Consider the following 88,234-nt stretch of genomic DNA (forward strand, 5'->3'; position numbering starts at 1 on the left):
CGAGGGTTGCAACAACAATCCTGCTCAACGTCGAACCGATACCAGCGTGAATACGTATCTCGCCACCAATGATATTTCGGACGCTGGCGTCGAAGCCAGCAAACAGTAAGCGCGCCAATTCAAGTCGCGATTCGTAAATGACATGGCCACCAATCGTGCTCGACCAATAGGTGCCCGAGTAGTGCTTCTGCCCGCGATATCACCGGAACGTCCGCCAGGGAGCCGCTGCCGCGAGTTCGTCAGTGCCGGCCGCAATCCACTCCCGCGAAACTTCGCTCAGGTCGTCAGCACGTCGGAAAGAGACAGCGGCTGGCTCGTCTGCTCTGTGGCCCATTGGCGATCACCTCGGCCCTGCGATCGGATCTGATCTCTCAGTGATCCGATCGTTACATGACCGTCGGCGAGGCCTTGGCATTGTACGGCCCGCGTGTCTCACCAATCTGGCGGATCCGCCAACCTTCCGCCATCAGCCATGAGATTCCGCCACGTTCTGTGAGAACCTACACATCCGATCAGCCGCGCGCCATGTCCACGAAGCGGGACAGATGCAGCTGGTGGGCCACGGTGATCGTCGCGGTAGGGCCGTTGCGGTGCTTGCCGAGAATCAGGTCGGCTTCGCCACCACGCGGGTCGTCGCGCTCGAACGCGTCGGGGCGGTGCAACAGGATGACCATATCGGCATCCTGCTCCAGCGAATTGTGGACTGAGATGCCTTGGGCCACGAAATTATGTGTACCGGGCACTGTACCGTCGAATACGTCTTGCTCTCCGAGCGGAGTGATGTCGAGGATCTTGTCCCAGAACACATCATTGGTCGCGGACATCTCGATTTCCGCGTCGTCCAGCACTGCCGCTACACGAGCAAGCCGAGACCGGCTCGGCGAGTGCTTCCGTATTGTCGATCCACAGAAGCGGGAGCCCATCGCCGCCGAGAATTCGCGGTGTGTCATGTTCTTCGCGGCGAGGAGGGTGCGAACCTTCGACCAGACTTCACGCGGAACCGTATTGACGTTCGTATTGCGTGTCATCGGCTCCAATTCGACGAGGGCTTCCCGCGCCGACTGTCCGTGCGCGCCATGAACGCTGATGTCGCGCAGGAAGACGAGTTGGTTCTCCGAGCCATCGATAGTGAGATGCCAACAGGCACGGTAGCCGGTCTTGCGAACTTTCTTGATTCGGCTGTGCACACCCACGCGAAGTAGGAGTTGGACTACATCATCGATCAGACGGCGGCTGGTCGACGCATAGTAGATCCGCGCCTGGCGTCCTTTCGCATCCCAGCGCACCGAGCCAGCTGTGGCCCAGAGATGACGCAGAAACAAGGCGATTTGATCGTTGGGGAGTGTGAAAATGCACTGGGGGATGAATTTCTCATAGCTGCGCGGGCCGAGCAGGCCCAGTTCGTCGAGCCATGAGGCAATGGGGTCGTGCTTACCGTGGGGCAGGTGCTCTGGTGCGCGCAAACGCAATGTAGTCGCACGCGCGGCGGCGTAGTCATCCCGAATCGCCTTCACACCGAAGTGGATGGCGGCCTGTGTGACCACCGTGAGATTTTCTTCGTCGCCGGCATAGCGGATCGGCTGGTGCTTGATACAAGAGCCACCGCCGATCATGCGAGCCAAGAGGCTCACTTCGGCATCCGGCATTCGGGTAGTGTGCACTGGTTCGGGGACGCGGCGCGGGATGGCGAGCCGGTCGCCGACGTTTAGATTCTCCAAGGGAATCCAGCCGTCGACGGTCAGGAATGGGTGGTTGCCCGTTGCTTCGACCTCACGTCCGGAGGCGAGCCGGAGCCGGAAGACCTCCTTGCGACCGCTGGGGAAGACCTTCACCATTGGCCGGGCGACCATCCGCATCCGCTCATCCAGCGACCACACGAGCGGCTGCTCCCCACTGGCGAGCAGTTCACCGAGAGTCGTCTCGGCACCGGTGTCGGCGCGCAGGATTCGAGTCGACGCCGGGAGGCAACCTGATTCGCGCAGGTCGGAGACCATGGGGCGTTTATCGGTGCGTTGTTCGGGACCACGGTTGAGCTGACTGATCGCAATGACCGGGACTTCGAGTTCCTTGGCGAGCAGTTTCAGGTTCCGGGAGAAGTCCGAGACTTCCTGCTGGCGAGATTCGACCTTCTTGCCCGAGGTCATCAGCTGAAGGTAGTCGACAACAACAAGCCGCAGATCGTGCCGCTGCTTGAGTCGGCGTGCCTTGGCCCGGATCTCCATCATGGTCAGGTTCGGCGAGTCGTCCACGAATAGCGGTGCTTCGCTGATCTCGCTCATCCGCCGCGCCAGTTTGGTCCAGTCGTCGTCGCTCATTCGGCCGGACCGCATATCGCCGAGCTTGATCTTCGCCTCCGCCGACAACAGGCGCATGACGATCTCGGTGCGACTCATTTCCAAGGAGAAGATGACGCTGGCGAGGCCGTGTTTGATCGAGCAGCTGCGCATGAAGTCCATGCCGAGCGTGGAGTTGTGTGTCGGCACTTTGGATGGACCGGCGAGATAGAGGTGGTCGCAGCCCGCGACCTCGACACAGCGGACCGGGCGGGTATCTACCCTGCGAACGTCGACGATACGCCGTGGCTCGGCGTACACGGTCTGTGGGACCGTGTGATTCGGTGCGCCATCCGCCGACCGGATGCTGTGTACGATGTCGCCGGTCGTTCGTACCGAAGCGTGTGATCCCTCGGAACCGGCGATGGTGAGCCACTGATGCCGCTCGTCGGCGACAATGACTGTGCCATCGGAGAACTCCACCTCGTAGCAGGGTCGATCGGTCATCACCTCGGTGGCGGCGACCACCAGGGTGGGGTGCCCGTCGAGCCCGAGCAACTCGTCACCGACGCGGACCTCGCCCATGGTCGTCCAGCCGGTCGGTGTGGGTAGCGGAGTATCCAGTGCCAACGCTTTGCCGACGCCGGGTCGTGCGGCGATGATGACCATCTGACCCGGATGGAGGCCATTGGTGACTTCGTCGAGTTCGCCGAACCCGGTGGGGACGCCGAGCGAGATACCGCCGCGGCTGGCGATGGAGTCGATCTCGTCCATCGTCGGCTGGAGCAGTTCCTCTAAGGGGAGGAAATCCTCGCTGTTACGGCGCTCGGTGACATCGTAGACCTCGGCTTGGGCACGGTCGACGACCTCGGCTATGTCCTGACCGTCGGCACCTGCGTAGCCGTACTGGACGATGCGGGTACCCGCCTCGACCAAGCGGCGAAGGATAGCTTTCTCCGCGACGATCTCGGCGTAATAGCCGGCATTAGCCGCTGTTGGAACAGTCTGAGTGAGCGTGACCAGATACGGGGCGCCGCCGATACGCTTGAGTTCGCCACGGCGGTCCAGTCCGGCGGCGACGGTCACCGGGTCGGCGGGCTCCCCGCGGCCGTAGAGATCGAGGATGGTGTCGTAGATGGATTGGTGGGCGGGCCGGTAGAAATCGCCGGGGCGAATCACCTCGACCACATCGGCGATAGCGTCCTTGCTCAACAGCATGCCGCCGAGCACCGACTGCTCGGCCGCCATATCGTGTGGCGGTTGGCGACCGAAATCTTCGCCGGGGGGGTCGGGCGGGAAGTCCGCATGGCCGCGGTCATCGGTGGTTGTCACCAGACTTGACCGTCCTCTCTACCCGCGGGGTTGCACCCTGTCGATTCGTTCTACTTCCGGACACCGACACGTTCGTTACGTGGGCTGACCAGGCTTCAGCTACCGTTCCGACACTGCTTCCGGTCGCTGTCGACAGCAGTGTGCGCACGGCGATGCGATGAACCTAGGCGACCCGAAAGCCACCCACCAAACCACATTGTGTACACAGCTGTGGATAACTTGGGGGAGAGTCGAGTCAGCTGTGTGCATCCCCTGTGGATAACTTGGGGAAAAATCAGTTCGATGCGTTCAAACACACAGATAGATATGGGCTTATGCGTTTTTCCACGTGTGGATTAATTAAGCTTCAGCGTGTTGCCTCGATTGCGCGTCCGGGCGTGTTGGGTTAATAGGACTTGTCGCGAACATGACTTCGAGAACATTTCGGACAGCCGGCCCCGGCAGTAATCCACAAGAGGCAAGTCGGAGCTCCTATGGAATAGGCTGCGATGTCTGGATTGCCCAGAATGGCGCTTTCGGTCTTACAGCAAAGAATTCGCTACTCAGCGATCGGGTGGAATCGCGCAACGGAGGACACCTCCTGGGCGGTACTCGAGAGGTGTCCTCGCCGCGATGCCCGAATCAGGCGGTTCCCGAATCAGGCGGTTCCCGAATCAGGCGGTTCCCGAATCAGGCAGCGGTGACGATCAGACCGAATTTGGCTACTACATCCGGGTGCAGGTGCACCACGACAGTGTGTTTCCCGGTTGTCTTGATGTGCGTTTTCGGCAGTTCAATGCTGCGCTTGTCGACGACGGGACCACCCGCCGCTTTGATAGCGGCCGCTACGTCCGACTGGGTCACCGAACCGAACAGTTTGCCGGTGCCCGCGGTCTTCACAGTCAGTGAGACCGACTCCAAGCCTTCGATGGCCTGCTTGAGCTCGTTGGCATGGTCCAAATCGCGAACCCGACGGGCTTCCTGCGCCCTGCGGATGCCCTCGACCTGTTTCTGGGCGCCACGGCTGGCCACGATCGCCAGGCCACGCGGCAGCAGATAGTTACGGCCGTAGCCGTCTTTGACCTCCACGGTGTCACCGGGGGCGCCGAGGTTGTCCACATCAGCGGTCAGGATCAACTTCATGTGCGTGCCTCCCTTTCTCAGCGAGCCGTGGACACGTAAGGCAGCAGCGCGACCTCACGCGAGTTCTTGACCGCGATCGCGATATCGCGCTGGTGCTGCACACAGTTTCCGGTGACGCGGCGGGCGCGGATCTTGCCGCGATCGCTGACGTACTTGCGCAGCAGTGCCGTGTCCTTGTAGTCGATCGTGACAGTTCCGGACTTGCTCTCTTTGCAGAACGAGCAAGCCTTCTTCTTGAGCACCTTTTCGCGCGCGGGCGCTTTAGGCATGGTCTTTACTCCGTAATCATCCGATGGCCCGGATCGAGTGGGCCGTTGTGGCCGTTCTCAGAACGGCGGTTCGTCATCCATGCGGCCGCCGCTCCCGAAGGAGCCTGCCGCGGGCGCGCTGCCCCATGGGTCGTCCTCGGCGCCGCCGGGACGCCCGCCACCACTACCGGAGGAGGCACTACCGGAGGAGGCGTAGCCACCCCCGCCACCGGACCCGAAACCGCCGCCCCCGCCGCCGCGGCTGGTCTTGTTGACCTTCGCGGTGGCGTAGCGTAGCGAGGGCCCGATCTCATCGACCTCGAGCTCGAAGACTGTGCGCTTCTCCCCCTCGCGGGTTTCATAGGAGCGCTGCTTGAGTCGTCCGCTCACGATGACTCGGGAACCCCTGGTCAGGCTTTCGGCGACATTTTCCGCAGCGTCGCGCCAGATATTGCAACGCAGGAACAGTGCTTCGCCGTCTTTCCATTCGTTCGAATTACGGTCGAACACCCGAGGAGTCGACGCGACGGTGAAATTCGCCACCGCCTGTCCTGCGGGTGTGAATCGAAGCTCGGGGTCGGCCGTCAGATTTCCGATGACGGTGATGACCGTGTCGCCTGCCATATGGTTCCTCCTGCTCGGTATGCAGTCCGCGTCTGGCTGTCGCGCTAGAGCCTAGGCACAGGCTCCGACGCAAACGCGGGTGCCGGACTACTTGTCGTGGCGCAGAACCTTGGTGCGCAGCACCGATTCGTTGAGACCGAGCTGGCGATCGAGTTCGCTCACCGTCGCGGGTTCGGCGGTCAGGTCGACCACAGCGTAGATGCCTTCGGCATGCTTGGCGATCTCGTAGGCGAGCCTGCGACGGCCCCAGATGTCGACTTTGTCGATCTTGCCACCGTCAGTGCGAACGACGCTGAGCAGATTGTCCAGCGACGGACCGACGATGCGCTCGTCCAGGCTTGGGTCGAGGATGACCATTACTTCGTAATGACGCACGGACCAATCACCTCCTGTGGACTGGGAAACGGCCACGGACGGTCCGTGGCAGGAGGGTCGTTGCGTCAGCAACCCGGCAAGGGTACCTGAACACCAAATGGACGGTGAAATTCCCCCGAGGAACGGTGCCGCTGTCCAACGGGGCCGCTTAGGGTGGTTCCATGCCGACCGGACTCGCCGCATCCGTCCTCCACGCAGGTCGTATGCGACGCCGTGTGGCGTCGACCGCGATAGTGACGTTGCTGTGCGGCCTTGCCTTGGCGTTGGCGTACATGAACAAGGCGCGTTGCGCGGGGGCGCCGTTCGATGCGGACGGGCGCAGCCTGGTTTTCGACGTAATCAAGGATTCGGATGTCTGCTATTCGGATATCCAATTCCTCTGGCTCGGCCGGGGGATCAACGAGCACATCTTCCCTTATGTGCACGGCGGCATCACCGCCAATGGTGTGCTGGTCGGTGGCGCGGTGGAGTACCCGGTGCTCAGCGGTGTGCTGATGTGGCTCGGTGCGGTAGGTGCGGGCAACGATGCCGAGTTCCTGCGCCATTCTGCCCTGTTGCTCGCGCCGTTCGCGCTGCTGACCGCGTGGATGCTGGTCCGGCTCGTCGGCCGAGCCGCTCTGCTGTGGGCGGCTGGGCCGCCGTTGGTGCTCTATGCCTTCCACAATTGGGAGCTTCCGGTGGTGTGCATGGCGACAGCGGCTGTCTATGTGATGGGCGTGTTGACCCGGTATTCGCTTCGCACAAGAGGAGTCGTGGCCGCGGTGCTGCTGGGTCTCGGGTTCTGCCTCAAGCTGTATCCGGGGATTTTCGTGCTGCCATTGCTGGTCTACGTGCTCACCGGGGGGGACGAACGCGACCAGGATGATTCCGATCGCAGTATGGATGTCCGCGGTGCGCTGCTCACTGCGGCCGCGGCGATCGGCACCGTACTCGCGGTGAACGTGCCGTTCGCGCTGTTCGGCTACGAGGGTTGGCGCGCGTCGATCACTTTCCAGCAGTTGCGTCAAGCTGATATCACTACGAATTCCATTTGGTACTGGGGACTTAGACCGATGTTCGGGTCGGATGGCCACAGCGAGGATGCGTTTCAGCAGGTGGTCTCGGTCGCTTCGCCTGTGCTGGTGCTCATCGCGTTCGCATTGGCGATGTGGCTCGGTTGGAGGCGATATCTGGCGACTGGCGTGTTCCCCTGGGTAGGAGTGAGCGGCGCGATGCTGTGTGGTTTTTTGTTGTTCCACAAGGTGCACTCGCCGCAGTACACCTTGTGGTTGGTGCCGTTCCTCGTGCTGCTAGAGGTGCCGTGGTGGCTGATCGGCAGCTATCTTGTCGCGGACGCGGCGGTGGGAATCGGGGTGTTCCGCTACTTCTATTCGATGGGATCTGGGGGGTCGGGTACCTCGGTGGACATGATGGAGAGCATTGTCCAATTCGGCGTGTGGGGTCGTGCGAGCCTGCTGGTCATGTTGTTTTTCGTCTTCCTGGGGGCATCGCTGCGCGGACATCGGCCGGTACAGTCGCTGGCGCTGCGGACAGGCCCCCGTGCTCTGATCCCGGTGCACTGAGGTCTGTCCCGCCGGGTGTGCGGTGTGCTCGGCGCGGCTGCCCCGCAGCGCCCTGCCGCACCAGCGGCGCGTAACCATCCCACGGCGAGCCGGATACGCGCGCGATGGAAGAGCTGCGCTATTTGCGCGCGCTGTGCCAGCGCATGCCCCACTGATAGGCCTGGTCGATCTCACGCTGGGCGCCGTTGATGTAGCGAACTTCCCGATGCACGGTGATTCCGGCGCCCTGGTTCTGCAGCAGGGCGATGACGCAGGATCGGGCGCCGTTCACCGGGGAGTCGAGCCGGACCTCGATCTGTGGACCCGCCGTGGGGTGTAGCGTCACGACCCCATCGGCGGCAGCCCAGTTGGGCACGCCCTCGTAGATGAGGGCGAAGATCAGGATGCGGCGGAACAGTTCGGGCCGGGCGAGATTGATGTGCATGGTCTCGCCACTCGCTGTCGAACCTGTGCGATCGTCTCCGTCCAGCTTGATGTGGGGCTCGGCCTCCAGCGCACCGAAATTGTGTCCGATCGCCTGCACTACACCTTTGCTGCCATCGGACAGTTCGTACAGGCAGCCGAGGTCCAGATCGACGGGCTTGGCTCGACGGAAGAAACCTTTGGACCCGCTGGACCAATTCAGGTTCACCCGCATGATGCCCTGCTGCTCGCCCGGTTTGGTCAAAGTGATGCTCGGTGTCGCTTTCGACAAAGTCACCTTGGATAGGTTTACTTCGCCGAGGTTGTCGTTGATCGCCATGACGAGTCCCCTGAGGAGCGAGTAGCGGCAGTGATATCCGTCGAAATAGCGATATCCGTCGAAATAGCACAGGCAACGGGGTTGCTGCCGCAGTGGGCCTTCGGTTGTCTGTCCAGAAGCTGGATGTGGTGATCAGCCTACCGGTGTGGCTTCCCGTTTGCTGTCCGGTGTCGTTTCGCCGGCGCGGCGGTTGCGGATGACGCTGGTGATGAACGCGGCCCCGATGAACGCGACGCCGATCAGGCCGGTGATGATCTCGTTGACATGCACGCCGATCGAGACGAGCAGGATCACCGCCAGTGCGCCGATCGCCCAGTGTGCGCCGTGCTCCAGGTAGACGTACTCCGACAAGGTGCCTCTGCGTACAAGGAACACCGTGATCGAGCGGACGAACATGGCGCCGATCAGGCCGAGGCCGATGGCGATGATGATCGGGTCGGAGGTGATGGCGAATGCGCCGATCACACCGTCGAAGGAGAACGATGCGTCGAGCACCTCCAGGTAGAGGAACAAGAAGAAGCCGGCTTTGCCGGTGGCCTTCACCAGTTCGGAAGGGCCTTCGGTCCGTTCTTCGGTATGGAACATCGAGCCGAGTCCGTCGACCGCGATATAGGTGATCATCCCGAGCAGGCCTGCCACCAGGACGGTCGAGCGGTGTGCGTCGTCGGCGACGTATTCCGCGGTGAGGATCAAGCCGGTGCCCGCGACCACCACCGAGAGCATGTCCAGCTTGCCCGCCCTGGCCAGCGGTCGTTCCAGCCAGCCGAGCCAGGTGGTCTCGCGTTCATCGAAGATGAAGTTGAGGAACAGCAGCGCCAGGAACATACCGCCGAATGCCGCGATCTGCGGATGTGCGTCGGTCAGTAGTTTTTCGTAGCTCGGGCTGCCGTCGGGGAAGGTCAGCTTGCCGTCCGGCGGCGGGTTGAGCGCCAGGTCGAAGGCGCGGATCGGGTCCAGCCCCGCGGTGATCCACACGATGGCGAGCGGGAAGACCAGGCGCATACCGAAGACGGCGATCAAGATACCGACGGTGAGGAAGATCCGCTGCCAGACCTCGCTCATTCGTTCGAGGACAGTGGCGTTGATCACGGCGTTGTCGAACGACAGCGATACCTCGAGGATGCCGAGGATCATGGCTAGCGCGAGAGCGGTCGGCCCGCCGTACAGGAATGCCACCACGAGCGAAGCGACCGTGACGAACAGGGACATGCCGAATATGCGCAGGACCACGCTGGGACCTTTCATGAGGTGAGGCGAGTCGGCGGCGGTTGCTACCAGCGTGGCCGCCGAACCGCCAGTTGTCCAACGCTGTGCCCGGACTGTTGGCGCGTCCGGGTCGCACAGTTAAGGGGGCCCGTCGCCGGGCCCCCGGTGAACAGCGAAGTGTCGCTCAGACGTTCACACCGTAATCACGAGCGATACCCGCCAGGCCGGAGGCGTAGCCCTGGCCGATCGCGCGGAACTTCCACTCCGCACCGTTGCGGTACAACTCGCCGAAGACCATGGCGGTCTCGGTGGAGGCGTCCTCGGTGAGGTCGTAGCGGGCGAGTTCCTCGCCATTGCTGCGGTCCACGACTCGGATATAGGCATTGCGGACCTGGCCGAACGACTGCGAGCGGGAGTCGGCGTCGTAGATCGAGACCGGGAAGAAGACGCTCTCGATGGTAGCCGGAGTGTTCGCCAGGTCGATGTTGATGACCTCGTCATCGCCCTCGCCCTCGCCGGTCAGGTTGTCGCCCGCGTGCTCGATCGTTCCCTCGGGCGAACGCAGGTTGTTGAAGAAGATGAAGTGCTTGTCGGACACGACCTTCTTATCCGCGCCGGTCGCGATGGCACTCGCATCGAGGTCGAAGTCGGTGCCGGTGGTGGTCCGCACATCCCAACCGAGACCGACCGCGACAGCAGTCAAGTTAGGCGCAGCCTTGCTCAGCGAGACATTGCCGCCCTTGGACAAACTGACACCCATGTGGGGTTCCCTTTCGATAGTCCGTCACTGGTTCCCAGCATGTCCGAATCGCCGGGTACGACATACGACAGTAGTAGGTTTCCTCGGACTTGCGTAAGAACCGGCGCAACCCAGGGAAAATGGGGGCATCTCCTACCATCGGGGCGTGGCAGGCCGAAGAGGTGGATGGTTCCGGTCGTCTGGAGACAAAGAGTGGATCGAGCACGCCCGCGCGGCGTTGGCCACAGCGTTCCTCGACATGGACCGGCGCCAGAGTGCGGCAGGCGCGGCGGTGGATGCCGCGGATCGGGTTTTCCCGCAGCAGCGCATGAGTGCGCGCTGGGAACCGGTGCGCGACAGGTGCTACAGCGCGACGGATGCCTACTCGAGGTTGAACGAGGAACTGGTGGCCGCGCAGCGCGATGGTACGTCGGTGCCGCATGGGCAGCAGCGTTTCGACGCCGCTATGCGGCAGTTGTCCGACGCGGCCCATGCTGTCGACGAGTTCTATCGTGGTGATCAGAACCTGCTCGAAGAGGCGGTCGCCGTATGCCAGGCGATTCCGCGTCTCGCGCGGGAGGTGAAGGTCTCTGCCGCTGGTGTGCGCGACCGGGCCGCCGAATCCGCATTCGCGGACTATCCTTCAGTGCGCGAACACTCCATTGCGGTTGATGAGGCACTGGTCACATTGGAAGCGATCGCCTCCGACGCGCCGGTGAGTTCAGTGCACGCGGCCACGAATCAATTGGAAACGGCTACCAAGGAGTTGGCGGATGCCTTGGCACAGGCCCCTTCTCGGGCCAATGCGGCGAACACCGCGATCTCTTCGGTGACCACCCGCCTCGCCGCCGCCCGGTCCAAGGCCGAAACGGTTGCGCCGGCGTTCTCGGAGTTGTTACGTGAGTTCAATGCTGCGAGTTCGGCGGATCTGGCTGACAATGAGCGGGAAAGCCAGCGAGCCATCGAGGCCGCGGCCACCGCCTTGGACCGGGCGCGTATGGCAGCGGCGGAGCACAACCCGGAGTTTGCCCTTGATCTGACCACATCCGCGCGCGGGTTCCTCGCCGAGGCAGAACAGCAGGTCGATGCCGTCGTCAAACGGCTTACGCTGCTTCGTGCGGTGCGGGCTGATCCGCAAGAACAGATCAAGGCCGTACGATTTCGGCTACGAGATGCGCAGATGCTCGCGGTGAACCGTGGGCTCGTCGACGAATGGGGTTCGGTGCTCGACGCGCAGGCGCTACGGATCGACCGGATCAACGAGACGCTGTCGGGACAACACCCCGACTACTGGGCTTATGTGACAGAACTGAACGCGGTCACCGAGTTCATAGCCGGAGTAGTGGATCGAATGAGAAAGCAAGCAGGATCACGACGAGAATGAGGATGAGGCAACGATGACCGCGGGCATCGCCCTCCAGCAGGAGATATCTCTGCGGAAGCCAATGCCGCTGCGCCACTTCCGACAGCTGCACGGTCCGGAGGCGAGACGCCTTTTCTACCAGCAGCCCGAGCCCTTCGGTGATGACCGCGCGGATCGAGAACTCCTCGCGGTCGGACTGGGTGCGACGCTGTACGCGCCCGCGACCAGGCCCGACCTCGCGCTGACAATCAGCAAACGCGCCAAATACGGTGTGTGCTCGATGGTGATCGACCTAGAGGACGCGGTCGCCGACCATGAGGTGGCGTACGCCAAACAACAGACCGTCGCCGCGCTGGATCTACTTGCGGCGAGTCATGATGCTAATCCGTTGCTGTTCGTTCGGGTGCGCGATGCGGACACGATCGCCGAGCTTGTCGAGCAACTCGGCCCTGGCGCACGGACGCTGACCGGGTTCGTATTCCCTAAGTTCGACAGTGTTTCCGGGCCGAAGTATCTCCACGCGCTGCATGCGGCCGCTCAGCGAGTAGATCGTCCGCTGTACGGAATGCCGGTCCTTGAGTCTGCGGGTTTGGTGCATCGGCAGACCAGGGATTACGAGCTCGCCCAGATCGCGGCCCTGCTGACCGCGCATCGGGATCGGGTGCTCGCGGTGCGAGTCGGCGCGACCGATATGTGCTCGACTTTCGGGATCAGGCGCGATCGAGACCTGACCATATACGACGTTCGCGTGGTCGCCGATGTCATCGCGGATATCGTGAACTATCTGGGGCGAGCGGACGGAACAGGTTTCGTCATCACCGGGCCGGTGTGGGAGTATTTTGCCGATCACGAGCGGATGTTCCGCCCCTTGCTGCGTACCGCGCCGTTCGCGGAATCCGACGCCGTGCCGTTCCGGCAATATCTGGTCAGCCGGGATCTAGACGGGCTGCTACGGGAGATTACGCTGGATCGGGCCAACGGCATCCAGGGTAAGACGGTGATCCATCCTTCACATGTGGCCGCCGTGCACGCGTTGTCGGTGGTGACTCATGAGGAGTACTCGGACGCGCTGGACATCCTGCGCGATGATGTCGGAGGTGTGGCGGCTTCGGGCTACCGGAACAAAATGAACGAGATGCGGCCGCATCGCAGTTGGGCGCGACAGACCCTGTTGCGCGCCAGGGTATTCGGTGTTGCGAACAAGGGAGTGTCTTTCGTGGATCTGCTGACTGCGTTGGTTACCGTATGAGAAAGCACGCAACCGGGTCTCTTTGCGAGGAAATCCCTTGGGCAACAAGGGCTCTCGGTATATATCTGCAGCACGACCCGGTATGCGACAGCGATTCGCGTCGCCTGCGCTCGGCCGATCTTCCGGTCACGGCGCTGGTGCAGCCGGGGATTCGGCACAACAATCCGCGCCGGGCTCATCTGCTGGTGTCCACCGTGCTCGGCAAGCATCTCCCGACTGATCCTAGGGTCGTGCTCGGTGCTGGGAACCGTCTGGGCGATCTGGTGCGCGAGGTGCTCGGCGCGCGGGAAGCGGTCGTACTCGGGTTCGCCGAGACCGCGACGGGACTTGGGCACTGTGTGGCAGCGCGAATCGGGGCGAGCTGCTATCTCCACTCGACTCGACGTGCGGTGCCGCACGCGCAGACGCTCGCGGGGTTCGAAGAAGGGCATTCGCATGCCACAGCACATCTACTGCAGCCGACGCCGGCCGATATCTTCGTCAACGACTTGCCGCTGGTACTGGTCGACGACGAGATCTCTACCGGAGCGACCGCGATCGACGCGGTGCGGGCGTTGCACGCCTTCTCGCCTCGGTCGCACTATGTGCTCGCCTCGTTGGTCGATCTGCGCAGCACGGCAGATCGGATCGCATTCGATTCCGTCGCGACGGAATTGGGGGCGCGCATCGACACCGTTTGTCTCGCCACCGGCCGGGCTTCGTTGCCTGATGGGTTGATCGAGGCGGTCGGCGCGCTTCCCTCGCCCCGGCTCAATCCCATCGCCAGACATCCCGGCTCGTTCCGACGGGTAGAATTGCCCTGGCCAGGCACGGTGCCGGAGGGGGGCAGACACGGGATACTCGCTTCCGATACCAGTGCGTTCGAAGCGGCATTGCGCGAAACGGCCGATGCGCTGATCGCACGGTTCGATACCGATTTCGCGGGTCGTCCCGCTATTGTGCTCGGACACGAGGAGCTGATGTACCTGCCCTTGCGGCTGGCCGCGCTACTTGCCGAAGCAGGGACGCCGACACGCTTCCAGACCACCACGCGATCGCCCGCGTATGTGCTGGACGAGCCAGGGTATCCGCTGCGCCGCGGCTTTCGTTTCGTCGCACCGGAGCCGGGTGACGTCGCACCGCGTTACTTGTACAACGCGCATTGGTCCGATGATTCGCTCGACCTGTTGGAGGCAGGTACAGCGGAGTGGGGTGCGTTCGACGTCGATCCGATCCTGGCGCGCGGTGGTGTCGATACCACCGGCTCGGCGCTCGGTGGCGGCGTGGATGGCTGTTTTCCGTCCGAACCGGTGCTCGTCGTCGTGGTCGACTCACCCGCCGACACCGAGGAACTGATCGCTGAAGGCGGGTTGATCGATGTGCTGACCACCTCCGGTGCGGATGTGCTGCTCGCAGTGTTGCGGGAAGCCGATCCGCGGCAGTTGCACGCGGAACGAGCCGAGCCGCCGCAGACCGCGGTGGAGTGCGGACTGTGACGAGCACGAAACTGAGTGCGTTGCCAGCGCCACTGCATGGACCCGAGTTCGGGTCGTATGCAGCCGAAGAGGTTTCTTGGCTGCTCAAGGACTTGTCCGGTGCCGATTTGGAAGCCGGTCTCGCCAAGCGGGAACAGGAGATCCAGGCCGGAAAGGCGCATTACGCGGAGTCGCTACCGATCGAATACCAGCCGGACGCGCCGTACCGGGCGCTGTTCGATGAGGTGCTCGCGGCCAGTGCCGAGCGGCTCGCGCTCGCGGTAGCGACCGTATCGGAACTCGTCGTCGCTGAACGCGGTGCGGATCTCGTGCTGGTGTCGTTAGCGCGAGCAGGTACGCCGATCGGTATCCTGATGCGTCGTTGGCTGCGCGCGCGGCGACCGGACCACGCGGTGCCGCACTACGCGGTGTCGATTGTGCGTGATCGCGGCATCGATACGGTCGCCTTGGACTATCTGGCCGAACACCACGATCCGGCTTCGGTCGTGTTCGTAGACGGTTGGACCGGTAAGGGCGCGATCGCTCGCGAACTGACCGCGGCGTTGGACGCCTATCACGCGGTTGGTGGTCGGCGGTTCGATGACGATCTGGCGGTGCTGGCCGACCCAGGGCACTGCGTGCGCACCTACGGCACCCGCGACGACTTCTTGATTGCTTCGGCCTGCCTGAATTCAACCGTTTCCGGGCTGATTTCGCGCACCGTGCTGAATAAGGAGTTGATCGGTCCCGGCGATTTCCACGGCGCCAAGTTCTACCGAGAGCTAGCCGGCGACGATATGTCCGGTCGCCTGCTCGGTACCGTGAGCGGCGCCTTCGACGCGGTGCGTGATCGGGTCGCCGCTGAGGTCGTGGCGATACGAGCGAGTGATCGCACGCCGAGGTGGACCGGCTGGAAGTCGGTGGAGAAGGTGCGCGCGCAGTATGGCATCGCCAGCGTGAACTTCGTGAAACCCGGCGTCGGCGAGACCACCCGTGTGCTGTTGCGACGGGTGCCGTGGCGGGTGCTGGTGCGCGAGGCGGAGGCGCCGGAGCACGCGCATATCCGGATGCTCGCCGCCGCTAGGGGGGTGCCGGTAGAAGTTGTCGACGATCTGGCATATTCGTGTATGGGACTGATCAAGGATGTGCGGCGATGAACCTATCTCGAAGAACGCGCCGAAGACGGGCGATGATCGCAACCGACCTGGATCGGACGATGATTTATTCGCGCAACGCCTTCAACGCCGTCACCGACGTGCAGACGGTCTGCGTCGAGCATCTCGAAGGGGCGCCGCTGTCATATATGACCACTACTGCGGCGCTACGGATGCGGTCTCTGGCCGAACCTGCCGTCGTCGTTCCCACCACCACCCGCACGATCAAGCAGTTCGGCCGGATTCGGTTGCCTGGAGCGCCCTGGCGTTATGCCATCACCAGCAATGGGGGAAACATCCTCGTCGACGGCGTTCCCGATCTGAGCTGGCGTATCGATATCGACGCCGAAGTGCGCGCCAGTGGCGCTACCCTGCCGGAGGTAAGCAGGGAACTGCACACGCGTATTGATGATTCGTGGGTAACGAAGTTCCGGATGGCCGACCATCTGTTCTGTTATCTGGTTGTTAAGCCCAAAGCCGTTCCCGACGGTTTTCTCCCCGAATGGGACGCTTGGTGTCGTGCGCGTGGCTGGTCGGTTTCCCAGCAGGGTCGAAAGATCTACACCATGCCACTGGCTGTCTGTAAGAGTCGCGCGGTCGCCGAGGTACGCAAGCGTCTCCGAGGAGGAGGCGAACTCACTGACGAGGCGCAGACGCTTGCCGCCGGAGACGGCGCTCTCGACGCCGAGATGTTGCGCACCGCCGACGCTGCCATCCGCCCCCGCCATGGCGAGCTGGAACAGCTCAACTGGACGCACCCCAACCTCACGGTTACTCGTGCGACCGGCATCCTCGCTGGTGAAGAGATCATCGACTGGTTCAGCGAAGTTGCCCCGGAGTAGATCGAGGCGCTGACCTGTCAAGCCGTTCGCTCAGCTGCCGTCGCGCAGCGATATCAGTCCGCCCGCAGTGCCGAGATAGGCCGTTGCGTCGGGGCCGAGCGCGATGCCCGCGTAGTTGTTGTTGAAACCGAAGCCATTGCCGGACAGCTGCTTCCACACAGTTTCTCCGGTTCGGTAGTCGAGGGCGGTCCAATACCAGGGATCGTTCAGTTGGGTGCCCTTGGTGTAGGTGTAGATCAACCCGGTAGCCAAAGATAATTTCGGTACTACAGTCGGTGCGGCTTCGACCGAGTTGGACCACACCATATGGCAGCCATTGCCGTCGTCGTCGATATCGATGCGTGCGAAGCCTGGGACGGTGGTCCTGCCGAGTATGGTGGCGCTCGGATCAGAGTAGCCGTAGTTGTTTTCGACGATGAGGGAGCGTCCGGCACCGATCAGGGAGTTTTCGGTGTTGCTGCGTCCGGGTTCGAATACCGGTATTGAGCAGACTTGTCGATGGGCGGCGTCGGGTGCGGTGCGATAGACGACGACGTTCATCGGGTCGGCGTTGTCGGTGATGGCGACGTAGCCGTTAGGCAGGATGGTTGGGGTGGTGCCGGTGCCGTCATCGACTTGGCCTGGTTTGTGTTGTCGGCTGTTGGCGTAGGTTACTTGCCAAGTGATCTGTGGTGCGCCGCCAACTCCTGCGTCGAAACGCAGGAGTTGGCGGTTGGTGGCGATGTAGACATCGCCGTTCGTGCCGACAGCGAAGGAATTCTCGATCTGGTTCTCAGTGCCCGCGCCGAGCCGGATGGCCTGTGCCGCACCGGTGTCCGGGTCGAGGGTGCCGACGACGCCGTTGGTTTTGCCGACGAACCAGATCAGGCCGTTGGAGTCCGGTAGCGCGGAATTCAATGTTTCTCCCGGTTGCAATACACCGGTCAGGTCGTAGTCACGCTCTAGGGTGAAGCCGTCGGCAGCGGGTGTTTCGGCGAATACCTGAATATGCCCGGTGCTGGTGCCGATGACCGCGCGGTCGTTGTTGTCCAGGTAGAAGTACGCGCCGCCACCGAAGTTGGTCAACGCGCCCGGCTGTAGTAGATCGATTGGGCTCTTGCCCTCCAGCGCGTGTTTGCCCAGGACGGTCATTGTCGCCGGGTCGATCAGGTACAGACCAGGGTCGAGGCCGATACAGGTGGCGACGATGCGCCCGGCCCGGTCGAAGGCTATCGAAGCGCATTCGCTGAACAGCTGTAGCGAGTTGGTCTGCGGTGCTCGGCCGAGCGGGCCGGGGCGGGTGTAGGTATCGCTCATCCACCCGTCGCCGTGGATGCCCGAGTCACCGTTCGGGGCCAGGTATGGGTTCTGCGGGATCGGGGGGATGCCGGTAATCGGGTCGGCGGTTGCGGGTGTGCCGAGGAACTGTGGTGTTTCGGACCCGGCTGAACCAGGGGAAATCGGTGCTGCGTGGACGGGCGCCGCTATCGCGGCGAGGGTTGCGGTCAGCACTGGCAGGCGAAGAAGGCGGGCATGGGGAGTGAATGATATACGGGCAGGGTATCCAGCTGTGGCGTGGCGTGAATTCCCCGTACGAGTGATTGCCGCCACTCGGGCATGCGTAACTCCTAGCCGAGACAGGGAACGAATGAGGCGCGTGACGATCTGTGTACCCGGCATTTTCGTTACCTCCTCGCTATCGGTGCTGCCGCTAGTGTTGTTGTGCACTCAACCGTTGTGTGATCGCCTCGTGCAGCTGTTGTAGCCCCTCGGCGGTGAGTCCGTTCTGAATCTGTGCTTCGATATCGCGCACCAGCAACACGTCGCTGAGCACTTTCTCGCTGGATTGGATCAGCACGGTCCCCTTGCCGGTGAAATCGAACTGACGTTCCTCGCCGGAGCCGACTCCGAAGCGCGCCGCGCCCGCGGCCAAGAAATCGGAAACCCATCGCTGGTCGTAGTGATGGCTTGGAGAAGGGCAATCCGCCCATCCGACCAGTGATTCCGGGTCCACCCGCAGCGGTGGCTCGGCGAATATGACCGGCCCGTTGGACGAGGCGAGGAATGTGCCGGTGCCGATGAGGGTGAGGAAGCCGGGCACAATGGACTGATTGAGTGACAGCCCTGGCTCGAAGGCCAGCAAGTTCGCCGCTCTAATAGTCAGATTGCCGTTGTCTTCGAGGTCATAGGAATTGATGTCGTAGCCGCGGTCGCCGATGATCAGCTTGCCGTGCCCTTCCGCGACGACGTAGTCGCCGGTGAACAGTGGCGCGGAGAACTGCTGTGCCACCATCTGCAGCAGACTGTCGTGTAACCCATGGGTGAGAGTCTGGAAACGCATATCCCCGTAGTAGGCGACCATCGCGCCTTTGCGCATGAACCACGGCTGGTCCAAGTCGATGCAATAGGCATAGCTGTTTCCCGGGATATTGTCGCTCGCGCCGAGATTCATGGGATCGAGGATCTGGGACATGGTCACAACTTCTCTTCGGAGGCCTGCACGTAGACGACGCCTTGTCCGGTGCACTGCAACTGCATTGCCTCACCGGAGCCACGGCCGACAGCGTCTCGCCAGCTCAGCGCCGTCTTCAGCTCGGTCCGCACCGCACCATAGGCAGCGACGAAAGCTTGCGGGTCGACCACGATCGGATTCGGGCCGCCGACGGGCAGCTCCAGGAATCCGCCGTGCGCGAGCAGCGCCGCGGCGCCCTGTCCGGACAACTGGGTGGTGAACATACCCTGACCGGTCAATGTGCCCGAGGCGGCACCACGTAGCGCGCCCATCAGGCCGCCGCCACCGCCGCCCGAACTCAGCACCGAGACCACCGAACTCTGCAAGCTCGCAGTGTTGGCCAGCAGTCGCGACGCCTCGACCCGTAGCGTCGCGCCAGGCTCCATGCGCACTACGTGGACTTCCAGCCCGGCGAACCCGTAGTGCACCTCCCCGCTGCCCTGCGCCAGCATGGTGTGCTCGTGCTCACCCGCCACCGCGCGCCCGGCCAACCGCACCAGGCCACCGGTATCACCCATTGCCCGCATACCCGGAATCTGGTGTGGCGCAAAGGAAACATCGCCGGTGTAGTACAGCATCGCCCCTTTTCGGGCGACTACGCCACCGGCTGCGACAAGGTCGGCCTTGACGACCTTGTCATTGACCTTCTCGAACATCGCGTTCTACCGTTCTGCCGGCTGGATCGATACCACGCCCTGACCTTCCCAGCGCAGCGAGAACGCCTCGCCCCCGCCCTGGCCGGCGAAACTGCGCCAGGACACGTCTGTGACGAACGAGTGGCGGAGGTCTCCGCGTGCGGCGACGAAGGCATCCGGATCCACTATCAGCGGGTGCTGCGGCATCACCGCGAGATGGATGAGTGGACCGCCCGATGAGAGCAGCGCGACCTGACCATGCCCGGACACGGTCGTGGTGAACAGCCCCTGGCCGGTGGATGCGCCACGGACACCGGCGAAACGCACATCGGTGCGCAGATTCCCGGCGAAGGCGAGCAGCTGTTGTGATTCCACCCGCAACGTCTCGTTGTTCAGATCGACTACAGTGACGTGCTGGCCATCGACGGCGAAGAAGATCCGGCCGTGACCGGCGCATTCCATCAGCGACAACTTCTCGCCGGTCGCCCGGCGCTTGAGCCCGGCGAGCACGCCATCGCCCCCACCGAATCCGGCTGCTTTGAACTGGATATTTCCTTCGTAGGCGATCATCGAGCCCGAGACCGCTCGTAGTCCGGTTCCGGCGAGATGGGCCTCGATCACCTTCTTCGATTGCTCGAACAATTGCGCCATGGCGTGTTTGCCTGCTGTCTCGACGGGTTGAGGTGTGATCGCGTACTCCCTGCGCGTGCTGACACCTTAACCGATCTTTTCGCGGCTGTCGGGGTATCGCGGACGTTTAGTAACCGCGGCGCTGAACATATTTCTCGTAGAGTGTCAGGCGAACACACCGACAAGCGAAGGGTCCGAACTTGTCCGCAACACTCGTCAAGGGTCAGAACGGTCCGCTGGCCACCAACGATGTGGTGATTTCCATCCAGCTCACGGCACCGGCGGATCTGTCGGCGCTACTGGTTACCGAGCGCGGTAAGGTCCGCTCCGACGCCGATTTCGTCTTCTTCAACCAGCCGAGCGGTCCCGGCGTGAATCTGCGGCCCGCCCCTGCCGGACAGCCTGCCTCGCTGGCGGTGTCGTTGTCCACGGTGCCAACTGATATCGATCAGATCCGTGCTGTGATCACGCTGGACGATGCGACCGGTAACTTCGGCAGGTTTCCCGCCCCGATCGCAATCGTGTCCGACGCGGCAGGCAATCGCTTGTACGAGTATCGGATCGATGGACTGGACACCGAGTCCATCGTGATCGCGCTCGAACTCTACCGGCGCCAAGGCTCTTGGAAGGTGCGCGCGGTCGGACAAGGATATGCGGGCGGTTTCGCCGCGCTGGTCACCGACCACGGTGTTACCGTCGACGATGCGCCTGCTCAGGCTCCGCAACAGGCCTCACCGCCTCCGCAACAGCAGGCCGGTTACCCGCAGGCCACCCAGGCCCAGCGACAAACGCCGCCGGGTACGTATCCGCCCCCCGGTCCGGGTTACCCGCCGCCGCCAGGTTCGGGATATCAGACGCCGCAAGGGGGGCCGGGATATCCGCCGCCGCCCGGTTCGGGATACCCACCGCCAGGTCAGGGCGTTGGTGGCTACTCGCAGCAGGTTCGGCCCGAGCCTGCCGGCGAAGTAAGCCTGAGCAAGGATCGGCCGGTCAGTTTGGTCAAGGGCCAGCGGGTTACGCTCCGCAAGGAGGGTTCCGCACTGACCTTCGTCAAGATGGGTCTGGGCTGGGATCCGGTGCGTAGTCGTGGCATTTTCGGCAGCCGTACCGTGGACATCGACCTCGATGCGGCAGTCGTCATGTTTGCCGAGATGAATCCGGTGGATGTCGTCTACTACGGCCAGCTGACCTCCAAGGATGGTTCGATCCGACATCAAGGCGACAATCTCACCGGTGAAGGTGAGGGGGACGATGAGGTGATCCTGGTCGACCTGACCCGCGTTCCCGTGCATGTGTCCACGTTGTTGTTCATCGTGACCTCCTATAAGGGTCATACCTTCGAACAAGTGCAGAATGCCTTCTGTCGCTTGGTCGACGGCACGAACAGTGGCGAATTGGCCCGCTACACCCTGGCAGGCGGTATGCCTTTCACCGGGATGGCGATGGCCAAGGTGTACCGGGTGGGCAACGATTGGAAGTTGCAGGCGCTCGGTGAAGGTTTCCAAGCCAAGCATCCTGGCGAAGCGATCCCGCAGCTCGGTCGGTTTCTCGTCAATGGTTGAGTGGTGGCGCGAATAGCGAGGCAGACCACGTGTTTCAGCTGAAGGCCGGTCAGAACATTCCTCTGACCGGCGCGACTGTGCATTTCAGTGCGAAAGCCGAAATCGCTATCGATGTATGCGCGCTGGTCGTCGCCGCGAATCTGAAGGCGTTGTCCGATGCCGATGTCGTCTTCTATAACCAACCTTCCACCACGGGGGTGGTCTTGGCCGCCGATGGGGTCACGATTACCCCTGCTGTGGTACATCCTGATGCTGCGGCAGTGCTGCTGGTAGTCAGTGCCGACTCCGCCATGTCTCCTCGACCGGATGGGCTCGGTCCGGTACTGGCGACGCTGTCCGAGAATGACAGGACGATAGCTGAATTCGCGATCACCCCTTCGGCCGGTGAGACGGCGATGATTTGTCTAGAGGTATACCGGCGCGGTCCGAGCTGGAAGCTGCGCGCGGTCGGTCAGGGTTACGCGGGTGGGCTCGCCGTGTTGTTCACAACGCACGGCGTGGACGTCGATGAGGCCGACGCCGGTGCCGATGCGACTGAGGCCGGCGTTTTCCCGGAGCAGAACCACGCAGCCCGGTCCGGTGCTTATGCTATGTCCGGCCGTTCGGAGGGCGCGCCGCTGACTGCTCCCGCAGGTGCTCCGCTGGAAGTCGGACACGGCTTGGAACGGCTGTGGATGATCTTCGAGGATGCCGCGCGATCGGCTGCCGCGTTGATCTCGGCGCGCGAGTACGCGGCCAAGCGATTGGACAACGAGCTTTCGCTCGCTGTTTCCGACCCCGCGACCAGGAACAGCCCGGCGGCAGCAGAGGCATACCAGGTCGCGCAGCGACGCAATGACGAGCTGATCGAGATCGCTGAGCGCAACCATCAGCGTGACACTGAACAGCTGGCCGGAGAACTCGCCGAGGCTGATCTGGTACTGCCACCCGCTTTGGCCTCGTGGAGCTCGCCTGTTTGGGACAAGCCGCCCACGACCAGCGAAGGAATTCGGCTCGGTGAGCTCTATGCGCTCGATCGCGGACCGCTGCGTATCCCGTATTGCGTTCCGGTGCCGCTCAGTCGGCCGCTGTGGATCGATACCGAATCGACCCATGCGGCCGCCCCAGTGGTAGGAGCTTTGCTCGCGCGATTGCTTGCCGCAGTGCCGCAGCGGCGAACGCTGGTCGACATCATCGATATGACCGGTGCGTTCAGCGGCTTCACCGATCCGCTCGCTCCAGTGTTGAACGGACCGCCGATTACCGACCACGCCGAGATCTCAGCGCGATTGCAGGCCCTGGTCGATGCCGCCGAGCTTGCGGATTTGGCCCATCTGAGTGGTGCCGGTACGCCGCCGAGTACACATCGAATCTTGCTTGCGGCGGATTTTCCACACGGATACCAGAGTTCGGACGCGCGACGTCTCGGCGCGTTGATCGCTAAAGGCGAGACGCTCGGGCTGTCCACAGTGATCATCGGTGCGGGCGAATCCGATGTAGCCGATACCACTGTGGCGATGTTGTCGGGGTTGTGTCGGCATCTGCCCGTTATGGGCGCTACTGCGCTGTTCGATCGGTGGACTGGCAGCGCATGGCAGCTGGATCTCGATCTGCTGCCGCAGGAGCCGGGCCAACAGGCACGGTTCTTGCGGACCCAGTGATCAGCCGAGCCTGCTTCAGCCGCGCGCCATCGTGGTCCGCGGCCGTAATGGCGCGGGCAGCCGACTGGGCAGCGGATCGGGCATCCGGTCGACGATCCCGCCCACCGGATCATCGATGTAATTGCGGCGTACCGGATCGTCTTTCGGACGATAGATCTGGCGCACTATCAGTGCGCACAACCCCACCACCGCTAGGTCGCGCAACACTACGGTGCTGGTGAACCACTGTTCGGGCAGGCCTCGGCTCGGGTGTTGCGCGCCCATGTAGTAGAACATGCGGGGCACCCAGACCAGCGCGTCGATGGTCATCCAGGCCAGCAGGATGCGCCGATGCGGCAGCGCGAGCACAGCGAGCGGTACCAGCCACAGCGAGTACTGCGGACTCCACACCTTGTTGGTCAGCAGAAACGCCGCGACTACCAGGAAGCACAGCTGCGCCAAGCGCGGTCGTCGCGGCGCGGTGAGGCCGATGTAACCGATCAGCACGCACGCCACAACGAACGCTAGTAGGGAGACCACGTTCAGGATGGCCGGTTGCTGTGTGTGGTCGAGCGGACCGTCGAAGCCGGGCCAGCCGGTGAACGAGGTGACCACATTGTAAATCGAATCGGGATCGGCGTGCCGGGTGGTGTTGAGCCGGAAGAATTCTCGCCATCCGTCCGGATACAGCACGGCAATGGGCAGGTTCACCGCCGCCCAGGTAGCCAGTGCGGCGGATACGGTGGCGAGCGCGGCGCCGAGCGGGCGGGTGCTGCGGGACCGGAGCCGATAGGTTGTCTCGGTCCGCAGGCACAGCACAACAATGGGGCCGAGCAGCAGCAGCGGATACAATTTGGCAGCGCCACCGAGGCCGAGCAGGATTCCGGCGAGCACTGGTTTACGCCGAGCCCAGGCGAGCAGGCCGGTCGCGGCGAAAGCTGTCGCGAGGGCATCGAAATTGGTGAAAACGTGCACGAGCACCAGGGGTGAGCAGGCGATCAGCGCCGCATCCCATATCCTTCGACCGGCTGACAACGCAGCTGCCCAGATGGTGACCAGCCAGGCTATCGCCAGGCCGAACGCGACGACGTTGAAGTAGATCACCACCTGCAGTGCGCCGGGTAACGGAGAGGCGTCCCAGCTCTTGGCAATCCGCATCGCGAGGTATTGGTACAGACCTGAGAGCACCGGGTACTCCATATATCGCGTCTGCTGCCCACCGTCGGGGGTCTGCTCGATCCACTGTTTCTTGTAGGGGAAGGCGCCTTCGTTCAATCGCTCCGCGCCATAGAGCGGCACAGTGTCGGAGTAGCACATGGCCACGTACTGGCGGCTATTGCCCCAATCGAGAGTCAGACGGCCGTCCGCCCCGGTGGTCTGCTGGATGCAGCCTGCCTTGCCGAACCAGCCGAGTGCGAGAAACACGACAGCGAAGGCGAGCAGCACTCGCATCGGTGTCCAGAACCGCGACCGCCCGATCAGGGCATGCGCGCCTACCGGCCCGCCGATGACCGTGGACAGCTGCGCGGAGAGGGAGTCATTGCGGCTCGCCCGGTCTCGCATATCCGCCGAGCGGAGATCCGGTGCGAGCGCGGCAGGTGCGGTATAGCGCGTCCCGTCCGCGCCCGCTCGGGCGGATAGCGGCGCTCTCTTGATCGTTCGCTGCTCCACCAGCTGCTGATCGGTCACAGGATTCGAGGCTACCCGGACACGACTGATGAACCGGGTCCGCTATTGCGTCAGGCCCGCCGCACCTGCGCTGGTCGGGGGTGAACCTGCGGCAGGTGCCACAGGCTGTCCGGGTAGTGGGCCAGGGTCCTGCTCGCTCTGCTGTTGCTGTTGTTGTTGCTGTTGCTGTTGCTGTTGCTGTTGCTGTTGCTGTTGCTGTTGCTGTTGTTGTTGTTGCTGTTGCTGTTGCGGAGCGGGCCGCACTCCGGGAATCGGGATGGTGAAGCCGGGCAGGAGATCGGGGAGGGGCTGTACGTGGGTCGGTGTGATCACGATCGGGGGCAGCAATGGCGCCTCGGTGGTGGGCGGCGGGGTGTAGGGCGCCGTCCACGCCGGAACGCCGGCTTGACCCGCGATCGGTGCAGGCTTCGGGAATGTCTCGTGGGGAGTGCCCTTCAGTGCACCGTCCATGGTCGCCTTCCAGATATCGGCGGACAGGCCCGAACCGTAGATCATGCTGCCGTTGTAGTTGCGCAGCCGGGAGTTGTCGGTGGTACCCACCCATACCGCAGTTGACAGGGACGGGGTGTAGCCGACCATCCAGGCGTCCTTGTTCTCGCCGGTGTTGCCCAGCTGTGCGGTGCCGGTCTTGCTTGCCGATTCGCGGCCCCCCGCGAGGTTGTGGTGGCGCGAATAGGCGGCGATGGGCTCCATCGCGGCAGTGACGTTATCGGCCACCGCGGCCGATACGCGTCGTTCCCCGGCAACATGACCGCGGTCGAGCAGGACCTGTCCGTCGGCGGTTACCACTTTCGATACGAAGTGTGGTGCATGGTATATCCCGGAGGCAGCCAAAGTCGCATAGGCCGAAGCCATGTCGATCGGCCGGGATTGGTACTGGCCGAGCACGATACCGTTGTTCGGGCCGGATCCGTTGGGCTCGGTCAGGGATTTGCCGACCCCGGGAATAGTTTCCGGGATGCCGAGTCTGTGCGCCATATCGGCGATCTTCTGTGGACCGTTATGCATATCCAGCTGCATCCGGTAGAAGCTGGTGTTCAACGAACGTTTCAGCGCTTCGGCGATGGTGCACATGCCGCATTGCTCACCCTCGACATTAGTGATCTTGATGCCGTGCACGGTCAGTGGTGAGCTATCGTACATCTGGGAGAGCGGGATGCCCTGAGCCAGATTCGCCGCCAAGCCGAAGACCTTGAACGAGGAACCGGTCTGCAGACCCGCGTTGGCGAAGTCGTAACCCTGGCCGTCGCTGCCGCCGTAGTACCCACGCACCGCGCCGGTGTGTGGGTCGATGGAAACCACGGCGGTACGCAGCTTCCCCGGTTCGCCCTTCATGTTCTTGTTCACCGCGTCGACGGCAGCCTGCTGAACCTTCGGGTCGATCGTGGTGGTGATCTGCAGACCAGCGGTATTCAGCTGTTGTTCGCTGATGCCCGCCGCGGCGATCTCTTTGAGCACCTGTGTCTTGATCAGGCCATCGGGACCGGAATCCAGCTCCTTGTCCACGGTCGACGCGAGAGGGATGACGGGGGGGAACTGTAGCTTCTGCCGCTCGGCGGCGGAGAGGGTGCCGGTGTCGACCATGCCGTCGAGCACGTAATTCCAGCGCTTCCGCGCGCCCTGCGGATTCTTCTCCGGGTCAAGGGCGGATGGCTGCTGGATGGTGCCTGCGAGTACCGCGCCTTCAGCGACGTCCAGCTTCTCTACTGGCTTGTCGAAGTAGGCTTTTGACGCTGCGGCGATCCCGTAGGCACCGCGACCGAAGTAGATGGTGTTGAGGTAGGCGGCGAGGATGTCGTCTTTGCTCCACTGCCGTGACATTTTGATCGAGATGACCAGTTCGCGCGCCTTACGTGACAGTGAGCGTTCGTCACCGACCAGCGCGTTCTTCACATATTGCTGGGTGATTGTCGAGCCGCCGCCCGCGCTTTCCTTACCAAGGAGGTGGCCTATGACCGCGCGCGCGAAGCCGGTGAACGAGAAACCCGGGTTGGTGTAGAAATCTCGATCTTCTGCCGCCATTACCGCATCGCGCACGTGCTGTGGGACCTGCTGGATGGTGACATCGGTCCGGTTGCCTTCCGGCGGAACGACTTTACTGAGCACAGTAGTGCCGTCCGAGGCCAGGATGGTGGCGACCTGATTGGTTTTCAGATCGCCCGGCCTCGGCACCGACACTGTTGAGTAGGCGGCCAGAAATACACCGCTCGGTACGAGGACGAGCAGCGCGATGAAGACGTAGAGGGTGCGGCGCACAATGCGCCAGCGCGACTTCTTCTTCGACGGTTTGGGCTTACCTCTGCCCGATCCGCCGGAACCGCTACCGCCGCTGTTACGGCGCGGTGGTGGGCCGGATGGCGGCGCGCCGGTGACCTGTCTGCGTTCGCCGGTGACTTGTCTGCGTTCGCCGGTGACCTGCCTGCGTTCGCCGGTAGTGGGGCCGTTGCGGGAGGCGTCACGGCCATCGCGGCGCATAGCCGGACGCGGGCCGGTGGCCGGGCGCGCACCTGTCGGGTCGTGCTGGTTACGCTTGGCCGCCGTCTCGTCCAGCGACCCAGGACGCTGGAACTTCTGGGTCATCCGAGAGCTGGGGCGGCCGTCATCGGGTACGCCGCGATTCGGCTGCGGTGCTCGTCCCGGCCGGATGGGACGACCCTCCTGGGTTGGGCGACCCTGTGGCGGAGGTCCGGGACGGCGCGGGGGTTGTGTGCCGCGCGGCTCGCCAGGGAACGGGACACTGGGGCGTGGGCCTGTCGGTGAGCCGGGACGAGCGCCCGGCGGGACACTGGGGCGTGGGCCTGTCGGCAGGCCGGGACGAGCGCCCGGCGGGACACTGGGGCGTGGGCCTGTCGGCGGGCCGGGACGAGCGCCCGGCGGGGGCCCTGGACGGGGATTGCGGTACGGGTTGGGGCTTGGTTGTGCACTCCGCCGAGGACGGCTGTCATGCGGGTCATCGCCATATGGGGAAGGCTCGTAAGGCGAATTCACGGACACGATCTCCATAACTCGTAGCGGTCCAGGTGACTATCAGCGGTAGTGGTGGCCACCGCGGCGGAAGAGTACACGCTCCGCCAGTCACCCGATGGGCGGGTGATCAGGCACTCTATTCGGCGGCGGTGCGCCGGTTCGAGCGTGTCCCGGTGCGGCGTCGCGGCGGTGCGGGCGTGGAACCGAGGACATAGGACTGCACTAGGTGGTTCCAGTTGCAGGTCCGGCACACCTCGACCACATGGACCGAGAACTCTTCGCGAGTCTCGGCCAGACGCACCAGCTCCTCCGGTGTGCGAGCTGAACCGGCGACCGGTCCGAGTCCGTCGCCGAAGACCCAGGATACGAGGGTCAGTTGTTCTTTCCGGCAGATGGGGCAGGTGACCTCGCTCCCCCGACCGTGAAACTTCGCCGCACGCAGAAGATAGGGATTGGCATCACATACCTCGGCGACATCGACGCGGCCCGCATAGACGTCAGCCAGCAGAGACCGGCGCCGGAGGGCGTAGTCGACTACTTGCCGCTGGATTCGCACGAGAACCAGAGTAGCGGTGTTGGAATCAGACTGCCCTGGGCTGTGGGGGATTGCTCGGTCCCGATTCGTGCGTGGGCCAGTGTGCCATCCGTGCGGCCTGCCACAGATGTATCGCACCGATATAATGTGAATTTATAATATCCATTGCATCCATCGGTTAGGTCTGTGACACAGTCAGGGGGTGAAGCCCGGTGCTCGAACTGGCAATCCTCGGGCTGCTCCTCGAAGCACCCATGCACGGCTACGAGCTGCGTAAGCGGCTGACGGGCCTGCTCGGGGCGTTTCGGGCCTTTTCCTACGGGTCGCTCTATCCGACGCTGCGTCGCATGCGGGCGGATGGGTTGATCGCCGAGGAGATCCCGGCGGGCACGACGACACGCCGTGCGCGACGGGTTTACCAACTGACTCCGGCAGGGCGGGAGCGGTTCAACGAGTTGCTCGCCGATACCGGCCCGCAGAACTACACCGACGACGGCTTCGGCGTTCACCTGGCCTTCTTCAACCGCACCCCTGCGGAAGCACGGATGCGGATTCTGGAGGGCAGGCGGCGTCAGGTCGAGGAGCGCCGAGAAGGACTGCGGGAAGCGATCAAGCGGGCCAGTGGCTCCTTGGATCGCTACACCAGGCAGCTTCATCAGCTCGGACTCGAATCAAGCGAGCGCGAAGTGCGCTGGCTCAACGAGTTGATTGCGGCGGAGCAATCGACGAAGACGGCACCACAGAAAGAGGGAAATACCGGCCATGAGTGACGTCAATAAGGTTGACAGCGCCACAGAAGTTCGCGTCGCCATCGTAGGTGTGGGTAACTGCGCTTCGTCGCTGGTTCAGGGCGTGCAATACTACAAGGACGCGGATGATTTCTCTACTGTTCCCGGTCTGATGCACGTGAAGTTCGGTCCGTACCACGTCCGCGATGTCAAGTTTGTCGCCGCGTTCGACGTGGACGCGAAGAAGGTCGGTTTCGACCTGGCCGAGGCGATCTTCGCCAGCGAGAACAACACGATCAAGATCTCCGATGTTCCGCCGACCGACGTGGTGGTGCAGCGTGGCCCGACTCTGGACGGTATCGGTAGGTACTACGCGCAGACCATCGAGCTGTCCGAGGCGGAACCGGCCGATGTGGTGCGGGTGCTGCAGGACAACAAAGTCGATGTGCTGGTGTCCTACCTGCCCGTGGGTTCGGAGGAGGCCGACAAGTTCTACGCGCAGTGCGCCATCGATGCCGGTGTCGCGTTCGTGAATGCGTTGCCGGTGTTCATCGCCTCCGATCCGATATGGGCGGAGAAGTTCACCAAGGCCGGTGTGCCGATCGTCGGCGACGACATCAAAAGCCAGGTCGGCGCGACCATCACCCACCGTGTGCTTGCCAAGCTGTTCGAGGATCGCGGCGTGCAGCTCGACCGCACCATGCAGCTCAACGTCGGCGGCAACATGGACTTCAAGAATATGCTCGAGCGTGAGCGCTTGGAGTCGAAGAAGATCTCCAAGACTCAGGCTGTCACCAGCAACCTCAAGAAGGAACTCGGTGCCAACGATGTGCACATCGGCCCGTCCGACCACGTCGGCTGGCTCGACGACCGCAAGTGGGCCTATGTCCGGCTGGAGGGCCGCGCCTTCGGTGATGTGCCGCTGAACCTGGAGTACAAGCTCGAGGTGTGGGATTCGCCGAACTCGGCGGGCATCATCATCGACGCGGTACGCGCGGCGAAGATAGCCAAAGACCGTGGCATCGGTGGACCGGTGATTCCGGCATCGGCCTACTTGATGAAGTCCCCGCCGCGGCAGCTCGCAGACGATGTCGCCAGGGCCCAGCTCGAAGCGTTCATCATCGACGCCGAATGATCCGGCGGACACCGGCGGCATCCGGCCGAAGGAGTAGCCCTCCGGCCGGATGCCGCCGATGTCCGGCATGGTGATTTCGATCCGGTCCGGCCGGGCTCAGTCCAGCGAGACGTAAACCTCGACAGAGGCTGGGCCGAGGTAGCGCTCGACCTCGGCAGTGTGTGACCGGGTGATGGTTCCCGCGTTCTCCGCTTTCGCGACTTGCGCCCACGCGGTACGCAGCAAATCGTAAGGCTTGTCGGCCACGACGAACTTGGCGTAGCGCCCCCGTGGGATGATGGTGAGCACATCACCCGGATCTAGTTCTTCCAGCGTGGCGACCTCATAGCCGAGCACCGCGACGGCATGGTCGTGCTGGCTGATGTAGGCAGCCACCCGCGGCACGGTCTTCTCCCGCGCTAGGTAACGGTCCCAGGTGAAATTCACCAGATCGAGGTCGCGTGCGGCCACTTCGCGGCCGGCTAGCGGTACGGTGAGGCCCGCGACCATGCTCTGTTCCAATGTGACGATCTCGAAGTCCACTGTCTGTTCCTACCCGGTGACCTGATCATCCGCCAATGCCACGAAGATTTCCGCGGTGCGCTCATCCGGGTAGTGTTCCCAATCGCCGGTATACGCGCGGATGAGCCGACCCGAGGCCTCCGCATCCCATACCGCTCGCCAGATACTCACGATGGTGTCACCGAGACGGTCGCCGCTGGCGATGAATCTGGCGAACCGCCCGGCGGGCACCCGGGCGAGCACGTCGCCGGGGAGCAGGTCGGCCAGGCTGTCGCAGCGGTAGCCGATAATGTGGGTCAGGTACGAATTGATCTCCGGCGCGTGGTCGACATACGCACTGGTCGGTGGCCCAGGCAGTCGGCGAGCCAGATTGCGTTTCCACGCCGCTTCGGCTTTCGCGCGCCGCGGCCCTTCGACCGCGAGCGCTGGGCTGCGAAGCACCGTTCCCGCCACCAGCGTCTCGGGTTGGTCAACGACATTGAAATCCACCAGCGTAGCCCCTATGTCTCGTCTTTCGTCGTCGCTCGAGCGCATATCCTCCCGCATCCATTCCTGCGGTTTCGGCGTCTGCTCGTTGACGAGCTCTCGCTGTTCGCTCTTACTCTGGCAAACGATGCTGCCATGTCATCCGTTCCTCCGGGCCAGGGAAGGTCACAGCATCATCGCTATCCGGGCAGCGGTATGCGCAAACCTGGGAAAATCTCCACTTCCCTGGGCAGTTGAATGGTAGGGGGCAGGATAATGATGGGCTCTTGCTGGGGTGGTCGGGGCGACTGAGGTGGCTGTGGTCGCGGGTTCAGGATGGTGGTAGGCGGGACAGTAGTGGTGGACGGGATGGTGGTGGGTGGGATGGTGGATGGCGTGCTGATGGGCGCGCGGTACGTCGGTTGCGGCGGGTTCAGGATGTCGTAGGCTCCGCCGGAAGACCGGCGCGGGCTGGACTGTATTCGGATGGGTGCGCCGGGTAACTGCTCGACCGCGGTGCCGCCGAGCGCATTGTCCATGGCCTGCTTCCAGATATCGGCGGGCAGGCCGGAACCGTAGATATCGACGCCGCCCGCGGTGCGGATCGGCTGAGGGTGCTCGGTACCGATCCATACCGCCGTGGACAGCGAGGGAGTGAAGCCGATCATCCATGCGTCCTTGTTCCGGGCGCTCTTCCCGAGCTGGGTGGTGCCGGTCTTGGCAGCCGAGGGGCGACCACTGTTCAGCGCGTGCCCGTTGGAGTAGGCCGCGATGGGCTTCATCGCCTGGATGGTGCGCTCCGCGATCGACTTCGTGATGCGCTGTTTGCCCGGCGGCATCTGCCTGCCGATCCGCTGGGTCGGGGTATCGCCGCGATCCAGCAGTACTCTTCCGTCACCTGTCACTACTCGCTGTACGAAGTACGGCGCATGGTAGACACCTGACGCGGCGATGGTGGCGTAAGCGGAAGCCATATCGATCGGTCGGGCCAGATATTGGCCGAGGACGATTCCGTTCAACGGTTTTTCGCCGTTCTCGGTCAGAGTTTTGCCTGCGACACCGGGTATTTCTTCCGGGATACCCGCCGCGTGCGCCGCATCGGCGATAGCTCGGGGCCCGTCGAACATTGACATGGTCAGCCGGTAGAAGCTGGTGTTCAGTGACCGCTTCAACGCTTCGGCCATGCTGCACCGGCCGCAGGATTCCCCGGCGACATTGGTGATCCTGGTAGCGCCATCGGTTACCGGAGAGCTGTCCAGCATGCGAGACAGCGGAATGCCTTGCTGTTGTGCGGCGATCACCGCGAAGACTTTGAATGCCGATCCGGTCTGTAGTGGAGCCTGGGCGAAATCGTAGCCGAGGCCGTCGTAGCCGCCGAAGTAGGCACGCACCGCCCCGGAGCGTGGATCGATCGACACCACTGCGGTACGAAGCTCGGATGGCTGAGAGCTCAGCCGATCGTGCACCGCGTTCAGCACTGCCTGCTGAGTTCTATTGTCGATGGTGGTGGTGATCTGTAGGGCGCCGGTATTCAGTTCGTACTCGCTGATACCGGAGGCGAGCAGCTCGCGCAGCACCTGGCTGCGGATCAACCCCTCTGGGCCGTGAGCCACAACGTTATCGGGAACCTCGGTGAGTGGGATGATCGAGGGGAAAACCGTCGCGTCGCGGTCACCTGGAGTCAGTACGCCCATGGTGACCATGCCATCGAGCACGTAGCGCCAGCGTGTTTTCAGCTCCGCGAGATGGGTTTCCGGGTCCAGGATCGACGGCGTCCTGATCAACGCGGCGAGCATCGCGCCATCGGCGCGGGTCAGCTGGTTCACCTGTTTACCGAAATATGCCTCGGCGGCTGCGGCGATCCCGTAGGCACCACGACCGTAATAGATGGTGTTGAGGTAGGCGGCGAGGATGTCGTCCTTGCTCCACTGCCGTGCCATCTTCGCCGCTATCACCAGCTCACGCATTTTGCGGGTGATCGTTCGATCGGAGCCGAGGAGCGCGTTCTTCACATATTGCTGGGTGATCGTGGAGCCGCCGCCCGCGTCATCTCGCCCGAGCAGGTTGTCCCTGGTCGCCCGTAGAAAGCCGGAAATCGAATATCCAGGATTGGTGTAGAAGTCGCGGTCCTCCGCGGAAAGGACTGCCTCGCGCACCGCTTGTGGCACCTCGGACAATGGAGTACGGGTTCTATTACCCTCCGGTGGAACAACTTGCGCGATCACAGTGTTGCCGTCCGCGGCCAGGACGGTGGTGATCCGGTCGGCCTGCATCGCGGTGGGGCCAGGTACCTCGGCGCTCCAATATGCGAGAACAGCCAGCAGTGCCGGCGTTACACCGAACAAGAGGAACAGGGCTAGTAGTAAGCGGCGAATGCGCGCGCCTCGGATAACGGACCGCCGGTCCGGATCCGGCGTCGCGCGCTTCGTGCGTTGTTTCGAAGTGTGACGACCCGCCGTTCGCTCGCGTCTGTTTCGCGCATTACGTTCCGCTGCTCGCGGTGGCTCGCTCCAGCCGGCGATCGAAGCGTACGGTGCGGTCCGGGGAGCCTTTCTGGCACCGCGGCGACGCTTTCGCGGTATGCGGACCGAGCTCACGACGATCTCCTCCCGTAGCGCCGGACAAACTCATCTGCACGAACACGATCGGAAAGAAGCCTTAAAGAAGTTACTTTAATGCGGTGGCGCCGGTACCGCCGCATGTTCGCGGTCGGCGGAGGTGGTTCGTGAGTTGTCGGGGTGCTGGGCGGGCTCGGTAGCGGGCGTCAGCTCTTCACGCCGCCCGCGGTGAGGCCGGAGATGATGCGCCGCTGGAAGAGCAGGACCATGATGACCAGTGGAATGGTAACGATGGTGCCTGCGGCCATAATCGCGGTGTAGGGCTGTACCAGGGGGTTGTTGCCGGAGAAGCGGGCGATGGCGACCGTCACGGGTTCGGTCTTTCCGCTGGAAAGCAATCGAGCCAGCAGATATTCGTTGACCGCCGCGATGAATGCGAGAATTGCGGTGGTGAACACGGCTGGTGCGGCCAGCGGCAGCATGACCAGCCGGAATGCTTGTAGCTTGGTGGCGCCGTCGATTCGCGCGGCTTCCTCGAGTTCCCACGGTAGTTCGGCGAAGAAAGACGCGAGGATGTAGACCGTCATCGGCAGGACGAACGAGATGTTCGGAATGATCATCGCCTGGTACTCGCCGATCCAGCCGAGGTTGGTGAACAGTTGGAACAACGGAGTCACCAGCACCACAACCGGAAACATCGAGGCGCTCAAGATCAGGCCGGACACCAGGTATTTGCCGCGGAAGGTGAGCCGGGCCAGCGCGTACGCGGCGAACACCCCGATCACCAGCGCGATCACCGTGCTGGCCGCACCGATGACGAGGCTGTTCACCAGAGCTTTGCCGAAATCATTACCGCGACTGGTGTCGAACGCGTTGCGGAAATTCTCCAGTGTGAGGTGAGTCGGCCACGGCGTGTTGTCGAAGGTATAGCCGGGATCGCGGAAAGCAGTGACCGCCATCCAGTAGAACGGTGCCAGTCCCCAGATGAGCACGATCGCCGCGCCGAGGTATACCCGGACCGAGCCGAGCCGCTTGGTCCACGGCACCGAGGTCGGGGCTGGGGGTTTTGTCATCTGTACCGACATCAGGGCACCTCTGGTGTTCTGCGGGGCGCCCGCACCTGGTCGGGCCGTATGGTCGTTGTGCGATGGTGATTCATCCGGCCCGCTGGTGTTCTACGGGGTACCCGCACCTGGTCGGGCCGTATGGTCGTTGTGCGATGGTGACTCATCCGGCCCTCCGCTGTTCTTCCTGGGTGCGGACGGCGTTGGCGCCCAGCACCTTTACCAAGAAGAACGCCGCCGCGAAGATCAAGAGGAAAGTGATTGTGGACAATGCGGCCGCACTGTTGGGGCCTTGCCGCACCTGCTCGACCACTAGGATCGACACTGTCTGAGTAGATGGATTGCCCAGCGTCATGATCGCGGGCAGGTCGTACATACGCAGTGCGTCCATGGTCCGGAACAGCACTGCGACCAGCAGCGCCGGCTTGAGTAGCGGCAGCGTGATCTGGGTGAACCGCTGCCAGGCCGACGCACCGTCGACCCGTGCGGCCTCGTAAACATCAGCCGGGATCACCTGTAGACCAGCGAGCAGCAGCAGCGCCATGAACGGGGTGGTTTTCCAGACGTCCGCCACGATTACCGCGAACCGTGAGGCCCATACGTCGGAGGTCCACAGGATGTGTGTGCCGAGGACTCGATTCACCACGCCGTCATACTGGAACATGAACTCCCACAACCGCGCGGTGACAGCGGTTGGGATGGCCCAGGGAATCAGGACTGCCGCGCGCAACAGCGCCCTGCCCCGGAAGGTCTTGCCCATCACCATGGCCATGCCGAGGCCGAGGGTCAGCTCGAGTGTGACGGTGACGACCGTGAACAGCAGTGTGATCCCGACGGCAGCCCAGAATTGCGAGCCGAGGTTGCCAGTCGGGCAGGACACCGTATCGCCAGCCGTGGTCTGGCACTGCTGCAACAGCCAGTGCGTGTAGTTCGAGAAGCCGGCGCTGCCGCCTTCGACGAACATGCCGGTCGCCGGATCGAGCCTGGAGTCCTGTTGGAAGGACATCCACACCGCCCGGATTACCGGGTACCCGATGACGACCGCGAGTGCGAGCAGTACGGGTGTGACGAACAACCAGGCTTTTCCAGAGCGACGCAACTCCAGAGCGAACGTTGCGCCGAAACCGCGTTTGTCCGGAGTGAGCTTGTCACTCGGCGCGCTAGTCGTCGCTCCCGAGGGATTCGACACCGTTTTTCTCTCCTGCGGGCTCATCGGGTCCGTTGCGTTTTCCGCTTACGATCCTGCGGTCTCGATGCCCTTCTGCATGCCTATGATCGCCTCGTCGACGGACTTGTTTCCTTTCAAGGCAGCATAGGCGTTGTCCTGAATAGCCTTGGATACTGCGGAATAGTACGGAGTGACCGGGCGGGGCACCGCGTTGGCGATGGAATCCTTCAGTGCGGGCAGATACGGCATCTGCGCTATCAGCGCCGGATCGTCATATACCGAGGCGCGTACCGAGGGCAGTGCGCCAGAGGCTACGATGTGCTGCGCCTCATCGCTGATCAGGAAACGCAGGAAGTCCAGCGCAGTGGCCTTGTTCTTGGAGAACGCGCTGATCGCCGCGTTATAGCCGCCGAGGGTGGAGGCGCCGACACCGTTCTTGCCGGGCAGCGGTGCGACCCCGAACTTGTCCTTTACCGGGGAGGCCTCACTGCTGAGGTCACCGAAGGTGGACGGCCACGACCGCAGGAACAGTAGGTTGCCCTGCTGGAAGGCATTGTTGGACTCCGGCTCCTTGAAGGTGATCGCTTCTTTGGGGATGTCGCCGTTTTCGAACGCGTCGACCAAGACCTGCAGCCCGGCGCGCGATTGCGGGCTGTTCACCGTTGGGGTCTTGCCGTCGGCGCCGACGAAGCTACCGCCGTAGGCATTGATGACCTCGGCCGTGTTCACGGTCAGGCCCTCATAGGCCGCGAACTGGCCCGCGTAGCAGCCGATGTTCTGTTCCCGCGCGATGTGGCACTGGTCGAGCATCTCGTTCCAGGTCTTGGGTGGTTCCGGCACCAGATCCTTGCGGTAGAACAGCAGACCGCCATTGGTATTGCGGGGCGCGGCGTAGAGGGTGTTGTTGTAGGTGGCGCTGGTGACCGGTGGTGTGAGCAGCCCGGTGGTGTCGATGGTGAAGGAATCCCGCAGCGGCTGGATCCAGCCTTTAGCGGCGAACTCGGCGGTCCACGGTACATCCAAGGCCATCACGTCGTAGTCGGACTGCTTGGAGCGCATGTGCTCGACCAGGTCGTCGTACTGCTGCGAGGCGTCGTTCGATTGCTCTTTGAAGGTCACCTGTTCGTCCGGGTGTGCGGCGTTCCAGCGTGTGATCAGCTGTTTCACCGCGCCGTTCTGGGTGACGTCCTTACCCTCGACATAGGTGATGGGTCCGCGTCCGGTGAGGTTCTGGCTGAGTGGGCTCTCGCCACTGTCGCTGGAACACGCGCTGGCGAACGTCGCGGTCAACAGCGCGACCGATGCGGCTGCCAGTGCAGCCCGTGGCAGTAATGCCAGACGTAGGGACGACACCTTTTTCACGGCCATCGCAAACACTCCAAGATCATTCGTGAGCGGCAGCACACCCTGCCGGTGCACATGGCAAGATACATGGTGCTGATCCGGTATGTGCGATAGTGGCGGGAACTCCGCAGTAGGCTGCCGGTGATGACTTCCCCGAAGGCGGCTCCGGATCGGATGCTCACCCGGATCGGCGGACTGCTGCGCAAGGCCGAATCCACCGACAACGAACATGAGGCCGAAGCGTTCCTCGCCGCAGCTCAGCGGCTGGCCACCAAGTCCGCCATCGACCTCGCGGTGGCGCGAGCGCATATCGCGGGACGCGAGCGCGGGCAGACACCGGTGCAGCGGATCGTTCCGATCGGTGCGCAGGGAAAGCGTGGGTTGCGCACCTATGTCCAGCTGTTCGTTGCGATCGCCGCAGCCAATGATGTGCGCTGTGATGTCACCAGAACTTCGACACAAGTCTATGCCTATGGTTTCGGCTCCGATATCGATGCCTGCGAGGCGCTGTATGCCAGCTTGCTGGTGCAGATGGTGCGGGCATCCGACCGGTATATCAAGTCGGGCGCTTACCGGTCGGCGACTGTGGAGAAGGTCGTTGTGGAGCAGCGGTGGGGGCACAGGATCGAGCGCCGGGTGCAGGCGCCGGTCGCGGGGGTGACAGCACGGTTGAACTTCCAGATGGCATTCGCGGCGCGAATCGGGCGGCGGTTGGCCGAGGTGAAGGCTGAGGTCGAAGCCGAGATGTTGCCGGATAGCGCGGACGCGACCGGCACTGTATTGGCATTGCGCGGCAAAGAGATCGAGCTCACGGACTTCTACTCGCGGACATCGGCGGCGCGCGGCACCTGGCGCGGACCACAGGGGTCGATGGGACATTCGGCGGCGGCGCAGCTGGCGGGGGACCGTGCGGGACGCGCCGCGCGGATCGGTACCTCGCCAGAATTTCCTTCTGCACGTGGGCAATTGACTGCATCAGCGGAGGTGGTGAGTCGACCATGCGGCAGACGCGATGACCGCGCGTGACACGCAGCGCGCCAAGGTGTACGACGCTGAACAGTTGGTGCGTGGGTTGTTCGATCGAGCTGACGAGCACGGCGTGCGTACAGTCGAACTTTACGGTTCACATCTGACCCTGCCCATCGAGCGTCGTTTCGCTTCGGTGGAGTCGGTGCGCAGCTATGTCGACAAAGTACTTGCCCTCCAGTGGATTCGGGCGCAATGGCATCGAGCGGTCGTGCCGATCCGTGTCCGTGCTCGCGCCGGCATGACCGCCGCGCACTATGAACCCGGGGAGTCCGTTCTCGCGGTCCCGCTGTATACCGGCGGCACTGCCTGGGCACTACGTGAGCTGGTTGTGTTGCACGAACTGGCGCATCATCTGGACTACGGCATCGCGCCTCTCGCGCCGCACGGTCCGGAGTTCTGCACCCGCTATATAGACTTGGTAGATGGTGTCATCGGACCTGAAGCCGCGCTGCTGCTGCGCGTCACCATGCTCGGCTGTGGTGTGCGGCTCGGCGAGTGATGACACCGAGCCGACCCGCCTCTCCGCCTGTTATCTCACGCGGCAAGCAGAAGTGCGAGCAGTGACAGTGCGCCGTTGACGCGGTGGGTCCGGCAATGACCGGGCCCACCGCGTTCACAGCGCCGAAAGCGCCCCCCGCCCGAAGCGAGGATCCGCTAGCGGGCGTAGCGCGACGCGCATCAGTGCTACGGCGTTGTCGTCGCCCGCGATGCGATTGGATTTCAGTGCTCCGCATCCGAGACATTGGTGCACGAGCGCCCATTCACCATCGCCGCGAGCCGACATACTGACCGCGACCATTCGGCCCCGGCAGGATTCAGCGCGATCGCCCGGTACCCGGCGATCCACGTGACGGCTGGTCAGGCAGTGCGGACAGTGGTTGCGGTGAGCGGTGCCCGGCGCTGCTGTCGGCACGGGGAGCCTGCAGCCGACACACCGGAACATCTCGCCGGAACTCTGGCCTCGCCTGTGTAGTACATCCTTGCCGCGTTGCTCGCGGCGGTTGCGGTCCTTCCTGCGTGGCATTTCGACCACCTCTATAGGTCGCTGAATACTTCGAGCGGGAAGGGAGGGTCCGCAAGTGGGCGAACCGCCAGTCGCATCAGGATGAGCTGATTGTCATCACCACAGACCGGATGCAACGCGAGTTCGTGACAGCGGGTGCAGCGATGGACCAGAGCCCACTCGCCGCTGCGCAGCACCGCGATCGACAGTGGCGCCATTCGAGCCTGACATGCGGAGACGCCGCCCTCGATCTGGTCGTGGATATGTCGTGAGTTCAGGCAACTCGGGCAGTGGTTGCGCCTGCTGTGATCGGGCGAGAGCCTGCTGACTGCCGAGCCGCAGCGCAGACAGGTGAAGATATCGGTGCGCAGTGCTGGACTGGCGCCGTGTGTGGTGTTACCGGACACCCGGATGTCTCCTTACTCCAAAGCTGTGTATGAGCAGCGGAGCAGGCCGAGCGCGCCTCGATAAGGTTCAGCGGCGGATGGCGTGACAGTGTTGAGGCGCCCTCGGCGCGGGCCGGGCCATAAACATCCTTTCCACGGGTTCGGCCATCATGGCCGACCTCTCGACTGCGCGTCATCCCGCGCGAGAACCACGCTAGCAGCGGCGTCACGGGTTCTCTATCGAATTTCGCTATGTCGTCGGACGCTGCGCGAGCAGGGTCGAGACGCGAGTCAATCGCTCCTGCCACCAAACGGTGCGGTCGGCGTCAGGGTGGCGATAGCGCGCCAGCAGATCCGGATCAGGTTCTGGCGGGGTACGGAGAACAGGAAGGTAGCCGTCTACCGGTCGTAGGGAGTCGGATGTCACATCGCCGGAGAGCAGGCTCGAAGTGCCCAGACCGCAGGCGAAGTCGAGTTCAGGAAGCGCACCGGCTAAAGCCAGCTGGGCGGCGAGGCCGACGCTGGTCTCCAATGCGGACGAGACCACGCAGGGCAGTCCGGCAGCTTCGGCCACCTGTAGAGCGCGGCGAACACCGCCCAGTGGCGCGCATTTGAGCACGGCGACATCGGCGGCGTCTGCGACCGCAACCCGCATCGGGTCCTCGGCTCGGCGGATGGATTCGTCGGCGGCGATGCGGACGGCGACGCGGCGACGTACCGCGGCAAGTTCCTCGATGGTCCGGCACGGCTGTTCGACATACTCCAGACCGCCTGCGATCCGGTCGATCCGGTCGATATGGCGCACTGCGGTATCGACATCCCATACGGCGTTGGCGTCGATCCGGATCGCGCCGTGCGGTCCGAGAGCATCCCGCACCGCTTCGACTCTAGCCAGGTCTTCCGCTAGCGAATGCGGGTGGTCGGCGACCTTCACCTTGGCGGTGCGGCATCCGGATCTGGCGACGATCGCGTGTGCCTGCTCTGGCTCGACCGCGGGTACAGTGCAGTTGATCGGGATCCGATCCCGTACCGGCTCTGGCCAGCCCGCTTCGATCTGCTCCACGACGGTCGCCAGCCATGAGGCGGCCTCCTGATCGTTGTACTCGGGAAATGGGCAGAACTCACCCCACCCGAGTGATCCGCGCAGCATCATTCCTTCACGCACCGTGATGCCGCGGAACCGGGTACGCATCGGGATGGCGTAGACGACGCTGTGCGCTGCGCGATTGCTCATCGCTGACCAGTTTATGCGGCCGCGGGGCGCGGGCACGGGATTACGTGTGTGGAGCGCTGGGTGCTGTGGTCCTGAACTATCCCAGTGCCTGTTCGCGCTGAGGCGGTGAGGTAATGGCGAGATTGCCCGTGATACCCACCCCGCGACCGGTATCACGGGCTTGGTTCAGAGTCGTTCGAGGATAGTGGCGTTCGCTAATCCGCCTGCTTCGCACATGGTCTGCAGGCCGTAACGGACGCCGCGCTCGCACATGGCGTGCACCAGCGTGGTCATCAGGCGGGCACCGGACGCGCCGAGCGGGTGCCCGAGTGCGATGGCGCCTCCGTTGACGTTGACCTTGGCTAGATCCGCCCCAGTGTCGTGTGCCCAGGCCAGCACTACCGGCGAGAACGCCTCGTTGATCTCGATCAGGTCGATATCTGACAACTGTAATCCGGCGCGCTGCAATACCTTTCCAGTCGCCGGGATTACCGCGGTGAGCATCAGCAGTGGGTCGTCCCCGACCACAGCGAAGCTGTGTAGCCGGGCCAGTGGTTTCAGCCCGAGTCGCGCAGCGCGTTCACTGGTCGTGATCAATAACGCCGCGCTTCCGTCGCTGACTTGGCTCGCGTTCGCCGCAGTGATTTCCCAGCCGATCTGTGGGAAACGAGTGGCCATGGCCGGGTCATAGTAAGCAGGACGCAGTGCCGACAGCGTTTCCAGTGTGCTGCCGACTCGGATGCCTTCATCGGTGGCCAGGCCGTTGATCGGCGCGAGTTCGCTGGTGAACCGCCCGTCTTTTGTTGCTAACGCGGCTTTTTCGTGGCTGCCCAGCGCGAATTCGTCTAGTTGGGTGCGGGCGAGCCCCCATGTGGCCGCGATCAATTCGGCGCTGATGCCCTGGGGCACTAGGCCGTCCGGGTAACGTTCGGCGAAACCGATACCGGAAATATCGTTCGAGCCGACCAGATTGGTGCCCATGGGAATCCGTCCCATTGATTCCACACCTGCGGCGACCACGATGTCGTAGGCGCCCGCGAGCACGCCCTGCGCGGCGAAATGGATTGCCTGTTGGCTGCTGCCACACTGTCGGTCGACGGTGACGGTGGGGACGGATTCGGGGTATCCGGCGGCCAGTGCGGCCCGCCGGGTCATATTGGCGGCCTGTTCACCGACTTGGGTGACGATACCGCCGATCACGTCGTCGATGCTCGCGGGGTCGATACCGCTGCGGTCGACTACCGCACGCAGGCTGTGGGCCAGCAGGTCTACTGCGTTGACATTGTGTAGTGCGCCGTTCGGCTTGCCTTTGCCGATCGGAGTGCGTACCGCCTCGACAATCACCGCGTCTCTCATGGCGTGTTCCCTTCCGAACCGAGAACCGGGCTCTCTCGCCTAGCTTTACTAAGTCATAGTCAGAATACATCTGACAATAGTTAAGGAAAGTCAGATTGGGTATGATGTTCGTCATGGCAGCAGTGATGGAAGGGCCATTGGCCGATCTGAGCTCATGGCAGACCGATGAGTGTTCGATCGCGAAAGCGCTCGATATCGTCGGCACCCGCTCAGCGGTGCTCATCCTGCGTGAGGCGTACTACGGAACCCGGAGGTTCGACGGATTCGCCAGCCGGGTCGGTATCACCGACGCGGCCACGGCCGCCCAGTTACGCAAGCTCACCGCGGCGGGCCTGCTGGCGAAACAGCCGTATCGGGAGGAAGGCAAGCGCACGCGGCACGAATACGTACTCACGGCGATGGGACGGGATCTGCTGCCCGCCGTGCTCGCCCTCATGCAGTGGGGCGATGCCTACTTGCAGGCGGGTCCGGCCCCGCTACTGCTGGTCGAGGAGGCGACCGGCGCCCCGGTGCGGGTGCGGGTGCGCAGCGAGTCCGGGCGCGAAATCGAGCTGGAGGAGCTGGGCGTGCGGCTCAACGAGGAGTACGTCCAGGCGCGACGGGTGGGTCACGAGGAAGCCCGAGTGGGCAAGGCGGGCGGGCGGCAGTGATGGCGTGAGCGCGTTTTGCCCGCGTGCCGCGCTGGAGCGGGCACGCGGGCTGTTCGGCGAGAAGGAGTTCAGCCGAGTCGTTCTCCGGCGGAGCCGAAGAAGTAGATGTGGTCCGGGTCGGCGCCCAGCCGCACGCGGGCCCCCTTCGCCGGTGGGTTACGCCAATCCGCTCGCGCCACCACGGTTTCCCCTGCACCGTTCTCGGTGCTGGTGCGGCCGTAGACGTAGGCGTCGGAGCCCAGCTCCTCCACCACGTCGACCTCCATCTCGATTCCGGAGCCATTGCCCAGATCGAAATGCTCGGGCCGGATGCCTACCGTTACGGTGGCTCCGGCCGCATCCGCGACCGAACGCGGCAGCTGGATCGGGTGGCCACCCAGTTCGACTGTGCCGCCGATGACCGGAAGTGGGAAAAGGTTCATGGCGGGTGAGCCCATGAAGCCGGCGACAAACACGTTGGCGGGATTACGGTACAGGTCACGGGGTGCGGCGCACTGTTGCAGCAGACCGTCCTTCAGCACGGCGACCCGGTCACCCATGGTCATCGCCTCGACCTGATCGTGCGTGACGTACACCGTGGTGGTGGCGAGCCTGCGCTGCAACTGCGCGATCTGTGTCCTCGTCTGTACGCGTAGCTTCGCATCCAAGTTGGACAGGGGCTCGTCCATCAGGAACACCTGCGGCTGACGCACGATCGCGCGGCCCATCGCGACCCGCTGGCGTTGGCCGCCGGACAGTGCTTTGGGCTTGCGGTCCAAGTAGGGTTCCAGATCGAGCAGTTTGGCTGCTTCCAGCACGCGCTGCTGTTTCTCCGCCTTGGCGACCTTGGCCAGTTTCAGCGCGAAGCCCATGTTTTCCGCGACGGTCATATGCGGGTAGAGCGCGTAGTTCTGGAACACCATGGCGATATCGCGTTCTTTGGGCTCGGCGTGGGTCACGTCGTCGGCGCCGATGAGGATGCGGCCGCCGTTGACGTCTTCGAGCCCGGCGAGCATACGCAGCGACGTCGATTTTCCGCAGCCGGAAGGACCGACCAGCACAAGGAACTCACCGTCGGCGATCTCCAGGTTCAACTGATCTACCGCGGGCTTGGTGGCGCCAGGGTAGCGCCGCGTAGTGTGGTCGAAGGTCACAGTAGCCATGTGGCGTCACATCCCATCCCGGCAGGAACGTGCCGGACGATCCGAGTAAGGGCGGGGTGATCGTACTAGGCCATTCGACCAGCAATGAGCATTTTATGCGTTTCTGCTAATGTGTTTATCGTCATAACTCCATTGCCGAGTGCAGGGATTGCCGGGTGCAGGGAAGGGAGTATTTCTATGACTACAGCACACGTGCAGCACACCGACCACGACCACACTCATGGTCCGGACTGCGGTCACAAGGCCGTTGCGCATGGAGACCATGTCGATTACGCCCACGACGGTCATCTGCATCGCGAACATGAGGGGCACTACGACGAATGTGAGCCGTCCGGGCACATCGAGTGCGCGGACCACTCGCACCAGCACGGTCCTGATTGTGGTCACGACGCTGTTCAGCACGGTGACCACCTCGACTATCTGCACGATGGTCACCGCCACGCCGTGCACGGCGGGCACTACGACGAGCATTGATCCGCCGCGCACTTCTCGATGCGGCATACGGCTGAGGAAGCTGGGCCCGGTTTGTCGTTGCTCGGTCCGATGCAGCCGAGGAAGGTGCACCCTGGACGTCGAGGACATCAATCGTCGAACCATCGCGCAGTTCCGGGCAGGCGGTGCGCTCACGGATTTGTGTCGTGACTGCTTGATTTTGCTGACGACGACAGGACGTTGTTCCGGAGTCCCGCATACCACCCCGATGATGTTCCACCGCGACGGCGACCGCCTGTTGATCGTCGGCTCCAACGTTGGCGCATCGACGCACCCCGACTGGTATCTGAACCTACGCGAGAACCCGCGTGTCACCGTCGAGATAGGTGGGAAAATCCATGCGGCGCTGGCTGTTCCGCTTACCGGTGAGGATCTGGCCTGTACCTGGGCCATGCTAGAGACTGTCTATCCGTTCTTCGCCGAGCACAAGATGAACACGGCCCGCGTCATCCCGGTGGTCGCGCTGACCCTGTCGTGAGGTAGCACCACTTCCATAAGAGTTACCTAATTAGTTGTCTGTTCACTTTGTCGTATTGTCCGGATTGTCCGGGTGGTTTAGCGTGCGGCCGTCAAGCCAAACCCAGGAGTCGTCGTGAGTCTGCAACCACTCGCCCTTTTCGTGAAGCATGACGGTCAGTCGTCGCGCGCCGCCGTCACGTGCGCATACCGGTGCGCGAACGCATGCTTTCACGAGGTACCGAACACTTCCAGCAATGCCTACTTCGGCGACATCATCAGCTCACTGAACCGGCGCGGGCTGATCAAAGGCACAGCGGCCGCGGTGCTCGCGGTCGGCGCGGGCAGCATGCTCGCCGCATGCGGCGATGACAGCGAGCCGGTCGCCGCGCAGGAGCCGACCGGCTCGGCGGGCACCGGCACCGGTTTCACCGCCGTCGCGCCGAATACCGAAGATGCCGTGGTGATCCCGGAGGGTTACGAGCAGTCCGTCGTGATCCGCTGGGGCGATCCGCTGTTTACGGACGCACCTGCCTTCGATTTCGACAAGCAGACTGCCGCCGCGCAGGTCCGGCAGTTCGGTTACAACAACGATTTCGCAGCCCTGCTGCCGATCGAGGGTCAGGCCAACAGCTATCTGCTCGTGGTCAACCATGAGTACACCACCGGCCCGCAGATGTTCCGCGGCTACAACGATGACGAGCCCACTGATGAGCAGATCGCGATCACCATGGCCGCGCACGGTTTGAGCGTGGTCGAGGTCAAGGGCGAATCCGGTTCTGGCAGAATTGTTCCAGCCTTCGGCAAGTACAACCGCAGGATCACCCCGGCCACCGAGTTCATGCTGACCGGACCCGCCGCGGGCAGCGAGTTCGTGAAGACCTCCGCCGACCCGACCGGTACCAAGGTCCTCGGCACGATGAACAACTGCTCAGGTGGTGTAACACCTTGGGGAACAGTGCTTTCCGGTGAGGAGAACTTCAACGGCTACTTCGCCAACGGCGACAAGGTGACTGATGAGGCTGTCATGGCGCGGTTGAAGCGCTACGGCTTGGCCGAGGGTAAGACCACCAACAAGTGGGAGCGCGCGGACAAGCGTTTCGATCTGCTCCAGGAACCGAACGAGGCCAACCGATTCGGTTACGTGGTCGAGGTCGACCCGTGGGATCCGACATCGACGCCGATCAAGCACAGCGCGATGGGGCGGCTCAAGCATGAGGGCGCCACCATCTATGTCACGAAGAACGATGAGGTGGTCTCCTATACCGGCGACGACGAACGGTTCGACTACATGTACAAGTTCGTGTCCGCGCGCAAGAGGCAGCCTGGCACCGGCGCGGCGAGCATGCGGCACAACTTAACCATTTTGGACGCAGGCACGCTGTATGTCGCCACACTCACCGGCGATCATCCGGACAAGATCGACGGTTCGGGCAAGAAGCCGTCGGACAAGGGATTCACTGGCACTGGCCAGTGGATTCCACTGCTCGAAACCGGTGTAGACGGCAAGGGTAGGTCCCTGGTCGACGGTATGAGCGCTGAAGAGGTCGCGGTTTTCACTCGGCTGGCCGCCGACAAGGTCGGCGCCACCAAGATGGACCGGCCGGAGGACTTCGAAGCCAATCCGCACACCGGCAAGGTGTATGTCGCGCTGACCAACAACAGCAAGCGTGGCAAGGAGGGCAAGCCAGGTCCCGATGCGGCGAACCCGCGTAACCTCAACAAGAACGGTCAGGTCCTGGAGATCGACGACGACCACACCGGCACCACGTTCACCTGGTCGCTGCTGCTGGTCTGCGGTGATCCCGCGGCTGCGGATACTTATTACGGCGGGTTCGACAAGGCCGAGGTCAGCCCGATCTCTTGTCCGGACAACCTGGCCTTCGATCCGTACGGCAACCTGTGGGTATCCACCGATGGCAATGCCTTGAAGTCGAATGACGGGCTGTTCTCCGTGGTGCTCGACGGGCCGAATCGGGGTGAGACCAAGCAGTTCCTCACCGTCCCTCGTGGTGCGGAGACCTGTGGCCCTATAGTCACTGAATCTCGCGTGATGGTATGTGTGCAGCATCCGGGAGAAACCGACGACTCGACCCCCGACAACCCGTTCTCGCACTGGCCGGACGGTGGCACAGCCCAACCGCGCCCTTCTGTTGTGGTGGTGTGGAAGAAGGACGGCGGCCGGATCGGCGTCTGATATCGCGGCCGTTTATTCGCTGGAACGAGTAGAGGTTCTGTACCGATCCGGGATTGTGACACCGAGTCCTCTCATGACAGGGGAGGGCTCGGTGTCACTTGGGGCATTGAGCCGACTCCAGGATTTGGGCGGGCAAGACATTATTCGCGCCGAGGATCTCGATGCCTATGAGGGGATGTAGGAACCTGATGGCTTCACTTCAGGGTAGCCAGTGAGTTGGCGCATGTTCGCGTAACTGGCGAGATCACCTTGCGCGCCGCTGTATACGTTGAGGTCGACGGGGCCTGTGATGCCGGGAATGGCGCCGCTGTCGGTAGTCTGCCAGAAAGTCCAGGTGCGCCAGCCGCCGGGGACTTCGGGTTGGGGGTTGCCACGATAGTCGGCGATCCACAACGGGTAGTCGGCGAATTCGGTGGTGTCGGCCATCGCGGTCCGCCAGAAGCTGGGATAGGTGTAGATGATCGGGACCCGGCCGGTGAGAGTTTTTACTGTGGCAAGGTAGCGGCGGGTCCAGTCGATCAGGGCCGCTGGACCGAGTCCGCCGGTGTGTTCGAGGTCGAGTACCGGCGGTAGGTCGAGCGGACCGTTCTGTCCGAGCGCTACCGCCGCGTACAGCGCGGCTTGTGGCTCGGGTGGCAGATTGGGCCTGGCATAGTGGTAGGTCCCTCGGACCAGGCCTGTGGCGCGAATCAGCAGGCTGTCGGGTATGTAGTAGGGGTTGATGTAGCTGAGCCCCTCGGTGGCCTTGACCATGGCGAAGTCATAGCCGGCGTTCTTGACCGCGAACCAGTTGATCAGGCGCCCGTCGCCGTGCTGCCAGGACGAGACATCCAGGCCGGTCGGCGCGGCGTGCGCGGGTAGCGTAGCGCTCAGGATGCCGGACAGCGTGATCAGTGACAGCACCGTGCTGCGGTGGAGGAGCGATCTCCGGGAGGACATGCCGATCTACGATAGTTATTCGCTATTGCTATGGTCGGTATTGCGATCGGTGCGGCGTCCACTCGGCTGTGTGAGCAGGTCTGGCTCACCCCAGCCAATCCAGTACGGAAGCAGCCGTCCAAGACTGCTGCATACTGCCCAGTGCCTCGCCGGTGAACGGTTCGTAGTATTCGGCGAAGCTGCCATCGCTGGCCTGGCGCAGGCCCTCGGCGCGTAGCATGAACGCGCGTTCGGCCCAGCCACGCCGGGCGAAGGCCCAAGAGAACAGCCAGCTCATCACGGGCCACACCGGGCCGCGCCAGTACTCGCGGGGGCGAAAATCTCTGGATACCGGCGAGGTCGATGGTGGCAGTGCGTAGCGTAGATCCGGGTGCCCGCAGAAACGTGGTCCTTCGAACAGCCGAAGCAGGGCGCGTTCGGTATCGCGGGGCAGCCCGCCGCACAGCAGCGGAGCGAACATTGCGAGTGTCTCGGTATTGATCCACCGCTGTAATCGCACGTCGAAGTCGCGGGCCGTGCCGGTGCGCGAGTCGGTTGTCGCGATGACTCCTGTGCGGAACCGGCTGGCCCAGGTGTAGAGGTCGCGGATGTCGGCGTTCGGCTGTTTGTGTTCCTCGCCGATATTGGCCAGGACCTCGCAAGCCAGTGCGAAGATCCCGGTGACGAATACGTCCTCCACGGCGAAACTCATGGTCGAGGCGAGCAGATAGTCGTCGTAACCGGCGCGGCGCATCTGCTCGACCAGCCACAGGTAGCGGTCATACTCGCGGTCGCTCGGGCGCTGGGTCGGGTCGGAGACCACCAGTACATCCTCGCGGTGGTATGGCGGCAGGTCGCCGGGGATCACGTGTTCGTAGGCGCGGTCCCAGCGCGGTGAATTATCCATCCCGGATTCCCAGCCGTGATACAGAGTGATGCGGCCGGTCTCTTTGGGATCGCGGGCATGTGCCAGCCAACGATGCCAGCGCACCAGATCCGGCCAGTGTCGGTTGAGGAATTCTTCGCCGATCATCCTGGTAGTGCGTCCGTGCCTGCGCGAGTGATCCAGGATTCGCTGTACCGCGATGGCGTGCACCGGCGGCTGAGTGATCCCAGAGGTGTCCGGCCCGTCCGGCGCATTGACGGCCAGCTTGCGGCATTCCCAGCGGGCCGGCCCGGGAAAGTAACCGTCTACGCCGTTGGCGAAGACGATATGCGGGATCATGCCGTTCTTCCACTGCGCCGATAGCAGTGTGTCCAACTCCATCACTGCCCGTTCCACACTGAGCGGGGCCAGCCCCACCGCGACGAACGCCGCGTCCCAACTCCACATGTGTGGATACAGTCGCGGTGCGGCGCTGGTCATGGTGCCCAGATCGTTGCCGCGTAGCAGGTAGGCAGCGCGGGCCGCGAGCTGGGTTGGGGTGAAGCCCAGATATACCATTCCCCTATTCTGCGGTGCTGTTCATGAACGTGCCCGGACAGCGCCGTCCTGCCCGCCTTCTGTCGCGCCATCAGTACCTGGCCATCAGTACCTCTGCCGCGCGGGAGGCAGATCCCCTGCCATCTCTCCTATTACAGTGAGTCCCAGTCTCTTCAGCTCCGCGATCGCTACATCGGGGCGATCGCGCACCGCCGCCGCTGTCTGCTTCCGCCGCCAGGTTTCCCGGCCTATTGTGACCTCGGACTCCCACCCGTCGCGGGCAGCTACCCGGCAATCATCGGCTTCTTTCCGCGCCTGTCGGCCAACTGGAACTGCGACTTGTGTACTGCGAGATGGCATTGCGCACGATCGAGAGTCAACTCGAAGCCGAGGATTATGTTTCCGATGGCGCGACCGCCCGGCTCGGCATGGATACTCTGCCGATAGCTGAATGCGTACCTGCCTCCTCTGGGGGAGGCGTTCACGGTGAGCTGGTCGCCATCGGGGGCGCCCTCCAAGCACATCAGTGCTCGGGTCGACACATCCAGAGCGAACTCGTGGGCTTGTCTCTCGAGTTCCGACCGCCCCTCACTCATCCTCGAGGAGGAATTCGAGCGACCGCAATTCGTCCCATGCCGCCAGCTCTTCGGGGGTCAGTGCGCACTGCGCGGCGATTTCGCCGATCTCGGTTCGCGTCATACCTACACGCCGCAAAATGTCTTGATGGCGGCACCGAAGTTCCTCGGATGTGGCGTGCTCGACCGTGACAGTCATCGCTGAATCACCCTCCCTGCTTCGCCGGTGGCTGTCTGCGCTCATTATGCACATATCGCTCTCTGTTCGGGTGGATCGAGGCGAATAGTGTCGGACGTGGCGTGCCAATGTCTGGATATACTATCTTGAATCGAACAAATTTTCGATAACAGGTGCTGTGCTACCCGCCTGTACATCGGCGTAGCTCCGGTCGGCATCGTGATCGCCCCGCCGATTACGGTGAAGATCATGACTTCGCCCGTGCCAAGGAAACCGACCGCATTGATCACCGGCGCGGGCCGTGGGCTCGGCGCTGCCATCGCCCGTGAACTCGCCCCGACGCACAATCTGCTGCTCGGCGCCCGGTCGGCGGAGTCGTTGCGTGCCATTCTGGCGGAGCTGCCCGGTGTGGAGAGGCTGCCGGTCGAGCTGACCGACTACCCCGCCGTCGCCGCGGCGGTCGCGCCGATCCGGCGGCTGAATGTGTTGGTGCACAATGCGGGCATCGCCGATATCGACACGATCGCGGACTCCACCGTCGAGCAGTGGCGAGAAACTCTGGAAGTCAACCTGATCGCGGTCGCCGAGCTGACCAGGCTGCTACTACCGGCGCTACGTGCGGGCAACGGCCATGTGGTGTTGATCAATTCGGGCGCCGGGCTGCGCGCGAACGCGGGTTGGGCCTCTTACGCCGCGAGCAAGTTCGGGCTGCGTGCCTTCGGTGACGCGCTACGGCTGGAAGAGCCCGCACTGCGTGTCACCTCGATTCATCCGGGACGCATCGATACCGATATGCAGCGCGAGATCATCGCGGGCGAGGGGCGCGAGTACCGGCCTGAGGAGTTCCTCACCCCGCAGACCGTGGCGGGTGCGGTGCGCGCGGCCATCGAAACTCCCCGCGACGCGCACCCCACCGAGATCGTGCTGCGGCCGTACTGAACACACGCGGTCGGCTGTGACGGCTCAGTGCGTGCCGTGCTGCGTCAAGCGACGATGCTAAGTCAAGCGACGATATTGACCAAGCGTCCCGGCACCACGATCAGCTTGCGCGGCGCCTTCCCGTCGAGCAGCGCGGCGATCTTCTCGTCGGCCAGCGCGGCCGTTTCGATCGTCGAGTTGTCGGCATCGGCGGCCACTTGGATGCGGCTGCGCAGTTTGCCGTTCACCTGGATCGGGTATTCCACCGCCTCGTCCACCAGCAGCGTGGAATCGGCGGTCGGGAACGGTCCGTGCGCCAGAGATTGGTTGTAGCCGAGACGTTCCCACATTTCCTCGGCGATATGCGGCGCCAACGGCGCCAGCATCAGCACCAGTGGCTCCACCACCGAACGTGGCGCGCCGCCCGGATAGTTCTTGGTCAGGTGGTTGGTGAGCTCGATCAGCTTGGCGCCCGCCGTATTGTCGCGAAGGGCTGCGAAATCCTCGTCCACGCCCGCGATCGTCTTGTGCAGCAGGCGCAGCGTCTCTTCGGAAGGCGCGGTTTCGGAGACCCGCAGCGCCCCGGTCTCCTCGTCCACCACCAAGCGCCACGCGCGCTGCAGGAAGCGGTGCGCGCCGACGACATCCTTGGTCGCCCACGGCCGCGAGGTGTCCAGCGGACCCATGGCCATCTCGTAGAAACGGAAGGTGTCCGCGCCGTAGAGATCACACATCTCGTCCGGGGAGATGGCGTTCTTCAGCGACTTGCCGATCTTGCCGTATTCCTGGAACACCTCGATCTCGCCGGTGTCGGTGGGCCAGAAGAACTTGCCGTCGCGTTCCACTACTTCGGCGGCGGGCACATATGCGCCGCGTGCGTCGGTATAGGCGTGCGCCTGGATGTAGCCCTGGTTGAACAGGCGCCGGTACGGCTCGGACCCACTGACATCGCCCAGGTCGAACAGTACTTTCTGCCAGAACCGGGCATACAGCAGGTGCAGCACAGCGTGCTCGACACCGCCTACATACAGATCGACGCCACCGGGATCGTCCGGTCCGCCGACCTCGGTGCGCGGGCCCAGCCAGTACGCTTCGTTCTCCCCGGCGCAGAATGCTTCGGTGTTGGTCGGGTCGGCGTAGCGCAGTTGGTACCAGGAGCTACCCGCCCAGTTCGGCATGACGTTCGTATCGCGCCGATAGGTCTTGGGTCCATCGCCCAGGTCCAGTTCGACGCGCACCCAGTCGGCGGCCTTGGCCAGCGGTGGTGAGGGCTCGGAGTCCGCGTCGTTCGGATCGAAGGTCACCGGGGCGAAATCGTCCAGTTCCGGAAGCCGTACCGGCAGCATGGATTCCGGTAATGCGTGCGGTGCGCCCTGTTCGTCGTAGACGATCGGGAACGGCTCGCCCCAGTAGCGCTGGCGGGCGAACAGCCAGTCCCGCAGCTTGTACTGGATGGTGCCGGTGCCGTGGCCACTGGACTCCAGTCGGGCGATCACCGTCGCCTTGGCCTCTTCGACCGAAAGCCCGTTCAAGTAGTCGGAATTCACCAGCTCGCCATCACCGGAATAGGCCGAGACGGTGAGGTCGCCGCCGGAGATGACCTCCTTGATCGGCAGACCGAGCGCGGTGGCGAAATCCCAGTCCCGTTGGTCGTGGCCGGGTACCGCCATGATCGCACCGGTGCCGTATCCGCTGAGCACGTAGTCGGCGATGAAGATCGGCACCGGTGTGTTGTCGACCGGGTTGATGGCGTAGGCGCCGAGGAAGACCCCGGTCTTCTCTTTGCTCTCCTGGCGCTCCAGATCCGACTTGGCCGCGATGGACTCGCGGTAGGCCGTGACAGCGTCGGCGGGGGACGCGGCGCCTTCGTTGGTCCAGCGGGGATCCACGTCGGCGGGCCATGCCGCGGCGGTCAGTTTGCCGACCAGCTCGTGTTCGGGCGCCAACACGACATAGGTCGCGCCGAACAGGGTGTCGGGCCTGGTGGTGAAGACCTCGATCTGCGCGCCGTCGGCGTCGAACTTCACCTGCGCGCCGCGCGAGCGCCCGATCCAGTTGCGCTGCATGGCCTTGACGTTCTCCGGCCAGTCCAGGCGGTCCAGATCGTCGACCAGCCGATCGGAGTAGGCGGTGATGCGCATCATCCATTGCCACAGTCGCTTGCGGAACACCGGGAAGTTACCCCGCTCACTGCGGCCTTCCGCGGTGACCTCCTCGTTGGACAGCACAGTGCCGAGACCGGGGCACCAATTGACCATGGAATCGGTCTGGTAGACGAGGCGATACGAGTCGAGCAGGGCGCTACGCTCGGCGGCACCCATGGTGGTCCAGTTCTTCCCGTCCGGCGTCGGCCGCGCACCGGAGGCGAACTGGGCCTCCAGATCGGCGATCGGGCGGGCGCGACCGGCCTCTCGGTCATACCAGGCGTTATAGATGCGCAGGAAGATCCACTGGGTCCAACGGTAGTACTCGGGGTCGGTGGTCGCGAACGAGCGGCGTCGATCGTGTCCGAGGCCGAGCCGGTCCAGCTGACGCCGCATGGTGGCGATATTCGCCTCGGTGGTGTCGCGCGGGTGCGCGCCGGTCTGCACCGCGTACTGCTCGGCGGGCAGGCCGAAGGCGTCATAGCCGAGGGCGTGCAGCACGTTGCGGCCGTGCATGCGGTGATAGCGGGCGAAGACGTCGGTGGCGATATAGCCGAGCGGATGTCCTACGTGCAGTCCCGCACCCGACGGATAGGGGAACATGTCCTGCACGAAAAGCTTGTCCGACGGAGTGGAACCTGCTAGCGGACCAACCGGGTTCGGTGCATGGAACGTTCCGCGTTCGTCCCACACCCGCTGCCACCGGCGTTCGATACGGCCGGCAAGCTCCGCGTTGTACCGGTGCTCTGGTACATCGCTTTCGGTTGCACGTGTCTCTTGCACGGTCCTGCCTTCTATGGTCGCCGATCCTCCGACAAACTTCGCCTCTCAGGGTAGAACGTCCAGCCGACCAGATCGGAAATCGGGCTGGCCTGGACTTCCGGTTGCGTTCATCGTCACACGGCCCATTACCCTGCGATCGGTGCCGGTGCGCTAGCCTGCAGAGGTGTTCGTCGTCGCTCTCGCCCTGTTCGTGCTGGCCTTGGTAGCCATAACAACCGGCACACTCGGGCTGACCGGCCGGTTGCCCCGTAACCGTGTCTTCGGGGTGCACACCGAGGCCGCGCTGTCGGATGACGAGGCGTTCCGGGTCGCCAACCGGGTCGCCGCCCCTACTTCGATCGCGGCCGGCGCTCTGTTGTTCGCCGGCGGTCTGGTCACTTTGGTCGTCGGCGGGATAGCCGCGCTCGTTGTCGTGGCGGGCGTCGCCGTTATCGCCCTGTTCACCCTCGGCGCGGGCGCTAATGCCGCGGCGCGGGTCGCCGATGGCATCGCCCCGCCTGCCGAGTTGGGCGGCTGCGGCAGCTCGTGTGGCGCGTGCTCGCTGCGCGACACTTGCCAGCCTGCGAGCTGAGCTGTCGCGTGGCTACCGCGCGCACTCCGGTGGCGGCGCGAAGCCGCGAGACAGCGGACTGTCTGTCGGAGTGATGTAGAGCACGCCCGGAATGCGCGCCACGTCATCCGTCGAGTGAACTACGCGGAACCGAGGTCGGTTCCGCGTAGCATGTACACGTCGCAGGGGCAGGCGTTGTGCCCGGATTCAGTTGTGATGCGGAGCAGGTCGCCTGAGTTGGGCGAGGGCTTGCCGGACGGCGCGGTCGGCAGCGGGGTCTCCGACCGCGATGCGTGCGCTGCCGTCCGGGTAGGGCTTGGCGACGATGGCCGCGCGGCGCAATGCGGTGACAATGCCGGGACCGGGAAGGTACAGGAAGTTGGCGTGGCTTTTCGGTACCGCGATGCCGTGGGCCAGTATGGCGTCGCGGAGCGCGTCTCGTGCTTCGGTGATGCGGAGGGTTCGCGCGGCCAGTTCGGGTTCGGCGGCGTAGCAGGCAGACACGGCGGCTACCGCTGTCGAGCTCATCCCGAACGGTAGTTGCAGTCCGAGAACCCGTGCGATCAGCTCTGGTCCGCCGAAGGCATACCCGATGCGTAACCCGGCCAGACCGTACGCCTTGGAAAAGGTGCGTAGTACAAGGAGGTTGGGATGCTTCTCGATCAGCGTCAGCGGATCGATGTATTCGGCGGCGCCGAGGAATTCGACATACGCCTCATCCAGGAGCACTGGCACTCGGGTAGGTATATCGGACAGGAAAGCCGCCAACTCGTCCGCCGGGATCACCGTGCCGGTCGGGTTGTGCGGACGGCACAGCACAACCAAGGTGGTTCGCTTGCCGATGGTCCGCAGCATTGCCCGCAGGTCCTGTCTGCCCGCCGCATCCAATGGCACCATGACGGACTCGACTCCGGCCATCCCGGCCATAATCGGGTATCCATCGAAGGTTGGTGTGCTGTAGACGATTTCGCTTCCCGCTGTGGTCAGCGATCGCAAGATCTGCATCGCCACTCCGGTCGCGCCGGACCCGACCACGACCTGATCCGGCTGCACGCCGACATGTTGTGCGATCAGCGTCGGTAGCTGCCGCGGCAGGAATTCGGGATACCGATTCGCCTGGACCATTGTGCTCTGCACTGCCCGCAGGACGGAGGGGAGCGGAGGGAATGGATTCTCGCTCAGGCTCACATCGAACTTCGGCGCTACTCGCGGGGAACCGAGCCTGCGTGTGGACCGGGTGCCGTCGGCGAAGTGGACGCTCATCGAGCCGCCCCCCAGCGAACAGCGGCCGCGCCGGCGAAGTCGCCCGCGTGCGCGAACGCCGCCAGCAATACCAGCGACCCGTTGGGTAGTCCGCCCGTCTGATTCGCTGTATCCAAGGTCACCGGAATGCCTGCGGCGAAAAGGTTCCCGCAGGAGTCGAAGGTATCCGGATGCCGTTCCGGCGGAAGCTCCAGCGCGTCGCGCCAGTTGCGCAGAAACAAGCGATTCGGCTGGTTGGTGACGAAGACATCGACATCGCTCCCTCGCACCCCGATCCGATCGCAGACCGCGAACGACACTTCCGGAACCAGCCGGTTGCCACGGGCCAATACCTTGGTGACCTTGGATTCGGTGAAGCTGACGCAGCTCTGCCCCTCGCCTGGCTCCCAGTACCGGCGCGTGCCGTTGGTGGAGAACTCCATATCCCCCGCGAATTCGGGATAGGTACGGCATTCGATGTCCAGAATCGGTGCGCTGTCGTCCTTGCGGAGCAGCCCGACACCGCAGCCGTCGCCGGGTACCGGCGCCTGCGCCAGCTTGCGGATCTCGGACTGGGTGAACACCGGTCCCGCGCAATTCTGGGTCGCCGCGATCAGTGCGGTGCGGGCCGGAGTGGACTGCAACACCATGCGAGCCAGCGACATCATGTGCACGAATGCCGCGCAGCCGCTGTTGTGCACGTCGTAGACGAATGCGGGACGGATACCGAGTCGCCGCGCCACCTCGGAGCCACAACCGAGCACCGGGTTGTCCGGCAGCTGGGTGTGGGTGATCAGCACGTCGATATCAGCGATCACATCGTCGCCGTGGCGTTCACGCAGTGGAGCGACGGCCTGCTCGACCATATCCACTGCGGTCTCATCGCGTGCCACGTGGTGTCGGCGCTTCGGCGAACGGAACATGACGTTCTTCGCCATTCGGTCCGAGCGCGAGAATTGAGTGAAGTATTCGGTGCCGATCGGCTCGCCGGGGAGGTAGGAGGCCACATCGATGAGGCTCACCGGGGAAAGCCCTGAGGTATGGGGAAGGGATGTCATCGGGCTGCTCATTTCATCCAGTCGGGCTTGATGGGCAGGCCGTGGGTGGCTCGGTACTCGCAGATAGCCTTGAGGTTGTCCATCTCCAGTTGGTGCCCTGCCGAGAACATCTCCCAGAAGTCGCCGACCCACACCGGTCGCTTCGGCGGCGCGGTTTCGGGATAGGGGTTCCCGTCGTAGAACGGATGCTTGCAGTTCATCCACAGCACCACCGAACCCGGCTTGTCGAACACCACTTGCGCGTCGATCACGCGCAGCAGATAGATCATCCACAGGTGCTGTCCCTGGTCCCACGCGCAGTGGTAGTCGACCGTCATCGCATCGGGGTTGGCGACGGTGCGGGTGAAGATGGTGGTCTCGGAGCCGAGCCGGTCATAGGCGAGCCACAATCCGGGCTCGTCGGTCTCCACGAACCCGCGCAGGCTGTAGGTCCACTCTTCCAGCGATCTGGTGTCGGCAAGATATTCGTACACTTCGCGGGGCGGTGCGGCGATGTATCCCTGCACCGGGCAATACTCGCCGTATATCTGGTCATGCGGGTATACGGAGCGCAGCATGTCCATGATGATCGGGGTGGTCGCGTCTTTGTCGGAGTTCTCGATGCGCAGCACACTCGGTACGGCTTCGTCCGGGATGTCGCTGAGCGCGGGGAGGGAACTGGTGGTCATGGAGGTACTCTCTTCTCGGCAGGTACTGCCGTGGGCCGGGCGAGTGCGGGTTGTCATGGATTGCTGGATTGCTCGATGGCGGACAGGAACGGCAGGAACGGGGGGATCTCGTCGGAGTCGCATTCGACCGAAAGGAATGACGGTCCTGGTGTTCGCACGCAGTGTTCCAATGCGGCGGCGAGGTCACCGACGGAGTGCGCGGAGAACGCGGGCAGGCCGGGAAACATGGCGGCGACCCCCGCCCCCAGGTGCGCGGGCCGGAAACGGTTGAAGCTGTAGCGGTCTCGATAATACAGCTGTTCTCTGGTCACGCACATGGCATGGGCGTTGTTGTTCAGGACAACGAAGGTGATCGGTAGGGCATACTCGATCGCGGTGTGTATTTCCATGCCGTGCATGAAGAATGCGCCATCGCCTGCGATGACGACGGTGTGCTGCAGGGCTTCGGTAGCCTGCTTGGCGAACGCGGCGCCGATTGCGGCGCCGAACGCGTATCCCATGCCGCCCATGCCGAGCGCGACGACGAACCGCCCGCCGCGCGGAACCCGCAGATGGTGCACAGCCGCCGCGCCGGTATTGCCCGCGTCCGCGAACACGTCGGTGCCCTCCGGCAGCGCGGCGTCGATTGTCTCGATCAGATCCCGGTAGCGCAGTCCAGGGCCGGACGCGTCGGGCACCCGCAGCGTCGTCGGTGATTGTGCTGTGCGGATATATTCGGAAACTACTGTGCTACTGGGTAGTTCGCTGATCATATCGGCAAGGGTGCGAGACAGATCGGTGCTGTTCGCGTGGATGGCAGGCAGATACGGTGGCGCGACACCGATGCTGGCTACTGTGCTCTCGGTGAGCGAGGCCTCCAAGCCGGCCCTGGCTGTGACCGGCAGCCGGGTGCCGATCAGCAGGCACAGTGCCGAAGATCGGATGGCCGCGGCCAGCTCGGGATGGCCCATACTGCCCGCGACGCCGCAGTACCCGGGATCGGTATTGTCGTAGGAGTCCTTCGCGTCGGGTGTGACGCCCACCGCGGCGTCCAGCACGACAGCCAAGCGAGCAAGTTCCGCGCGCGCTTCGTCTCGCGCGACCTGATCACCAGCGATGATCACGATCTTTCCGGTATGCCGTGCGGTATCCAGTGCCGCACGCACACGGGCGATTCCGTCTTTGTCGTTTCGGTGCCGCGCGGGGGGTATGGACACCGACGTGACTGCGTCGAGTTCGGTCTGCTGTATGTCTTTCGGGAGCAGTAGCACCGCCGGGCCACCGCGCCGGGCGGCGCCGATTGCCTTGGTCAGCTGACTGGGCAGATCGGCGCCGTTCTCCACGCGCGCGCAGTACATGCTGACCGCGCTGAAGATACGGACGGCATCGATGGCGCCCGCGCGTCCACTGGTGTCCTGGAATGCTCCGTTGCCCTCCGCTGTGCTCGGCGGCTGCCCGATCAGCGCGAGCACCGGAATCCGGGATGCGAACGATTCGGCCAGGCCGGCAACGAGGTTCATCGCACCACCGCCGGAGGTGGACGCGACGACTCCGAACCCGCCTGCGATGCGGGCGTAGCCGTCGGCCATGGTGGCCGCGGAGAACTCGTGCTTGGCGATCACACCGGTGATCACATCCGAAGCCTCGAAGATCGCGTCGTACAGGTCTTCGATATTGGCCCCGCCCACACCGAAGATGTGTCGCACGCCCAGTGCCGAGACCGCGTGCACAAGGTAATCCACAACTCGCATCGGTGTTCCCTTCCCGCTGAATATTCGGCTGTGCATTGGGTGATACGAGCGCGGCCACCGGATAGTTCAACGATGAGGGGAGATATTTCATATTCAGCGGCGCGTCCGGCGCGACAAGCGAACAGAGCCGTTTCGCGGCATACCAGCCGTTCATGCCGTTCATCGAGACTATCTACAGTCTGTCGACGGTCATCGAGATCAGCGACAACGGCGTTGTCTCGATCGCATGGCATGTGGGCATCGCGGCGGCCGGGTATCCGTAGGCGTTTGTGTTCTTCCGGCGGCAGACGCGTCGATCGGGGTACCGCGGCGCGATCCCGTGCGGGTAGATCGCCCCCTGGGGGATCGTTCGATCGATCAGACCGTGCCGCGCAGCAGCACCTTGCCGGTGCTCGCGGCGCGGATCTCGACCGAGCGGACTTGATCGGGTGTGCCGTCGATGGTCCGGTCGATGGTCAGTTCGGTACCTGGGCCCGCAGGCCACCGGTCGAGTTCCTGTTGCTGTCCGTCGGTGCGGATGACATAGAGAGCGAGACCCCATGGGCGGCGTCGCTCGCCCGGCGCGTAGCTGCAGGACATCACCAACCGTGTCCGATCGCCCGCGGGAACAAGCTTGAAGCTCGCCGTGACCGGCGTCGGCTCCAGTGCCGTCATCCGGCGTTCGGTGAAGACCTGTGCGGAGGTGCCCGCCGGTTCGTTCGGTCCGGTCATCGTCATGGTGACCGGCACCGCGATGACCACCGCTGCGGCAGCCGCCGCCACTGCCGCGCCGAACGACGACCATTTCGAGCGGCGGCGTCGGCGTTCGGCGGCGTCGGCGAGCCGTGGCAGTATCCGCGTCGGCGCATCGATCGCCGCGCCCTCGGTCGAAGTTGCGGCCGAGGCGGCGGGAGGTTCGATCATCGCCAGCGCGGTCTGGGTTCGCACCGTGGCGAGCATGCCGGGCAGGCCGGCGAGTTCGGCCACCGCGGCCCGGCAATCGGCGCAGCCGGTCAGATGGCCTTCATACTCCAGGCGCTCTTCGCGGGTGAGGGAGCCGAGCACGTACGACGCATCCCACGTGATGTAGTCATCGATGATATCCGTCATTTATTCGTCACCCCCATCTCCTGTAACGCCAGCCGCAACGCGCGCATACCGTAGTGCATCCGGGATTTCACCGTTCCTGCCGGAACGCCGAGTTCTTCGGCGATCTGCTGGGTGGACAGGCCACGGTAGTACGCGCGCACGATCACCTCGCGGTGATCGACGCTGAGTCTTTCGAGCGCGTCCGCGACGAGCCAGCCGTCCAGCGCGCGGTCGGACTGATCAGGAAGAGGCTGTTCGGGCGGGTTGTCGGTGCGGAATTCGCGGCGGCTGCGGGCGCTGCGGTGCTCATCGGTGGCGAGATTACGTGCCACGGTGAACAGCCAGGCGCGGGCCGAGGTGGTGGACTGATCCAAGACGCTCGGGCGTTGCCATGCCCGTAGCAGTGTCTCCTGCACGATATCTTCGGCCCGTCCCGGATCTCGGACCAAGCCGAGCGTGTAGCGCCACAGTGGAGTGGCATGTTCGCGATAGAGAACCTGCATCAATTCAGACGGATTGTCGAGCTCGCCGTCCTTGTCGTGTGCGCTGCGCACGGATAGGTACCTCTCCGCCAGTGTCTGGCGGGCCGGTGTTCGGACGCGCCTGGGCACTCACCCATTTCCTGGCCGATTCACATGTGCCGTCTCATACCGTACTCGAGGTTCGTGCGGCGCACATCTTCAGTTGCGTTCGAGTTCGATCGGGTGCGTGGCGAGCAGTGCCAGCGGTAGCGGCTGGCGGCGCAGCACGTGCGCCCACAGGTCGGCGCGGCCGGTACTGATCGGATCGGACGGTAACGCCGAAAGCACCATCCAGTCGTTGTTCTCCAATTCGCCTTCCAGCTGACCGAAGGTCCAGCCTGCATAGCCCGCGAAGATCCGGATCCCCTCGACGATCGGGCCGACTTGTTCGGGATCGGCATCGAGATCGACCAGGACGACGCGCCCATCGACGCGCCGCACGCCGGGCACTCTGTCGAGCCGTGTGCCGACTTTGGCAGTGCCGAGGCACAGCGCCGCGTCTCTCTTCACTGGGCCGCCGATGAATAGTGTGCGTGGCGCCATGGCCACGTCCGCCCAGCGCGGCAGTACCTCGTGTACAGCCGCTTCGCTCGGGCGGTTGAGCACGACACCGAGACTGCCCGCCTCGTTGTGCTCGATGATGTAGACGACGGTGCGCCGGAAGGTCGGTTCGGCCAATTCGGTGGCCGATACCAGCAGCATCCCGGCACGTACCGCCTGTTCTCCGTATCGGAACTCGTGCCCCTTGCGGTCGCCGTGCCCACCGCGAGTTCTCCGATCATCCGGGTCTTCTGCGCGTGCCACTCCGCCATCATCGCAGTTGTTCGCACATAATGCGCCCCCTGCGGCCGACTTCTGCGTTCCGGATCTGCTGGATAGGGAAGAAGAGCGGGGGACGGACACCGCTACCGGTCGGGCATCAGATGGGTCGAAGGCGCCCGCGAGTCACTCCGAACGGTGATCGGACAAGGCAGACCACTGCTGATCGTGATCGACCATGATGGGCGGTATCCCGGTATCCCAAGGTAAGGGCCATGGTGTTCGAGCGGTGCGTGCGGCCGGACAACGCATGATGGGGCATATGTGCCGAGCGGATGGCCCGCGCTGGCGACATCGCGCCGTACTGAGCGCTCCCGTCTGCGGCGCTATCCCGGCACCGTGCGCGGGGCCTACCCGCTCACTGCGGCAGGTTCAGCCGGTCTCGCGCCCAGTGCGGCACCATCGCGAGGTATTCGGGGCGGGTCTCGATGAAGTGGTTGACCGTCCGGCACAGGGGTAATGCGCCGAGCTTGTCCTCGCGGGTGCGATTCAGCGCGGCCTCGACCAACAGCCGTGCGTAGCCCTGGCCTTCGTATCGTGGCGAGATTTCGGTGCGCACGAAGGCGCGTTCGGACATCGTGTCCTGGTACTCGGCGTAGCCTGCGATCACACCGTCGACGTGGATCTCGAAGCGTTCCAATGCGGCGTTGTTACTGACCTCGGTCGACATGGTTCGACGCTACTCGGTGCGCTGATACCCGAATACCGCAGCGTCCGGGACACCGGACCGACCGAGGGAGATCTCTTCCCGGCTTGTCCGTTTCGGTGGGCCTACGCGGAATGCTCTTGATCGAGGCTTCTCGTCGCGCGGGCGACCGGCCGGAGTCGCTTGCCGCCGCAGTCGGTACCACCGCTTCCGGCGGCGGTGCCATGGACGCCCGTGCCGACCTGATCCGCTCCGGAATATCCTGCGGTTCCTGAAAAACCGGTGACACAGCCGGTGCCGGTCACCGGAACCAGGCTGTGCATGCCGCCGCTGGTACAGCACAGCCGCGATGACGGGCTGACCACAGGCGAAAGCGACCCGGCCTCGGCAGATGCGCTCGGCGGGGCGCTGATCACGATCGAAGGCAGCGACCACGGTACCCTCGGCCGCGGCAATCCCGCAGTGGGCGAGGCCGTGCTCACCTACCTGCGCACCAGAACGGTCGGCATTACCCAGGCCGAAGAGGTCCCGCTGTCGAGGAGCTGAGTTCTGCGCCGTAGGCGTCGTGGTGCGGACCATTCGCCCGCGTCGGACAATGAGGGGATGACGTGCGTGTCAGCGGCCCAGGTGCTGCTCGCTCCCGACAAGTTCAAGGGATCGCTCACCGCGGCGCAGGTGGCGTCGGCGCTCGCCGCGGGTTTCGCGCACAGTGCTCCGAAGGTGGTGGTGCGGCAAGTGCCGGTCGCCGATGGTGGTGACGGCACGGTCGAAGCGTTCATCGCCGCAGGCTGGACGCGGATAGTACTGACAGCCCCCGGCCCGACCGGCTCGCCGCACCTGACGTCCTACGCCAGGCGAGGAAGGACTGCGATCGTCGAACTCGCCACTGTGTCCGGTTTGGCGGCGCTGCCGGAAGGGCAGCTGGAACCTTTGCGCGCGAGCACTTTCGGGCTCGGTGTCGTCTTGGCGCATGCGATGGATCACGGCGTCACCGACATCATGCTCGGCTTGGGTGGTAGCGCGTCCACCGACGGCGGCGCGGGCATGCTGCGCGCCCTCGGCGCCCGCGTACTGGATGCTGATGGCGCGGAACTACCATTCGGTGGTGCGGCTTTGGCGCATGCCGCGCGGTTGGATGGCTCCGGTCTGCATCCCGGTATCGCCACTACGACATTCACACTGGCTTGCGATGTGGACAATCCGCTACTCGGCCCGACTGGCGCCGTCGCGGTATACGCGCCGCAAAAAGGCGCGGGCTCAGCGGAACTGGATATTCTCGAATTCGCGCTCACCACCTGGGCGGGCGTCGTGGGCGGTGAATTCGCCCGTCATCCCGGAGCGGGTGCCGCGGGTGGCACCGGTTTCGCCGCTCTCGCGGTATTGGGCGCGCGGATGCGCAGTGGCATCGAGGTGGTTCTCGAACTCCTCGGATTTCCCGATTTGCTTGCCACCGCCACCCTCGTGATTACCGGAGAAGGCTCGCTCGACCAGCAGAGCCTGCACGGCAAGGCGCCCATCGGTGTATGCGCGGCCGCACGCGCGGCGCAGGTCCCGGTGATCGCTGTTGTCGGCCGTGCTCTGCTCGAACCCGGTGCGATCAAGGCCGCAGGGTTTGCAGGGTGTTACGCGCTTACCGAGCTGGAATCCGATCCCGCGCGCTCGATATCCGCTGCGGCGGAGCTACTCGAACATGTCGGCGCACGAATCGCCGTCGAGCAGTTGGGGTAGCGCTGTCTCCGCAGGAGCGACTAGGCCGGTCGCAGAAGCTGAAAATGGCTTCATGTAGATGAGGGAGAGCGATCCGCGCAGAAATCGGTAGCTCGGACGCGGCTCGAAAACCACGTGCGGGTTTGGAAAGTCCTAGGCGGAGTTGACGGTCCGTTCAGCGCAACCGCTAGGAGTATGGAGAGCGGTGCTCTTGCTATTGTCCAGTTCCACGTGGAACACCATTTCTCAATAGAGGGCAGTGTTCACCAAGGGGGTGGGGCATGTACGGTATCGCTCGCCGGACTGGACCTGATCATCGACCGGGTCTGCAATCTTGTTGTCCGAGCTGGGCATCGGTGGCGTGACCGAGGTTGCCATCGATGCGGAACCGGGCTGTCATCGCGCCGGGGTTTCCTGTGCTTCAGCTCAGCTGACCGCGCGTGGTGCCAGAACTGGGGTTACGTCGAGCAAGCCAGGAATTCGATCGCGGCGGCATAGCCCTGGATGCCCATTCCCGCGACCACGGCGGTCGCGATGGGCGAGATATAGGAGTGGTGCCGGAACTCCTCGCGGGCGTGCACATTGCTGATGTGCACCTCGACGATGGGGAGTTCCGGAATCACCAGTGCGTCCCGCAGTGCCACCGAGGTGTGGGTGAGACCACCGGGGTTGATCACGATCCCCGATTCGGCGCCGCGGGCCTGATGGATGCGGTCGATGAGCGCGCCTTCGCAGTTGGACTGGAAGGCGACGATTTTCCGGTCGAACTTCGCCGCGGCCTGTTCGCACAGCGCTATGACATCGGCCAGGGTCGCCGACCCGTATACCTCTGGTTGTCTGGTGCCGAGCATGTTCAGGTTCGGGCCATTGAGAACGAGGATCGGGTCCGGGGTTTTGTCGGTGGTCGTAGCACCAGTGGTCACAGCCATGCGGCAACCCTAGACCCGATCGGCTACAGTCCCTGCGGTCCGGCCGAGCGCAGGTCGTCGACCTGGCGCATCGCGGCGCGCAGTTCCTCCAGCCATGCCTCCGCGTGCTTGCCCGCCAGTTTCACCGTCCAGGCCAGTGCGTCGGCTCGGGACCGGGCGACGCCCGCGTCGACCAGGGTGTCGAGAACTTTGCGTTCCGGCTGGCGCAACCGGGTCATGACGGGAACGGCCAGGTGGGTGAACATGATTCGCTCTCCATCCACCGTAACCCCCCATGCGACGCTGCGTTGGTAGCGGTGCTGCGCTTCATCGGCGATCCGTATGCGGGCCGAGCGGGTGGACTCACGGAACCGGGCTGCCACGCCTTCTTTGGTCGCGTGCGGCACCTCCTCGGCTGCTGTGCCGGTCTCTCCGGCCGATGGTTTCTCCGGCTGTGGGATCGGCAGCTCACCGATGACGACAATCTCGTCCCGGTCCACCTCTAGCACAGGAGGGCCGGTGAACCAACTCTCAGGCAATCTTCCGGCGAACCAGTCGGCCGCGTCTGTGGCATCCGGCAGATCGGCTTGCTGCCAACCGCCGGGCCGCCCGCAGCCCCCGCTTCGGTGGGTACTTTTCATGATGGATCACCTACTAACTGTGCCAATTTTCTTTCATTGATTACAAGATTACTCCGAAAGTTCTGCACTGCGATCGCTGTGTTTCCGCCCAGCGCGAACAAGGATGATTTGTCGTGATCGACACGTTTTGGAGTGTTTGCGCGGTTTACGGGAGCTTATGTGGCGTTCACCTCGCGATTCCCTGAGCTGAGGGGAGGTGGGGCCGTCCGCTTCCGGGGCGGGTGAATGATCATGAAAGCCGCTCCGAAAGAGGGTTATGAGGAGCACAATTGGGATGTTGAGCATGGATAACGTCCTAGCTACGGCGGCATCGCGGTCTGGTTTTTTCGGGTACGGTGGTCTTGTTACTGAAGTGACGAGAGTGAAGAGTGGGTGTCATGGATGTGTGGGGATCCCGCCGCTTTCGTATCCGCGGTGTTATGGCACTTATCGGGGTGGCGGCACTCATGCTCACGATGGGGGCGTGCGGGGTAACCGAGAAACGCAACGAAGCCGCAGTGGTCGTAGAGCGCTTTACGGATCTGCTCGATGAGCAGGATTACGCTGAGGCCGCGGCGTTGACCTCCTATCCCACTGCAGCTTCAGCAACTTTGCAGCAAATGTTTACTGGCTTGCAGCCCGGCACGGTCGATTACCGCACCACCCAGTTCATCGGTCTGGACGCGCACTCGGCGATCTTCAGCATGGATGTCGATTGGAACTTCGGTGGTGAGCGGAACTGGAGCTACAGCTTGCAGGGCACCATACGCAAGCTGGCGATCGGCTGGCGGATCTCGTGGGACCCCGCGGTTGTCCTGCCGCAGCTGACCCAGCAAAGGACAGTCCGGCTGGTGCGCACCCTGCCGTCGCCTGCGCCACGGGTCGACGACATCGTCGGAGCGCCATTGCTGACCGAGCAGATCATCAATGTCATCAAGCTCGACCCCGCGAAGATATCCGACCCGGTCGCTTCGACCGACGCGCTGGCCGAGGCCATCGAGCCGGTCGCGCCATTGATCACCGGAGCGTCGATGCGGCAGAAGCTGGCTTCTGCGCAGGGGAAGCCGGTGGTCGCGGTGAATCTCCGGGAGGGCGATTTCGCCATCCTCGAGCCGAGGATGGCGCCGATTCCCGGCGTAGTCATGGAAAAGGAGCCGAGACTGATCTCCGCCGACCGCCGGGTGTGGTCGCCGATGTTGGACGCGCTGCGCAAGGTGCAGCGGGAAAGCCAGGAGGCGCACTCCGGATGGGGGGTGCAGCTTTTCGACCAGGATAGTCGGTTCATCACCCAGCTCGCCGGTGCCCAAGGCCCACCGGGACCGAACATCGCGGGCACCATGGACCAGCGGTTACAGCGCGCTGCCGAGGACGCGGTAGTCAGTGTGGGGACGCCGGCATCGCTGGTGGCGATTCAGCCTTCCAGCGGGGCGGTGGTCGCGGTCGCACAGAACAACCAGGCCAGCGAGCGTGGCCCGGTAGCGTTTACCGGACTCTATCCGCTAGGTGGCGCTATGGAACTGTTCCGCGTTTTTGCCGCGGCGACCGAAGAAAAGGCTCCACAGGAGGTCTCGGCACAGGAAACAGCCGAAGCGGCGGCTGCTCTCGGAGTCGGCATCGACTTCGCAGTTCCCGGCCTCGATGAGGTGACCGGCAGGCTGATCGTCGCAGGACGCAACGAGCAGGTATTGCAGGGTGCTGGTTCGGATGTGGTGCTGGCCAGCCCGTTCGGCATGGCGATCGCCACGGCCGCGATCGCGCGGGGGTCGGTAGCTCCGCCGATGATCGAGATCGCTCGGCCTGCCACGACCGACGCTCAGCTCGACCCGTTGCCACAGGCGGCTGTGGATCGGCTCCGCGGCATGCTGCGCGACGCTACGAACGCACCGGAGCTGGCGAGTGTGCGCCGCTACCGGGATGTCGCCGCGTTCGCCGCCACCGCGGGATCGGATGGGTGGCTGATCGGGGCGATGGGCGATCTGGTCTTTACGATCCACATCAAAGACGTGGACAGCCGGAACGCGACCGCGCGGATGGCGGCCAGGATGCTCCAGTTCCTGGCGACGCCGGAACCCTGATCAGCGCAGGGCATGGTATGCCGAGCGCCAGCCGAGCAGCGATAATCCGAGTACCGTGCCCGCGACCAGGATGAAACTGAACGCCGTGCCCTGACCGCTGACCACCCGCAACAGCATGCCGCCTGCGAGTGTGCTGCCCCAGACCACGACTCCGGTCGGCCACAGGGCAGTGCCGCTGAACTGCTTATTTCCTGTGGCCGCACCCCACCGTGCGCGCGCAAGGGCGAACAGCCAGCCCACGGCCAGCCCGATCGCGAACGGCCACAGGGTATGCAGCAGGCCTGCGAGCACCGCTTCGTTGTGGCTGCGCCTGCCGATCGCGCAGAAGACGACGACAAACAGCGCGTCTGTCACCAGCGGTACTAGTTTTCTCACACGGGCAACAGTAGTGGGGTCGACGAGTAGGAGGCTGTCGCCCTTATGTTCGTTGTCCTCGCGCACCACCCCGGCGGTCGGCCTGGGTACACCACGTACGGCTGTTCACAACCGTCGTTGCTCGAACTCTTTCTCCAGCGCTGCGTCCTCCACTCGTGGCGTCCGGAACAGGAACAGGAAGATGATCCATCCAGTCACGGCGACCAGGATGAAACTCACCATCCGATAGACGAACGCCGCGGCGACCGCCTGCGTGGCGGGCAGCCCCGCAGCGGCAGTCAGACCATAGATCAGCGTCGCGTCGACATAGACGATGCCGCCGGGGGCGAATGGTATGGTGCCGACCGCTTTGCCGGCGGCGAAGGCGAGCAGCAGCCCCGCGATGCGCGGATCGGCGCCGACCGCATAGCAGGCAGCGCCGAGGCAGGCCACATCGGCGCCGCGATGCATCAGCGCCCATACCGCGACCAAGACGCCGTCACGTTTGCCGAGGTCCACCGATTCCAGCTGACCGAGCACCTCCGTGATGGTGCTCATGCCGTGGTCGGCCCGGCGCTTGCGCAGCCGGTTGATCAGCGTGAGCAGCTTGCGCAGCAGCGTGTCGAGCGAACCGGGGTGGCGGGAGGCATAGTTGCCCGCCCAGACCAGAGCAACGACAGCGACCAGGATGACGCACAGCTTCAGTGGGCCTATCTGCCCTCCCGCCAGCAGTGTGCCGCCTGCACCCAGCAGGGCCAGCCCTACCGCGGCGACTACGCCGGAGAACACCAATTGCCAAGAAGCGACGATCGGACTCGCGCCCCAGCGCCTGGTCTGCCGATAGGTGAAGGCAGTGGAGAACACTTGGCCTGCGGGCAGGGTTACCGACATAGCGGTCGCGCTATAGACCACCGCGACGGATTTCCGCTGACTCACCGCGACTCCACCTGCGTGGAACAGTTGTTTCTGCACCCTGGCGAAGCCGCTCATGGACACCGCCTGTAGCCAGATCGCAGCCACCAGCCAACCCCAGTGGATTTCGGTAAGCTCCTGCCAGGATTCATGCAGCCGCGGCCAGAGATATATGCCCTCGCCGATCAGTAATGCCAGCAGAGCGGTGCCGAGCACCCAGCGCAGCCAGCGGAATCCACCGCGGCGGGAATCCGGCGCGGGTTCTTCTGCCAGTTCCCCGTCGGCAGTCACGAGGTCAGCCTAATGAAGGTGTTGTTTTGCCGGTATCGTCGGCTGGTTCTCGTGGCCAGGCCAGCACGGTTTTTCTGCGCCTGCCGCGCAGCTGTACTTCGTCGCCGGTCTCCCAATGGTCCTGCTCGTTTTGCTCGGCGAAGTACAGTGCGCTGCCCGAGGCCAAGGTCCGGCCCGGTCGCTCCTTGGCCAGCTCGGTGAGCCGAGCTGCCTCGTTGACCGGATCGCCGATCACCGTGTACTCGAAGCGGTTCGCCGCACCGATGTTCCCGGCGACGGTCAGTCCTGCCGATATGCCGATTCCGATGTCGAGACCGGGGACTTCCTGCAGGATTTCGCGCAGTTCGCGTGCTGCGGCGAGCGCTGCGGTCGGTGCGTCCGGGCGGTCCAGTGGTGCGCCGAAGATGGCCAGCGCCGCATCGCCGACGAATTTGTTCACGAATCCATGGTGGCGGTCGATCACATCGACCACGATGCGGAAGAATTCGTTGAGCAAGCTCACCACCTCGGTGGGCGGGCGTTCGGCGGCAGTCGCGGTGGAACCGACCATATCGACGAACAGCACCGCGACGAACCTGGTCTCGCCGCCGAGTTCGGTGCCGTAGTCCAGCGCCCGCTGCGCTACTTCCTCGCCGACATGCTGACCGAACAGCTCCTGCAGTCTGCGCCGCTTGGCGGCCTCCTCCATCATCCTGTTGAAGCCGACCTGCAGCAGCCCGATTTCGCTGCCGTCGAATACCTCTACCTGTGCATCCCGTGCACCGGCCTGGACCTGGTCGATTGCTTGGCTGAGCTGGCGTATCGGGTCGGAGATGCTGGAGCCGGTGAGCATGGACAAGGCGAGCGCCTGCATGATCACCACCCCACACAGCAGCAGGATGGAGATGGCCAGCGACTGCGAGGAGAACTCCACATTCGAGGAGATCTGGGTGACGCACAGCAGCACGATGGCGATAGTGGGGGCGAAGGTGCCCATCCCCCAGGTCATCGCCATTCTGGTGCCGACACCGGGAGTGAGAGTGTGGTCGAAGGTCCCCTCGGTCAAGGCTTGGGCCGCGACCGGGCGCAGGATGCGCTCGCCCAGCATGTAGGTGAAACCGAACACGATGGTCGCGGCCATACATTCGGTGACGATGACCGCACCGGCCAGTGCGGGAGTGTCTTTGATGATCAATGCGGCGAAGATGGCGCCGCCGATCAACCACAGCACCAAGTGCAGGATCGCCTGGCGTAGTGGTGCGTGCAGTGCGGCCATCTGTTCTGCGCGGCTGGGTGGTCCGCCACGCATCTGCCAGCGCATCACCGGACGCAGCATGAGCGCGGAAGCGACTATACTGAGCAGACCGCCGGTCGCGAAGACCAGTGTCGGGATCAGCAAGTCGGCACGCCTGAACTCGGAAGACTCTCCTTCCGGAACAGGGAGCCCGTACAGGATGAACGCCCACACCAGAACCGCGCCGAAAGCATTCGCCAGTAGCATTGATGTCAGATACAGCGGCCAGCGCGTTCGCATCGTCTGTTTGACCGCTTCCAAAGGCGCTGACACGGGGATCAATCTTACGGTTCGATGAGGTGTGCATGTCCGGGGTGTGGACAGCTCGTTGTGTCAGGAGGCGGCGCCGCTGATCGCGGACAGGGCCCGACTGTGCCCATTAGGCTCACAGAGGTGAGCGACCCGAAGTCAACCTCAGAGCGGAAGACCACACTGTCGCGTCCCGCTGCCGACACCGTGCATCCGATCGTGCGGGTAGGGGCGGAGTGGGGCTGGCGGCTGTTGGTGTTGTTCGCGGTGGGGGTCGTGCTCATGACCATTGTGCAGCGACTCGCCACAGTGGTCATTCCGCTCGCCATCGCACTCTTGGCCGCGGCGCTGCTCGCACCGTCGGTGGACTGGATGCAGCGGCTTGGGGTGCCACGCGCGGTGGGCGTCTTCGTCGCGCTGGTCGGGTCGATAGGTGTGGTCGCGGGCATAATGACATTCGTTGTCGAACAATTCGTCGCCGGCGTGCCAAAGTTGTCCGACAAGTTCACCAACAGCATTCATCAGATCCAGGACTGGTTGATCAATGGCCGGCTGCACCTGAGCAATGAGCAGATCCGCAATGCGGGCGATGCCGTGATCAAGGCTATCCAGTCCAATCAGGACAGCCTGACCAGCGGGGCGCTCACCACAGCTACTGTGATCGGCGAGCTGCTCACTGGTGCCTTTCTGACGCTGTTCATCCTGATCTTCTTTCTTTACGGCGGTGACCACATCTGGCGATTCGTTACCAGGATCGTGCCTTCCGAGCATCGGGAGCGAGTACGCACCGCGGGACGACTCGGGTTCGGCACACTGGTCGGATTCGTTCGCGCGACCGTGGTGGTCGCTGCGGTGGACGCCATCGGCATCGGCGCTGGGCTGGCTGTTTTCGGCGTGCCACTGGCGCTTCCGCTGGCCTCGCTGGTGTTCATCGGTGCGTTCATCCCGATCATCGGCGCGTTTCTGGCCGGATTCATCGCAGTATTCATCGCGTTGGTGACCAAGGGTCTCGTCACTGCCCTGATGGTGCTCGGTGTCATCATCCTGGTGATGCAGCTCGAGGGTCATGTGCTGCAGCCACTGCTGCTCGGGCGGGCGGTCAGTATCCATCCGCTCGCCGTGGTGCTGGCTATCACCACGGGCGTAGTGCTCGGCGGGATCGCGGGCGGTCTGCTCGCGGTGCCGTTCGTCGCGGTGATGAACACCGCGATTCGCTCGCTGCTCCAAGGCCCGGAGGAGCTGTTCGAGGACTTGCAGACCGGCGGCGACAAACACGGGTTGTACTCCGCCGCAGCGGATCGGCCGGACCCGGTCAGATTCGATCTGACGGCCGCGCTGGTCGAGGCGACCAGCAAGCAGGCCGAGCAGCCGCCTACGGCGCAGCAGTCGGAATCCGGATACGCCGGTAGGGGGCCCGATGACAGCGCGACGCAGGGCTGAGCTGCATTCGGCGGATGTGGCGACCATACCACTGTGGCGGGCAGCTCAGGCACTGCGATTGGTGACATTGCTGTACGCGGTCGGCCAGCAGTTCGCTTCGGTGCCCTATTACACCAATCAGCGATTGAGTTGGATACTCATCGCGCTGATGGTGGTGTGGTCGGTGGTGTCGGCGACGATGTTGTCGCAGTGGCGTTTTCCCAGGGTGATTCGGTGGCGCACCAGGGTGGTGCTAGGCGACCACGTGGTGGTGATCGGGTTGATGGCCGCTACTCGTTTGGTCGCTGATTACGATTGGTACCACGGCCATCAGACCATCCCGACCACGCTGTGGGCTACCAATGCCGTGATCAGCGCGGCGATCCTGCGCGGACTGCTCGGGGGCGTATTGTCCGGCACGTTGATTGCGGCGGTGGCGCTGACCGTGCGTGATCAGTGGGGCGAAGATGTGTGGACGGATGCGACGGTGCCGGTACTCGTCTCGGTGGGACTCGCGTTGGGGTTGGCCGCTAATACCGCGCGCCGTGCGCAAGCTCAGTTGGCACGCGCGGTACGTCTGACCGCGGCCGCAGAAGAGCGCGAGCGCCTTGCTCGCGAGGTACATGACGGTGTCTTGCAGGTGCTCAGTTATATCAAGCGCCGAGGAAGCGAGATCGGCGGACCCACTGAGGAATTGGCTCTGCGCGCCGGTGAGCAAGAGGTGGCGTTGCGGGTGCTGATCTCCGAGCAGGCCGATCGCGAGGAAGCCGGGGATACCGAGGTGGATCTGCGGCCATTGCTGACCGCGCAGTCCACCCCGCAGGTGTCGGTGTCTACTCCGGGTGACCCGGTGTGGATCGGGCGCTGGGTGGCGAACGAGATCGCGGCGGCCGTAGCCACTGCACTGTCCAATGTGCGGCTGCATGCCGGACCGAATGCGAAAGCCTTTGTATTGCTGGAGGATACTGGCGATGAACTAGTGATCAGCGTGCGTGACGACGGCGTCGGTATCCCGCAGGGCCGACTGGCCGAGGCGGAAGCCGAAGGCCGGATGGGGGTATCCCGGTCGATCGTCGGGCGGATCGCGGCACTCGGCGGTAGCGCGGACCTGCTCACCGAGCTCGATGGTGGAATTGGGTTCGGCACCGAATGGGAATTCCGGGTGCCGAGATGAGGGACGACGGAGGCGTATGACAGAGCAGGTGGCCGCCGCCATTTCGATCATGGTGGTGGACGACCACCCGATGTGGCGCGACGGTGTCTCCCGCGATCTCACCGAAGCAGGCTTGTCGGTGACCGCCACGGCCGACAGTGTCGGTGCGGCGACCAGACGGGCAGCGGCGGTGCGACCGGATGTGGTGCTGATGGATATGAAGTTGCCCGATGGTAATGGGGCTCGAGCCACCACCGAGTTGTTGCGGGTATCGCCACGCAGCCGGGTGCTGGTGCTCTCGGCCTCGGCCGAGCGGGACGACGTGCTGGACGCGATTATGGCGGGAGCTTCGGGTTATCTGGTCAAGAGCGCGTCGGTGGCAGAGTTGATCACTGCCGTGTACGCTATATCCGCTGGTCAAGCTGTATTTACTCCGGGTCTTGCCGGACTGGTGCTCGGTGAGTACCGGAGGATGGCGACTACCCCGGCGCAGCCCGACGAACCGCATCGGCCCGCGCTCACCGAACGTGAGACAGAGGTGTTGCGGATGGTGGCGAAAGGGTTGTCCGCCAAGCAGATCGCCGTGCGACTCGGGCTCAGTCATCGTACAGTGGAGAATCATGTGCAGGCGACGCTGCGCAAACTGCAGCTGGCGAATCGGGTCGAATTGACTCGTTACGCCATCGAGCAGGGGCTCGAGTAGCCCCCTGGGATCTGGTCGACGAAGACCGAAAATCGGGGATCGCCCTGATGTGTCCGTGGTCGCGGGCTCGGTAATCTCGATGCCATGGGCGGCCCTGAATCGGTATCCAATACCGGAGGCGGCGCGATTGATGGCCGCGAACTGCGGGTATCGGATATGGAGCGCGAACATGTCGGGCAGCTGTTACAGCGCGCGGTCGGCCTCGGCATGCTTTCACTCGGCGAGTTCACCGAGCGGATGGACACCGTGCTGGCTGCCAAGACACGCGGAGAGCTGAATGCTGTGCTCATCGATCTGCCCGGAGTGCGGTTGGTCGACCACTCGGCCGCATCGCCGCCGCGTACGGGGAACTCCGCCTCCGGCGTCGACAAAAGTTACACCGCCCCTCCGGTTTCCGGCTCGAATGCGGGCAGCGTGATCCGCAGTCGTATGTCCGGGGTGCATCGCCGTGGGCCGTGGCAGGTAGCGCCCACTCTGTATCTGAACAACTGGATGTCCGGTGTCACTCTGGACTTCACTCAGGCGATCAGATCGACTCGAGTGGTCGAGGTGCGCATAGACGATTACTGCAGCTCAGTCACCTTGATCGTGCCCGCAGAGGCGACGGTCGATCTGCACTCGCTGGAATTGGTCGGTTCCAGTGTCACGAATAAGGCCCGCACCGGAGCGTCGTTCGGGTCGCCGCATCTGGTGGTGCGTGGCCGGATCAGGTTCGGATCGGTAACCGTCAAATATCCGCTCATGACCCAGTGGCGCCAGTGGTTGGGTTGCTGAACGTGGCTGTCGTATCGCAGGCGTCGTGGACGCCTACAGCTCGTGCGGTAGCCACGGCAGCTAAGGTCGCTGGGGCATCGTCGCGCTGATGGCTCGCGGTGCGTGTGAGCGCTGGTCGCTCACTCGTGATCGCGTCTGCGCAGCAATTCGTTCACACTGACCGTGCGCCCCTCGCCACTATGGTGGCGACCCTTTTCAGGCTTGTCGATATTGCGGCGAGCGGAGCGGAGTTCGGCCATCCAGTTCTCGATGCTGCCACGGTCGGTGTCGGAATCCGACACAGTTCCGGTATCGGCAGTATGCGGTTCCTTGGCACCGGAATCGTCCGGGGCATCCGAAAGGGGATGCGGCTCGGTTGGCGTGACGGAGGGGTCAGGCAGGTTCTGTGGTTGTGGCGGCTCAGTAGGACGCGGCACCGGCATAACCGGTGCGACGATCGGGCGGGGGCGCTCAGGAACGGCGTTCGAGGGCGTGTCGGACTGCGGTTTGTCCTTATCTCGCGGCCTGCGGCGAGGCGGAGCCACACGCGGGCGGACCGGCCGCTGCTCGGGTACCGGATGCGCAGGTTTCGACGGTTGCTGCTGCCGCGCGTCCAGCGGCGCGGGTGGTGTCTGATCCATCCGCTGTGTGGGGGCTTCGGCCTCGATTTCCGCAATGGTGCGTGGTTTGCGCCTGCGCGGCACCTTGTTGGCCGGGACGGTGGCGGGAAGCTGCACGGTCACCGGATCGGTGACCGGTGTGGTCTTGACCAGATCGACAACCTCGCCGCGACTGCGCTCGTCATTGAGAATCGGCTCGCCGAGCCCGATCTTTTCCTGGAGTTTTTTCATCCAGGCCGGCGCCCACCAGCAGTCGTCGCCGAGCAGTTTCATGATGGCAGGCACGAGCAGCATACGCAGCACCGTCGCGTCGATGAACAGCGCGGCGATCATGCCGTACGCCAGATACTGCATCATCACCAGATCGGAGAAGGCGAACGCGCCGGTGACGACCAGCAGGATCAGCGCGGCGGCGGTGATGATCCTTCCGGTCTGCGCGGTGCCGATCCGGACTGCCTCGGTGGTGCTGGCTCCCATGGTGCGCGCCTCGACCATGCGCGACATCAGGAAGACTTCGTAGTCGGTCGACAGCCCGTAGATGATCGCGATGATCAGTACCAGCACCGGCGACATGATTGGCTGCGGGGTGAAATTCAGCAGGTTCGCGCCGTGGCCATCGATGAAGATCCAGGTGAGGATGCCGAGCGTGGACCCGAGGCCGAGCGCGCTCATCAAGGCCGCTTTGATCGGTAGCACCAGCGAGCCGAAGGTCAGGAACATCAGCAATGTGGTCACCAGCAGCACCAGCGCGATCATCAGCGGCATTCGGTGCAGGAGCGCGTCGATGCTGTCTTTCTGGATGGCCGGTTTGCCGCCCACCAGCATGGTGACACCGTCGGGTGTTTTCATCGAACGCAAGAAATCGATGGTGGGATCGGCGTTCTCCGAGTCGGCCAACGCCGCTTTGGTCGCGAAGACCATCTTGTTGTTCGGCGCGACGCTCGGCGGGTATTCGAATCCACCGGCAAGACCCGGTGCCTGGTTGGCGTCTTTGATAGTTTGACCGACCGCGGTGGTCAGGCTGGGGTCATCGATCGTGAAGACCAGTTCGATCGGATCGGACTTACGCAGCGGAAAGATGCGGTCGAACTCGTTCTGTGCCAGCCGGGTCGGGTTGTCCGGCGGTAGATACCGCTCGTTGATCCCGCCGAACTGCAAATTCTTGACGGGGATGATCAGCAGCAGCAGCCCGATGCAGAGTGGGATCGCGATCTTGAGCGGATGCTTCATCACCCAGCGGGTGGACCGGCCCCAGAACCCGTTCTCCACTTCCTCGGCGGTTTTGGTCTTGCGGAACCGTTTGAGGCCGAGCATGTCTATGCGTTTGCCGAGGATACTCAGCAGAGCCGGCAGTACTGTGATCGAGGTCAGCGCCGCCAGTGAGACCGTCGCGATGGCGCCATAGGCGACCGATTTCAGAAAGCCCTGCGGGAACAGCAGCATGCCGCCTAGGCTGGCGACGATCATGGTGGCGGAGAACACCACGGTGCGGCCTGCGGTCATCACCGATCTGCGCACCGCGGCAGGGGTGTCGTATCCCTCGGCGAGTTCTTCGCGGAATCGGCTGACAATGAACAACCCGTAGTCGATGGCCAAGCCGAGGCCGATCATCGAAACCACCGGTGAAACGAACGAGTTCACCTCGGCGAACTCGGTGATGAAGCGGACTATTCCCCACGCGCCGATAACGGTGAGCCCACCGACGATCAGCGGCAGCCCTGCGGCGACGATGCCGCCGAAGATGAAGAACAACAGGATGCCGACCGCCGGAATGGCGAGGATCTCCATTCGCTTCTGGTCTTCGGCCATGGTGTCGTTCAGCGTGCCCGCGACTGCCTGCAACCCGGCGACCTGCACATCGACGCCGGGAATGTAGAAAACATTCTTCACCTTGCGGTAATTACGCACCATCTCGGTGTCGTTGTCGCCTTTGATGGCGATAGCCGCGAAGGCATATTTTTTGTCGGCGGAGCCGAATACGTTGGCCTGCGCGAGTCCGGTCTCGGTCTGCCAATACGCGCCGATGACCTTGGTGATCTCGTTCGGGTACTTGCGCGGCAGGCTGTTCAGGTTATCGACGATCTTGCGACTGAATGCGGGGTCGTCGATAGTCTTGCCGTCCGGGGCGGTGTACAGCACGATGACGTCGGAGCTGTGATCTCGATCGAACGCGGCATCCTTGATCTGCGCGGCGCGCGCCGATTCCGAGGTCGGATCATCCCACCCGCTGGAGCTGAGATGGTTTTCCAACCCGAGGCCGTAGCCGCCGAGAGCCAGTAGACCGGCCACCATGACGCCGAGGGTGGCGAAGCGCAGCCGGTAGACCAGATCGCCCCAGCGGGTGAACACTAAGCGACTCCTTGCGCGGAGCGGGAGGCCAACAGTGCTGACAGCGGCCGGAACGGCTGCAACCAAGCGCCCTCGTCGGGCAGCGAGTCGAGGCTGACTCGGGGCAGCGGTTCACGAAATACGCCTGGAATATCTTCCAGATCGGTGAACTCGAGGGTGTCGGATGCGACGGCCCAGCTGGCATGCTCGCGGAAACCGAGCACTTGAACCGGTATGCCGCTGCCCGCGATCTCCTCCAGCGGTTCGCGGAATGCCTGGCCGTCCGCGGAGGCGACCATGATGCCGGCCAGGCCGGCACCGCGGCGGCGCAGCGCGATATGGGCCAGCATGTCGGCGTCGACGTCGGAGTCGTCATCCACCTTGGGTTTGGCGAAGACCGCGTAACCGACATTGCGCAGCGCTTCCACCCACGGCCGTACGACATCGGCGGTGCCGGGTGCGATATTGGTGAACACTGTGGCTTCGGGTTCGATTCGCCGCGCGCTGCTCATCGACAGTTCGGCGGTTCTGGCCAACAGCCAACGGCCCAGCGCGTCGAAGCGCGGGCGGTAGGCGGCGGTGGGTCGCCCGCCCAGAATGGCGCCGAGTCCCATGTCGAGATTGGGGGCGTCCCACACCAATAGGACTCGGCGCACGTCCGGCGTCGTGCCGTTCGGACCTTCCGGTCCAGCCCCGTGCACCTCCCCGGCGACGTCGACCACTTCATGGGCCATCTCACTGACGCTCATCGGTCGATCTTCCCCCATATGAGCTCTGCGACGGCGCTACCGGCGCGATGTGCCTTGCCTTCGAATTTCGTGACAGGCCGTTCGAAGCCGATCGGTGCGCTCGCCCGATGTTGTGCGCTGGTCCCGCCTGTGGTTTCGCTCAACCCGCTGAGCAGCGGTTCTGCCATGCCGACCTGAGCGATGTACTCGGCATAGTCCGCATGGTCGGTGGCTACGTGCAACACACCGCCTGGTGCGAGGCGATCAGCGATCAACGCGACCGTAGCGGGCTGCAGCAGCCGTCGCTTGTGGTGGCGCGCCTTCGGCCACGGGTCGGGGAAGAAGACCCGGACGCCGGTCAATGACTCCGTGGCGATCATGTTCTCCAGGACATCCACCGCGTCGCCGCGCAGCAGCCGGATGTTCTCGATCCCTTCGCGCTCGATGCGTTGTACCAACTGTGCGAGACCGGGCTGATAGACCTCGATGCCGATCAGATTCATGTGCGGCTCGGCCTGCGCCATGACAGCCGTCGCGGTGCCCGTACCACACCCGATCTCGATGACCAGCGGCGCCGCGCGGCCGAACCAGGCGTCCGCATCCAGTGGCTCGTCGGCGATTTCCCGGCCGAGCGCAGGCCACATCCGGTCCCAGGTTTGCTGCTGGGCCGTGGTCAGCGCGCCCCGGCGGGACCGGAAGCTCGTGACTCGTGGATACAGGCGGGAGCCGGTCGTGTGGTGGGACCTTCCTTCGGCCGGAGCCGAAGCTGTGGACGGCGGTCCCGGAACTGACTCGGCAGCGTGGTTCGCGGCGTCGTTCACGCAGTCCATTGTCCAGCATCTCGCGATCAGCGCGGCATGCGGTTGGGTGCGGGCCACCGAGCAGGAGGTCAGGCGGCGCGTGCGGAGGCGATTCTGGGCGCGGTCGGCTGCTGCTGGCGCAGCGGCCGACCCAACGCGACCATGGCTGCGGTCATCCCTATTTCCAGCAGGCCGCGCGCACCCGACGCGGAGGCCACGACCGACCAGACGGTCTTGTCGCCGACATTACGCATCGGCTGCCCCGCGAACCGGTCGGCGATCCATTCCAAGCTGATCGGGGTGGACAGCGGCAGCAGTGAAAAGTGCTCGCTGAGTCGGTCGCGCACATAGGTCACCACGGCACCGCCGCGACGATAGCGCGCCACCTGGCCGTCGACGCCAGGCATGTGAATGACTTGATCGTGTACTGGTTGCACCACCAGCAGCGGGCAGGCAGGTGTGGTGTTGCCCAGCCGCAGGTCGTCGAACATCGCCGCCATCTCCGGTGTGTCGAGCACCTCGGCGAGCGGGCGATGCAGGAAGTCGTCCACGTTCTTCTTGGCGAGCCCGAAGATCGCGCCGAATGGAGTCGAGTTCTCCGCGTGGACGACGAAGCGATGACCGTCGGGGGTCAGTTCATGGTCGATCAGTGAGCTCAAGGCGGGATACAGCCTACGAAGGGCGGCGATGACAATGGCGGGCAGACCCGTGTAGACAGTGCCGTTCAGCCGGTCGAACACCTGGCGGGGGTCGCCGACCGGCGCACCGAGCACCGCTCCGACGATATCGAGTTCTGGAGCGTAGCTCGGCGCCATCTCGACTGCCCACGAGCTGGCCATGCCGCCACCGGAATAGCCCCACACCCCGATCCGGGTAGCTGGGCCGAGACCGAGCGGGGCGAAGCGCAGGGCGGCGCGGATGCCGTCGAGCGCGCGGTAGCCGGGCTCGCGCGGGGCGCCGAAGTTTCCGTGCGGCCCCTCATGGTCGGCGATGCTGACCGCCCAGCCGCGGCGCAGGGCGTTCGCGACCAGGAACCACTCGAGCTGAGTGATCGAGCCGAGTGCGTGGGCGCCATAACGCAACGCATACGACGGCGAGCACTTCTCGGTGACCGCGTCCATCGCGGTCTGGAATGCCAGCAGCGGGCGATCCTCGTCCGGCTGTGCGCCGAGCGGCAGCAGAACAGTGGTGATCGCCGCTTCCGGGGTGCCGTGCAGATCGCAGCTGCGATAGAGCAACTGCCAGGCCGAGACTTGTTGTGGGATGACGCCGAACAGAGCCACGTCGATCTTCCTGCTGCGCAGGATGGTGCCCGGCGTCGTGGCCGCGAATCCTGAAGGTGGCCGGTAGAACGGGTCCAAGCTCGGGAGCAGGGGCCTGTGGCCCTCGGTGGAAGCGGGTCCATCGACAGCGCCGACGATATTCGCAGTCATCACAACCTCCTCATCATCGAGGTCGGTTGCCGGGTGCGCGAGCCGAGCTGTGCACCGGTTGTGGCGCCGACCACGTCAGCAGACTAAGTGAGCGACCCGGTATCTGGGAACCCCGGAGTACACAACGCCTGCGGCACTAGACTTTCCGGCATGAGCAGACCGGCGGTGTTCATCACTGGCGCGGCAACCGGTATCGGGCGGGCTACCGCCTTGCTTTTCGCTGCCCAGGGATACCATATCGGGGCCTTCGATATCGACGAGGTGGGCCTGAGCAGGCTGGCTATCGACATCAAAGACAGTGGGGGCAGTGTACACACCGGCGTGTTGGATGTGACGAACGGCATACATTGGGCACAGCGACTCGAGGAATTCTACGCCGAGACCGAGCGTCTGGACGTTTTGGTCAATAACGCAGGTGTACTACGCGCCGGACCCTTCGAATCCATCGAGTTGTCCGCGCACCGATCGATCGTCGAGGTCAACCTGTTCGGTGTGCTCGCGGGAGCCCACTGCGCGTTCCGCTATCTGCGCGAGACTCCGGGCGCGCGGGTGGTCAACCTCTGCTCGGGGTCGGCGCTCTACGGCCAGGCAGAACTCGCGAGTTACGCCGCGACCAAAGCGGCGGTCAAAAGTCTCACCGAGGCGCTGGATATCGAATGGGAGCGCTATGACATCCGAGTGATCGCCATATGGCCGATGTTCGTGGCTACCGAGATGCTGAGCGGCGTGCGAACCGGTACGACGAAGATGTTCGGAGTGCGGCTGTCCGCTGACGATGTCGCCGCAAGAATCTGGGCAGCCGCCGAACACCGTGGATCGCGGAAGGTGCACTACCGGATCGATATGCAGACGAAGGTGCTCGCGGTGGGCAGTAAATATCTGCCGGGTCGGATAGTGCGGACCATGAACAAGTGGTTCAGCGGCTACTGAGCGGTCGAGCCGGTCCGGCTGCGTGGTTTCTGACAGAATTACGCACCGCGAAGGGGGTGTACCGCATGCAGACAGCCACTCGGTCCGATGGGCCGCTGCGCGAGCGCGGCGTTCTCGCGTCCACCTATGATCAACTCGACACGATGCTCACCGAGTTGCGGTTCGGGCCGGGCCAGGATCCGCAGATCGGGTATGCCGCGACAGCGGCCGTCCGGGCTTGGCGTAGCCCGCTGTGTATTCAGGTCACCGGGCGGGCAGGCGCAGGACGAAGCACGGTGCTACACGCGCTGGCGCTCATGTCCGCGCTGGAGACGCCCCCGGTCGACCGACCAGGGGAGCCCGATCCGGAACTCGATGCCGATATCGTCGTTTATGTGCTGGCCGCCGCTCCGACGCCCGCCGATCACAGAGTGCTGGCCACGTTGCCGCCGCATCGGACGATCGTGGTGCTGAACAAGGCCGACGCGATCGGCGCACATTGGAGCGACGCAGTGGCCGCTGCCGAACAATACGGCAGGCGACTGCGGGTTCCAGTCGTTCCCATTGTCGCTTCGCTGGCGGTGCGTACCAGGGCAAGTGCATTGACCACCGCGGATCTCGCCTTGCTCCGCAGGCTCGCTGTCGAAGCAGACTCGGCGCTGTTCCTCTCGCCGGATCTGTTTGTCGCGCCAGGGGCGGAGGTCGCTGAGCGCGAGCAGTTGTTGCGGAATTGGGACTTGTACGGCGTGCTGTGCGCCTGCCTGGCTCTGCGGCACGACCCGCACTTATCTGCGCAGGCCTTGTTACAAGTCTTGCACTCCGCGAGTGGCATCGACGCCCTGCATCAGCTGCTGCACTGCCGCTATGAGCAGGTTTCCGCGCTGCGTGGCGGCGAACTGCTCGACGAATTCGCTCGCCTCGCCGCTCGCGCGGTCCCGGAGGAGGGTGGCCGCGCACGCGACGTGCTGGAGTCTTTTCTCCACGGCGACGACGCCCTGTGGCTCGGGCTCTGCGCCGGGCTCGCTCATCCAGAGGTAGCCCACCTCGCCACGGGTTACCGTGTCCCGAAGCCAGCTGATGCCGATGACGCGATAGCTCGCGCAGCCCGTTGGCGGGCCGTGGTCTCCAGTGATATGCCTCCGGCCGCGCGCCGCGCTGCCCTGCGGGTACACAACGGCTACATCCGACTATGGGAACGGATGCACAGTGCCGGTCTCTGAACACCAGCAGTCAGCACCCCAGGAATCGGCGGCGGTGACCTCCCATCCGGCGATCTCATCCTCGGGCCAGGAAAACGCGGCAGGCGCTGCGTCTGATTCCCGCTCTGCCGACCGTGCCGAATCCGGTCGGCCGAGCGGCACCGGACCAACGCTCGCCCTGTCTCCCGAGAGCGAGGCAGTGGTGGCGCGGTGGAATCCGCAAGGCATGGCACTGCTGCATGCGGTATCCGGGTCAGGGCCTGCGAGCGTGGTCCCGGTACTCGGTCCGCCTGATGTGAATACCATGTCGCTGCGGACCGAGCTGGCGCGGTTCGAACCGCATATCCCCCTGTCCGAGCCGATCGCCGAGTTGAATGCGGCAGCGGGGACCGCCACCTCAGGCGCCGCGCCGCCTGAGGTGGCGCTGATTCTGCTCGACGCGGGCACTACCCTCGGTACGGACATACTGGGGTTGATCGGCAGGCTACGTGCGGACCGGACACGCATCCTGCTCGCCATGAACGGCATCCACGCCTATCAGGACTGGCGGGTGGTACGGGAGCGCGATCTGGAACTGCTGGCCGCGCATGGTGCCGCCGACCTGGATATCGTGCCGGTCTCGGCTCGGCTCGCCGCCGCGGCTCGCACCACAGGCGACACCGGCCTGTTGGATCGCTCCGGCCTGGTCACCCTGCACACGCAGTTGACCGCCGCGGCCTCTGGCGCTGCCGAGATCGGCGGCGACCGGATGGCTTCGGTCATCGGCCGGGTGCTGGCCGACACGCGGGAGCGGGTGGTCGAGCAGATGTCTGCGCTGCGTTCTGGTGCGGAGTCGGCACGGCTACGCGAGGAACGTGCCGTACTGCTCGCGGGCCGCGACGGTGGTCGAGCCTCCGCCATGTCCGCTCTGCGCGGGGGGCTGCACTTGGCTCGGGTGGATCTGCTGACCGACGTCGGCACACGGATCCGCGCACTGCACGCCGACGCTCGCGCCGAACTGGATCGGCTCCGTCCTGGTGAGGTCGTCGGCTACCCCGACCGACTCCAGCGGGCCGTCACCGAGCTGACCGGTGTGGTCGATCACGCCATTGATCATCGGGTGACCGAACTCAGCGGCCGGACCGCGGACGGCGACCAGGAGATGCCACCGCGACGGCGTGATCCGGCCCCGCGGGTGGGCCCGGATCCGGAGCCGAGACACCGGGGTGCTGAAGATCACCTCATGATCGCGCTCGGCGCATCCGCAGGCGTCGGCCTAGGGCGTCTGCTGGTGGCTCCGCTGTCGCTGGTGCCCGCGCTCGACGTCGCGAGTTTTCCCGTCGCTTTGCTGGTCGGCGGCGGTGCGGCGGCCTGGGTGGCCCGCGCGCGTAGGCAGCTGGCCGACCGAGCGCATACTCGGCAGTGGGTGGCCGATGTCTTGGTCGCGGTAAAAGCCCAGCTCGAGCAACGAGTAGCGACCGCGCTTGTGGAAGCTGAGACTGGGTTGACCGAATATGTGGTGCGCGCGAGCACCGCGCGCATGCTGGACATCGACCGTCGGGTCGCGGAATTGGAGGTCGCATTGCGCAGGAAGACAGCGGATCGGCCGGGACAACTCGCGGCATGCGAGCGGGATATCCGGGCTATCGATCACTGGATCTCCCCTGTTGAAACGAGCGACCGAATGGGTACCCAGTGAGGAGCCCGATGCCCTGCTGATCTCTATATCGCGTTAACCTCTAAATCAGGAACTTGGGTGCCCGCTGAGTTCTGGTACGTCACTCGCCCAGAGTGCGTTGTCGGCCAGTCGTAGCGGTTGCCTTCCCGCCAATGGTGGTGCTTGGTGCATTCGTGCCGGTCATGGGCCTCGGGCCAGGCGGCGAAGCATCGAATAGCCGCCCATCTCAGGAGAGTTTTCATGACGTCAGCGACCATTCCTGGTCTTCGTGGATCCGACGGCAAGGCGCCGACCGAGCACAGCGAACTGCTCGCCTGGGTAGAAGAAGTCGCCGAACTCACCCAACCGGAACGGGTGGTCTGGGCGGACGGCTCGGACGCGGAATGGAATCGGCTGACCGATCAGCTCGTCGCGGCCGGGACGTTCAAACGACTGGACGAGCGGAAGAAGCCGAACTCCTTCCTCGCGCTTTCCGATCCCTCCGATGTGGCACGGGTGGAGTCCCGCACCTTCATCTGCTCCAAGACCGAGGCCGACGCGGGCCCGACCAACAACTGGGTCGACCCCATCGAGATGCGCGCTACCATGACCGAGCTGTACCGCGGCTCGATGAAGGGTCGCACGATGTACGTGGTGCCGTTCTGCATGGGCCCGCTCGGCGCCGAGGACCCGAAACTGGGTGTGGAGATCACCGACTCCGCGTATGTCGTGGTATCCATGCGGGTGATGACCCGGATGGGCGCCGCGGCTTTGGCGAAGCTCGGCACCGACCGGCCGTTCGTGAAGGCGCTGCACTCCGTGGGCGCCCCGTTGGCCAAGGGCCAGACCGACGTGCCGTGGCCGTGCAATGACACCAAGTACATTACGCACTTCCCCGAGAACCGGGAGATATGGAGCTATGGCTCCGGCTATGGCGGCAACGCGTTGCTCGGCAAGAAGTGCTACTCGCTGCGGATCGCCTCGGCAATGGCTCACGACGAGGGCTGGCTGGCCGAGCACATGCTGATCCTCAAGCTGATCTCCCCGGAGGACAAGGCCTACTACATCGCCGCCGCGTTCCCCAGCGCGTGCGGCAAGACCAACCTGGCGATGATCCAGCCGACTGTGCCGGGCTGGCGCGCGGAGACCCTGGGTGACGACATCGCCTGGATGCGTTTCGGTAAGGACGGCCGCCTCTACGCGGTGAACCCTGAGTACGGTTTTTTCGGCGTCGCGCCGGGCACCAACCACAGCTCGAACCCGAATGCTATGGCCACCATCGACGCGGGCAACACCGTCTACACCAACGTCGCGTTGACCGACGACAACGACGTGTGGTGGGAGGGTCTGGACGGCGAGCCCGACCACCTGACCGACTGGAAGGGCGAAGACTGGTACCCGCGGGAGACCGAGACGCTGGCCGCGCACCCGAACTCGCGCTACTGCACCCCGATGTCGCAGTGCCCGATCCTGGCGCCCGAATGGGACGACCCGCAGGGCGTGCCTATCTCGGCGATCCTCTTCGGCGGTCGGCGCAAGACCACTGTCCCGCTGGTTACTGAATCCTTCGACTGGCAGCACGGCGTGTTCATGGGTTCGACGCTGTCCTCCGAGCAGACCGCCGCCGCCGAGGGCAAGGTCGGCACCGTACGCCGCGACCCGATGGCCATGCTGCCGTTCATCGGCTACCACGTCGGCGACTACATGGACCACTGGATCAATGTCGGCAAGAATGCCGATGCAGGCAAGCTGCCGAAGATCTTCTATGTCAACTGGTTCCGCCGCGGCTCCGACGGACGCTTCCTGTGGCCGGGGTTCGGGGAGAACTCCCGGGTGCTGGAGTGGATCGTTGGCCGCATCGAGGGCTCGGCCGACGCCGAGCCGACCGCGATCGGAAATGTGCCGACCGCCAAACAGCTCGACCTGGACGGCTTGGATGTCGACCCAAAGGATGTCGACGAGGCGCTCGCGGTGAACGCCGAGGAGTGGCGGAAAGAGATCCCGCTGATCGAGGAGTGGTTCGATTTCGTCGGCGACAAGCTGCCTTCTGGGGTGCGTGACGAGTTCGAGGCGCTGCAGCGGCGGCTGAGCTGACCACTTTCCGCGAACGGATACAGCCCCGCATCACCGGATAGGTGTGCGGGGCTGTTGTCGGTGCTCTAGTACAACCACGATTTCGACTGTATCGCCGAAGCACGGGCCAATCGGTCGAATGGATCGTGCCCACGGGTATGGCCGAATGCGCCCGATGGCAACTTTCCGAGTGGTGGATCGACCTCGGATAGAACTTCATGACGATCTGCCGCTGGACCTTATTCCGCGAATGGCGCCATTCGGACCATGGTCAGAAAACCGGTGCTGTTGAGCCAGCTCACCCTACCTTCCGGCATCGCTTTCGCCTCTGCGGTCAAGGCCGCGATCATATGCCGGGTGAAGTTGTGGCGGGGGTACCGCCGGATCAGCTCGGCGACCCAGTCTTGATCCAGTTCGGCTATCCGTGCGCCGAATACGTCCATCGCGGCGCCCGCGGAAACGAAACCGCCAGGGTCGCTCAGATCATCGGCGACGCCGGGGGTGAGGTGGGCGGCGATGGCCGCGCCGACGGCCTCGGCGCGTGCGGGTTCGGCGCCTGCGCCGAGCGCGAGCGCGAGCGCGCGTTCGCCGCCGACCACCGCGAAACACCTTCCCGGCGTGGGGTGTTCGAGCTGTAGATCGTGCAGAAGACAAGAAACGTAGACCAGTTCGTCGTCATAGGCCGCGCCGTCGAGATCGGCCAGCACTCGACCGAAATAGTAGGTCCGCAGGGAATGGTTCAGCACGTGCGGGGAAAGTGTTTCGCGCGCTTCGATTTCCGCCGCGACAGCCAGTGCGGAATCAGGCAGCCGCAGGCCGGCGAACTCGAGTTTGCCGCGTCCGCTCCTGCCGAGGGCGAGCCGGACCCGGTTGGGTACAGCCGCGGGCAGGGTTCGGGCAGAGGCGAGGGTCAGCCTGCGGCGTTGCTGTTTGGACAGTGCGCCACCGGTGCGAGTGGCCCATGCCCAGTCGATGCCAGTCGGTGCGGCCACGATGCTCTCCTTCGTTGTCGGGACTCCGCTTTCAGTCAAGCGTGTCTCGAGGTGTGCGACGAGTGGCAGAAATGTCAGTAATGCTCCGTTTTATGCCAAACTGGGGTGATGAAGCATGTGGTGGCGTTGGCGTTGGACGGTGTCATGGTCTTCGATCTGACCTGTGCCGTGCAGGCGTTCCGGCACGGGCCGGATAAGACCGGCGCGCCGCGCGGCTTCGAGATGAGCACCTGCGGTATCCGGCCGGGACCGGTATGGACGCCCAACGGTTTCGAATTACGGGTGGAACACGGACTCGAGCTGCTCGGCGAGGCCGATATCGTCGTCGTGCCAGGTACCGGCATCCCGGCCCAGCCTGTCTCGCCCGAGGTACTGGCCGCATTGCGGGCCGCGGCGGAGCGCGGTGCGACCATGCTGAGCATCTGTGTCGGCGCGTTCGTCCTGGCCGAGGCGGGCTTACTGGATGGACGGCCCGCGACCACGCACTGGGCCTACTGCGATGAATTCGCCGCCCGCTATCCCGCGGTACGACTCGACCCGGCGGCACTGTACGTGGAT

The 88,234-nt window shown here is 64.0% G+C and carries 79 protein-coding genes; 31 read left to right on the top strand and 48 right to left on the bottom strand.

Annotated elements, in window-relative coordinates; all coding sequences use genetic code 11:
• Positions 1-512 precede the first annotated feature (512 nt).
• The 5 genes from ACX4ZE_RS13780 to rpsF form a co-directional block, all read right to left on the bottom strand.
• Entirely contained in the window at positions 513-3,605 is a 3,093-nt protein-coding gene (locus ACX4ZE_RS13780) for a replicative DNA helicase (protein ID WP_480273798.1), read from the bottom strand.
• Between the two features lie 669 nt (positions 3,606-4,274).
• Complete coding sequence (gene rplI / locus ACX4ZE_RS13785; RefSeq protein ID WP_480273799.1) at positions 4,275-4,727, bottom strand: 50S ribosomal protein L9; 453 nt, start codon at positions 4,725-4,727, stop codon at positions 4,275-4,277.
• Positions 4,728-4,744: 17 nt separating this feature from the next.
• On the bottom strand, positions 4,745-4,996 hold the full coding sequence (gene rpsR, locus ACX4ZE_RS13790) for a 30S ribosomal protein S18 (RefSeq protein WP_480273800.1): 252 nt from the start codon (positions 4,994-4,996) through the stop codon (positions 4,745-4,747).
• 57 nt (positions 4,997-5,053) lie between these two features.
• Positions 5,054-5,599 (bottom strand): single-stranded DNA-binding protein, encoded by a 546-nt coding sequence (locus ACX4ZE_RS13795; protein WP_480273801.1) that lies wholly within the window; start codon positions 5,597-5,599, stop codon positions 5,054-5,056.
• Positions 5,600-5,686: 87 nt separating this feature from the next.
• Entirely contained in the window at positions 5,687-5,974 is a 288-nt protein-coding gene (gene rpsF / locus ACX4ZE_RS13800; protein WP_412804585.1) for a 30S ribosomal protein S6, read from the bottom strand.
• Positions 5,975-6,135: 161 nt separating this feature from the next.
• Here rpsF and ACX4ZE_RS13805 point away from each other — a divergent pair, with 161 nt between their 5' ends.
• Complete coding sequence (locus ACX4ZE_RS13805; protein ID WP_480273802.1) at positions 6,136-7,536, top strand: glycosyltransferase family 87 protein; 1,401 nt, start codon at positions 6,136-6,138, stop codon at positions 7,534-7,536.
• 118 nt (positions 7,537-7,654) lie between these two features.
• Here ACX4ZE_RS13805 and ACX4ZE_RS13810 read toward each other — a convergent pair whose 3' ends face one another.
• From ACX4ZE_RS13810 to ACX4ZE_RS13820, 3 genes are all read right to left on the bottom strand, one after another.
• Positions 7,655-8,278: a TerD family protein gene (locus ACX4ZE_RS13810; RefSeq protein WP_480273803.1), complete on the bottom strand. Its 624-nt coding sequence runs from the start codon at positions 8,276-8,278 to the stop codon at positions 7,655-7,657.
• A gap of 132 nt (positions 8,279-8,410) precedes the next feature.
• Entirely contained in the window at positions 8,411-9,508 is a 1,098-nt protein-coding gene (locus ACX4ZE_RS13815; protein WP_480273866.1) for a DUF475 domain-containing protein, read from the bottom strand.
• Positions 9,509-9,668: 160 nt separating this feature from the next.
• A complete protein-coding gene (locus tag ACX4ZE_RS13820; protein ID WP_480273804.1) occupies positions 9,669-10,244 on the bottom strand; it encodes a TerD family protein in 576 nt (191 codons plus the stop codon).
• A 145-nt stretch (positions 10,245-10,389) separates the two neighbouring features.
• Between ACX4ZE_RS13820 and ACX4ZE_RS13825 the strand changes: the two genes are divergently transcribed.
• The 5 genes from ACX4ZE_RS13825 to ACX4ZE_RS13845 are packed head-to-tail and all read left to right on the top strand — an operon-like array spanning position 10,390 to position 16,285.
• Positions 10,390-11,607 carry a hypothetical protein gene (locus ACX4ZE_RS13825; RefSeq protein WP_480273805.1) on the top strand — a complete coding sequence of 406 codons (1,218 nt, stop codon included), beginning with the start codon at positions 10,390-10,392 and terminating at the stop codon, positions 11,605-11,607.
• Between the two features lie 13 nt (positions 11,608-11,620).
• On the top strand, positions 11,621-12,835 hold the full coding sequence (locus ACX4ZE_RS13830; RefSeq protein WP_480273806.1) for an HpcH/HpaI aldolase/citrate lyase family protein: 1,215 nt from the start codon (positions 11,621-11,623) through the stop codon (positions 12,833-12,835).
• Positions 12,832-14,310 (top strand): phosphoribosyltransferase domain-containing protein, encoded by a 1,479-nt coding sequence (locus ACX4ZE_RS13835; protein WP_480273807.1) that lies wholly within the window; start codon positions 12,832-12,834, stop codon positions 14,308-14,310. The genes ACX4ZE_RS13830 and ACX4ZE_RS13835 overlap by 4 nt, the downstream gene beginning before the upstream one ends.
• A 20-nt stretch (positions 14,311-14,330) precedes the next feature.
• Positions 14,331-15,446 carry a cysteine protease StiP family protein gene (locus ACX4ZE_RS13840; protein ID WP_480273867.1) on the top strand — a complete coding sequence of 372 codons (1,116 nt, stop codon included), beginning with the start codon at positions 14,331-14,333 and terminating at the stop codon, positions 15,444-15,446.
• 32 nt (positions 15,447-15,478) lie between these two features.
• Positions 15,479-16,285 carry an HAD family hydrolase gene (locus tag ACX4ZE_RS13845; protein WP_480273808.1) on the top strand — a complete coding sequence of 269 codons (807 nt, stop codon included), beginning with the start codon at positions 15,479-15,481 and terminating at the stop codon, positions 16,283-16,285.
• A 30-nt stretch (positions 16,286-16,315) separates the two neighbouring features.
• Here the strand turns inward: ACX4ZE_RS13845 and ACX4ZE_RS13850 are convergent, their stop codons facing one another.
• The 4 genes from ACX4ZE_RS13850 to ACX4ZE_RS13865 form a co-directional block, all read right to left on the bottom strand.
• Complete coding sequence (locus ACX4ZE_RS13850; protein WP_480273809.1) at positions 16,316-17,776, bottom strand: hypothetical protein; 1,461 nt, start codon at positions 17,774-17,776, stop codon at positions 16,316-16,318.
• A gap of 199 nt (positions 17,777-17,975) precedes the next feature.
• On the bottom strand, positions 17,976-18,737 hold the full coding sequence (locus ACX4ZE_RS13855; RefSeq protein ID WP_480273868.1) for an AIM24 family protein: 762 nt from the start codon (positions 18,735-18,737) through the stop codon (positions 17,976-17,978).
• A 2-nt stretch (positions 18,738-18,739) separates the two neighbouring features.
• Complete coding sequence (locus ACX4ZE_RS13860; protein ID WP_480273810.1) at positions 18,740-19,432, bottom strand: AIM24 family protein; 693 nt, start codon at positions 19,430-19,432, stop codon at positions 18,740-18,742.
• 6 nt (positions 19,433-19,438) lie between these two features.
• Positions 19,439-20,062 carry an AIM24 family protein gene (locus ACX4ZE_RS13865; RefSeq protein WP_480273811.1) on the bottom strand — a complete coding sequence of 208 codons (624 nt, stop codon included), beginning with the start codon at positions 20,060-20,062 and terminating at the stop codon, positions 19,439-19,441.
• 179 nt (positions 20,063-20,241) lie between these two features.
• On the opposite strand from ACX4ZE_RS13865, the gene ACX4ZE_RS13870 reads away from it, so the two are divergent.
• Together ACX4ZE_RS13870 and ACX4ZE_RS13875 are read left to right on the top strand one after the other, a co-directional pair.
• Positions 20,242-21,603 (top strand): TerD family protein, encoded by a 1,362-nt coding sequence (locus tag ACX4ZE_RS13870; RefSeq protein ID WP_480273812.1) that lies wholly within the window; start codon positions 20,242-20,244, stop codon positions 21,601-21,603.
• Positions 21,604-21,632: 29 nt separating this feature from the next.
• Positions 21,633-23,243: a TerD family protein gene (locus tag ACX4ZE_RS13875; protein WP_480273813.1), complete on the top strand. Its 1,611-nt coding sequence runs from the start codon at positions 21,633-21,635 to the stop codon at positions 23,241-23,243.
• Between the two features lie 15 nt (positions 23,244-23,258).
• Here ACX4ZE_RS13875 and ACX4ZE_RS13880 read toward each other — a convergent pair whose 3' ends face one another.
• From ACX4ZE_RS13880 to ACX4ZE_RS13890, 3 genes are all read right to left on the bottom strand, one after another.
• Positions 23,259-24,911: a glycosyltransferase family 87 protein gene (locus ACX4ZE_RS13880; RefSeq protein WP_480273814.1), complete on the bottom strand. Its 1,653-nt coding sequence runs from the start codon at positions 24,909-24,911 to the stop codon at positions 23,259-23,261.
• Between the two features lie 42 nt (positions 24,912-24,953).
• Positions 24,954-27,386, bottom strand: a complete 2,433-nt coding sequence (locus ACX4ZE_RS13885) for a transglycosylase domain-containing protein (protein ID WP_480273869.1) — start codon at positions 27,384-27,386, stop codon at positions 24,954-24,956.
• Between the two features lie 628 nt (positions 27,387-28,014).
• Positions 28,015-28,434 carry a DUF5318 domain-containing protein gene (locus tag ACX4ZE_RS13890; RefSeq protein ID WP_480273815.1) on the bottom strand — a complete coding sequence of 140 codons (420 nt, stop codon included), beginning with the start codon at positions 28,432-28,434 and terminating at the stop codon, positions 28,015-28,017.
• 191 nt (positions 28,435-28,625) lie between these two features.
• Between ACX4ZE_RS13890 and ACX4ZE_RS13895 the strand changes: the two genes are divergently transcribed.
• Both ACX4ZE_RS13895 and ACX4ZE_RS13900 read left to right on the top strand, forming a co-directional pair.
• Positions 28,626-29,183: a PadR family transcriptional regulator gene (locus ACX4ZE_RS13895; RefSeq protein ID WP_480273816.1), complete on the top strand. Its 558-nt coding sequence runs from the start codon at positions 28,626-28,628 to the stop codon at positions 29,181-29,183.
• A complete protein-coding gene (locus ACX4ZE_RS13900) occupies positions 29,176-30,276 on the top strand; it encodes an inositol-3-phosphate synthase (protein ID WP_480273817.1) in 1,101 nt (366 codons plus the stop codon). The genes ACX4ZE_RS13895 and ACX4ZE_RS13900 overlap by 8 nt, the downstream gene beginning before the upstream one ends.
• 96 nt (positions 30,277-30,372) lie before the next feature.
• On the opposite strand, the gene ACX4ZE_RS13905 is transcribed toward ACX4ZE_RS13900, so the two are convergent.
• The 6 genes from ACX4ZE_RS13905 to ACX4ZE_RS13930 all read right to left on the bottom strand — a co-directional run bounded on the left by ACX4ZE_RS13905 (position 30,373) and on the right by ACX4ZE_RS13930 (position 37,400).
• Positions 30,373-30,798 (bottom strand): GyrI-like domain-containing protein, encoded by a 426-nt coding sequence (locus ACX4ZE_RS13905; protein ID WP_480273818.1) that lies wholly within the window; start codon positions 30,796-30,798, stop codon positions 30,373-30,375.
• Between the two features lie 9 nt (positions 30,799-30,807).
• The gene (locus ACX4ZE_RS13910; protein WP_480273870.1) at positions 30,808-31,266 is read right to left on the bottom strand and encodes a GyrI-like domain-containing protein; all 459 of its coding nucleotides are present in this window, start codon (positions 31,264-31,266) and stop codon (positions 30,808-30,810) included.
• Positions 31,267-31,442: 176 nt separating this feature from the next.
• A complete protein-coding gene (locus ACX4ZE_RS13915; protein WP_480273871.1) occupies positions 31,443-33,824 on the bottom strand; it encodes a transglycosylase domain-containing protein in 2,382 nt (793 codons plus the stop codon).
• A gap of 182 nt (positions 33,825-34,006) precedes the next feature.
• Positions 34,007-34,873, bottom strand: a complete 867-nt coding sequence (locus tag ACX4ZE_RS13920; protein ID WP_480273872.1) for a carbohydrate ABC transporter permease — start codon at positions 34,871-34,873, stop codon at positions 34,007-34,009.
• A 154-nt stretch (positions 34,874-35,027) separates the two neighbouring features.
• Positions 35,028-36,053, bottom strand: a complete 1,026-nt coding sequence (locus tag ACX4ZE_RS13925; protein ID WP_480273819.1) for a carbohydrate ABC transporter permease — start codon at positions 36,051-36,053, stop codon at positions 35,028-35,030.
• A 45-nt stretch (positions 36,054-36,098) separates the two neighbouring features.
• Entirely contained in the window at positions 36,099-37,400 is a 1,302-nt protein-coding gene (locus ACX4ZE_RS13930) for an ABC transporter substrate-binding protein (RefSeq protein ID WP_480273820.1), read from the bottom strand.
• Positions 37,401-37,520: 120 nt separating this feature from the next.
• Here ACX4ZE_RS13930 and ACX4ZE_RS13935 point away from each other — a divergent pair, with 120 nt between their 5' ends.
• Both ACX4ZE_RS13935 and ACX4ZE_RS13940 read left to right on the top strand, forming a co-directional pair.
• Complete coding sequence (locus ACX4ZE_RS13935; RefSeq protein ID WP_480273821.1) at positions 37,521-38,402, top strand: DUF2786 domain-containing protein; 882 nt, start codon at positions 37,521-37,523, stop codon at positions 38,400-38,402.
• Positions 38,389-38,904 carry a TIGR04338 family metallohydrolase gene (locus ACX4ZE_RS13940; protein ID WP_480273822.1) on the top strand — a complete coding sequence of 172 codons (516 nt, stop codon included), beginning with the start codon at positions 38,389-38,391 and terminating at the stop codon, positions 38,902-38,904. The genes ACX4ZE_RS13935 and ACX4ZE_RS13940 overlap by 14 nt, the downstream gene beginning before the upstream one ends.
• Before the next feature lie 114 nt (positions 38,905-39,018).
• Here the strand turns inward: ACX4ZE_RS13940 and ACX4ZE_RS13945 are convergent, their stop codons facing one another.
• The 4 genes from ACX4ZE_RS13945 to ACX4ZE_RS13960 all read right to left on the bottom strand — a co-directional run bounded on the left by ACX4ZE_RS13945 (position 39,019) and on the right by ACX4ZE_RS13960 (position 42,363).
• Positions 39,019-39,429, bottom strand: a complete 411-nt coding sequence (locus ACX4ZE_RS13945) for an RNHCP domain-containing protein (protein WP_480273823.1) — start codon at positions 39,427-39,429, stop codon at positions 39,019-39,021.
• Between the two features lie 11 nt (positions 39,430-39,440).
• On the bottom strand, positions 39,441-39,815 hold the full coding sequence (locus ACX4ZE_RS13950) for an RNHCP domain-containing protein (protein WP_480273824.1): 375 nt from the start codon (positions 39,813-39,815) through the stop codon (positions 39,441-39,443).
• A gap of 229 nt (positions 39,816-40,044) precedes the next feature.
• Positions 40,045-41,028, bottom strand: coding sequence for an o-succinylbenzoate synthase (locus ACX4ZE_RS13955; RefSeq protein WP_480273825.1), 984 nt, complete (start codon positions 41,026-41,028; stop codon positions 40,045-40,047).
• A 165-nt stretch (positions 41,029-41,193) separates the two neighbouring features.
• On the bottom strand, positions 41,194-42,363 hold the full coding sequence (locus ACX4ZE_RS13960) for an acetyl-CoA C-acyltransferase (protein ID WP_480273826.1): 1,170 nt from the start codon (positions 42,361-42,363) through the stop codon (positions 41,194-41,196).
• Between the two features lie 101 nt (positions 42,364-42,464).
• Between ACX4ZE_RS13960 and ACX4ZE_RS13965 the strand changes: the two genes are divergently transcribed.
• Positions 42,465-43,013 carry a winged helix-turn-helix transcriptional regulator gene (locus ACX4ZE_RS13965; RefSeq protein WP_480273827.1) on the top strand — a complete coding sequence of 183 codons (549 nt, stop codon included), beginning with the start codon at positions 42,465-42,467 and terminating at the stop codon, positions 43,011-43,013.
• Between the two features lie 68 nt (positions 43,014-43,081).
• Here ACX4ZE_RS13965 and ACX4ZE_RS13970 read toward each other — a convergent pair whose 3' ends face one another.
• Positions 43,082-44,155, bottom strand: coding sequence for an ABC transporter ATP-binding protein (locus ACX4ZE_RS13970; RefSeq protein WP_480273828.1), 1,074 nt, complete (start codon positions 44,153-44,155; stop codon positions 43,082-43,084).
• 177 nt (positions 44,156-44,332) lie between these two features.
• Between ACX4ZE_RS13970 and ACX4ZE_RS13975 the strand changes: the two genes are divergently transcribed.
• From ACX4ZE_RS13975 to ACX4ZE_RS13985, 3 genes are all read left to right on the top strand, one after another.
• Positions 44,333-44,629: a hypothetical protein gene (locus tag ACX4ZE_RS13975; RefSeq protein ID WP_480273829.1), complete on the top strand. Its 297-nt coding sequence runs from the start codon at positions 44,333-44,335 to the stop codon at positions 44,627-44,629.
• Complete coding sequence (locus tag ACX4ZE_RS13980) at positions 44,583-45,125, top strand: nitroreductase family deazaflavin-dependent oxidoreductase (protein ID WP_480273830.1); 543 nt, start codon at positions 44,583-44,585, stop codon at positions 45,123-45,125. The genes ACX4ZE_RS13975 and ACX4ZE_RS13980 overlap by 47 nt, the downstream gene beginning before the upstream one ends.
• A 114-nt stretch (positions 45,126-45,239) precedes the next feature.
• Complete coding sequence (locus ACX4ZE_RS13985) at positions 45,240-47,300, top strand: PhoX family protein (protein WP_480273831.1); 2,061 nt, start codon at positions 45,240-45,242, stop codon at positions 47,298-47,300.
• Between the two features lie 165 nt (positions 47,301-47,465).
• Here the strand turns inward: ACX4ZE_RS13985 and ACX4ZE_RS13990 are convergent, their stop codons facing one another.
• From ACX4ZE_RS13990 to ACX4ZE_RS14000, 3 genes are all read right to left on the bottom strand, one after another.
• Positions 47,466-48,239 (bottom strand): glycoside hydrolase family 25 protein, encoded by a 774-nt coding sequence (locus tag ACX4ZE_RS13990; RefSeq protein ID WP_480273832.1) that lies wholly within the window; start codon positions 48,237-48,239, stop codon positions 47,466-47,468.
• 85 nt (positions 48,240-48,324) lie between these two features.
• Positions 48,325-49,662, bottom strand: coding sequence for a glucosylglycerate hydrolase (gene ggh, locus ACX4ZE_RS13995; protein ID WP_480273833.1), 1,338 nt, complete (start codon positions 49,660-49,662; stop codon positions 48,325-48,327).
• A gap of 263 nt (positions 49,663-49,925) precedes the next feature.
• Positions 49,926-50,237 (bottom strand): hypothetical protein, encoded by a 312-nt coding sequence (locus tag ACX4ZE_RS14000; protein WP_480273834.1) that lies wholly within the window; start codon positions 50,235-50,237, stop codon positions 49,926-49,928.
• Between the two features lie 406 nt (positions 50,238-50,643).
• Here ACX4ZE_RS14000 and ACX4ZE_RS14005 point away from each other — a divergent pair, with 406 nt between their 5' ends.
• Complete coding sequence (locus ACX4ZE_RS14005) at positions 50,644-51,333, top strand: SDR family oxidoreductase (protein WP_480273835.1); 690 nt, start codon at positions 50,644-50,646, stop codon at positions 51,331-51,333.
• 62 nt (positions 51,334-51,395) lie between these two features.
• On the opposite strand, the gene leuS is transcribed toward ACX4ZE_RS14005, so the two are convergent.
• The gene (leuS, locus tag ACX4ZE_RS14010; RefSeq protein WP_480273836.1) at positions 51,396-54,239 is read right to left on the bottom strand and encodes a leucine--tRNA ligase; all 2,844 of its coding nucleotides are present in this window, start codon (positions 54,237-54,239) and stop codon (positions 51,396-51,398) included.
• A 163-nt stretch (positions 54,240-54,402) separates the two neighbouring features.
• On the opposite strand from leuS, the gene ACX4ZE_RS14015 reads away from it, so the two are divergent.
• Entirely contained in the window at positions 54,403-54,810 is a 408-nt protein-coding gene (locus ACX4ZE_RS14015; protein WP_480273837.1) for an SdpI family protein, read from the top strand.
• Between the two features lie 186 nt (positions 54,811-54,996).
• Here ACX4ZE_RS14015 and ACX4ZE_RS14020 read toward each other — a convergent pair whose 3' ends face one another.
• The 8 genes from ACX4ZE_RS14020 to ACX4ZE_RS14055 all read right to left on the bottom strand — a co-directional run bounded on the left by ACX4ZE_RS14020 (position 54,997) and on the right by ACX4ZE_RS14055 (position 62,565).
• A complete protein-coding gene (locus tag ACX4ZE_RS14020) occupies positions 54,997-56,052 on the bottom strand; it encodes an aminotransferase class I/II-fold pyridoxal phosphate-dependent enzyme (RefSeq protein WP_480273838.1) in 1,056 nt (351 codons plus the stop codon).
• Entirely contained in the window at positions 56,049-57,089 is a 1,041-nt protein-coding gene (locus ACX4ZE_RS14025) for a 3-oxoacyl-ACP synthase III family protein (RefSeq protein WP_480273839.1), read from the bottom strand. The genes ACX4ZE_RS14020 and ACX4ZE_RS14025 overlap by 4 nt, the downstream gene beginning before the upstream one ends.
• Before the next feature lie 8 nt (positions 57,090-57,097).
• Complete coding sequence (locus ACX4ZE_RS14030; protein ID WP_480273840.1) at positions 57,098-57,757, bottom strand: SRPBCC family protein; 660 nt, start codon at positions 57,755-57,757, stop codon at positions 57,098-57,100.
• 53 nt (positions 57,758-57,810) lie between these two features.
• The gene (locus tag ACX4ZE_RS14035) at positions 57,811-59,487 is read right to left on the bottom strand and encodes a thiamine pyrophosphate-binding protein (RefSeq protein ID WP_480273841.1); all 1,677 of its coding nucleotides are present in this window, start codon (positions 59,485-59,487) and stop codon (positions 57,811-57,813) included.
• Positions 59,488-59,844: 357 nt separating this feature from the next.
• Positions 59,845-60,576: an anti-sigma factor family protein gene (locus tag ACX4ZE_RS14040; protein WP_480273842.1), complete on the bottom strand. Its 732-nt coding sequence runs from the start codon at positions 60,574-60,576 to the stop codon at positions 59,845-59,847.
• Positions 60,573-61,109, bottom strand: a complete 537-nt coding sequence (locus ACX4ZE_RS14045) for a sigma-70 family RNA polymerase sigma factor (RefSeq protein WP_480273843.1) — start codon at positions 61,107-61,109, stop codon at positions 60,573-60,575. The genes ACX4ZE_RS14040 and ACX4ZE_RS14045 overlap by 4 nt, the downstream gene beginning before the upstream one ends.
• A 126-nt stretch (positions 61,110-61,235) precedes the next feature.
• Positions 61,236-61,880 carry a YqgE/AlgH family protein gene (locus ACX4ZE_RS14050; protein WP_480273844.1) on the bottom strand — a complete coding sequence of 215 codons (645 nt, stop codon included), beginning with the start codon at positions 61,878-61,880 and terminating at the stop codon, positions 61,236-61,238.
• Between the two features lie 373 nt (positions 61,881-62,253).
• Positions 62,254-62,565, bottom strand: a complete 312-nt coding sequence (locus ACX4ZE_RS14055; protein WP_480273845.1) for a GNAT family N-acetyltransferase — start codon at positions 62,563-62,565, stop codon at positions 62,254-62,256.
• Positions 62,566-62,648: 83 nt separating this feature from the next.
• On the opposite strand from ACX4ZE_RS14055, the gene ACX4ZE_RS14060 reads away from it, so the two are divergent.
• From ACX4ZE_RS14060 to ACX4ZE_RS14070, 3 genes are read left to right on the top strand one after another with little or no spacing between them, the layout of a single operon-like run.
• Positions 62,649-62,816, top strand: coding sequence for a hypothetical protein (locus tag ACX4ZE_RS14060; RefSeq protein WP_480273846.1), 168 nt, complete (start codon positions 62,649-62,651; stop codon positions 62,814-62,816).
• Positions 62,817-62,823: 7 nt separating this feature from the next.
• Positions 62,824-63,087, top strand: coding sequence for an alpha/beta hydrolase (locus tag ACX4ZE_RS14065; RefSeq protein ID WP_480273847.1), 264 nt, complete (start codon positions 62,824-62,826; stop codon positions 63,085-63,087).
• 57 nt (positions 63,088-63,144) lie between these two features.
• A complete protein-coding gene (locus ACX4ZE_RS14070) occupies positions 63,145-64,269 on the top strand; it encodes a glycerate kinase (RefSeq protein ID WP_480273848.1) in 1,125 nt (374 codons plus the stop codon).
• A 437-nt stretch (positions 64,270-64,706) separates the two neighbouring features.
• Here the strand turns inward: ACX4ZE_RS14070 and aroQ are convergent, their stop codons facing one another.
• Entirely contained in the window at positions 64,707-65,177 is a 471-nt protein-coding gene (gene aroQ / locus ACX4ZE_RS14075; RefSeq protein WP_480273849.1) for a type II 3-dehydroquinate dehydratase, read from the bottom strand.
• Between the two features lie 23 nt (positions 65,178-65,200).
• On the bottom strand, positions 65,201-65,797 hold the full coding sequence (locus tag ACX4ZE_RS14080) for a hypothetical protein (protein ID WP_480273850.1): 597 nt from the start codon (positions 65,795-65,797) through the stop codon (positions 65,201-65,203).
• 419 nt (positions 65,798-66,216) lie between these two features.
• On the opposite strand from ACX4ZE_RS14080, the gene ACX4ZE_RS14085 reads away from it, so the two are divergent.
• Complete coding sequence (locus tag ACX4ZE_RS14085; RefSeq protein WP_480273851.1) at positions 66,217-67,851, top strand: NTF2-like N-terminal transpeptidase domain-containing protein; 1,635 nt, start codon at positions 66,217-66,219, stop codon at positions 67,849-67,851.
• Here ACX4ZE_RS14085 and ACX4ZE_RS14090 read toward each other — a convergent pair whose 3' ends face one another.
• The 3 genes from ACX4ZE_RS14090 to ACX4ZE_RS14100 all read right to left on the bottom strand — a co-directional run bounded on the left by ACX4ZE_RS14090 (position 67,852) and on the right by ACX4ZE_RS14100 (position 70,921).
• Positions 67,852-68,226 carry a DUF3054 domain-containing protein gene (locus tag ACX4ZE_RS14090; protein WP_480273852.1) on the bottom strand — a complete coding sequence of 125 codons (375 nt, stop codon included), beginning with the start codon at positions 68,224-68,226 and terminating at the stop codon, positions 67,852-67,854.
• Positions 68,227-68,331: 105 nt separating this feature from the next.
• Complete coding sequence (locus ACX4ZE_RS14095) at positions 68,332-69,408, bottom strand: lysylphosphatidylglycerol synthase transmembrane domain-containing protein (protein ID WP_480273853.1); 1,077 nt, start codon at positions 69,406-69,408, stop codon at positions 68,332-68,334.
• A gap of 4 nt (positions 69,409-69,412) precedes the next feature.
• Positions 69,413-70,921 (bottom strand): adenylate/guanylate cyclase domain-containing protein, encoded by a 1,509-nt coding sequence (locus tag ACX4ZE_RS14100; RefSeq protein WP_480273873.1) that lies wholly within the window; start codon positions 70,919-70,921, stop codon positions 69,413-69,415.
• A 153-nt stretch (positions 70,922-71,074) separates the two neighbouring features.
• Here ACX4ZE_RS14100 and ACX4ZE_RS14105 point away from each other — a divergent pair, with 153 nt between their 5' ends.
• From ACX4ZE_RS14105 to ACX4ZE_RS14120, 4 genes are all read left to right on the top strand, one after another.
• Positions 71,075-72,370, top strand: coding sequence for an AI-2E family transporter (locus tag ACX4ZE_RS14105; RefSeq protein WP_480273854.1), 1,296 nt, complete (start codon positions 71,075-71,077; stop codon positions 72,368-72,370).
• Positions 72,348-73,523 carry a MacS family sensor histidine kinase gene (macS, locus tag ACX4ZE_RS14110; protein WP_480273855.1) on the top strand — a complete coding sequence of 392 codons (1,176 nt, stop codon included), beginning with the start codon at positions 72,348-72,350 and terminating at the stop codon, positions 73,521-73,523. Before ACX4ZE_RS14105 ends, macS begins: the two co-directional genes overlap by 23 nt.
• 16 nt (positions 73,524-73,539) lie before the next feature.
• A complete protein-coding gene (locus ACX4ZE_RS14115; protein WP_480273856.1) occupies positions 73,540-74,205 on the top strand; it encodes a response regulator in 666 nt (221 codons plus the stop codon).
• Positions 74,206-74,289: 84 nt separating this feature from the next.
• Positions 74,290-74,979: a DUF1707 SHOCT-like domain-containing protein gene (locus ACX4ZE_RS14120; RefSeq protein WP_480273857.1), complete on the top strand. Its 690-nt coding sequence runs from the start codon at positions 74,290-74,292 to the stop codon at positions 74,977-74,979.
• Positions 74,980-75,098: 119 nt separating this feature from the next.
• Here ACX4ZE_RS14120 and ACX4ZE_RS14125 read toward each other — a convergent pair whose 3' ends face one another.
• From ACX4ZE_RS14125 to ACX4ZE_RS14140, 4 genes are read right to left on the bottom strand one after another with little or no spacing between them, the layout of a single operon-like run.
• Positions 75,099-77,927 carry an MMPL family transporter gene (locus ACX4ZE_RS14125; RefSeq protein ID WP_480273858.1) on the bottom strand — a complete coding sequence of 943 codons (2,829 nt, stop codon included), beginning with the start codon at positions 77,925-77,927 and terminating at the stop codon, positions 75,099-75,101.
• Positions 77,927-78,655: an NYN domain-containing protein gene (locus ACX4ZE_RS14130; RefSeq protein ID WP_480273859.1), complete on the bottom strand. Its 729-nt coding sequence runs from the start codon at positions 78,653-78,655 to the stop codon at positions 77,927-77,929. The genes ACX4ZE_RS14125 and ACX4ZE_RS14130 overlap by 1 nt, the downstream gene beginning before the upstream one ends.
• Positions 78,652-79,464, bottom strand: a complete 813-nt coding sequence (trmB, locus tag ACX4ZE_RS14135; RefSeq protein ID WP_480273874.1) for a tRNA (guanosine(46)-N7)-methyltransferase TrmB — start codon at positions 79,462-79,464, stop codon at positions 78,652-78,654. Before trmB ends, ACX4ZE_RS14130 begins: the two co-directional genes overlap by 4 nt.
• A gap of 59 nt (positions 79,465-79,523) precedes the next feature.
• Positions 79,524-80,867: a lipase family protein gene (locus ACX4ZE_RS14140; RefSeq protein WP_480273860.1), complete on the bottom strand. Its 1,344-nt coding sequence runs from the start codon at positions 80,865-80,867 to the stop codon at positions 79,524-79,526.
• Between the two features lie 150 nt (positions 80,868-81,017).
• Between ACX4ZE_RS14140 and ACX4ZE_RS14145 the strand changes: the two genes are divergently transcribed.
• From ACX4ZE_RS14145 to ACX4ZE_RS14160, 4 genes are all read left to right on the top strand, one after another.
• A complete protein-coding gene (locus ACX4ZE_RS14145) occupies positions 81,018-81,797 on the top strand; it encodes an SDR family oxidoreductase (protein ID WP_480273861.1) in 780 nt (259 codons plus the stop codon).
• Positions 81,798-81,862: 65 nt separating this feature from the next.
• On the top strand, positions 81,863-82,996 hold the full coding sequence (locus ACX4ZE_RS14150; RefSeq protein ID WP_480273862.1) for an ERA-like protein 1: 1,134 nt from the start codon (positions 81,863-81,865) through the stop codon (positions 82,994-82,996).
• A gap of 34 nt (positions 82,997-83,030) precedes the next feature.
• Positions 83,031-84,653, top strand: coding sequence for a hypothetical protein (locus tag ACX4ZE_RS14155; RefSeq protein ID WP_480273863.1), 1,623 nt, complete (start codon positions 83,031-83,033; stop codon positions 84,651-84,653).
• Between the two features lie 219 nt (positions 84,654-84,872).
• Complete coding sequence (locus ACX4ZE_RS14160; protein WP_480273864.1) at positions 84,873-86,705, top strand: phosphoenolpyruvate carboxykinase (GTP); 1,833 nt, start codon at positions 84,873-84,875, stop codon at positions 86,703-86,705.
• 218 nt (positions 86,706-86,923) lie between these two features.
• Here the strand turns inward: ACX4ZE_RS14160 and ACX4ZE_RS14165 are convergent, their stop codons facing one another.
• Entirely contained in the window at positions 86,924-87,754 is an 831-nt protein-coding gene (locus ACX4ZE_RS14165; RefSeq protein WP_480273875.1) for an HD domain-containing protein, read from the bottom strand.
• 30 nt (positions 87,755-87,784) lie between these two features.
• Here ACX4ZE_RS14165 and ACX4ZE_RS14170 point away from each other — a divergent pair.
• A partial coding sequence (locus tag ACX4ZE_RS14170; RefSeq protein ID WP_480273865.1) for a GlxA family transcriptional regulator occupies positions 87,785-88,234 on the top strand: 450 nt, incomplete at its 3' end.

The organism is Nocardia sp. TBRC8007 (assembly GCF_056629435.1).

What these genes read in the sequence shown, in the direction of transcription:
- ACX4ZE_RS14020 (WP_480273838.1), bottom strand. Translation starts at nt 56,052, where the DNA reads ATGAGCGTCCACTTCGCCGACGGCACCCGGTCCACACGCAGGCTCGGT.
- ACX4ZE_RS13935 (WP_480273821.1), top strand. Translation starts at nt 37,521, where the DNA reads ATGACTTCCCCGAAGGCGGCTCCGGATCGGATGCTCACCCGGATCGGC.
- ACX4ZE_RS13865 (WP_480273811.1), bottom strand. Translation starts at nt 20,062, where the DNA reads ATGGCGCAATTGTTCGAGCAATCGAAGAAGGTGATCGAGGCCCATCTC.
- ACX4ZE_RS14140 (WP_480273860.1), bottom strand. Translation starts at nt 80,867, where the DNA reads ATGACTGCGAATATCGTCGGCGCTGTCGATGGACCCGCTTCCACCGAG.
- ACX4ZE_RS14035 (WP_480273841.1), bottom strand. Translation starts at nt 59,487, where the DNA reads ATGCGAGTTGTGGATTACCTTGTGCACGCGGTCTCGGCACTGGGCGTG.
- ACX4ZE_RS13820 (WP_480273804.1), bottom strand. Translation starts at nt 10,244, where the DNA reads ATGGGTGTCAGTTTGTCCAAGGGCGGCAATGTCTCGCTGAGCAAGGCT.
- ACX4ZE_RS13830 (WP_480273806.1), top strand. Translation starts at nt 11,621, where the DNA reads ATGACCGCGGGCATCGCCCTCCAGCAGGAGATATCTCTGCGGAAGCCA.
- ACX4ZE_RS14025 (WP_480273839.1), bottom strand. Translation starts at nt 57,089, where the DNA reads ATGACATCCCTTCCCCATACCTCAGGGCTTTCCCCGGTGAGCCTCATC.
- ACX4ZE_RS13855 (WP_480273868.1), bottom strand. Translation starts at nt 18,737, where the DNA reads ATGTCCCAGATCCTCGATCCCATGAATCTCGGCGCGAGCGACAATATC.
- ACX4ZE_RS14100 (WP_480273873.1), bottom strand. Translation starts at nt 70,921, where the DNA reads ATGCGAACGCGCTGGCCGCTGTATCTGACATCAATGCTACTGGCGAAT.
- ACX4ZE_RS14150 (WP_480273862.1), top strand. Translation starts at nt 81,863, where the DNA reads ATGCAGACAGCCACTCGGTCCGATGGGCCGCTGCGCGAGCGCGGCGTT.
- macS (WP_480273855.1), top strand. Translation starts at nt 72,348, where the DNA reads ATGACAGCGCGACGCAGGGCTGAGCTGCATTCGGCGGATGTGGCGACC.
- ACX4ZE_RS13945 (WP_480273823.1), bottom strand. Translation starts at nt 39,429, where the DNA reads ATGCCACGCAGGAAGGACCGCAACCGCCGCGAGCAACGCGGCAAGGAT.
- ACX4ZE_RS13795 (WP_480273801.1), bottom strand. Translation starts at nt 5,599, where the DNA reads ATGGCAGGCGACACGGTCATCACCGTCATCGGAAATCTGACGGCCGAC.
- ACX4ZE_RS13940 (WP_480273822.1), top strand. Translation starts at nt 38,389, where the DNA reads ATGACCGCGCGTGACACGCAGCGCGCCAAGGTGTACGACGCTGAACAG.
- trmB (WP_480273874.1), bottom strand. Translation starts at nt 79,464, where the DNA reads ATGGACTGCGTGAACGACGCCGCGAACCACGCTGCCGAGTCAGTTCCG.
- ACX4ZE_RS13805 (WP_480273802.1), top strand. Translation starts at nt 6,136, where the DNA reads ATGCCGACCGGACTCGCCGCATCCGTCCTCCACGCAGGTCGTATGCGA.
- ACX4ZE_RS14130 (WP_480273859.1), bottom strand. Translation starts at nt 78,655, where the DNA reads ATGAGCGTCAGTGAGATGGCCCATGAAGTGGTCGACGTCGCCGGGGAG.
- ACX4ZE_RS14080 (WP_480273850.1), bottom strand. Translation starts at nt 65,797, where the DNA reads ATGAAAAGTACCCACCGAAGCGGGGGCTGCGGGCGGCCCGGCGGTTGG.
- ACX4ZE_RS13975 (WP_480273829.1), top strand. Translation starts at nt 44,333, where the DNA reads ATGACTACAGCACACGTGCAGCACACCGACCACGACCACACTCATGGT.
- ACX4ZE_RS14070 (WP_480273848.1), top strand. Translation starts at nt 63,145, where the DNA reads ATGACGTGCGTGTCAGCGGCCCAGGTGCTGCTCGCTCCCGACAAGTTC.
- ACX4ZE_RS13920 (WP_480273872.1), bottom strand. Translation starts at nt 34,873, where the DNA reads ATGACAAAACCCCCAGCCCCGACCTCGGTGCCGTGGACCAAGCGGCTC.
- ACX4ZE_RS13965 (WP_480273827.1), top strand. Translation starts at nt 42,465, where the DNA reads ATGATGTTCGTCATGGCAGCAGTGATGGAAGGGCCATTGGCCGATCTG.
- ACX4ZE_RS14085 (WP_480273851.1), top strand. Translation starts at nt 66,217, where the DNA reads ATGGCACTTATCGGGGTGGCGGCACTCATGCTCACGATGGGGGCGTGC.
- ACX4ZE_RS14000 (WP_480273834.1), bottom strand. Translation starts at nt 50,237, where the DNA reads ATGAGTGAGGGGCGGTCGGAACTCGAGAGACAAGCCCACGAGTTCGCT.
- ACX4ZE_RS14005 (WP_480273835.1), top strand. Translation starts at nt 50,644, where the DNA reads ATGACTTCGCCCGTGCCAAGGAAACCGACCGCATTGATCACCGGCGCG.
- ACX4ZE_RS13810 (WP_480273803.1), bottom strand. Translation starts at nt 8,278, where the DNA reads ATGGCGATCAACGACAACCTCGGCGAAGTAAACCTATCCAAGGTGACT.
- aroQ (WP_480273849.1), bottom strand. Translation starts at nt 65,177, where the DNA reads ATGGCTGTGACCACTGGTGCTACGACCACCGACAAAACCCCGGACCCG.
- ACX4ZE_RS13990 (WP_480273832.1), bottom strand. Translation starts at nt 48,239, where the DNA reads ATGTCCTCCCGGAGATCGCTCCTCCACCGCAGCACGGTGCTGTCACTG.
- ACX4ZE_RS14160 (WP_480273864.1), top strand. Translation starts at nt 84,873, where the DNA reads ATGACGTCAGCGACCATTCCTGGTCTTCGTGGATCCGACGGCAAGGCG.
- ACX4ZE_RS14145 (WP_480273861.1), top strand. Translation starts at nt 81,018, where the DNA reads ATGAGCAGACCGGCGGTGTTCATCACTGGCGCGGCAACCGGTATCGGG.
- ACX4ZE_RS13930 (WP_480273820.1), bottom strand. Translation starts at nt 37,400, where the DNA reads ATGGCCGTGAAAAAGGTGTCGTCCCTACGTCTGGCATTACTGCCACGG.
- ACX4ZE_RS14055 (WP_480273845.1), bottom strand. Translation starts at nt 62,565, where the DNA reads ATGTCGACCGAGGTCAGTAACAACGCCGCATTGGAACGCTTCGAGATC.
- ACX4ZE_RS13960 (WP_480273826.1), bottom strand. Translation starts at nt 42,363, where the DNA reads ATGAGAGACGCGGTGATTGTCGAGGCGGTACGCACTCCGATCGGCAAA.
- ACX4ZE_RS14115 (WP_480273856.1), top strand. Translation starts at nt 73,540, where the DNA reads ATGACAGAGCAGGTGGCCGCCGCCATTTCGATCATGGTGGTGGACGAC.
- ACX4ZE_RS14030 (WP_480273840.1), bottom strand. Translation starts at nt 57,757, where the DNA reads ATGACCACCAGTTCCCTCCCCGCGCTCAGCGACATCCCGGACGAAGCC.
- ACX4ZE_RS14040 (WP_480273842.1), bottom strand. Translation starts at nt 60,576, where the DNA reads ATGACGGATATCATCGATGACTACATCACGTGGGATGCGTCGTACGTG.
- ACX4ZE_RS13955 (WP_480273825.1), bottom strand. Translation starts at nt 41,028, where the DNA reads ATGAGCAATCGCGCAGCGCACAGCGTCGTCTACGCCATCCCGATGCGT.
- ACX4ZE_RS13980 (WP_480273830.1), top strand. Translation starts at nt 44,583, where the DNA reads ATGGTCACCGCCACGCCGTGCACGGCGGGCACTACGACGAGCATTGAT.
- ACX4ZE_RS13885 (WP_480273869.1), bottom strand. Translation starts at nt 27,386, where the DNA reads ATGCGCCGCGATGGCCGTGACGCCTCCCGCAACGGCCCCACTACCGGC.
- ACX4ZE_RS14120 (WP_480273857.1), top strand. Translation starts at nt 74,290, where the DNA reads ATGGGCGGCCCTGAATCGGTATCCAATACCGGAGGCGGCGCGATTGAT.
- rplI (WP_480273799.1), bottom strand. Translation starts at nt 4,727, where the DNA reads ATGAAGTTGATCCTGACCGCTGATGTGGACAACCTCGGCGCCCCCGGT.
- ggh (WP_480273833.1), bottom strand. Translation starts at nt 49,662, where the DNA reads ATGGTATATCTGGGCTTCACCCCAACCCAGCTCGCGGCCCGCGCTGCC.
- ACX4ZE_RS13900 (WP_480273817.1), top strand. Translation starts at nt 29,176, where the DNA reads ATGAGTGACGTCAATAAGGTTGACAGCGCCACAGAAGTTCGCGTCGCC.
- ACX4ZE_RS13845 (WP_480273808.1), top strand. Translation starts at nt 15,479, where the DNA reads ATGATCGCAACCGACCTGGATCGGACGATGATTTATTCGCGCAACGCC.
- ACX4ZE_RS13835 (WP_480273807.1), top strand. Translation starts at nt 12,832, where the DNA reads ATGAGAAAGCACGCAACCGGGTCTCTTTGCGAGGAAATCCCTTGGGCA.
- rpsR (WP_480273800.1), bottom strand. Translation starts at nt 4,996, where the DNA reads ATGCCTAAAGCGCCCGCGCGCGAAAAGGTGCTCAAGAAGAAGGCTTGC.
- ACX4ZE_RS13860 (WP_480273810.1), bottom strand. Translation starts at nt 19,432, where the DNA reads ATGTTCGAGAAGGTCAATGACAAGGTCGTCAAGGCCGACCTTGTCGCA.
- ACX4ZE_RS13970 (WP_480273828.1), bottom strand. Translation starts at nt 44,155, where the DNA reads ATGGCTACTGTGACCTTCGACCACACTACGCGGCGCTACCCTGGCGCC.